Raw genomic sequence first — 115,343 nt, 5'->3', positions numbered from 1 at the left:
CAGATTAAAAATAATCAATAATCCTGTTTCCAAAGGTAAGCGAGACTCACATTCAAAATCGTGATAACCGCAAAGGACAAAGCCCAAACCAGATGACCGGAAGCATAGGCAAAGAATACCGCTAAAGCCATCATCGCCAGTTTGAAGATGGTTCGGGCCGGGTTTTTCAATCGTCGTTTGGATTTCGGTGCAGCCCAGACGCCCCAAAGTAAAATGATAACTGCCGGGATAGCGACGACGAAAACATATCTCATAAAACTATTTTCTCCTTGTTGAAATCCCCAGAGACCAGCCAGAATGATGAGTCCCAGTTCGAGCAGAAATGAAACCAGCAGGTTGATTTGTTTGATGAAGTTCATGAAAAACGGAATCCAATTAAGTGTAACGAAAGGAACAATTGTATTATAGATAGGTTCGTTTATCGGTTTCGATATTGAAATATTCATGTCCCGGCATGAATCCAGAAGAGGATAATACTGATGGGCTAAAAGCGTGTTGAAGATGAGAAATATAACTGAACCTGACTGATGTAAAAAGCTATTACAACAGCATAAAAAAGGATTCCCAGCTAAATCATGAATAAAAACATTTCAATGAAAGAAATTTTGACTCTACTAATTGCCGCATTGGCAGTTTTTCAATCCTGTTCACCAAAGCAGCATCCCGCCACCTCTGGAGTTGCAACCCAAAGTTTAAAAATTGATTCCAACCTGGTCGTTCCTCCCGCATGGGCGTTCGGCGTATTGTACGGAGGGTATACCAACCAACAGCAAACTATTCAGCGCATCAAAGACATCAAAGCGCACGATTACCCGATCGATGCCTATTGGATTGATTCGTGGTTCTGGAGCTTTGATAATCATGGTAAAGGTCCCAAAAAATATATAGACTTCGTGGCTGATACCACGGCTTTTCCCAATCGGAAAACGATGTGGGATTTTATGCAAAAAAACGATATCAAAGGCGGATTCTGGGTTTGGGACTGCATACAGAAAACAGGCAACGAAGCGGCCTTCAACGATTTTGAAAAGCGGGGGTATTTTTCAAAGGTATTCACGAATACGGATACATGGCACAATGCCGGAACGACGACAGCCATGTTTAATACCACGAAAAGTAAAGTAGCAACACCTACCGGGAATATCGATTTCGACAATCCGAAAGCGGTGGCTTACTTTCAAAAGCGAATGAAACACTTTTTCGACGAAGGTGCCGACTTTATCAAGCTCGACCGGACGTCGAAAATCAGCGTTTGCAAAGCGATGTTTGAGATGACGCAGAAATTCGGCAAAGAAACCGAAGGACGGGGTTTCATCCTTTCGCATACCGGAGGTACAGACAGTCCGACCTACGAACGTTATCCCGCCAAGTGGACGGATGATACCCGTTCGGACTGGACCGTGGAGAAGCCGACTAAGGAATTCAATTCATGGGTTCCCCGCGTGGCATTTAAGGAAAACATTGCCATGTACACCGATACATCGAAGGCGACCAGCAAAATTCCGTTTCTCACTAACGATACCGGCGGTTTCGACATGGGAAAAACCGACAAATTGGACAATGAACTTTACATCCGGTGGATGGAATTTTCCATGTTCTGTCCCACTACCGAGGTTTTCTCGCAGCCGGAAAATCCTACGTCCAATCTGGCCTATCTTTATTCGGAGCAGGCCGATACGCTTTTCAGGAATTATGCACACCAGCGGATGCAACTTTTCCCGTACATCTACACCTACGCGTTGCGGAGCCGGCTGCAGAGTCAACATATGATTGGTAAAATTCCGGGCCATTTGTATGAATTCTTGTTTGGCAACGAAATGTTGGTTGCCCCGGTGTACGTGCAGGGAGCCCTTTCCCGGAAGGTATTCTTCCCGGAAGGAACCTGGATTGACAAGGTAACGGGTGAAAAATATAAAGGGAATCAGGAGGTCGAGGTTGCGGCACCGTTGGAGAAGATACCGGTGTTTGTAAAAGAAGGGGCGATTATTCCTACCCGGAATTATGCGCCAACCATCGAAAGCGGGAACAACGATACCCTGACGGTCGATATTTATCCGTCTACCGAAGAATCGGGGTTTACGATGTACGAAGATGATGGCAAAAGTAATGGTTACCTGAATGGTGAAATTGCTTCTACAACCTTCTCCGCCAGCAAAAGTGATGACCGGATTAATTTTACTATCTCATCTGTAGTAGGCAATTACAAAGGCATGAAGCCGGATCGCTACTGGCGCTTGGTTTTCCATGATGTATCGCAGCCGCGGAATGTGACTGTCAACGGAAAGGAAGCTACCGGCTGGATGTACGATTACGAAAACAAAACGATTACCGTTCGCCTGAGAAGTGCTAAGCAGAACGGTAATCAAGTAAAAATTAAACTTTAATCGACCGGAATGATGAGTATACGCCGAATTATTTTTTACGGATTACTGCTAACCTTTACACTGATCGATGGAACAGCCTTCGGGCAAACGAAGAAAGAACCCAAATGGGATAATACGCTGAATAAATCGTGGCCTTCCGGATTTCAGGTTGTCAGGATTCAGTCGTCGGCTGACGGAACGATGCAACCTGCCGTTTTTCATTCGGCTACCGGAAACGAAAAAAAGCCGTTGATTGTGTCGCTGCACACCTGGAGTGGCGATTACACACAAAACGATCCGCTGGCTGCGCATGTTCTGAACCGGAACTGGAATTACATTCATCCCAATTTTCGCGGCCCGAACAATCATCCGCAGGCTTGCGGAAGTCCGTTGGTGATTTCGGATTTGGAAGATGCTATTGACTACGCCATTCAACATGGGCAGGTCGACACCAGCGAAATCCACATCATTGGTGTTTCGGGGGGCGGATATGCCACATTGCTGGCCTTCATGGAAATTCACCGGAAGGTGAAAAGCTTTTCGGCATGGGTGCCAATTTCGAATGTTGCCAGTTGGTACCGTGAATCAGTGGCCCGGAAGAACAAGTATGCCGGTGATATCCTGGCATCAACATCAAAAGGGAAGAGTCTCGATGTGGCAGAAGCCAGGAAACGTTCCCCGATTTTCATGAAATATCCGGACAAAGAGCGCGAAGGATCCCATCTGTTCATTTATACCGGAGCCAATGATGGTTATCTCGGCTCGGTGCCAATTACGCAATCCATTTTATTCTACAATAAGCTGGTGAAAGAGCGTTCCCGGCATCCCGAAAAGTATCTGGTTCCCTGCAAAGACATCGTTACGTTGCTGGCCGAGCGCAGTTTCCCAAAACCGGCCATTCCACCGACCATTGGCGATCGCAAAATATATTACCATAAATCATACAAAAACATCCATTTAACCGTGTTCGACGGGCGGCACGAAATGTTGGACAAGGTGGCACTGGATTATGTCCCGGTAGGAAAATAAGAACAATGCATTTGAAAGATTGACTGAGTTATGAAAGTAAAAAAGACAAATCCTGTATTTCGTATTGTTATTCTGATGGTTGTTATGATGCTGCCGGCTTCGTTGTTTGCACAGAAGCCCGGTTGGTTAACCATTGGTGATTCGAATGGCCATGGCCCGGATGCCTGGCCGGCTCAACTTCAACGGTTGCTGCCATCGGTGGAGATTGTCAACCATTCTATTCCTGGGAATACAATCGGTTTCGATAATTTGGGACAAAAGCGGTTGAATACCTTGCGTAATATTCACCAATACCTTCAGGAAACCGAGGAAACATTGAATGGAAAGGCTCCGCAGCATATTCTCGTCTGGCTGGGAACCAATGATGCCAAAAAGGTGTTTGCCCAAAGGCAGGATGAAGTGAAAACGAATATGGAGTCGTTGATTGACAGCATCCGTACTTATTACCTTACGCGGAACCAGAAAGCTCACATTACTTTAATCTCGCCTCCGCCGATGAGTCCCGACTCCTGTATTCTCGAAAAATATCATGGCGGAGACAAGCGGTTGGCGGATATTGTAAAAACTTATGCAGGCATTGCTAAAGAGAAGCAGTGTCATTTTATCAATATCTACCAGCCATTTCACCCCGTTTTTCAAGCCATGAATAAGGATGGGGTTCATCTTATCCCGGAAGGAGAATACATTGTTGCCCGGTATATTCTTCTGCACATGGATATCCCGGAGTCGATGAAACCGGGACATTCAAAATAAAATTCCATGCCTTCCATATTACACCGCAAAGAGGAGATCGTGTATTTCGTTTTTGCGGTTTTCTTTTTCCGCAAGATATTTTGCTTTATCAGGTACTGCCAGTTAAGTTATTAGCTTTTTATAGTAACCGAAAAGCTTCTCTTTTCCATAAAATCTGCAATATTCAGAGTGATCATTCGTTGTTTTACTGAACATATTAATATGGGTGGTTTGTCAAAGGACGAAGCCGGAACCAATTGATTAGATGAATCTCAAATGATAACAATGAAACGATTGCTGGTAAGTATTTTATTGATGTTGCCTTTTACTGGCTGGGCACAGACTTTTCTTCCTTTAAGTACAGGCGAAACGGTAAAACACACCTACTATACCTTGTCGTATAATGAATCGAAAGAACAGGCCAACTGGGTGTATTACCATTTGACTGCGGCAGATGTGCGTGGTAAAGAATCACGGACCGATGATTTCAGGCCCGATCCGGAAGTGAGAACGCGTTCAGCCTCTTTGGCCGATTACAGCGGTTCCGGCTACGACCGGGGACACCTTTGTCCGGCAGCAGCCATGCGCCTCAATCATAAATCGATGTCAGAAACGTTTTACCTGTCGAACATGTCGCCGCAGAAGCCGGATTTCAACAGGGGAATCTGGAAGAAACTGGAAGCGCAGGTACGAAGCTGGGCGCTGATGGATGGTGATATCTATGTAGTTTCCGGCCCGATTTTCAAGAACGATCTCGGCGTTATTGGTCCCGACCGGATAACTATTCCCGGTTTTTACTACAAAGTGGTATATGACCCGCATGGGGCACAGAAAATGATTGCTTTCATTCTTCCGAATGAAAAAGGAACGAAAACGCTGCCGGAATATGTGGTTTCGGTAGACATGGTGGAAGCAATGACCGGCATTAATTTCTTTTCTGAATTGCCCGACAGTATCGAAAATAAACTGGAGGCAGCCGTAAACCCGGGCGCCTGGTCGTTTTCTTCAGCTACAACATCAACCTATACCGCCAGTTTACATCACCAATCAAAAGCAAGTACAACAAAGGCAACAACCTCCAGACAGTGTCAGGCCATTACCAAATCGGGTAAACGATGTTCTCGGAAAGCTGAACCCGGTTCGAAATATTGCTGGCAACATCAGAAAAAGTAATTAGAGGGTAGGAGACATCAGTCGGAAAGTATTCCGTCACCTGAAAATTCCCATTGATTTAATATCTTTATCAGGTTTCTGATAAACTGATAACAAGCCGATGATCCGAAGGGTAGCCAAAATAAGCCTGGTTTTGTTAGTCATAGTTGCGTTGCCCCTGAGCTTTTATCTGGTTCGGGAGTTCTCAACCTTGACTAAGAATGAGCAAATGGTTCAACGTGTATTTAGTACGCAGTTGGAATCAATCCTCTATTCGGTCAATCAGTATTCCGAAAATGTGGTTCATCAGTGGCGCCAAAGTTTGGATCAACCCGTGGCACCCGACGGAGATGTGGAGAAAGGATTGGTCAACAATCTTTTTCAAAATAACCGTTCCGTTTTGGCTATTCGCTTTTTGGATTTAGCATCACACCAGGTTGAGGCTGAGTACTTCAATAATAACAAGGCTATTCATATTGACGAATGGCCGTCCACTGCAGAAATTCAAAAGCTCCAGGACTATCTGAAATCGAATTATCAGCGTGTTGACACGAAGATGATGACAGACAGTACACTGATGCTTTATTTCCTGTCAAAAAATAGGGAAGGAGAGCATGTCTGTCAGTTGGTGATCAATCCACGGACATTTGTCTTGCAAACCATGAGTCCGCAGATACAACAGATAGCACAGAACCTTTTCTTTATCAGTATTTCTGATTCCACATCGGGAAGCGTGGTTTACAGCACCGAAGACAATACCGAATTAACCGGGAAGGTCGAGAAGGAAAAAATGTGGTACATTCCCGGTTACGAGTTGGGAATCAGGTTGAAGGCGAAAACGTTGGAAGAATTAGCATCCGAACGCACACAGCGAGATAACTACATGTTAATTGGATTGACCATTGTAGTGCTGCTGGGACTCTATTTTGTCATCTGGAACATCCGCAAAGAGATGAAGTTGGCCGAATTGAAATCGGAATTTGTTTCCAATGTTTCACACGAAATACGAACGCCATTGGCTCTCATAAGCATGTATGCCGAAACCTTGCTGTTGAAGCGGGTGAAAACTGAAGCTAAACAGGAAGAATATCTGCATACCATTCACCAGGAGAGTGGCCGGTTAACGGATATTGTCAACCGGATTCTCAACTTCTCGCGACTGGAGAAAAACCGGCTGAAATACCAGTTCTCGGTGATCAACCTTGGGGAATTGGTTCCCGAAATTATGACGTCGATGAAGTCACACTTGGAGGCTGCACAGGTAGAGTGCCGTTTTTCGTCGCAAGTTGATCAAGCCTTGGTGTATGCCGACAGTGACGTGGTGAAAACGATGTTGGTGAATTTAGTTGACAATGCTATTAAATATAGTGCTGAAAAAGACAAGAAAATTGGTATTCGCTTGGTGAAGAAAACCAAATCCGTTTGGGTTGAAGTGGAGGACAACGGTATTGGTATTTCACCTAAAAATCAGAAGCATGTCTTCGAACAGTTTTTCCGGGTAACCGAAGGCAATTTGGCCCACAAAGCCAAAGGTTCGGGATTAGGACTGAACCTGGTGAAACGAATGATGAAGGCACACGGCGGCAGTGTAGCTCTGCGAAGTAAGCTGGGCGAGGGGAGTACATTCATTTTAAAATTTCCGGTAAAAAAACAGAACCATGCCTAAAATCTTGATCGTTGAAGATGAAGAAGCCATGCTGATTGGCTTGCGCGATAACCTGGAGTTTGAAGGTTACGAAGTGGATACGGCCAACCGGGGTGACGAAGGTTATAAAAAACTGCAAGCAGGTTCCTACGACCTGGTTTTGCTGGATGTAATGCTTCCCGGTATGTCGGGATTTGATGTGTGTAAGAAAACCCGTGCGGAAGGCAACGACACACCTATCATCTTGTTAACAGCCCGTGGCGAAGAGCTGGATAAAGTGCTCGGCCTGGAGCTGGGGGCCGACGATTACGTCACCAAGCCGTTCAGTTTGCGCGAACTTCTGGCCCGCATCAAAGTCATTCTTCGCCGGACGGCAAACGTTAAACAGGATGATTCATTGCAGAAAGTAACCATCGGACAACTTCAGGTGTCATTCGATGATTTTGAGGCTTGGCTAAACGAAGAGCCGGTGAAAATGTCGTACAAGGAATTTGAGATACTGCATTACCTGTACCGGCATGCCGGAAGGATTGTTTCGCGGGATGATATCCTCGATCAGGTTTGGGGGATGGATTACCAACCGATAGCCCGTACGGTAGATAATTTCATTGTCCGGTTACGGAATAAAATCGATAGCGATGAAAGCCAGCATATCGTTACCGTTCATGGCATTGGCTATAAATTGGTGCTGTAACTTTCCCCTGTGACATTTCTGTGACAACTTGTGGCATCTTATGACTTGCGTTTGACAGCGGGGTTACATCGGGGCTTTTACTTTGTGGTAGTTAATTACAAAACAGTAAAAGTCCTAATCGATGAAAACAAAAACAGCACTCTTAACAATCGTTACATTTTTAATGATGACGGGTCTTACTTTCGCCGGGGAGACGGGATTAAGCATGGCCAAAAAAAATCTGACGAATGACATCAGGGAAAGCTTCCAACAGGAGATGAGTAACTGGAAAAACTACTTTTACGAGAACGATATAAAATCTCTAAAAGAGAATATAACTATTACCTTTTATGTGAACGACGATCGTACGCTGAGACTTCTGCAGGTAATTACCAATGACAGCGATGCTAAAGACTATGTGAAATACATTTTTAGCAAGCAAGAAGTGAAAGCAGACCGGGGATTAGCAGGAGAGGCTTATACGTTCAATCTGTATCTGCGCTATACCGCGCATTGATTCAGTTGATCGTTCGAAGTTTCGAATGAAAGGAGTTTTTGAATATCTTGTACAGCAAATAATCACCATGATGACTGGTAAATTCTTAGTTGCATATTTATTTCTTTTTGCAGTCGCAGGAGTTTTTAAGGCTGAGGCTTCGGATTGGAGGTCTCTGGTCGATTTACGAGGCAGTTGGTTGTTCACAGTGGGCGATGATCCGGTTTGGGCAACTCCTGCGGCTGATGTGCATGATTGGGATAAGATTTATGCTCCGCGTGCCTGGGAAAACTACTATGAAGGGTATAACGGATATGGCTGGTACCGCAAGAATTTCAGTATCCAAAGCCTGCCGGCTACAGGCTCTGTAATGCTCTTCTTAGGATACATTGATGACGTGGATGAGGTATTTATTAACGGGAAAAAGGTAGGACAGACGGGAAAATTTCCACCGAACTATCGGACAGCCTACAACGTAGAAAGGCAATATATTGTGCCAGTTTCGTTGCTTAAAAGAGAAAACAATGTGATTGCCGTTCGTGTGTTCGACGAAGCTTTGGACGGAGGAATCATCAGGGCCGATCGGTTCGGCTTGTTTTACGACCGCGATCAGGCGATGATGAAAGTGGATTTAAGCGGAACATGGAAATTCAGTATCGATAATTTTGGTAACATGAACAGCCCGGAAACAGACGACAGCAACTGGGCTGACATATACGTCCCGATGAGATGGGATAACCAGGGATATGGCGATTTTGACGGAATAGCCTGGTATCATAAACGTTTTTCGCTACCCGAATCGTTGAAAGGGCGGGAACTATATCTCGTGCTCGGAAAGATCGACGATTTTGACAAGGTATATTTGAATGGAGAAAAAATAGGAGAGGTTGAAGATTTACCAGGCTATTCCCGATTTCACCAGGATAGAGCATGGCAGTTGTATCGCATTTATAAAATACCGTCGGATTTGCTGAGAAACAAAAACCTCATTTCGGTTGAGGTGAGGGATATTGGTTGGAATGGAGGAATATACGAAGGCCCTGTGGGGATTATAACCGGGGATGAAGTGAAAGCCCTGAAAGAGAATATTCAGCGGTACAGCAATGGTGATGATGATAGTTGGCAATCAATTTTGCGAAACCTACTCCATTTGTTCGATTAGCATGAAGAAGATTATCACCATACAATGGATAGTGCTTCTGATTTTTGTAGGAAGCTTAAAAGCCTCTGCCGCGGCATTCGGCCCAATGGAGCAAAGCCTGAACGGAATGTGGAAATTCCGGATAGGAGACAACATGGATTGGGCATCGCCGAATTACGATGATTCCGGATGGAATTTGATTAAAGCGCCTGCCCGTTGGGAGAATCAAGGTTATAATGGGTATGACGGATACGCCTGGTACCGGATTTCACCCATTATATCGGCTTCCATGAAAAACCAATCGGTTATCCTGGAGATGGGGTATATTGATGATGCTGATGAAGTTTATTTCAATGGTACCCTAATTGGCAAAACGGGGGCGTTTCCACCGCATTTTGCAACTGCCTATACCGCATTACGGAAATATCAGGTACCCGCTGAACTGATTCGTTTTGGCGAAAAGAACGTAATTGCCGTTCGGGTATACGATGCGCAGTTGGACGGAGGGATCATTGCCGGCAATTTGAAAATATATTCTACCGGATTTTTGCCACGGTTCGATATCAACCTGGCAGGAAAATGGCAGTTCAACAAGGGGCGGTCATACAGTGAGAGTCGTGCGCGGCCGATTCATGTACCGGGCGCATGGGAAAACCAGGGATACTTTGGTTACGACGGTTACGCTGTTTACGCAAAGAAAATTGAGGTAAGTAATGAGCTGGCTTCCCAGCGATTGGTCTTGCTGGCAGGTCGCATCGACGATGCCGATAAGCTTTACATCAACGGAAAATACATTGGACAAACAGGGCAATTTGGTGAATACAATGGTAATATATACCGGGAGTTTCGGAACTATTTTCTTCCTCCCAATACCTTGGAGCCAGGAGAGAACCTGATTGAAATAAAGGTGTACGACTCGGGTGGAGACGGGGGAATTTACGAAGGTCCGGTTGGAATTATGACCCAGAAAAAATTCAGAGAATACTGGAAAGCAAAGCGAAGAAACTAGTTTTTGCGAATAGAGCGAGGATTAGATTATCATGGTTCGAATAGCAGGTTGGAAACGACCTGCTATTTTTTTTCTGAAAGTCAAAAACAAAATTCCGAAATATGTAAATGATTTAATCGTCTGGTTATCTCAAATGAGGTCAGTCCGTCAAGAATGAAAAGCAGAATTGTCAGAGCGAAAATTCCGTTCAAAAGTGTCGATATGTATTTCTTTGTCGTCATTTTTCAAATGCCACACAACGTACAAGCATATGCAAATGTGGGCGATTTCGGGCTTTAAACTTGTCAAGCCCCTATAATTTTGAAGCGGGCTACAGCCCTTGAATTTACTACAATACCGCCCATTTTGTTTATACAGTGTTATGTGCTTTTATTTTGAATTGCATTTTATTATAAATTTCGGTATCTGAAGAACGTTGAATCCAATACAATATACATCTTCTTCAACTGCAAGTGCATTTTCAATATTATTTTCCAACAAAATTATTGGCTTTTTGATATGTAGCTTTTCCAGTTCTTGTTTTTTCTTTGCTACTGATGTCCAGTTACCTAACGAAAGTTTAGTTGAATCGGCCCATGTCAATAGGTTTGGGACTAATTCAGTAACATCCAGCACGACTGAATTATTTGGATAAAATATAGCCCAAACATTTTCGGTTAATTTCGTACTATCAGGTTTTGTTTTATAAAAACGAAGAGAGTTAATTTTCATATCGCTTTTCAAAATTTTCTGAACAAAAGGCTTAAAATTTTCAATTGTAATAATTCCATGATTTTGAATGGAATCAATAGATTCGCCAAACAGTTTCTTTTGTTTTGTGTATGAAAATGCTCCGATATCATCAAAAATCATATTTGAAAATCCATCAGCCGATGCATGTTTTGATTTGGGATAGTAACTAAATGCCCCTTCTGATTTTACGTAGTATTTATCAAAGCTTATTGTTACAAAATCTGCCAATAAATGCTCCATAGTTTGCTTATCTTTTTTTGATATATCTTTCCACAGATACCGTAAAATCATTTTAAATCCTTTTACTTTCTTTAGGTTCCATTCATGGATTTCATCTAATTCATCTTCATTGGCAGGATATGGTTCTGAAAGAATTTTCAAAGAATTTGAAAATAGTTTGTCAGTATATCGCAACGGAAAGTCGTCATATAAATCGTTCCCGTCATAATCTCGATATGCTTTTAATACTGAGGCTGTATTATTAAGGTCGTTTTTGAGCAATCTACCTGTACTTTTGCTTTTGGGGCCCCACATACCCGTTATGCTATCCTGAAAATCATACATCCACGTTAGCATAGCATATTTCCATTCGGGCGAAAAACGGTACAAATTATTTCTTTCCAGAATATTATCCTGGTTTGTACAATCTAATATGTTGCGGGCAAAATGAAAGGTGGTTTGGGGAAATTTAGAAGCTATCCAGCCAACATAAGAAATATCGTTCAGGAAAGCTTTGAGTTTCTCAGGTGTGTTAATATCATCCAGAAATGTTAATGGATATTTAAGATTCAAAGGGCCTGATGTTGAATCCAATAATGATTCCAGGTGATTTATTATGTTTTGTGAAATTTCCCAATAAATGCAATAGGGGACAGACTCATCAATAAATGCTCCTGTTTTGGGATTTTGCAGACTAAGAAAAAAAACTATTTCTTCCTGTTTATTGTTGAAAGCCGGAATTTTCAGTAATCCATCCCTGTTCTTTAATTTATTATGATATTCCGATAAAGTGTTTATTGATTTTGAATATTCCCCTTTATCCAACAGGTATGCGGCTCCTAGCATTCGGAACTCAAAATCGGCCATGTAATAGCCTTCTTTTTGCAATTGTTTATTCAGCTTAAAGAGTTCTTTTACTTGTGTTTTCTGCTGGAAAACAATAAAAACCCCAAAAGCAACAAAAACTGCCAACAGACTTGAGACTGCTATAATATTTTTTTTCTTATGCTTCATTTTTTAATGTCTATACCGTGTTGCACCTAATTGCGGCATAACGGTTGGTACATGTTGTCGGGGCGGATTTCGGAGAGCGTTCCTGTCCGAAGGACACGGAACTGCGAAACGAGCCCCGAAGCCTCGGGGCGCAGTTGGCGTACCACCAAACCCCGCCCTGCAATATGTACGTTGTTGTGTGCCCGTGTTTTATTTTTATTCTCATTAAATTCATTCCTGATTTATTTTTTCAGCAGATTCAATTAATTGTTTTCTTTCCTCAATTTCATGTCGAGTTTTGTTGATGTAATATAAAATTAAAATAGGTATTAAGTTGATGTAAACTGAATTGTGATTTAAATCGTTTTCCGTATACCTTAGAATCCATCCGGAAAGTCCAAAATTAAAATCTGGAATAAATTTCTCTGTCCACTCAAAACCTATGTTAAAGAATACACCGGAATAATATTCGAATCCAAATGCCGATATCGAAATCTGAATTAATTGAAGAACCTGATTCCAGGTTGAAAGGTAAAGTCCTTTTATATTTTTTTTCCTCAATAAGTTGCCGGAGTATATTGAAAAGACAAATAGCAATATTGCTACAACATAAAAGAGTAATGAAAGTCCACTTAAGGTGCTTTCATAAATAAATGTTCTTAATGTTAGAATCAGTCCTAATAGTCCACCGACTATTTGATAATAACCGATATGTAGCATTCTATCTTCAATTTTGCCTGAAAGTATTCTCATATTTTAATGATTTTTACAAATTGTCAATGAAACAAGAGTCATTTAACATGGCACACAACGGTTTGTATAAGAATAGTAGCCGTTTGCGGGCTTCAACCCTGTCAAGTTACACAAAAGTTGAAGCGGGCTACAACTCTTGAATTTACTACTGAACCGGCTATTATTTTTATACATTGTTGGGCATAGTAGTTTATTTAAACCTTAGTATATCTGCTCTTATTTTTGATATTTCGTTTCTTGCATCATCAATTTCAGATTTTGATATCTCATCCAAGTAGTAAAAAATTTCTCTCTCTCTTTCTTTAATTACTAGGGTATTTCTAATATCAAGATTAATCTGTTTGTTGAACAATTCTTGAGCATCCATAAGGTTTACTATGAGTGATTCTTTGCAATCAATTAAATCCTTTTCTTTTACTTTTTTTTCAGATTCTAACAGATGTATGACTTCATATAAGTCATTTAGGTTTTTTGCAGTAATTAGTTTATGGATGAAACTTCCAATAAAAATCCCTGAATTTGCAAATTCTTCAGAAATCATCGTGTTACTATTTGCTGACGATTTATAGGTTTTTGTTAGAAGCTTATATACTTTCTGCTTAAAATCCTTTTGTTCTTTCTCTCTATTATTAATCAATGATTCAAAAGCTTTTTTAACCCGCTTAATCTCATATTTGTAACCAGTGAAAGTTAATAATCCTATTATAGAAATTATTGCTCCAATAATTAATGAAAATTTGTTAGTCTGTTCAGATAAAGTATTCTGAAAGTAGTCTTTACGTTCATTCAAAATTTGGACTTGAGATTCAAGATTAACGATTTTTGATTCAAGTTCAATAATTCTTGTAGTTAAATTAATTGAGTCTCGTTTAATCACTTGTCCAACTCCAGATGAAATATTCAAAAAGAGGATAAAGATTAGTAAAGCTTTTTTCATAAACGTAAATTTTGTTTTTAGTTCACAGATATCTTATTGAATTCGGCGCAGCAAGTCACTATTATGCCCAACGGTTTGGCTATGTGGAGTGCGGGACTTTGAAACGTTTCACAATCAGGTTGCCACTGAGCCAATTCGTATATTCATATTTTTGTTTTTATAGCCAAATCATCAAAGACGAATTGGCGTTGTTGTTACGAAGAACTGCAGTTAAAATACTCGCTGAATCCCGCATTACATATAGCTTTTGTTAGCACAAGTTATTTTTCTTACAACGTACTTGCAATACTCTTTATATCAACAAAAATGCCTACAGCAATTAATTCCTTACAAATTTTCATCTTCCATGCACCTGCTGAGTCATAATTTTCATATAATATCCCTTGTAAGTCAGAGGGTATTTCAGTGTCACCCTTTTTTAATAATCGAACCCTTTCTTTCCCCAATTGACCAATGAAATATCCAATTTCTAAAATCACATTTTGTCTTGTTCTGGTAGAACCATCTTCCAATTTGTCGTCTGGTGACAACAAAGCAATAGCGTAATTGGACTCCGATGACTCTTCAACCAATTTATCGATAATTGTACGCCCCTTGTCGGCCTGCTCATGTAAGACAATGTTGTTTACTCCAGCCCTCGTAAGTAATAATTGTAGTTCAGTCTTTAACTCATTGTCATGACCATGTACAATAAAAACAGTATCACCAGTTACTTTTTTTATTGTATCTTTTTCAATCTCTGGATTTGCGTTTACAATTTCTTGTAAAACTTCTTGGAAGTATTCAATAAATTGGCTATTAAAATTGCTTATTGAGTCATTGATATCACCATGAGAAATATAAGTTAAATTCATCGGTAAATTATATCCATTTTCCCCCTGCTCTCCGACGGTTCTATATAAGTCATAAACCAATGATTTAGCATCTTCAAATTTTGTTGGTAGACTCCAATGACTTGTGTTCTCACCTGGCCAATTTTTCCATTTTTCTCTTTCTTGTTGATAGAAATTATAAATGGGATTATCTTTTATTTCATTGTCTAAATGTTCAAACAAATGCGCAACTTCACTTCCGAAAGTTTGCATATTTGCTCCTTGAATATTCCTTAGAAAAAAGCTTATCAAATCAGGTTTTAGTGCCATTGGTTTTTATATTTTATAATTTGCCCTAACTAGTTTATATGTGTACTAAAAGTAACAGATATTTCCCATACGGGAGTGTTATGTGTACCTTTGGTATCTTATATTTTGAGATCATCAAATGGGTTTTTAATGTTTTGCAATGCACGGTTACTTACGTGTGTATAAATCTTTGTTGTTGTACAAGATTTAAATCTCGATATACTTGGGTCAGTTTTCATTTGTTGGCTGTTATGGCTCATCAAGTTAATAAAAAACTTTCTGAATTTGGTTCTCAGTTCCTTTACGGATTCCCATTTTAGGTTATCATAATTTTCGTTCGCATATCAGATCCGACCGTTCATGGAAGAAATCGGGCCGTTCGTCAAAATTTTTGGCACAAAACATATTTTTTACTTAAGTTAAAAACTCATTCGTTATCAGGACAGAAAACGGAAACTTTAGCGGAAGGTTGGAACAGTGGAGCACGGAGGCCGGAGGCTTTCTTTTGTTTGCCCGGAACGAACACGAAGCGTTCTTTAAACAGGCTCCTGGTATCCAAAATAGAAAACGGATCCCGGTAGCAAATCAAGATCTGCGGATAGCAAACCAGGGGTGCCTGGTAGCAGAACACCGTCGCCCGGTAGCAAAGCACCGTCGCCCGGTAGCAAAGCACCATCGCCCGGTAGCAGAACACCGTCGCCCGGTAGCAAACCAGGGGCGTTCTGTAGCAAAATAGGGTAGTTCTGTAGCAACGCATCCCAAAAGTGTAGCAAGCCCCGAACCGTTCGATGGTAGTGCACAACGCTTTGCGTCTCTAATACGTCATACGTATCGAAAAGTACTAGATAACGGCCGGACACCCGGCCAACATGTTTAACTTCAAACAACTTAGTCTATGTCCAGACCTAAATTATCAGAAGCGGAACTGCTGGAACGCAACCGCGTAGCGTTAGAAAACGCCGAACAACAACCCGAAATTGCATCAGCCATGTCCGAACTGGGCTACGATGCCACCAAAATCGCCGAAGGTAAAACGCTGTTGGCAGAAAACCAACAAGCCTACAATTTCAACAAAACCGAGGACGATGAAACATCCGAAGCCTACAACAGCTTTACAGCCAACTACGATGCCATCGACGAGATTTATCGGAAGCACCGCAAAAAAGCAAAAGTGATTTATCGTAAAGACCCGTTGATGCTCGCTAAACTGAACATCGATGGCTCAATACCCCGAAGCTACGCCAAATGGCTCGAAGCAGTGCAAAAATTCTACACGGAAGCTATTGCCGATACGGCTATCCAGGAAAAATTGGCAAGCTTGAAAATTAGTCTGGAGGAGCTAAATGCCACCCAGGCACAAATCGGAGAACTAAAAACCACAAGGGCTAGCTACCGCCGCGAAGTTGGAGAGTCGCAGGAAGCTACCAAAAAGAAAGATGCCGCATTTGCTAAAATAGACGATTGGATGTCGGAGTTCTATGCCGTCGCCCGCATCGCCCTCGAAGACCAGCCCCAGCTGCTCGAAGCACTTGGTAAAGTAGTCAAAAGCTAGTAGCACAAAAAAGGATGCCGTCCATTTCGGGCGACATCCTTTCTGTTCATCGTTATCTCGTTCTATTTACTGTTTTATCTTCGCTTTCGCTGAGCCTTTGCCTACGGCCTCCCAATTTTCCCATTCTCTCCGGTTCTCCCCCTCTCACTTTCTCCTTCACCAATTCGCGTCATTCGGCTCATTCAACATTCAGCATTCAACATTCAAAATTGTCTGCCACATCACCACTTCTCGTTGGCAATATCGGGCCAGATGTGTTGCTCGTAAATCTGCCGGATGCCGTCCATCTGCTCTGCCGATAGCTCGGGCAATTCCGATGCCTGTACGTTGGAAAGCACCTGCTCCGGCCTCGAGGCACCGGGAATGACACAGCTCACTTCCTTAAACATCAAAATCCATCGAAGGGCCATGGCTGCGAGGTTCGTCTGCTCGGGGAAGAGTTGCTTGATTTCTTCCACGGCTTCCAGACCTTTCATATAATCCACTCCCGAAAAGGTTTCGCCCTTATCAAACGCTTCGCCGTTCCGGTTAAAGGTACGGTGGTCGTCTTTCCCAAAGGTGGTATCAGGTGTGAACTTCCCGGTCAGGAGTCCGCTGGCCAGCGGCACACGTGCCAGTATCCCGATGTTCTTTTTTGCCGCTTCCGCGAAGAAATCTTCAGCAGGACGCTGCCGCAGCATGTTGAAAATAATCTGTATCGTGGTCACATTCTCGTATTCCAGGGCTTTCATTGCTTCATCAATCCGTTCCACGCTCACGCCCAGGTTCCTGATTTTCCCCTCTTTCTTCAGGGTATCGAATAGCTCGAAAATCTCGGGACGGTAGTACGTCTCGGTAGGCGGGCAGTGCAGCTGAATCAGGTCGATCGTTTCCAGCTCCATCCGCCTCAGGCTGTCTTCCACAAACCGGCGAAGTCCCTCGGTCGTGTACGAGGCATCCACGTGGGGCGAAAACTGACGGCCGCACTTGGTCGCCACATAAATCCGCTCGCTGCGGGAGCGCACCAGGCGGCCCACCGCTTTTTCACTATCACCGTCGTTATACACATCCGCGGTATCGATAAAGTTCACGCCGTTATCGACCGCCGAATTCAGTATGGCATCGGCATTCGGGTGACTGAACAGGCTGCCCCATTTGCCGCCCACCTGCCAGGTTCCTAATCCCACTTCCGAAATTTCAAATTCTGTTTTTCCCAGTATTCGTTTCTTCATTTCTCTTGGTATTTAGTCGATTTTGTTCCGCTTTTGCCGGGCAAACTGCCCCCAATCCAATTCAACAGGCGTACCCGACAGTTGTTCGACGGCCAGGTTGTGAACGCCGGTTGCCAAATGGGAGAGGGATACAGCTATGGGAACGCATTACTGCTTTTCCGGTCCGGCTTTCTTCCTCGCCAGGCGGATGTAGTAAACACCTCCGGCTGTACTGTGCGGAAACGACTGAAACTTCACCCGGACGTGTGTTTTCCCTTCAAGCATCGAATTGGGAATCGGGTATTCTACTTCCTGGAATTTCTTTTGATTCCACTTCCCGGTGTTATCCTCCGATACCAGTTTCTGGTTGTCGATGTAAATGTCGAACTTCCGGTTTCCCTGTTCTTCGCCCCAGTAACGGACAATCAAACTAAGGTTGGTAGCCGAATCGGTGGCCATTTGGTAACTGAAATAGCCTCCGTCACGGGCACTTCGCCAAAATTCGTCCATGTTGTTTCCTGTATAGGAATTGGAATTTTGCATGGCGTGATCCACCTCGGGCTGCTGTTCGCCTGGCGCCACAAAATCCACGGTACGCTTGTCGAGTGCCATTCGCTTTTTTTCCAGCGTCGACAGCGAGTCGAGATACGAATGATATTGCTTATGGGTCAGGGTCATCCAATACATCATATACCTGGCATCGTGTATCAGGAAGAAAGGTTCCAGTACCACTTTTATCGGGTTAATCAATTCCCATTTGGGTGCTGTAAAGAACAACGGCTTGTTTTTCACGGGTACCAGATCTTTCGGAATTTCTGACTTGTTGTCCGAGATAATGATAGGCGCGGTGTTCAACGGGAATTTTTTCCCGCTGGGAATATGTCCCCACCGGCTGTCGTCGGCAATCAGTCCTTTCAAGTCCTGCGTACCTGTTTTGGCACCCAATACGATGGGCCCGTGCAGTAAGGCAATGTAATTTGGCACATTGGGCAGCTGCTCATAGGTATTGTGCATGGGCAACTGAATCGTAACGGTGTCGCCGGCTTTCCACAACCGGTCAACCGCAATATACGATGCCGGATGGGCCTTGTAGGGAAAGTTCTTCCCGTTGACGGTTATTTTCAAAGCACCGTCTTTCACCCACGACGGGTAGCGGACCATTAAGCTGAAATGAGAAGAGCCCTTCTCGACAATCAATTTCGTTTGCGGTTCGTACGGGAATTTTGTCTCCTGCCTGATCTTCACTCCCGTCTTTTCCCAATTCAGTTCCGACGCGACGAAGAGATTCAGATACAATGAATCGCCCTGGTGGGTATAGATAAACTCGTTGTATTTACTGTGGTTTTCCATGCCGCTGCCTACACAACACCACATGGCTTCGTTTGGGGCGGAGTAGACCCGGTAACTGCGCGGCCGCACGGGAGTGAAATACACGTATCCTCCGGTCTCCGGGTTTTGAGTGGACAGAATATGGTTGAATACCGTCCGTTCGTAGTAGTCGACATATTTCTCCTTCGGGTGTACCCGGAACAGGTCTTCCGTCAACTTCAGCATGTTGTAGGAATTGCAGGTTTCCGGTCCTTCCACGTCATTCACATAATCGGTGCACGACGAAGCGCTTGGAAAGAATTCTCTCCGGCTGTTTCCTCCGAATGCCAGTGTCCGGTTTTGTGTTATGGTTTGCCAAAAGAACCGGCCGGCTTCCACGTATTTCTTGTCATGCGACAATTCACCGATTCGTTGAAAACCGATGGCTTTGGGAATTTGTGTATTGGCATGTTTGTTATCGAGGTTGTCACTGTCTTTCGACATCGGGTCCAGCAGCATATGGTGCGAAAACCGTTTGGCAGCTATCAGGTATTTCTTGTCGCCGGTCATTTGGTAAGCATCGGCAAACATTTCATTCATCCCTCCGTGTTCGGTGTCCAGCATCGATTGCATCTGGGCATCTGTCAGGCCAGAGGTGATATTGATTCCCCAATCGCAAAATTTGAGGAACATGCTTTTGGCCTCTTTGTTGCCGGCATACAACCAGGCATCTCTCAGACCTGCGTACATTTTGTGCACGTTGTACCACGGAACCCACGCTTTATGATAGGCCTTAAAATCTCCGTTCTTCAGGGTACTCCAAGTTTCTTTGCTGTTGGGAACGCCGCCTACATATCCTTTGCCCCATCCCGGATGGTTGACGGTGTTGGCATCCTGGCATTTCTTCAGTTCGGAAATCATGTATTCCAGTCGTTGCTTGCAGGCCGCGTTACCGGTTGCTGCAGTGTTGATAGCCATGGCCGATAAGTAATGGCCGCCGATGTGTCCGTCGAGGCCCGCCCAGTTGGTATAGCTGGGAGCTTTGGGTTTCAGTCCGGCTTCTTTGCGGTAAGGCGCCAGCAGGCGATCGACGTTGTACTTCAGCAACGTTTGTATATTCAGGTCGCGGGCATGTTTAAACGGCCCGTCCAGCAGTTTGACGTCTTTTAGCGGAAATTCGTTGTGATACAGCTTGTCCTGAGCCTGCGTGTGACCAGCCATAAAAAAGAGGCCGATAAGCAAACACCAAAACGGATACTTTATTCTCATGATACTTTACTTGGTTTGGATTCTTTCGATAATAATTCTCAATGTGCTCAATATAATTATATCCTCGGATAGGATTCAATTTCAGAGCCGTTTTCACGTGAAATTTATCTTATTCTTTTCATATCGTTTTCGATTAAATCTTTCAGATTATGCACGGGCCGTTCGATATTGTACGGAATGGGCATGCGACTGAACTGCTGGAAGTACAGCAGGCAGGCATCTTTCCACACCTGGGCATTGACGCACTGTTTCCGGAGTTTTTTCTGCACCATGCTAAACCGTTCTTTATCGACGTATGGCTTTGCTTTGTCCCACGTTTTCTGAAAACTGCGCACCTGGTCCAAACCTCCCTGGTAATGATAGCACAGGTCGTCCCACAGGGTCAATCCGCCTTTGGTTTGGTAATCCCACGGGAGGTGATGGAACCACAGCAGATAGATTTCCGGACAAGTATTCACATTATTAAATAGCGAACGAAGCGGTTCGTGGTACTGGCTAACGGCATTGCTACCCTTTTCCGTCCGGTCGAACCCGATTCCCAATGTGTCGGCCTTGTGAAAGTACGGAGGAGTCCAGTCTTTGCGAACTCCTTTGGGTGCCCACCACGGGCCGGGACCATAATGTTCGTTGGCCGAAAACAGGTGGTGCAAGCCTAATGGCATCATGTAATTCACAGCTGCTTCGCGACTTTCCAGCATCATTCGTTTCACTGGTTTCAGAAAATTGATGTTCCAGACAATGGGAAGAACAGTCGATTTTGTCTTGTCTTCTGCAGGTGTCGGCTTAAATGTGAGCTTCAACCATTCATCAGCAATCTGGTCACTGGATAATTGGTTGTTCCAGGCCAGACGGCCAAAGGCGTACCAGTTGGCCTGGGCAAACGGGTGTCCGCACCAGTTGGTGTCCAGCCCGATATTGGCTACACCGGCAATCGCTGTGTGCTTTTGTTGGGAGATGCTGCCATCGGTACAACGGGCAACGGTGCTTCCTTTGCCTTCCTGGTACGTGTCGCTCTTCAGGAACTCTTCCCACATAGGGGCTAAAAACACCAGATGGATAGCTTGCCCCAGGTATTCCTGTGTTACTTGCAGTTCCGGCATAACCGGAGTCTTTTTCATGGCTCCGAAAAGCGGGCTGAACGGTTCGCGCGGCTGAAAGTCGATGGGACCGTTCTTCACCTGGATGATTACATTGTCATGGAATTTCCCGTCCAGTGGCATGAATTCGTTGTAGGCCTGTTTGGCCCGGTCTTCGTCGTTGGCGCTGTATACAAAGGCCCGCCACATCACAATACCTCCATAGGGTTTCACGGCATCGGCAATGGTATTGGCACCGTCGGCATGCGTGCGGCCGAAATTTTGCGGACCGGGTTGTCCTTCACTGTTGGCCTTTACCAGGAAGCCTCCAAAATCGGGAATCAGCTTGTAAATCTCTTTGGCTTTGTTTTTCCACCATTCTTTCACCTGCGGGTCGAGCGGGTCCGACGTTTTTAGTCCGCCTATCACCGAAGGGGAAGCGAAATTCACCGAAAGGTAAGTCTTAATACCATAAGGACGCAGGACTTCGGCAATCGCCTGCACTCTCTTCAGGTATTCGGTTGTCAAAACCAGCGGCGAAGCATTGACATTATCGAGAACAGCGCCGTTAATGCCAATCGAAGCATCGGCACGGGCGTATTCCTGCCACAACTTTTTGTCCTTTTCTGTTACTGCAAGCGAATCTTTGCCGTGCCAGAATATGGAGCGACCGGCATAACCACGTTCGATGGTGCCATCCAGATTGTCCCAGTGATCGAGAATACGCCGTTCGTACGACGGATTCTCTACCTGTTCGGTGATGGCTTCTCCCGTTTGCTGACGGCGCAGCAGGTCATAGACGCCATATAATATACCTAAGTCGGTGTTCGCCTCGATGCGGCCGGAGCTGAGCCGGTAACCATCGCCTTTGATTAATTTGTTGTGCTTCTTTTTCAGTACAAATGTTGCATTGGCTTTGCCCTGCCAGCCCTGGCGCAATTCCTGTTTGGCAATGGTAAGGGTAGGGGATTTCCCGGAGCAAACAATGTTGACCGTAGCCGTATGTTTGGCGCGCAGCCATAGGTCGTGCCCGTTCTCGGCATTGAGCGTAAGGGCGGCAAACAGGAAAATAAGAAGTGTGAATGTGACTTTCATATCTTGGATTCTGATTTTCGTTAATGTATAAGAGTGTCTATTGATTCGCTGTTTGGGGCGTAATGATTCGGTATTCACCGCTCAAATGCATTAGGCTGAACATATACATCAGTCCGTCGTAATACGGATCGAAGTAGCCGTCGCTGTACGGTTCGAGTTTGGCATTCCAGAGGGCACGCACAAAATCGAGGCTGTTCCTGTCTTCGTTTACCGTGATTAGGGAAGCTGTAGCCGCGGTAGCAACCAATCCCAGCGAATGTCTCAGCTTTTGGAAACCTCCTGCCGGAAGAATGTATTCTGGTTTCGAACCATCCGGGTTGAACTGATCCTTGAATGAGTTGATTCCGCGTGAGCGCAGGAAGTTTTGAAACTTTTCGGCGTAAGCTTCCTGCCATTTTTTGTCCTTCCCAAACCACACGTAATCCATCGCAATGTTCATCGGAACCCGCCATGAATCGTAGCGGAACGCTGCGGGCATCCAGGGAGTGGAATGCGGTGTGCCGTCAAAATTGGTATAATCGGTATTTAAACCTGTCTTCGGATTACATGCGCGGTGAAGAAATACGCGGGCAGAGTCGGCACAATCGCGGTAGAACTGTGCGTGCCCGTCTTGGGCATATTGTGCCCAGACTTCGAAAAAGGCTGGCACGTTGTATGACGGATCGGTCCAGCGATAGCCGACACCTTCAGGCACAAACGAAATCAGCTTGTGCTTCACATTGATGAGATGGTAAATATTTCCGGTGCCATCTTTCTGCCACATGGCATCCAGTATCTTTCTGGCTTCGGCATAATAGTTAATGCCGGTATCGTTTCCCCACCGGTTCGATGCAAACAACAACGTGGTGACATAGTACAGTTCACCGTCCGATGCCGAACCTTCGGAATTCCGTTTCATGGTTTTGGGATTGAAACTCCAGGCGAAATACTCTTTCCGTGGTCCGGATTGATGCTGAAGATAGTGCTTCGAGAAACGCCAAATCCGGTCGAAAACGTCTTTTTTGTTCAACTGAACGGCAATCATCATTCCGTATGACATGCCTTCGGTGCGAACATCTTGATTCTTCAGGTCGGAAATATAAGCCATCGAATCGCCCACCTCAAAATAGATACGGTTGGGGCCGTGGAAGAGTTGGTTATAGGTTTGAGCTATCTTTTTATCGATCGCCGATTGTTGATAGCCGGCTTCTTTCAGCAAATTCCTTGATTTTACAGGTAAAATTGCAGCATCGGGATGACCATCACCGGTATTTCCGGCAAATGAATGATTGATGCCTAAAAATAAAATGGCCACCAGCAATGAGGCTATTCGATACGGAATATTCGGTTTGATTGCGTAGTTTGTTCCTTTCATCGGTTTATTTTTTATGCTTAGCTATTGGGTCTGTAGATTTTTTACGGTGTCATGTAACGATAAAAAAGTGCCGTTCTATTTAAACAGCGAAAGGTCGATGGCACCGGCCATGATGCGATACCCCAGCTCATTAGGGTGCAGGTAGTCGCCTGACTGTGCTTCCGGCCGAAGAGTTAACGTATCTTTCGGGTTTCGCATGGCTTTGTCAAAATCAATCACAGCATCGAAATGGCCGCTGGTACGAATCCATTTATTCACGGTTTGTCGGGCCGTTTCGCGGTAATCTTTGTAATAGAACGACTTCTTGATGGGAGTAATGGTTCCTCCGTACACTTTGATTCCCTTTGCATGTGCCTCATCAATCATTTTATCATAAGCGGCGATGAGGCCTTGCGCTACTTTGTCAGCAGCTTCTTTGTCGGGCGTTCCTCCTATATCGTTAACCCCTTCGAAGATGATTAGCCAGCGCACCCCGTGCTGTTTGAGAATGTCGCGGTTAAACCGGCTGAGAGCCGTGGGGCCGAGACCGCCGTGAAGTACGCAGTTGCCTCCAATTCCCATGTTCAGTACGCCAATGTCCCGGGTCCGCTTGTTCTTCAACAGGCGCAGAGCCAGTTCGTCGGGCCAGCGGTCCTGTTTATTCGTGCCTGAACCGCGTCCGTCGGTGATGGAGTTCCCGAGAATCGCGATGGCTGCTGCCCGTTTTTGGGCCATCAGATCAATGCCATTAATTACATACCAGTGGTCAGTTTTGACGGCTTGCGAGAAATCAGCATCAGGGGAGGACTGGTCGCCTGCGAGCAAATACGAAGTCGTGCGTGACCCCGGATGTCCGGTTACGTCGGGTGATGTTTCTCCAAATGAAATTGTAATGGCAACCAGCATTCTTGGCTTCAGATTAAATGAAATCGGGTCAGAAATAACCGCTTTTCCCGGCTCCATTGTGACATCCGGTTGTCCGTTGAAGGTTAATTCTTTAGAGGTAGACGGCTCAATTTCACTTCCGCCTTTCGAAACAGCGATGTGGACTGTTTTCATGGTAACAGGACTTTTGCTGAATCTATTGGAAAACCGGAACTGCAGTTGCTTTCCACCAATGGAAACACAAACCACCTGACGCAAGGTACTGTTTGTTAATCCGGGGGCCGGGGGCATGTTGCGTGGTTCCACAAGTTGAGGCGCCGTGGCCCAGGTTCCCACCCACGATTTTGATGCAGTAGTTTTATTTTGTGATATAGCCGTCGTGCCTGTTGTTAGCAGGACAGCCATGATAAGAATAAGTCGTTTCATTGGTCTCGATTTATTATTCATTTGGTTGATAAAGAGAAGCTCATCAATGTCAGTGCAGAGCTTCTTTGTTGCTCGTTAAGGAGTGTGTTCTTTATCCTTGTTGGGATAAAGCATAGTCAATCGCCGTCATGATGCCGTCGAGTTCTGCCAGACCTTTCAGCCTTCCGATTAGTGGATAACCCGGATTGTACGGGTGATTGAAATCATCGAGAAGTTTGAGTCCGTGATCAGGTCTTACCGGCATTTTGAAATCGGCGCGGCCAGCTTCGATTCTTCTTTTTTGCTCCTGCAATAACGCCGTCACCAGCGGAACCATATCTTGCGTACCGGTTAGATGACCGGATTCATAAAAGCTTCCGTCTTCCAGCATTTGCGTGTTCCGCAAGTGGACAAAGTGGATTCGCTCACGGGTCTTTTCAATGATTTCAGCCAGATTGTTTTCTCTTCTTGCCGAAAGGGAACCGGCACAAAAAGTGATGCCGTTATTCGGTGATTGATTTGCTTCAAATAACCACTCGTAGTCTTCCAATTGCCCGATAATCCGCGGAAGTCCCAAAACGGGGAAAGGAGGATCATCCGGGTGAATAGCCAGGCGAACACCCGCTTCCTCAGCAACGGGAATTACATCGTCGAGAAAGGCCTTCAGGTTTTCCCGCAGTTTCGCTTTGTCAATGTCTTTGTAACGGTCGATAAACTCCAGGAACAACGCTTTCGGGTCGGGAACCGAACCATCAATCACTCCGTCGATAAATCCCTGCGTTACCACAATAATATTATAAGCCAGCTCCTCTGCTTCTTCTTCAGTCATATTATTGAATACCGTTCGGGCTTTTTCAACCAGTTCCCTGGGATAGTCAGCTTCAGCGCCCGGGCGTTTCAATATGAGGACATCGAATGCCACGAAGGTGGGGAAGTCGAAATGCATCGACTCAGCACCGTTGGGAAGTTGGTAATGGAGGTCGGTCCGGGCCCAATCGAGCACCGGCATAAAATTATAGCAGATGGTATCGATTCCGCATTCGCCCAGATTACGGACCGACTGCTGATAGTTTGCAATTAATCTCGGTCGGTCTTCAGACTGGATCTTGATTCCTTCGCTTACGGGAAGACTTTCCACAACACTCCAGTGCATGCCGTGCGCTTCGATGGCATTCTTCACCTTTAGAATTTCCTCTTTGGGCCAAACTTCGCCGTTAGGAATATGGTGAAGAGCTGTTATGACGCCTTCCACTCCAATTTGGGCCAGCTGCTCCAACCTGATGGGATCTTTCTCACCAAACCATCGCCATGTTTTTTCCAGAGCCATGTTGTGCCTTTTTTGTTTTGTAAGTTAAACTCCGCTGAATGAACTGAATCCACCATCGACCGGCAGAATAACTCCCGTAATGAAAGAAGCGGCATCGGAGCATAAAAACTGCACGGCGCCATTTAGTTCCTTGATATCACCAAAGCGCCCCATCGGGGTTCGCCCGATTACTTTTTTACTACGCTCGGTGTAAGAACCATCGGGATTGATAAGCACATTACGGTTCTGGTCGCCGATGAAGAATCCGGGAGCAATGGCATTTACACGGATTTTTTCGCTGAATTTCGTTGCCATCTCCATGGCCATCCACTGTGTGAAAATGTTGATACCCGTTTTAGCTACCGAATATCCGGGCACGCGTGTAATGGCAGAATAGGTGGCCATCGATGAAACAGTGACAATGCTGCCTGAGCCTTGCTGCGCCATTGCTTCACCAAAAATCAGGCAAGGGTAGATGGTTCCGTTTAAATTGAGGTCGGTCACCTTCTGAAAGTCCTCAATTTTCATGTCAAAAACCGTTTGGTCTTCCGTTAAAGTAGCGCCCGGCATATTACCACCGGCTGCATTGATCAGGATATCTACTTTGCCCCATTTCTTTATGAGAGTTTCGCGCGCTAGCCGCAGTTCCTCCATGTCGAGTACACTACCGACAATTCCCATTGCTTCGCCGCCCAGTTGCTCCAGTTCCTTAACCCGGTTGTTAATTTGTTCTTCCCGGATATCGAGGATGGCTACTTTCGCACCTGCTTCAATCAAACTGCGGGCAATACTGCCTCCCAAAACACCGCCACCTCCGGTAACGACTGCAACTTTTCCATTAATATCAAACATTGTACTATTATATTTTGTGTCGATTTATGTAATGCAGATGTAATTGATTTTTACTTCCTTTTCAACCGGTATAGGTATGCCGGCCGTTGTTTTCCCCCTTTGGTTTTTTCATTCAGCCGCTCCACCAGTTCCTGTGAAATCACTTTCTTCCTGAAGTTTCGGTTGTCGATCGTTTCATGAAGAAATGTCTGAAACAGATCGTGCATTTGGTTGAGTGGAAACTTCTCCGGGAGGAGATTGATAAGGACTGGCTTTCTCCATATTTCGTCTCTTAGCCAGCTCAGCGCTGTATCGATCATCTCATTATGGTCAAACGGTAGTTTTTTAATTCCTTTTACTTTAAACCATTTGACCTTTTTGGCGTGTGCACCAGCAAGTAATTCAAACTGTTCCGGTTTCACCAAGGCACAATACAAAACAGAAATGACCCGACGATCGGGATATCGGTCTGTATCTCCAAATACGTCTACCCGCGATAAAAACAGGTTGGACATACCGGTTAATTCCTGCAGCAACCTTCTGGAAGCATCATCCATGTTTTCATTGCAGTAAACATAACCACCAGGAAGCGACCATCGGTCAAATTCGGGTTGCTTGTCCCTCTTGATTAACAGTATCTTAAGTTCTCCGTTAGCAAAGCCAAAAATGGCATTATCGATGGAAATGTTAGGCAAGATTTCGTTCATCAGAAAAAAATATATACTTTGCGTACAAAGTACGTAAATAATAATTGCTTTTACTAACTTGTCAAAGTTAAATTTAAGTGATAAGTTTAGTTGAGATAATAAAAGTGGTTATAATAGAATAGGAAATTTTTTTTATAGAGCGGAAATTACTAAACCTAACTACTCATCTAAATTGATGAAAATTGAAGATAAAATACTGCTTAATGAAATAAGAAAACGTAACAGCAAAGTATTTGAGGCGCTGTTCCGTGACTACTATCCCGGCTTGGTTCGATTTGCTGGTAAATTTGTGTTTGACAAAACTATTAGCGAAGATATCGTGCAGAATTTCTTTGCGTATTTATGGGAGAGCGGGCGTCATCTGAATGTTCAAACTTCTATCCGTTCCTATTTCTATCAATCGATACGAAACAGATGCTTGAACCATTTACGCGATTTAAAAGTAAAAGATAAGCACAATCTACTTTTTTTGGAGGCCAGCCTTAGTTGTGACGATCAGTTGTTTTTGCAAGATGATGAGATAGTTGATTGTATTCAGCAAGCCATCGAATCATTACCCAAAGAGATGCTTGACATTTTTAAATTGAAATATCTTAAAGGTTTGGATATAAAAGAAATTGCCAATATTAAAAGAATCTCTCCCAATACGATTAAAACACAACTTTTGCGTGCCCGCAAAAAGCTGAAGAGAAAGCTAAGTGAAAGTACTTCAATCAATTTTTTTCTGTAATTGTTGTCACCCATTTTTCTGATAACCGTGTCTAAAAGAGTAAAGATTTCTGAAAAATGGATAAGAACGGCGACTTCATTGATATTAAGATTATTTGGAAAGCTCTTCACAATCAGGCAACCCCAAAAGAAAAAGAGGAGCTTGAAAAGTGGTTGCTGGAAGCTGAAGGGCATCAGCGTTACTATGAAAATCTAAATCGTTATTATAAACAAGATTTTACGCAAAATACCTTGCCAGAAGAAACAGATACTGCATGGAGAAGCGTGGAACAACGGATCGCACCCCGAAAATCAGGGACGTTCGGTCGATTGATCGCGATAGCATCTGTTGCTGCTTCATTGGTTATAGCTTTCGTTTTATTCCACGATAAGCAACCCAGTCAAATGGAAGCTCCGATTGTAGGAAATGAGAATGCTATCCGTCCAGGTAGTAAAAAAGCAGTGCTGATTCTGGATAACGGGAAGACTCTTAACCTGGCAGAAAATGATACTTTTCAGATAAAAGAAAACGGAGCTTCTCTTAAAAACACAGGAAATAAACTGGAGTATACTGCTGCCACAAAATCCAATGAAAAATTATGCTTCAATACGTTAAAAGTTCCAAGAGGAGGAGAATACTATCTGGTGTTAGCCGATGGTACCAAAGTCTGGCTGAATTCAGAAAGTACATTACGCTATCCAGTAAAATTTTTGGGGGACGAAAGACGGATTGAATTAACCGGAGAGGCATATTTCGAAGTGACAAAAAATAAGCACAAACCTTTCAGGGTTGTTTCCGGCACACAAATAGTAACAGTTTTGGGAACCAAGTTCAATATCTCATCTTACCCGGAAGATTCGCTTACTTACACTACGTTGGTTGAAGGGCATGTGAATGTTGCATTGAAAGATAATCCGTCAGTGGAGCGTTCGCTTGTGCCTAACGAGCAAAGTAGTATAAGTCGGCTAGATAGGCAAATTTCTATACGGGCAGTCGATCCGTCTCGTTATGTTGCATGGAAAAACGGACGATTTATTTTTAAAGATGAGCGACTGGGTGATATAATGCACACCTTATCAAGGTGGTACGATGTTCAGGTCATTTTTTCAAATCAACGGGCAAAAGACATTCAATTTACAGGAAATCTGGAGCGGTACTCCGATTTTGCAGGTATGTTGAATATGATTGAAAAAACGGACGAAGTAAAATTTATCATTAAAGGCAACCTGGTAACAATAGAATAAAAAAAGCGGGAAATGGTGCAAACACTTCCCGCAGGTCACCAGTGGTGAGTAATTAAAAATTAATTATCTAAACAAATTCAAATCTATGAAAAAAAACCGAAGTATACCTGCGATTCGTTGCAGGTTAAGAAGAGTCTTGCTCAATGTGGGAATTACGTTTGTATTTCTCATCCTTACACTAGGCAGTGTAACTGCAAGTGTTTATTCACAAGAGACAAGTATTCAGGTTAAACTGGAGAATGCTACTGTTGAAGATATTCTTAAGAATATTGAAGAGCAGACAGAGTTTCGATTTCTATATCGGTCTGATTTATTGAAGGATATTCCGACGCAAAACGTTAATGTTAACGGTGAGCGAGTAGAGGATATTCTCAACAAAATATTGGTTCCGTATGGTTTTACCTACGAAATAGATGACAGGACCGTGATTATCAAGAAAGCAGAAAAGCCTGCCGATGTAAAGAAGCCTAAGCCTGTCACACAAAAGAATCAGGAGATTAAAGGAAAGGTCACAGATAAAGATGGTAAACCAATTCCCGGAGTCTCCATCGTGGTAAAAGGCACGACAATGGGCACGATAACCGATCCTGACGGAAATTATACGCTATCGATACCTGAAAGTGCACAAACTCTTGTATTTTCATTTGTGGGAATGGAACCTCAGGAGGTTGCTATCAATGGTCGTTCTCAAGTTGATATTACCATGACGGAATCCAATGTGGGACTGAACGAAGTCGTCGTCGTTGGATATGGTACTATGAAGAAGCTGGATGTCAGCGGTTCGATAGTCTCGGCCAACGCAGAAGTAATAAAGGAAGTTCCTTCAGTTAGTGCAACGAAAGCGCTTCAGGGACGTTTACCAGGTATACAAATATCGCAGACATCAACACGGCCCGGATCCGACATGCAAATCCGTATTCGGGGCGTTCGTTCCATCAATGCTACAAATGATCCGTTGATTGTTGTCGATGGAATTCCATTTGCCGGGTCTTTAAATGATATCTCTCCAAGTGATATAAAAAGCATCGATATTCTGAAAGATGCTTCTTCAACTGCCATTTATGGTTCCCGCGGTGCTAACGGCGTGATCCTGATAACAACTTACAGAGGGCGAGTGGCTGAAAAACCGACTGTATCATACAATGGCTATTATGGTGTAAAAACTGTAGCTAAAAAATATCCTGTATATAACGGTGAAGAGTTTCAGGCTTTTCGACACGCGACGTTAAATCCCGATTACAAAGATAACTACACTGCACTGGAACAAGCTTCCATTGCATCAAAGTCATATACCGACTGGCAGGATTTGATGTATCAGAATGCAGTGGTGACAAGTCAGGATGTTAGTGTGTCTGCCGGAACAAACAAAGGAGCCTATTCTCTTGGTGCCGGCTATTATGACGAAACTGCCGTATTACCCGGACAAAAGTATACTCGTTATTCTCTGCGAACAGCAATTGATCAGCAGATTGGTCAGTTTGTTAAAATCGGTTTAAGTTCGCAGAATTCATTTGGGATAACAGATGGAGAAGGTTTTACCGACGAAGGGAAGGGGTTGATGAACAATATCATTACGTTGTCTCCTCTGTTGCCGGCTTACAATGATGATGGGAGTATTCGGCAGATTCCAACAGAAGGTTGGATTGACACGTATTACAATCCTTTGTTGATTAAAAATTCGGACTTATGGCAGGAAAGGAGAAAGAGATTTGCTTCATTTAATTCGCTTTACGGAGAAATTAAATTTACAAATTCGTTGAGATACAGGATTAATTTAGGACTGAGTTATTCTCACGACGATTATGGTAATTATTTTGGTTCGGATACTCCATTCAAAAACGGTTCAGTATCATCAGCGACGGTTCAGAACGTTCGAAATACTGTTTGGACCATAGAGAACTTGTTGTATTATGACAAAGTTTTTGCTGAAAAGCATCGTTTAAATGTGACGGCGATGTATTCGGCCGAGGAATCGGAATATGTAGAGTCGCGGATGAGCGCTGATGACTTGCCAGCCGATTATCTTTTTTATTATAACCTGGGGCTTGCCAACGGGGCAAAAAACATTGTTGCAGACGACCAGAATTACCACAAGCGAGGATTATTGTCATATATGGCCAGAGCACAATATGCTTACGATGATCGTTATATGGTGACATTGACTTTTCGCACAGACGGCGCTTCAGTCCTGGCACCGGGGCATCAGTGGCATAATTATCCGGCTCTTTCAGCAGGTTGGAATATAAACAAAGAATCATTTTTAAAAGATGTAAAATCGATCAACCAGTTAAAGCTGCGATTTGGTTATGGACAGACTTCGAACCAGGCCATCTCACCTTATGCAACGAAAGGAGAATTGGCACAGGTGCCATACAACTTTGGAAGTAATAACATGTACGGCTATTATGTGTCAACCCTTCCAAACAGTAATCTTGGTTGGGAATATACGCAAAGTTATAATGGCGGTTTAGATTTCAGTTTGTTCAACAATCGTTTGTCCGGCTATTTTGATTATTACTATCAGAAGACCAAAGATGTGTTGGTTAAAGTGAACCTTCCGCAAAGTGCCGGTGTGTCCAATCCGATGTGGCAAAATGTTGGAGAAACCCGGAATAAAGGATTTGAATTATCTCTTTCAGCCCAGATTATTAAGCCTGCAGAAAAAGGTAGCTTTGGATGGGATGTCGATTTCAATATTTATGCGAACCGAAATAAACTGTTATCACTTAACAGTGGTGTGAGTGAGGATATTGGAAACGGCTTGTTTGTTGGCCATCCGATTAATGTTATCTACGATTATAAGAAGTTAGGTATTATTCAGGAAAATGAAGCACCCTATTTGGGGCGTCCGGCCGGGCAAATAAAAGTGGCTGACCTAAATGATGATGGTAAAATCAGTGCTGATGAAGATAGGACAATTCTAGGTTCTTTTGAGCCTGATTTTGCCGGAGGTTTCTCTACCCGTTTTTACTACAAGAATTTTGACCTATCTATTGTCAGTTTCTTTAAGTCAGGGGGGATGTTGATTAGTTCGATTTACATGCCTCAGAGCTATTTAAGTACCAACAACGGGAGACGCAATTCAATAAGAGTAGATTATTGGACACCGGAACACACATCCGGAACTTATCCGGAACCCGGAAACCAGAATACAGCCGATGTAAATGACTTTGGTTCGACGCTTGGATATTTCGATGCTTCATACTGGAAATTCCGAACGATTTCATTGGGGTATACTTTCGACAAAAGTCTTCTTTCGAAAATCGGATGTAAAGATGCCCGAGTCTATTTCACTTGTGAAAATCCTTTTGTTCTGTTTTCTCCCTACATGGATGCCGGAGGATTAGATCCGGAACCGACAGGTAGTGGTGGACAGGGAGCAAATGAAACTCTTACTAAGAATAGTGGTATTCAGGCACGTCAGTTGACGATAGGAGCCAATACACCTCCAACACGTAATTTTATAATTGGGCTGAGTATGAAATTCTAATCGTTAAAATGATAAGAAATTATGAAACGAAATATATTAAATATCCTTACAGTCATGTCGCTGCTTCTGTTGGCTTCATGTACAAAAATATTGGATGAACAACCTCGCTCTGTCCTAACGCCGGATTTGTTTAAAACGGAGTCAGGACTGAAAGACGGTCTTACTGCGGCCTACGATGGTTTGCGCTATATCTCAGGAACAGAGGCGACCATGGGTAGTACCGAAATGGGGACAGACGAATTTACCTCAGCGGCAAGTGGTGGCTCGAAAGAACTGGATATGACGCCGGACAATGGAGGAACGGGAATAACTCCGGCAACCGGAGGTATCAATGTTTTTTGGAATTATCCTTTCTCTTTCATTAATACCTGCAATGGTGTTATTGAATTTGGTACGGAAGCCGGTTTAAGTGATGCAATGATTGCTGAAGCACATTTCCTTCGTGGCTATTATTATTTTAAAATGGTTCAGATGTTTGGTGGAGTACCGCTTGATTTGGGTTCCGGGGAGTTGAAGTTTAATACGAATCCCAGCACGCTTTCAAAACGGAATACACAGGAAGAGGTATATGCTGCTATTATTGCAGATCTGAAATATGCCGAAGATAATTTGCCTGAAAGTGCAAGACTTCCCGGATGTGCATTTAAGGCGACAGCTATTCATTACCTGGCAAAGGTTTACTTAACTCATGGAGATAACCAATTGGCATTGAATGAGGCTGAGAAGTTGCTGAACCCATCCGATCCATACTCCGTTAATTCGTACGGGGTGGCTCTGCTCGATAACTATTCAGATGTGATTGCTCCGGGAAATGAAAGAAATAGTGAAATCCTGTTTACCTGTGAGCATACCGAAGAATATGCGTTTAATGAGACAGCTGCCGGATGGGGATCAGGTCCGGCTAATAAAGACGACCGTTCTTTGTCATATTATGTCCCGAATTATCAGCAGTTCAACCTGGGCCGGGATGGTGACGTCGGATTTCTGATAAGAACGACAGCGTATTCACGTCCGTGGGTACGTTTTCGGGCTACTTATGGTTTGCTGGCAAATGTTTTTTCCAATAAGGCCGCCGATTCTCGTTTTGATGCCAGTTTTCAAACTGTATGGCTCAATAATAATCCGGACGTAACACCTAATGGTTTACTTAACCAGCCAATTAATTATGGTGATACGGCATTTGTTATGCTTACTCATGAAGTTTCGGATGCCTACCGGGCCAGTAAAAATTACCGTATTTGGACACCAAGCCAAATGGACAGGACTATTTTCCCTGCTTTGAAGAAGTTCTTCGATCCAAACAGGCAGGATCCAAACGATGCGTCTGGTCGACCGTTTCTGTTGGCAAAATTGTCAGAAACTTATTTGGTCGCAGCAGAAGCAGCGTTTAATTTAGGAGAAAACAGTAAGGCTTACGACTATATCCTGATATTGCGTAAGCGGGCGGCGACCGCAGGACATGTGCAGGATATGATAGACGCAACACCAGGTACCATAACGATGGATTATATTCTGGATGAACGTTCCCGGGAACTTTGCGGAGAGCAAATGCGCTGGTTTGATTTGAAGCGAACAGGAAAATGGGTTGACCGCGCAGGTACTTATTCTCTTAATGGCGTGGATATGATAACCCGCGATATCAAGGATTATTATAATTTGCGCCCTATTCCACAAGGGCAGATCGATTTGATGGGGAATGCGGAGGCAGAGAAAACAGCCTACCAAAATCCAGGCTACTAAAAGAGTAATAGATTTATATTTTTGGATTAGTTATTTTAAGAGGGAGTTGGAAATCAACTCCCTCTTAACTAAGAAGAAACTCTATAAGCTGGCTCTCCGTATGTGCCCCTAAGGAAAAACATTTTGAATACCGGTTTTAAGGTATTTCTGGATATGGGTAATTCGCTTATCCATTTTTGTTTTTAGTAAAGTGAATTAAAATTGCATCCATGAAACGAAGTAAATTCATCCTTTTATTCATATTCCTTTCTATTGCCCTTTCGGGAAAAGCAGAAGTAAAATTACCAAAGCTCATTAGCGACGGGATGGTTTTGCAGCGACAGTCCGATGTAAAAATCTGGGGCTGGGCTGGTGCCAATGAAAAGATAGCAGTTCAGTTTATCGGGAAAACTTATCAAACCGAAGCAGATGCTTCCGGTAAATGGAATATCGTTTTGCCCCCGCTCAAAGCTGGAGGACCGTACGATATGACGATTACAGGTGAGAACACGATTACCATCAAAAATATTCTGGTTGGCGATGTTTGGCTTTGTTCCGGACAATCCAATATGGAAATTACAATGGAGAGAGTGAGCCCGTTATATCCGGAAGAAATTAAAAATGCAGGGAACAAGTCCATCCGTTATTTTGCTGTTCCGAAAACGTACAATTTTCAGGCTCCGCAAAGCAAGTTAAAATCGGGTAGGTGGATATCGCCAAGTCCATCTAATATCCTTGATTTTTCAGCGGTGTCCTACTTTTTTGCCAAAGCGCTTTACGATTCTTTACAAGTTCCGGTAGGTATCATCAATTCAGCGCTTGGTGGTTCGCCGGTGGAAGCCTGGATTGATTTAAAAACGTTAAAGAAGTTTCCGAAATATTACCATGAAGCGCTTCGTTTCCAGAGTCAAAGTCTTAGAGATAGTATTCAAAAAGCCGACCAGGCACGCTCTCATAATTGGTACAGCGAATTACAGGCAAAAGATTTGGGATACCAAAATCCTTCGAAAACGTGGCGTAATCCAGACCTGAATACATCCAGCTGGGCTACGATGGACTTACCGGGTTTTTGGGCGGACACGCCGCTCGGTAAAGTAAACGGCGTAGTTTGGTTCCGAAAAGTAATTGATGTTCCCGCTGCAATGGCTGGTAAGCCGGCTAAACTTTTAATGGGGCGTATAGTGGACGCCGATTCGGTGTTCGTAAACGGGACGTTTGTTGGAACGACCAGCTATCAATATCCACCGCGCCGATATGAAATACCGGCTCATGTTTTAAAGGCCGGCAAAAATTCCATTGTTGTGCGCGTTATCAGCAATGCCGGTCGTGGAGGTTTTGTACCGGATAAGCCTTACCAGATATCTGATGGTAAAACGACAATCGATCTGAAAGGCCCTTGGAAATACCGGCTGGGAACCACGATGAAGCCGTTGGCTGGTCCGACGTTTATTCGATGGAAACCCACGGGGTTATACAACGCCATGATTGCTCCCCTGGAAAATTATCGCATTAAGGGGGCTGTATGGTACCAGGGGGAATCCAATGCTGATCGTCCGGTAGAGTATCGGTATCTGCTAAAAGATATGATTGCGAGTTGGCGTCATTACTGGAACGAAGGAAATTTCCCGTTTTTGGTTGTACAGCTACCCAACTTCATGAAATCACAAGCGAAACCATCGGAAAGCAACTGGGCATTGTTGCGGGAATCGCAGATGAAAGCGCTTAGTTTACCTAATACAGGGTTGGCTGTTACCATCGACCTGGGAGAATGGAATGATATTCATCCGTTGGATAAGAAAGATGTGGGGAATCGACTGGTGTGGCTAGCTCAGAAAGTGGCTTATGGAAAAAAGAACGCTAAGTATTTGAGCCCTTTGTATCAATCGATGAAGGTAGAGGGAAATCGTATCGTCATTACTTTCGATCAGGTTGGAGATGGACTGACCGTGAAAGGAGGCGGAGAGTTGAAACAGTTCTCGATTGCTGGAAAGGACAAACATTTTGTTTGGGCGAAAGCCAAAATCATCGGCAAGAACAAAGTGGCTGTTTACAGTAACAAAATTGAACATCCGGTTGCTGTGCGTTACGCCTGGGCTGATAACCCGGAAGGAGTGAACCTGTATACCAAAGAAGGCCTGCCTGTAGCTCCGTTCCGGACAGATTCATGGATGAGTAAAGAGACTAAATAGTACAAATATTGAGGTCGGATGTAAACAGTTCTATTATCACAAGGATGGTGTTGGAGAACTAGTGGATTGGCTACTGAATATATTATCATGGAGGAAATCAGAAGAACAAAAAAAATATTGAGCAGGAGCCTTTGGGTGTTTTTGTTTACTCTTGGGTTTGTGATGCAATCGTGTCAGTCGCAGGTTGCCCCGGAAGGGGATAATCAACCCACTCACAATTACATTAGCACGACTGAAGTTGATAACGGATTTGCGCTTGCGGAGGATAGCAAAACAGCTCCTATCGTTATTGGCAGCGGTGATTATAAAGGCGTGAAGCTCATTGCGGGCTTTGTTCAGAACGACTTGCAAAAAGTAACGCAGAAAAAGCCCTTGCTGGTAGTCGGAGATATTCCGAAGGCACAGGAGATTATTCTGGCGGGTACGGTTGGAAAGAGTTCGTTGATTCAGCAACTCATCGATCAGCACAAAATCGATGTTTCCGATATCAAAGGCAAATGGGAAGCAACTGTCACCCAGGTTGTCGACAATCCTTTCCCGGGTGTGAAGAAGGCGTTGGTCATCGCCGGAAGCGACAAGCGGGGAACCATTTACGGTTTGTTCGATTTGTCGCGGAACATGGGTGTATCGCCGTGGAATTGGTGGGCTGATCTACCGGTTCCGTTGCGCACATCGCTCTACGTAAAGCCGGGCCGTTATTTGGTCGATTCGCCGACAGTAAAATACCGGGGAATCTTTCTCAATGACGAAGAGCCGGCATTGGGACGTTGGGCTGTGGCCAATTACGGCGGTTTCAATCATAAGTTCTATGAAAAGGTATTTGAATTACTGCTGCGCCTGCGAGGCAACTACATGTGGCCGGCGATGTGGTGGGCCAGCTTCAACAGTGATGACCCGGAAAATCCGAAACTCGCCGACGAGATGGGAATCGTGATGGGAACTTCGCACCACGAACCCATGATGCGGGCTCATGCCGAGTGGGCTCCCTACCGGAAGAAAGGCATCCCCTGGGATTATACCAAGAGTAAGGCAGTGCTGGATACCTTCTGGACCAAAGGCATTGAGCGGATGGACCATCACGAAAGTATTGTCACGGTCGGTATGCGTGGCGACGGTGACGAAGCGATGGGGGACAAGACCAACATTGCCCTGCTGGAGCGAATTGTAGCTGACCAACGGAAAATCATAGAACAAGTAACCGGTAAACCGGCTAAAGAAACGCCTCAGTTGTGGGCGCTTTATAAGGAAGTGCAGGCTTATTACGATCAGGGGATGCGCGTACCCGATGACGTGACTTTGTTGTTGTGCGATGATAACTGGGGTAATATCCGCAAATTACCCAAACCGGATGCCAAACCGCGTTCCGGTGGTTATGGTATTTACTACCATTTCGATTATGTGGGCGGACCGCGTAACTACAAATGGTTAAACACCAATCCGCTGCCACGGGTGTGGGAACAGATGCACCTGGCATACAAACACGGTGTCGATCGCATTTGGCTGGTGAACGTGGGGGACCTCAAACCGATGGAACTGCCCATTTCCTTCTTCCTGGATTATGCATGGAACCCTGATGCCATGCCGAAAGAGAAGTTACCGGAATATACAACCGAATGGGCTGCTCAGCAATTTGGCACCGAACATGCCAACGAAATTGGCCGGATGCTCCAGTTGTACGCGAAATACAACGGACGTCGGAAACCGGAATTACTGTCGCCTAAAACCTATAGCCTGAATCATTACCAGGAGTATGAGCGGGTGGTGAATGAGTATAATCAACTGGCCCGGGAGGCTGAAGAATTGGGTCATAAAATGCCGGCGAAATACAAAGATGCTTATTACGAGTTGGTACTGCACCCGATTACAGCATGTGCCAATTTGAATGCCTTGTATTACGCTGCCGCGAAAAACCACCAGGCTTTTCAACGGGGAAGCGCTATGACCAACGACTGGGGCGACTCCGTCAAGGCGCGTTTTGAGAAGGATTCGCTGATAACGGTTTACTATCATACCAAGTTGGCCGACGGCAAATGGAATCATATGATGGCTCAGACGCACATTGGCTACACTTACTGGCAGGAGCCGAAGTACAATCGCATGCCGAAACTGGATAAACTTACGATTCCCGAAAAGGCACAAATGGGAGTAGCGATACAAGGGACAGACACATTCCTGACGGAAGGAACTTTTGCCGCTGAACTTCAGGAGATGGATAATTTCAACCGGAAACCGGTTTACATCGATGTGTTTAACCGTGGAAAAGAGTCTGTCAAATACAAGATTACATCAGCAGAACCCTGGCTGAAAGCAGAGCCGGAAAGCGGTACCGTTCAACAGAACCAGCGGATTTGGCTGTCGGCCGACTGGAACAAAGTCCCGGAAGGTAAACACACGGTAGCGGTCGAAATACAACAGGAAGGGGGCAAAACAATTACCGTGAATGCAGTCGTCGAGCATCTGACTCAACCCAACCCAAAGACTTTTAACGGGTTTGTAGAAAGTAACGGTTATGTTTCTATGGAGGCCGCACATTATACCCGGAATATTCCGGCCAACGGAATTCAATGGGAAGAAATACCCGGTTTGGGACGAACACTTTCTGCCATGTCTCCTTTCCCGGTAACGGCAAATAAGCAAACACCCGGCTCGGATTGTCCGCATATGGAATACGACATGTACCTGTACCAAGCCGGCACAGCGAAAGTGAACCTGTATCTTTCGCCTACGCTGAATTTCTACAATGATAATGGATTGCAGGTGGCCGTCTCATTTGACAATCAGAAGCCCGTTGTCATTAACATGAACAAAGACGAAAATTACCGGAAATGGGCCAGCTGGGTTAGCAACGAGATCAACATACAACAAGTCAGTTTACCGGTTGAGCGTCCGGGTAAGCATACGCTGAAAGTCTGGATGATTAATCCGGCAGTCGTACTTCAGAAAATCGTTGTGGATGCCGGTGGAGAAAAAGCATCTTATCTTGGCCCACCGGAAAGTGCCAGATTAAAATAAGAAAACAGATATAGCCCAAAACCAATAAACAATGCACCAGAATAAATAATTAACTAGATGAAAAAATACGTATTACAGGGAATGGCGTTTGCGGTTGTCGCAACATCACTTGTTTTGATGGCGTTCAGCAACGGGCATAAGTCAGAGCAATCTGATAAGAAAGTAAGTGAGGGGGGAACCCGGTATTTGGTAAAAGATATCTACATCGCCGATCCATCGGCCCATGTTTTTAACGGAAAACTCTATGTTTATCCTTCGCATGATATCGATGCCGGCATTCCGCAAGATGACAACGGCGATCATTTCGCCATGCGCGATTACCACGTGTTCTCAATGGATAACATCGACGGAAAGGTTACCGATCACGGAGTCGTTCTTGATGAGGATAGTGTTCCGTGGGTGGGACGTCAAATGTGGGCTCCTGATGCGGCAGAAAAAGACGGAAAATACTATCTCTATTTTCCTGCTAAAGACAAGACCGACATTTTTCGGATAGGTGTTGCAGTCAGTGACAAACCAGAAGGTCCGTTTAAAGCAGAGCCTGATCCCATCCGGGGCAGCTTTAGCATCGACCCGGCCGTATTCAAAGATGACGATGGAAAATATTACATGTATTTTGGTGGAATCTGGGGCGGACAGCTGCAGCGTTACCGTAATGGAAAAGCCATTGAGTGCGGTAAAGAGCCGGCCGATAACAAACCGGCGTTAGGCCCCCAGGTAGCACGGATGAGTGACGATATGCTTCAATTTGCTGAAGCACCGAAGACGATACAGATTCTGGATAAAAACGGAAAGCCACTGTTGGCCGGAGATCACGACCGTCGTTTCTTTGAAGCTTCCTGGATGTACAAATACAACGGGAAATACTATTTCACCTACTCAACAGGCGATACACACAAACTTTGCTACGCCACCGGAGATAATCCTTACGGACCGTTTACCTATCAGGGTGTAATTTTGACTCCGGTGGTCGGTTGGACCACCCATCAATCAATTGTCGAGTTTAAAGGAAAGTGGTATTTGTTTTATCACGATGCCCGATTATCCGGCGGGAAAACCTGGTTGCGAAGTGTTAAGGTAACCGAGCTGAAATACAACAAAGATGGTTCTATTCAAACCATTGATGGTAAAAAATAAAAAAGCCTGCTGATAGAGGCGCTTCCTCCGCTGGTATTTATTCTGTTGTTCTGTTCTGGCAGCAAGAATAAATACCAACTTGTTGCCGAGATTCAGAATCCGGTTTTGCCTGGATTTTATCCCGAACTCAGGCTAGTTGACTTGAAAATCATTCAAAATAACGTTTGCTACTCTCGCAAATTTGTCGTCATAATGGTGTTTGCCCGGAAGTATGACAATTCGTAGTCCCGACGACGGTAAGAAATGCTTTCTGATATTTTTGTCTTCCCCTTTCCCAAAAGCACAAACCGGCGTAACCCGGGTAATCTTCTTTAATTCCGGTAGTACCTTGTATTTCCCTCCATATTTTCGGTACAGGAAGTCGGAAAGCCTGATTTTAAAATTACCTTTTTCTTCCGGCGAAAAACAATAGACACCTTTAAGAGAGCTCTTCAGCTGCTCATTCAATCGTGTTGCAATAAACGGCACCACACTTGCCCCAAACGAATAGCCTACCAAAATAAACGAATGGCGGTTCCAGTGTTGCATGTAATGGCTAATGATTTTTGAAAATTCAGCTGCCGAACCGTCCGGTGTTTTTCCTTTCCAGAAATATTTCAGCGCGTTTAGGCCGACCACCGGCATTCCATGTTCATTCAGCAGTTTGCTGACTGCCTTGTCCGTTTTAATCCAGCCTCCGTCGCCCGAAATAAAAAAGACCATTGGCAATCCGTTATCCTCGGTAACGGGCAAAATAGTCAAGGGCAGTTCTTTCATTTTCGATTTTTCTACCGGATTTGGCAATGCGTTTTCAGCGCAATGAGTATTAGCCGATAATGCCCGTACAGGAAAATAAGTAAGAAAGAACAAAGCAAAAACCAGGCTTCGCGAAACCGTGGTTATTTGAGAAGTATATTTTGCGTTATTCGTCATGTTGTAGAATTGACTGGTCTGATGATCATGAACCGAATTACGACAAGACGTGTCCTTTGTAGAAACACATTGCCATTTCAGACCTTAAAACAGGCCGGCCATAAAAATGTTTGGCGTTGTCGAAAGTAGGGTATGCCGGAGTAACTTCTCTCACTTTTTTTTGATGAATGGTCGGTTTTTGATGATGAACGTACCGACCCGGTATGCGAACTAAAATTATGATAATTGAAAATGGGAATCCGTAAAGGAACTGAGAACCAAATTCAGGAAGTTTTTTATTAACTTGATGAGCCATAACAACCAACAAATGAAAACTGACCGAAGTATATCGAGATTTAAATCTTGTACAACAACAGAGATTTACACCCACGTGAGCACTAAATCTCTTGCAAAAATAAAAAGTCCGTTAGACTTAATTTTGAAATATAAAACATAGGTTTACAAGACATTGCAAGCCGAAATATATATGCGATATATACATACGTTAGCACTCATATTATGAAAAAGAAACACATACTCATATTTATTTTTTTTCTGACATTTGGTCTTGCCAATGGACAGACAAATTTTTATCAAAGACTTGCTGACTCAGCACTAGTTCTGACACATCATAAAGTCACTTATGACCCGACATATAGAGTAATAGCATACCCAAATGGAGATGTTCCTGCAGACAAAGGAGTTTGTACAGATGTTGTAATTAGAGCTTACAGAAAACTCGGTATTGACTTACAAAAAGAAGTTCATGAGGACATGAAATTAGATTTTGACAAGTATCCTAAAAATTGGGGGCTATCACATCCTGACAAAAATATTGACCATAGACGAGTTCCAAATTTAATGACATTTTTCACAAGACATGGTACAGTAATGACAATTACAGACAATCCGCAAGACTATCAACCAGGAGATATTGTTTGTTGGAACCTAGGAGGAGGAATAACTCATATTGGAATCGTAACTAGACTGAAATCAACTGATGGACAACGATATTTAATGGTTCATAACATTGGTGGTGGACAGGTTCTTGAGGACTGTTTATTTAGCTACAAAATAATTGGACATTACCAATATGAAATATAGAAAAATACGAGTGCTAACACGTGGTATAAGGCATGGCTGGGCAGTGCGGATTCGACAAGTCGAATCTCGTCCCAACCCCAGTTTCGGTCGGACACTCAGACTCTCGTCTGACCGCCACGACCTCATACCACCACCGTTAGCGGCAAGCATACACACACAGTGAAACAGGCAATTCTAAACGGACTATTTTATGAAACATAAATGGATTGAAGATTATCTAATGACCAAAAATAGTGTAACACGGGACTTTAAAACTGAATGGCAATGGCATAGATTCCTTATAATGGATAAAATGTTTGCAGCCATATGTGTTGACAAAGACGGACGGAATATAATCACGTTAAAAAGTGAGCCATCTTTAGGTCTCTCATTGAGAAACCAATATTCATGTATTAGACCAGGCTATTATATGAATAAAAGCCATTGGAACTCCGTTGATTTGAATGGAGATGTGCCTGATGAAGTGTTAAAAGAAATGATAAATCAGTCCTATCAGTTAGTGTTGTCCTCATTAAGTAAATCGGTTCAAAAAGAGATGCTTGACAGACAAAAAATGTAAACCTTAAAATAAAACTTATGAAAATCATCGGTTTATTGAGCATATTAATTTTAATAACAACAAATAGTTTTGGACAAAACAAAAATGATATTAAGATGGAACAAAGAATAACTTTTATGACATTGGGGGTAAATGACTTAAAAACTTCCATAGATTTTTATGAAAATAAATTCGGTTGGAAACGTTCGGAAATGAGTAATGACAACTTGATTTTGTACCAATTAAACGGAATTCATATTGCTTTGTATTCAAGAGAAGAATTAGCTAAAGATGCGACTATCGATTCAACTGGTAATGGATTCAAAGGATTTACTATTTCATATAATGTTTGGAGCGAGAAGGACGTTGACGATTTAATAAAATCACTAAGTGACAAAGGAGTTAAGATAGTAAAGGAACCCCAGAAAGTATTTTGGGGTGGATATAGCAGTTATGTTGCAGACCCTGATGGAAATCTTTGGGAAATAGCTTTTAATCCATACTTAAAGAAAGAATAAAAATGCCAGCCGCTAATAAAGTACATATTGCAGGGCGGGGTTCGGTGGTACGCCAATTGCGCCCGAAGCTTCGGGGCTCGTTTCGCAGTTCCGTGTCCTTCGGACAGGAACGCTCTCCGATTCCGAAGTATCGGAACGCCCCGACAACATGTACCAGCCGTTGTGCGTCATACTAACAAAGACCCTGGAAAAAAATGAAAGAAACTATAAAATTTGATAAAGTCGCTGACATATATGATTTTTATGTCAATGTAGATTTTGATATTCCATTTTTCCTCAAAGAAACAGAAGGATTTGGCAAAGAAATTTTGGAATTAATGTGTGGAACTGGACGTGTTTCAATCCCACTGTTAAAATCTGGCAGAAAAATGACCTGCGTCGATTATTCAAAAGGAATGCTTAATTCATTCAATAAAAAAATTAACAATGAAGGTTATTCTGTTGACTTAGTGGAAATGGATGTGACTAATCTTAAGCTTAATAAAAAATTTGAATTGATAATATTACCTTTTCATTCTCTAAGCGAAATATTAACAACAGAAAAACAACAAGAAGCGTTAAAATGTATTTCAGACCACCTTGAAACGGGAGGGACTTTTATTTTGACTTTGCAAAACCCAAAAAACAGACTGAAACAGGCAGATGGAAAGATGAGGGTTATAGGAAAATTTTCTGTTGACAAAGACAAAGAAATGGTTCTGTCATACACAAATCATTACAATGAGAAAGAGAATATTGTTTCTGGTTATCAGTTTTATGAGATTTATAATTCTGAGAACATAATGACAGAGAAAAGGTATTTAGAAATAAATTTTAAACCAATCCGATTAGGCTCATTGAGAGAAATGATTTCGAAAACAGATATGGAAATCACAACAATTTATGGAGACTATTCATATGGTAAATTTGATATTCAGGAAAGCGATTTTATGATATGCAAATTGACTAAGAAATAAAAAGTACGAACGCAAAACAATGTATAAAAATAATGGCCGATACAGTCGTGTTTTAAGGGCTTCAGACCGCTTCGGCTTTCTTGTAGTTTGGCAGGTAAGTGCCACGCAGTCGGCTAGTATTCATATACTAAACGTTGCATGCGAGTGTAAGAAACCTTTTAGGTGCTCAATAATCCGGTCCCACGAAAAATTCATTCTTATTGGTGATTAATACCATTTTTTGTTTATGCCTTGAAAATTCGGTTCTATATAGTTTTTTTCCGGTTTCAAGGATTCTCTCTTTATCGTCATTTCACATTATTCTTTTTTTGGTTTAAATATTTAAAGAATAATGAAAATGATGCGATACGTTTTTTATTTTTTCACCTTAGTTTTATCAACAAATTGCTATAGTCAGGAAATTACTCAAACAATTAAAGGAAAAATACTGGATAGTGAATCATTACAACCACTACCCGGAGCAACTATTGTCATTTTGGGAACAGAGCCGCTGAAAGGATGTACCAGCAATAGTGAGGGAATGTTTTATTTAGAAAATGTACCTGTTGGTCGGCAGACAATCCGGGTAAACTTTATAGGATACGAACCCGTGACCATCCCCGACATAATGGTTGGCTCTGCAAAAGAAGTATATCTCGAAATAAAATTAACCGAATCGATTACCAGTTTGAATGAAGTAAAGGTTGTTGCTTCTAAAAAGAATAAGGCGTTGAATGAAATGGCAACACTGAGTTCAAAATCTTTTTCGGTAGAAGAAACCAAAAGATATGCTGCCAGTATAAGCGATCCAGGCAGAATGGCACAATCATATGCAGGGGTTACCAGTAGCGATGATGCTACCAACCAAATTATTATCAGGGGAAATTCACCCAACGGCTTGCTTTGGCGGCTGGAAGGCGTAGAGATTCCTGCCCCAAGCCATTTCGCCGAGGAAGGATATGCCGCAGGGTTTGTAAGCATTTTAAATGCCAATATGTTAAGTACTTCCGATTTTTATACCGGGGCATTCCCTGCCGAATTCAATAATGCTTATTCCGGGGTATTTGATATTAGGCTAAGAAATGGCAATTCGGACAGAAACGAAAATGCTTTTCAATTTGGTGCATTAGGTACTGATTTAACAACTGAAGGGCCATTTAATAAAAACAGTAAATCATCTTATCTTATTAATTACAGGTATTCAACTCTTAGTATTTTAAAAAAAATTGGTGTTGATGTAATGGGAGATGAAACACCTCATTACCAGGATTTATCTTTCAAGCTTAATTTTCCAACTAAAAAAGCAGGCACTTTTTCAATCTGGGGCATAGGCGGAAACAGCAATACAGAAAGTGCAGATGCCATTGCCGATTCTACGCTATGGAATAGCTGGGACAGCAATAAAAAAGACTATTTTAAAACCGGTATGGGTGCCGGCGGAGTTACACACTTTTCTCATATTGGAAAAGAATCATATATAAAGTCGGTCCTTTCAGTTTCAGGGAATTACAGCCAGGACAATGTTTTCGAGCTTAACAATGATTATATCCTTCATAAAATTTATGAAGACAGGTTTAATAATTATGCGCTTAGGTTTTCTTCTTTTGTAAATAGAAAGTTTAATTCAAAACTAACCTCAAGATTTGGTTTCAATTATAGTTATATTGGCTTCAATATGATGGCAAATGAAAGAAAATCGGGGAAGTTAGAATCCAACATCAATAAAAAAGGAAATTCGTGGTACTATTATGTATTTAATCAAAACAAATACCGCTTAAGTAAATCCATTACAGCAAACTTTGGATTGGCTTATTCTTATATGAATCTGGGTAACTCACATTCTCTCGAGCCCAAATTTGCTATCGAATGGTCATTCACACCCAAGCAGAGTATCGGGTTTGCCAGCGGAATATATAGCCGTCATGAGGAATTAATTGCTTATTTCATGAGTATTCCTGTAAACGAAACGGAATATAGTTATCCGAATAAGAACTTAAAACTGAAAAAAACAGCTCATTTTGTTTTAAGTTACAACAATGCTATAGCCAACAACCTTATGTTTAAATCTGAAGTGTACTACCAACATTTGTACAATGTACCTATAGCAGTTAATCCTAACAGCACGTTTTCAACCATTAGTCAAAAATGGGATGGCTGGAACTCAGATTCGCTTAAGAGTAGTGGCATTGGACGAAATTATGGTATTGAGCTAACGCTTGAAAAAAGTTTTAGCAACTCATATTATTTTATGATTACCGCTTCATTGTTCAATTCAAAATTCAGGGCAGCCGACATGAAATGGTATAATACACAGTACAATTCAAATTATGCCTTTAATATTCTCGGTGGAAAGGAATTCTACATGGGAAGCAAGAATAATAAAATTCTTGGACTAAATGCAAAAGCGGTGTATGCCGGAGGCCAGCGTTACACCCCGATAGATAAAGTAGCTACAAAAGAACAGGAACGCACTATTGTTGTTCAGAAAGAGCGGTTTACAAAGCAGTTGCCGCATTATTTCAGAATTGATGTAAGCGCAAGCTTTAGGATAAACAGAAAAAATACAGCGCATATTTTCTCGTTAGATATTCAGAATGCCACAAATCGTAAAAATATTCAACGTAATTATTACGACTTTTACAATGATGAAATCAGACATATTTATAATTTGGGAATGGTTCCGGTCTTTAACTATAAGATAGAATTTTAATGGAAACAATTCGTAAACAAAATATTATTTTGCTTAAAGTCCTGTTTTATTTGGTAGCAGGTAGTTTGTTGTACATTACAATCAATTTCATATTCCAGATTTATTACGACTATCCAAAAGAATACAGCCTGTCACAACATATAGGAACGATTGTATCAACCGCAATTTTAACTGAAGGCTTGTTTTTCATTAATTCATATATTAAAAATCGGGAAAATTTTTCAAAAAGTAATTTGCATCGTATTCTTGTTCAGGTCAGTGTCGATATAATATTTGTACTAATCCTCGTAAGTGCATCCGGTATTTTTCTGATGCTGGCATTTGCGTCCGACGATAAAGTGATAATTACATTTTTTGATTTGCTAACTACTAATCTTGTTGCAATTTGCTATTCATTTATTGTTGTGCTGGCAGTTTCTCTGTACGAAACAAACAAAAACCTGAGAAACTCGCTTATTAAAATGGAACGATTTAAAAAAGAAAATGCAGAAGCTAAATTTCACTCCCTTAAAAAGCAACTCAGCCCGCATTTTTTATTCAATACGTTAAACACCCTTTATAATATAATTGACAAGGACAAGGAATTGGCGAAAGACTATCTCTTGAAAATAGCTGACATTTATCGTTATGTACTGGAGAATGAGAACAACGAATTAATTGAACTAAAAAAGGAACTGGATTTTGCACGCGATTATGCATTTCTGATAGGTAAGAGATTTGGCGATGCATTTGAATTTAATGTGAACGTTCCTGAAAAACTTATGGATAAGCATATTCCACCACTAACGATGCAAATATTGGCCGAAAACGCCTTAAAACATAATAAGTTGGATTTGCACAACAAGCTCATGTTCTCAGTTTCTGTAGCAAACAACAACGAACTGGTCATTAAAAATAACATAACAGCTAAAAACGTTCAAAAAAACGCAACAGGGGTGGGGTTGCAGAATCTGAATAATCGCTATAGATACCTGATTAACAAAGAAATTTCAATAATGAATAACGATACTGAGTTTGTCGTAAAAGTTCCATTAATTGATGTAGAGAACTATGAAAGTATTAATCATAGAAGATGAAAAAGCAGCCTTTGAAAACCTGGAATCGATGCTTAAAGTGTACGATCCGGAGATTGAAATTTCGGGATGGGTTACCAGTATAAAAGATGCAATCAACTGGTTTGAAAAAAACAATATGCCCGATTTGCTATTTCTCGATATTTATTTATCCGATGGATTGTCATTCGAGCTGTTTAAGCAAATTGACCTTAAAGTTCCAATTATTTTTACAACTGCTTATCATCAATACGCCATTCAGGCATTTGAAGCCAATAGTGTAGATTACTTGCTAAAACCTTTTAAGCAGGGACGCCTGAATCAAAGTCTGGATAAATTTAAAGCGTTTCATGCAACAATTGACGATCATATATTACATAAACTTAAACAGTTAATAGGGAACAACACCGTTGAGACAACAAATTACAAAGAGCGTTTTCTTGTTAAATCCCGTAATAAGTTATTTGCAATCGATACTAATGATGTAGCATACTTCCACCGCGATGAACTGGTATTTTTAACAACCTTTGATAAGAACAAATTTATTGTTGAATATTCACTGGATGAACTGGAAAGAATCTTGCAGCCACGACAGTTTTTCAGGGCCAACAGGAAGCTAATTGTAAATATAAAGGCCATCAGGTCAACAGATGTGTATTCGAAAAGCAAGTTGCTGGTTAAACTGAATCCTGAATTTTACGGAGATATAATTGTAAGTCAGGAGAAATCATCCCAGTTTAAAAGATGGTTAGACTTTGATTAAAAGGTTGTTCTATATGGTCTTGAATTCTTCATGTTAGGGTGGGAGTGAAATACAAGCGTGCTCCATTAACGTGGGGCTTTTTTCATGATATATTGGTTTCGTATGAACCTTAAAGGTATTGGAGCCTGGGCACTTTTGCTACCTTTAGGGTTCGTTCAACAAAATGTAATGTGGGTGTCAGCGGGCAATCCAATTGTAGTTGTTTGTTGCAACACCGCCAATTCGTCTTTGATGATTGACGAAAAATTTGAAATATTGAATAAACGAATTGGCTCCGTGTCCCGGGCATTTGGGAAAAGTGAAGTGCTTCGAAAGCCCACACTCCACATGGCCAAACCGTTAATGCCAATTACCTCACGCTGAAGAATGATGAAAAGAAAAATTGAATTGCTGTCACCTGGAGGGGATATTGATTCCATAAAAACGGCAATTCTTGCCGGGGCCGATGCTGTTTACTGTGGTTTGAGTAAATTTAATGCGAGAAACCGGGCAGCAAATATCAGCTTCGAAGATTTGCAGGGAATTGTACGATTAGCGCATAAAAACAGTTGCAAGGTTTTCCTAACGCTCAATATCATTGTGTTGGATAGTGAAATTCCGGCGCTTGTCAAGTTGCTGAATCGATTAGTTAATACAGCTATCGATGGGGTGATTGTTCAGGACTTAGGTGTCTTTCATCTGTTGTCGAAATATTTCAAAGGGCTCAATATACACGCATCGACGCAACTGACCACCCATAATCGAGGTCAAATCCAGTTTTTACGTCAACTGAATGCCGAGCGGGTTAATCTCTCACGAGAGTTAGCTATTCATGAAATTGAAGCGTTGACGGCTGTCGCACATGCCAACGGTGTCCTAACCGAAGTATTTGTTCATGGTTCCTATTGCATCTCTTTTTCGGGCCTCTGTTATATGAGTTCGGTTCATGGAGGGAACTCGGGGAATCGGGGCCGATGCAGTCAGCCCTGTCGGGAAAAATATGTAAAAACCGCTGCCGGTAAAGAGTACCCGCTTAACATGAAGGATAATTCGGCTTATTTCGATTTACGGGAATTGTATGATGCAGGGGTTGACTCACTCAAGATTGAAGGGCGGATTAAGGAGTTTGAATACGTGTATCGGGTGGTGAATGCCTGGAGAAAACAGCTTCATCACTTTTATGAGAAAAACAGTCTGATTGATGACAACAGCGAGCTTTACAAGGTGTTTAACCGCGATTTCACAAACGGTTTCTTAAAAGGCGAAATTCATCGGGACATGTTTATTGATAATCCGATGAGTCATTCAACCCAACACTTTTTGAATGTGAATCATTATTCTTCAGAAGATGAAAGGAAGAAGGGCTTAGCGGAGTATAACGACGAAAAGGAAAATCTCAGGGCGTACATTAAAAATGAAATAGAACAATTTGATACAGCGAAGCTTCCCCTAACAATACGTATTTCCGGGAAGTGCGGCGCTCCGTTAAAAGTATCGGTTGAAACTGCGGACACATCATTTGATGTACTTTCATCGGTTAACCTGGTCGATGTTGGTACCGAAGCTATCGATCGCAAGATGATACTGAAGAGACTGAAAGCGATAAATGATACGGAATATTTCATCAGGCATATGGAGCTTGATTTCGATACGGCGCTCTATCTGCCTTTTAAGGAACTCACGTCGATTAAAAAAAGAGTACTGTTCATATTGAATGGTTCGAGAGAAATGATTGCCCCTGTAAATGTTCCGGTTTTAAAGAAACAGAAGAACCCAGGTAAGCCTGCTCTTTCCGTGTTGATATCATCGCCCGCCGATGTGGACATTTGTGATGATGCCTCAATAGATGTTTACTTTCAGCTTCCGAATCGTTTCAAAAAGGGAAATACCGGGTTTATCGACCTGTTTAAAAAGCATACAAAACTAATACCATGGTTCCCGTCCGTATTAATCGGTGACGATTATGAGGCAGCCTTAGAATTTCTTGATGAGTTGCAACCAAAACGTATTGTAACCAACAATACAGGCATCGCTTTTGAAGCCTGGAAAAGAGGGATTTCCTGGATAGCCGGGCCCTACCTGAATAGTGCGAATTCCTATAGCCTGCGATGTTTAAAGGAAAGTTTCAACTGTTCCGGCGCATTTCTTTCCAATGAGATAAGTAAAGAACAGCGGATGTCGATAAAAGTACCTGAAGATTTCAAATTGTACTGCAGCATCTTTCACCCAATCGAATTAATGACGAACAGACAGTGTTTGTTTCATCAGGTAACCGGATGTCATAAAACTAAAATGGATGGTAGCTGTGTTCAGCAATGTGAGAAGTATGCTACGATTACCAATTTGAGAAACGACACTTTCGTTATCCGGAAAACAAAAGGGAATTATCATCAGATTTACAACGCCGTTAATTTTCTGAATACGGAGATTGTTACCGATCAGCCTACGCTGTATTCCGGTTTCTTCATCGATTTACGGAATATAAAAACCGAAACGAAAACGGAGCTGGATAAAGCAGGCATTATTGCACTTTTCAAAAGCCTGTTAAGTGCTAATGCTGATGCCGCACAGCAACTCCAAAACATGATTCATCCAACCATCAACACGCCATATAAGCAAGGTATCTAATTCTGATTTCACCATCGAATGGTCATCATATACAGGTGACCGTCGTTACGGGAAAATATCGTTGCGAAGTGCTGAAGTGACCGGGCTGAAATACAATAAAGCTGGTTCCATTCAAACCATTGACGGTGGAGGAGCATCGGAATAGTCGATTTTCATAGGTTAATAAAAAAGAGATACTCAAAAGGTCTGCGTATCTCTTTTTTTTAAGGTATTTCGTTTCAATCAGAGCTTGACCAACTTCACCAAATACACGTCATTTTCCCTTAGCGGGAATTCCTTGCTGAATTTGCCTGACGTGTCGACCTGAATCAAGTCTTCAGCAACCGGGGCGCCACTATTCTTTTTCTTGATGAAGGCGACCTCTTGCCGGCTGAGTTGATTCGGCTTTCCCAGTTGATAATAGGTCGTATACGGATCGTTAATGTCATAGCCAATCCTGTACACTTCGAGTTGATATTTTCCGGCAGGCACACCACTAAGTTCCACGTTCACTTTACCTTTCGGTTTGGATGGCAAATTCCTGATGTAATACGCCTGGTTATTGACAGAATCGGGTAGGGTATAGGTGAAATCCCAAAACAGCAACTGCATATCTCCGTCGGCATCTTTGCAGGCCCATGAAGCGCTGTCGGCATCCTGAAGTTCCGTCTTTCCCATCTTATTCAGGTAAGAATAAGCGAAGAAAGCCGGCTTCTTGATCCCCTGGTAATTCATCAAGCCAAAGCCGCCATGAAACGGGGTAAATCGTGGTCCGGCTTCCTCGAAGATATCGGTAAAGGTCCAGTACGACATCGAATTGGCTGCATTACCTACCTGTTTCAGTTTTTCGAGAATGTAAGCCGCTTCATGGTAACTGTCGTGAATCGGGTCATGGGGAGTATAGGAGGCACTCCATTCGGTGTAGTGCAACTCCAGGTTGGGCATCGATGATTCGGATATTTGTTTGCGCGAATGGATGACATTGCCACTTACGGCCCATTTATCCTTGTTCAGCACGGTACCGGTGGTTCCGTATTCGTCCAGGAAGCCCTGTTTTACGCCATAGGTATGGGTGCTGATAAAGTCGATGGGAACATGGTTCTTTTCGCAAAAATTGATCATCTCAGGAACCCAGGCCGCACCCGCTGTAGCAGGACCTCCTACACGGTACTCCTTGTCGATGCCTTTAATGGCTTCGACAGTGTATTTGTAAAGTTTGAAGTACTCCTGCTGCGTTCCGGCCCAGAAGCCTGAGAGATTCGGTTCGTTCCATACTTCGAAGTACCATGTTTTCACTTCATCGGCGCCGTAACGTTGAGTGAAATGCTGTACGAGGTGGCGGATTAAATCGGCCCATTGATCATAGTCCCTCGGCGGCGTTACATTGCCTCTCCACCAGAAAATAGTTTTATCACCACTGGCAAGAGCATTAGGCATGAATCCCAGTTCGACAAACGGTTTCATTCCGATACTCAGAATATAATCATACAGCGCATCGATATACTGAAAGTTGTATTCCGGTTTTCCGTTTCGGTCCATTTTATATACTCCCATGTCATCGGTTAAGAGGCCATGCATGCGGATGTATTGAAAGCCGCAATCTTTGTGAGCGACAGCCAGCTGCTGCTGCCAGTCGGCGCGCAAACCTTCGTTGGCCCGACCGGCACCGACACATTCCCGGAACATGTGATTGAAATCGCCCTTTACCTGGTTGTAATCGACACTAATGGTTCTGACTTTCTCAGCCGCTTTCTGCGAATGATTGCGGGCCGTCGCCGGACTACCAAGCAGTACGCTTCCCAGCAAGGCAAACAGAAACAAAGTTTTCTTCATGATATGAATAATAATAGGTTTGAATTTCCGTGTTCATTTCATCATAGACAACCATACCAGCTATTGAGCAGCATTGGCACCCTGAACCAAAGCGTCCAGTGACTGCTGATCGAATACGGTATCGTTGTTTCGGTTAAAAATAGCACAATTGTTATTGTCCATCGAACCATTATCCCAATAAAACGGGAGAATTCCGTCTTCTTTTGCTTTTTGCGTCACATACTTCAGGAAATAAGCTCTCGAAGCCAAATGCAATGTCAACGCATCGCCGGTCAAATCCGAACGGCGTACGGCGCTAAATTCTCCCATAACCACCGGGATTCCATTATCGACAAACTGTTGTTTCATCAACCCAAAAAAATCATCTACTGTTGATTCTTCACCCCAGGTTGCGTTACGTTCGGTGTCGGTGGTGGAGTGATAGCCGTTCCCCCAGTAATAGAACATTTTACCCCAGTCGGCGTCTTCAGTCATTCCGCAGAAGTTCCAGGGAGTATAGTAATGAATCTCAACCATCAGGCGGTTGGCAACCTCGTCGGTTGGCAAAGTCGTCATCAGTTTATTGGTTTTCTCAATGTCAGTCGAGGGACCTTGTATAACAAGTACCCGGTAGCTGTTTTTCCCCCCGGTTGAACGCACGGCATTAATGAAGCTCTGGTGATACGATTCCAGCACCGCCATTTGTGTCGCATTGTCTACGGCGGGTTCGTTGGCGCTGGCAAAGAGCAGGTGCTCGTCGAAATCACGCATCGTCGTGGCTATCTGTTCCCAGAAGGCCTTCTGTTTGGCATTCACTTCTTCCTGTTTATCCTGTGTACAGTTTTTCTCCAACCAGCCGCCGTCCCAGTGGATGTTCAGGATAACATACATATCATCGTCGATGCAGTACTGAACGACCTCTTTCACCCGTTGCAGCCAGTCAGCCTGTATTTCGGCCGTAGCAGCATTGGCATATTGATTCCAGGAACAAGGAATCCGAATGGCGTTGAATCCGCTTTGTTTCACCAAATCAATCAATGCCTTGGTCGTTTTCGGATTTCCCCAGGCCGTTTCTCCGCCGGTAGCTTCCAGTGAATTTCCCAGGTTCCAGCCCAGATTGATTTTTGCAGCCAATTCAGCAGCAGTACTGGTCATTCCGGTTTCATCGGGTGTTTGTGGCGAGGTATTGTAGTTGGGGTAAATCTCACCTTTTTGTGTAAAGGTAATTTCAACCGTAGGAGCATGTTCGGCGGTCAGGGTAAGAGTCGCGGTTCGCGCATCGGTTCCGATATTTTCGGGTGCTGTCAAATCAACGCTGGTCGAGCCTTGTCCGCCGGCTGTTTTACTCAGCTGCAACCAATCGGCATCCGCGCTCATGGCCCATTCCGGCGCATCGGTTGTAACGGTGAGTATGGCTGAATCACCCGAGCGTTTCAAACTGAAGCTGTTTTCGTTGGTCGAAAGATTATAGAGATAGTCTGACGATGCCTGCGATACCACCACGTGAACCGGGTTGGCATTACCGGCCATAATGGTGAGCGTATCGGTGCGGACAGTCAACGTTTGGCTTTCCACTTTCAACGAGATCTGAGCATTCTTGTCGGTCCCGCTGGTGTTCGATATAACAAGCCAGTCGGAGGCCGGATTGCTGATATTCCATGAATCTGCATCGGTCTGGAGCGACATAAGTGTATTGCTGCCGGTTTTCGAAAAACTAATCTGTGACGGAGAAACGGAAAGCGTATTGGGGTTATCTTTCTTCTGACAGGCAAATAGTGAAAGCAAACTCAACATCAGAATGCCGGTCAGCTTGGTTTTCATCATGAAATTCATTTATGTTGGTTTAATGTTTATTGGCTTATTCAAAAAAGTCAGACTCGGCAGGCAGCAAATACAATGCACTTATCTCATGCCGCAATTGACTCTCTGCAGCGCAATATTAAGCGGAAGCTTCTTCTTCCTTTTGACAAAAAATGGAAATCTTTTTGCAAAAAGTGCAACTCGCTAGCGCACACTTTCACGGTATTGTGAAGGGCTTTGTTGGGTCTGGTTTTTGAAAACGCGGTTGAAATGACTTTGATTACCGAATCCTACCTTGAAGGCAATTTCGCCGATAGGTAAATCGGTTTCGCGGAGTAACCGTTTGGATTCGTTAATGCGGATGCGATTGATGTAGGTTTTGAAGTTGCAATCGTAGGTTTCCTGTATGAACTGGGCGATCCGGCGCGGCGTGACGCCAGTATGCTCAGACACCTGTTCGAGTGAAAGCTCATGCTCCTGAAAGTTCCGGTTGATATAACCGATAAAGTCTTCAGCCGGTTGTTTCTCTTCCTCTACTTCCACGGAGCGGTAGGAGATGGTGATGGAAACCTGCTTTTGTTGTAACCAGGCGCGGAGGTGATAAATGATAACTAAAAGGATGAAGAATGTTAACCATGAAATGATTAGCATGATGGCTAGCCGGCTATTATCCCGAACAATTGAAATGGAGTATATGTGCAATGAGCAGGTCGTATTCAGCAATGGGACGTAGGCATTTCCCATGTTGAAATTATACACATGCTTTAGGTCGGGTTTGATTTTTTCCTGCGGGGAGATATGATTGAGGCTGCGCCACCAATCGGGCACATTCATCTGGTTGACATCGATGGCATATTGTTTCTCCTCCGGCGAAATCTCCACCAGGGTATAGAAATTCAAATCGTTGCTGTTACCCTTTTTCCGGAAATACGGGTTACGGGTATACAACGAGAAGTTGATGTTTTTGATTCCCTTTGCAGACGCAGTCAACCTGATTTGGTTGTAGTGGGTCAGATTGATAATGCTGTCCCGGGTGGGGCCGATGCTTATCCCGACGTACGGGCTCAGAAATCCTTTCTTTAACTGGAAATCGAGAGCGATAATCGAATCGGAGACGCTATGTTGTACAATCTCCGAATGGCCCCCGTTGGCACGGTCGTCGTAAAAGCCAACGGCAAAATTGTGCTGCGAAGGAAACACCTGGATGTCGCGAAAGCTTAGGAAATACCCATAAATACCAACGAGTACGAGGATGGAGGTAACAATCGTCCAAACATTGAATTTGCTGCGAAAAAAGCCGCTCAAAAGCTTGAAAAGACTACTGCGATGGTCATTGGTATGTTGGTTCTTTTCCTTCATTCCAAGGCTGAAATGTTTTGCGTGGGTAAAGATGCATTAAGTTCACTAACTGTGGAAAAATATGATAGGAATAATTTAAAAGGATTTCTGGAAGAAATCCTGCCAGACCCTTAATAAGTGCCATATGACGATATGTTATGGTTGGTTTTTATTTGTTTCTTTTAATCCAATATTCCTAAATCGCTTTATTTGCTGAATCGGATTCCAATTCAGATTTTCGGTAACTTATTAAGCTGTCATTTTTGAATTTGTATTTACGCATCGGGTGTAATAGCCACACTCTGTCAAAACTTTCAAGTGTATCTTGATGGAAATACAATTTGGTGTATAAGTCTTCGTTCAGGTCATTCAGAAGGCGTCCCCAATTCCCTTCCAAGGCAATTTTACTAACTTTTCCCGTATGACATTGAGCCAGGACGAATAAAACGATGATTTAAATTTCACGGGTTTGGTTTGTCAAATTAGCTATACATTGATTGCATAATAAGCAATGTATTGCAAAGTACAAATCAGCCATGTTAGTGTCGATCCGAAGCTATATCCCCGGATCGACGCTAACGAAATGCCTTTCTCTCGCAACTAGCTATTCACCTTTCCGCTAATCAATGTTATGGGTTATTTCATAGGATTTAACGATCTTTTTTCGATTTGCTAAATCAAGTATATACTCCTCATCTACATCATCCCAGTAAAAAACCTCATCAACAGAGCTGGAAATAGAACCCTCAATATAAACTTTAACAAATACATGATCAAGTTCGTTGTTATATTTATAAGTGACCCAATTCCCAGCAGAACTATATCCATTTTCATTAGGCGTATCGGTAAATGAAAAATCTCCTTTAAGGGTTCCGTCACAATACTCCTTTATGAAGTCATAAACTACTGTTACACTGCTGACAGGATCTCCATTCTGATCTGTCACATGACAACTAATTTCGAAGGTGCGTTCTTCTTCATTTTCTATTTTTGTCTTATCGCATGGGTCGGGCTCAGTATATCCTCCTTCAGCATCTCTAAGAAGATCACAGCTGAAACAAGTAAGCAGGAATGCCAAACTAATTAGGGGAAATAACGTTTTTTTGTAACTCATTTTTTTGGTTTTTAATGTTTGATAATTGTTCATAATATTAAAATCAAATACTTTCTCTAAAAAGTATTTGGAGCCCCCCTCAAACATTAAACACAACGAAAAGCTATGCTATTTAACAAAAGCAAGGTACAATTTTTACAGAATATTCGAAAGCTAAACGGTTAATTTTACATTTTATTTTTTTTGTTACACGACATGAAGTCAGATGTTTGACAACGGTGGACTCTTTCCTTTAAGTGAAACAGAGCAAGAAACCATACGAATTATACCTGTTCCCGGTCCCGGTCATTTTCATTCTTTACTTCACTCAATCATTTGGGAGGATCATCATGTTGTATAACGGTTGATGGTATGGTGTCGTGCGGGAGTACAAAGCGATTTCCTATCAGTTTACACCGACCTTTTTTACGAGTCACGAATGCTCAAAAACCGCTGAACCCGCATGTACTATACCATGTGTTGACAACCGTTATTTTATTTTAATCCTTATATCTACCAATTTTTTGATAGCACTAATTTCTGTTCTTTCATCAACCGTTAAATAAACCCATTTGCCTTCATGAATTGGCTCAGTATTTTTAATCGTTTGAACAATTTTTGAATCAAATCCAGATGACAATGCAAAATCTGTCTGACTTTTATTTAAAATAATCTGAACAGTTAAGCAATCCTTGTGCGGATAAATTGAGACTACAGATTTTCCTGATTTGTTAAATCTTAATGCCCAACCATAATTGATTCCGTAAAATTTCAATTCCCCTTTTAGGCGTAGTTCATCAGTCAAATACCGGAATAAAAGTTCCAAATTGTCTTTAGTTTTACCGACAATATCTATAATCTCGACATCAGTTGGTTTCGAGTTTTTATTTGTAAAAAATCCCTTACTCATTTTCTTCGATTAACTTTATTTTAAAAGTTACAGGTCTTACGGCATCTGTGCAATACGCGAGCATCTCATTTAATTTCATTTTTCTTATGAGCAACAATCCTTATCCGTCTATAATCAGCAAGCCAGGATTTCCCGTCAAAGATTTGTGGTTTTAAACTATCAATAGTCCTTTTAATAATAGCCGACTTATCTGAATCAGAAACATGTTTAAATAACCAGTTTAAAAACATTTCGATGAAGTCATGAAGCCCGTTTATTCCTCCTTTTAGTTCAGTTGGTCTGTCAAATAGCAACGCCAAATTAACTTCAAATCCATTATTTTCAAGTACTGTTGAGTATTGACTAATTGAAGGATAATATAACATGCTTTCTATGCTCGGATAATTTAATCCTTCTTTGTCCAACTGCTCTTTCAGCGTATTAATTATCGAATAATTGCATCCTTTTCCGCCAAATTCAACAACATATCTACCACCGATTTTTAAATGTCGGTTTGCATTTTGAATCATAGTATCTGGTTGCGTAATCCAATGTAAAACAGCATTTGAAAATATCGCATCAAATGTATCATCAAGTTGATAATTTATTGCATCATCGTGAATAAACGAAATCTCCGGATACTTTTTCTGCGCCGCTTGAATCATCTCGTTGGAGTTATCTATCCCAATGACTTTTCCACATTGTTCCGATATCTTTTTAGTTAAGTCTCCGGTACCGCAACCGATATCTAGAATTTTTTCTCCCTTTTGAGGGTTCAGAAGCTTCACAATCTCCTCACCGAATTTGAAAACAAAATCATGTTTGTCATCATACAAATCTGGGTTCCAATTAAATTTCATGTTCTTACTCTTTAAATTTTTTACGTCTGTTTCATGGTCCGCCTGCATGACGCCCAATTTACAACGGACACCCAATGCAATTTACAAGGTGTTAGCGGTAGTGTTTATTTTTTCTGCATTTTATTTCGTTTGTAATACATTCATGCTATTCTAATAAATCCTTTTTAAGATAAATCATATCAATAAGTTGAATGTCGTCCTCGAAAATAGGGTGGTCGTAATTCTCTATGAAAAAATTCTTTACTCGATGTGATTTTTCAAACCCACAACTTTCATAAAATGACAAGATTGTCGGTGTTTCGCCAGTCCCGACAAGCATTGTTTTGTAGTCGTTTTTGTAGAAATCAGAAATGAAATCTATCAGTGCTCTAGCGTACCCTTTGCCTTGATGTTTCTCGTATGTTGCTATGTTTTTCAACTCGCAGGTCTCGCTATCTATCGGCACAACAACGCAAACACTTTTCAAATCATCGTCATATAAAGCAAACAAATCTCCACCAGGTAAATACTTGTCAATCATATTTTCCTGTTCGTCTGCCAACAACAATAGATCAAGGAACTGCTTCTTATTTTCGACAATTTTTTTTATTGTCACCATATCTCGTTTTTCTCTATTGTGGCAAGTTTTATTTTTTATCGCAAGAGGCTGATTACATTGCCGCTAACGGTTGGTACATGTTGTCGTTGCGGAATCGGAGAGCGTTCCTGTCCGACAGGACAGAACTGCGAAACGAGAATCAAGCGAACGACACCGCACGAACCCCGCAATGCAATTTACAATTTGTTGTGTGCCGTTTTTATTTTATAAGTTAGCCAACTGTAGCTATCTTTTAACAGTTCACAGCGAGTACATTGTAACTCAACTTTAGATTCTATATTTTCAAATAAATTTGCAGAAGATTTTCCAACTATTTCCGGGGAAACAATTAAACTAATTTCATCTACAAGGTTATCATTTAGTAAAACATTTCCTAACTTACTACCTGTATCTACCAAGATGGTCTGTATCGAATATTTTTCTGCAAGTTGTTTTATGGCATTTTGATAATCAACAAAAGTTTCACCTGCGATAACATATTCATATTCCCTTTCTTTCATATAGTTTAAATAATCAACAGGTGTTGCTCTCGACACCAAAACTATTACATCTTTGCAAAACTCAAATCTTCGATAGTAATGCAAAAAACCTTTCATAATTCCTTTTGTATCAGGTATAATCCAATATGACAGGGCTTCATCTTTTTTGGGTTTTATAAAATCTGCTTTTTCTTCATTTGTTGTTTCTCCAAACATTGAAATTCCTGTTTTAGCAGTATTGGAACCAACCATGTATGCATCAGATTTATAGGCGCTCACAATCTGATAATGTAATTCCATATTTGGGGTCAAACCAACGTAAGAACAATCTAAACTTACCGAATTATGAAGGATTACTTTTGTTTCCATTTTGTTTAAGTTTTTACAGTTTATTCATTGTTTTACTTATAAAATTATCAGATTCATTATTTTCTGTTATAGAATTTAAATTGCAAAATTTCCCTACCCAAAATGGCACACAACGGTCACTTGTAAGTTGTCGTTGCGGATTTCGAAGAGCATTCCTGTCCGAAGGACACGGAACTGCGAAACGAGAATCCAGCGAACGACACCGCACGAACCCCGCAATGCAATTTACAATTTGTTGGCAGCTGGCTTTTATTCAATTAATGTCAAAATTTTTGATTTAAACTTTTCTCTCAAATCTTTATTCTCTTGAATTTTCAAATTCTCAATGAGCTTATTAAATTCATTATGTACAGTCAAATGAAATAAGTCTCTATTTATTTCAAATCCTTTACTTTTATCACTACTGTCTATCCAGCCAATAATTGGCGTTGATTTTCTCTTGTTTATTACAGAAGCTTTCTTTGTTTTTGACTGGTGTAATAATCCGCTCCTTACAAGACCTGCAAATTTTCCAGCATCTTTGTCACTTTGAATTACGCCTTTAAAAGCTTCGGAACGTTTGAAGAATGAGTAAAAAGGGTCGTGATTTTTTCCCGTGCTTTCGTCTTGTCCACTGTAATACTGCTCTAAAGTTTCAATTAAAATACAATCAATAGTTGCGATTAGAAAACCACAATTATTCCTAATTTCAAAATCGTCATGGTCTTGAAGAATTTTGATAGGGAAGAAATATCTTTTATTATATCTATTCCAGAAAAAAGTAATCAGCGGTTCCCATGATTTTTCGTCATACTTATCAATTGAGATTTCGTTAATTTCTTCTTTTTTCATGGTTTCTTTAATAAAGCTTTGGCTTCTTTTAAGCTTGCTGCCAACTAGTTTATATGTGTACTAAAAGTAACATATATTTCCCATACGGGAGTGTTATGTGTACCTTTGGTATCTTATATCTTAAGCTTGTCAAGTGGATTTTTAATTTGCTTCGGTCAGTTTTCATTTGTTGGTCGTTCAAGGCATTTCAAGATAATAAAAAACTTTCTGAATTTGGTTTTCAGTTCCTTTATAGACCCCCATTTCCGATTATCATAATTTTCGTTTGCATATCAGATCCGGCCGTTCATGGAAGAAATCGAGCCATTCATCAAAATTTTTGGCATAAAACATATTTTTTACTTAAGTTAAAAACTCATTCGTTACCAGGACAGAAAACGGAAACTTTAGCGGAAGGTTGGAACAGTGGAGCACGGAGGCCGGAGGCTTTCTTTTTTCAATTCCGGAACGAACGTAAGCGTTCTTTGAGGAACTTTTACGGTATTAGCTATGATAAACGGTTTTTACCCGGGTATTCTATCCGTCAGGAGTGCTTGCCATTGCATTTTCGTACCATCGGATAGGTTAAGGACTGCCCGGTTTATCGTCAGGAGACAGGCCAATGGCTTCAGGGCCGGCAAACAGGTCCTCAGGGCTAAACGAAATTGGTTCAGGACAGGTAAAAATCCTTTCAGGACATATGAAAATCTTGTCAGGACAACCTGAAAACACGTAAGGACTACTTTTCGCTCTTCGTTACAGTTGTCCTGAAGAACTGCAGAGTGAATCTTAGGAGCTGGCGACCTGTCCTGACGACCTTTTGAGGTATCCTGACGGCCTGGCGACCTGTCCTTAAGAGCTTTCGAGTTGTCCTTAAGAATTTTCATGCTGTCCTGAATGACCGGCAAGCTGTCCTGACAAGCATTTGGTGGAATCTTACGACCAGTTGAGTTGTCCTGACGAGCATTCATGCTGTCCTTAAGGAATCGGGACTCGTCCTGACTGCTCTTCAGGCGCTGTACAGTCGAAAATACGGGATATTGTTCCCGCAAACCATACTTCTTCCCCGAAAAGATAATGGAAAAGGATTCTTATCTATTTTCGGGATGTACTATACCGAAGAACAGTTGTTTCTTCGCGAATACGAACGACAATGCAATCCTTCACCAACGGATTGCTGACTAACAACTAACATTAAAAATCTGACTACATGGCATCAGAAAACACAAATTTTTCTTTTGGTTATGCCGAATTAACCCAGCGTGGCGACCACATGGTGTACCTATACACCCGGGATAAGGAGGTTTTTCTCTCCCTGGGGTTTTCTCCTGCATACGAAACCGAGTTGGCAAGCAAGGTTCAGGAGAATAAGGACATTGAGCCTGACGATTACTGGCAGGGAGTACTCAAAATGAAACGGACAGCTGAAAAGAACAGTCGCGGGGCATTGCGGCGTTCGCTTGATATGTTCGAACTGCGTATCGGGCTGTTATTTGGAGACGGTTCGCCGGAATTGCAGAGCTTTCGTTTTACTGCCACATCGGCCCTGAAGAATGATGAACTGGTACGTTACGCGCGTGGACTGGTAAAAACCACCGAGCGATACAGTGAAATAGTTTACACCGCCGATGGTATGCAGGCATTTATCGATGGTCTGAATGCAGACTGTGATGATTTGGATAACGCGATTGACGAGGTGAAGAAAGTCGTTGATCAACGCGATGATGCTAGTCTGAAGCGGCTTCAGAAAGGCAAAGAGTTATATGCCATGATTTCCAAAATATGCGATGCTGGCAAACGGTACTGGAACGGAGTCAACGAAGCGTATTACAACGATTATGTCATTTATGGCTCTTCGACGCCACTGCCGCAACCTGAGGAAGAAGAAGAAACACCGGCTGAAGGTGATGCCACCGACACCACGTCGGGCGACGAACCGGTTGCATAGCCCATTTGTAACCACCGGATGAAATGAATCACCCCGCTGAAGAAGATTCGGCGGGGTGATTTTTTTTTGTGCGCCCCCTGTCGGTGGTCCGTGAACCCGACAGGGGGTTGGGATGGTGAAACGAGCCTGAAGAGCTGCGGAATTTTAGACCTTCGGCCTGTTCCTGGCTCACCTGACAGCGTCGGCAGACCTGTCAGTGTGATGCCTGGTTGTTGCCGGATTATATATTTACTCACCCCATCCGGACTGCGTCCGCCTAACCACTCTCAATTTCAGACCTTCGGCCTGTTCCTTCGCCTGTGCCTTCTCCTTCGCCTTTTTTTCTCCAAAAATTACCTCAGCTTAACTTGAAAAAATCTATATGAAATTACCTTTAAGCGATTCTTTGTTTTCACAACGATGAACATACTCTGCTGATAGAGGACGAACAGAATGTGGTTGCATTCATCAAAAAAGGATTGAAAGAGCAAGGCTACTCGGTCTTTGCTGCATACGATGGTCCCACCGGATTGGAATTGCTGACCCAGAATGAAGTCGACCTGATAATTCTGGACATTGTCCTTCCCGGTATGAATGGCCTGGAAGTTTGTACGAAGATACGGAAGCTGGGCTTTATCGACGTCCCCATCTTAATGCTGACAGCCCTCGGAACCACTGATAACATTGCCAAAGGATTGGATTCGGGCGCTGACGATTACCTCGTGAAACCGTTCAAATTTAAGGAGCTGACGGCCCGAATCAGGGCGCTTTCGCGAAGAAAGAACCTTTCCCTTGAGACTGGAAACCAGCTGGAGATATCCGATCTGATGCTCAACCGGAACACGAAAATTGCGGTCAGGCAGGCCGGGAAATTAAGCTGACCCCCCAACAGAATACCGCTTGCTCGAGTACTTCATGAAGAATCAGCGAAAAGTGCTGTCCCACTTGAATTACACCAATTGGATGGCGCACAGATAGACATATTTTCTTCGCTGATTTTCATTGAGTAATTAAAGCATACCCTCACCAATTGTTTTCATTCCAAAACTGTCAAACGACAATATTAGTTGACTCAGTTGCCATTTTCAAAACAAGGTGTATTTCAGATTGATGAAGCGCATCATATTTTCAACTTCAAGGGAAACCTGTTCGATGATTCTCTCGGTCTCACCACCAAATAGTTTGCCCATGACGGCACCATTCATTGTTGACACAAAAACATGACCGTCTGATTTTTCATAAACCGCAAACGATTTGGGCATCATGTTTCCCAGCTTTTTACGGTCGTCAGCTTTCAGCATTTCGGCAGAATAAGCTCCGTTGCAATATTTGATAATTTTGAATTTACCAATCGGAAATCCGCCGTTGTTGGATACTTCCTTGTTTTGATCGATTACTTCCGTAACATGCCAGCCTTTTTCTCCATTAATCCGGTTGACCATTACGTCAACGGTTTTATCAAAATCGTAGGGACTTTTAAATTCTTTTACCATCATTTCGCCGGAAGAAATACTGATGGCAATACCGGTGAAAATAATTCCTCCAAGGAACCCAAAGAGGAGAGAAACAATTATTACTATTTTCGTTTTCATGTATGTTATGTTTATCTGATATTATTCATTATTAATCTTCATTGACACAGATTTCGCCCTCGCGTATTTTTCCAATTGTATGCCCGGTAACAAAAACTACTGTGAAAATATCGACCACCAAAAGAATAAATGAAACGCCTCTGTAAAATGGTTGGTGCGAAATCTGAAACGCTACAATTGATGCCAGTGTTACCGCCATCAGAGGAAAGGTAAATGCCCACCAGGAAAGGAAAAATGTAAGTTTCGCGAAACTTCGGTAGAGGAAAATCAGCAACGCCACAAAAAAGTATGCCATGAACAACATGAATACAGCAAAGGTATCCCAACTTTGTGCTATACGTATGTAAGCGATGAAGCCTACAGCGGGCGGAGCTATCAATATGAATAAAGTGGGGATGAATTTTTGCGGCAACTGATGGTGAAAAATCGCCCGGTTCAGAAAAATGGCAAAGAGTATAATCCAGAAAAAGAAGCCAACCGAGAAGTAAAAGAACGAGAATGCCTTGGGTAAGTAATCGACGCCGGCCACGGGAATAATGATGTTACCCACTACGGGGATGAACCAGGCCGGATTCATAAAGTGAATTTCGAAGTTATGCCGTATCCAGAAACTAATGGTGTACAACATCAGGATGGTGTGCAGAATGAGTCCGACCCACCAAAACGCCATCGATAGGAAAGGCCAGTAAGTCATAAAAGCCACCGATAACAGCAAAAAGGAAATGGATATGGCTGAAAAGAAGTTAATCCGAATGCGATGGTTGAAATCTTTTACTACCTCTTCAAAGTGGTTCATCGCTTTCAAACCGTACATGACTGAAATGAATAGAAACAGTCCCAACGTCAGAAAAAGAAACAAATCATAGAAAATTCGTGGTAGCCACTGCATATGGTAGAACTTACCAAACACAATGGTTAGTCCCGATAGCCCCATCACAATGGCATACGTTGTGATCGGGAAATACTGTAATTTTTCTTTCATAAATTTACCTTTTCAAATATTCTTTTATTTCAAGTTTTTGAATGCAATTGATGTTTTTGTTATTCAGTGGTCTGGGATAAGTTTTGGAGAGGAAGAAATGTTTATGTTAAGCTATGAAATATTTATGCGTCCGTTATTGGAGGCGAAATTATAGAAATATTTAGATGTTTGACCTTTGTTATAAACTGACGAGTTGTTTTTTGAATTGGATGTAATGTATCAATGTGAAGTAAATGAGTTTTTTGTGGATTTCTTCGAGGGCTAATTTTTACTAGTTATAAGAGTTAACTGTAATAATCTTACTTTAAAAAATGTAGATTGCCCGGGGGTATCGTTTGGTAAATTTTCTTTTCGTTATATTGGAAATAAAAAAACAGATGATGAATCGGCGATATTGGATGACCCTGGGAATGCTACTCATGGTGGTAGCTTTTGTTGTGGCTTTCTCTCTCATATCAGTGAGTATGTGGGAAGGGAAAAAGGTTGAGGCAGAAACATTAATCGAGTTGCAATATAATCAGGAGATGTCGCTTAAGGAATTTGCAGATGCCAATAAGTTGCCTGATAAGGTTGTCATGCGTGTGTTTCATCTGAAGAATCCCAAACAATTGGAGCAGTCATTGAAAAACTTCCCTGTTACGAAAGAAGAGCTGTTGAAAGAAGTAAATGAGACCTACGCCATTTATGCTGAATCGCTCTCGAAAAACTGGATGAAGATTGGTCTAAAGTTCATACTATGGTTTCTGTTCCTTTCATTCATGTATTATTTAATCAGGAAGGACAAAGTTTCGGCAAAAAATCGTAAGTGGGTATACCTTATTTCATTAGTCGTTTTCGGCGTTATCCTGGGCTCGGATCCCAGTCCAATGGGTACGGTCAAGGATGCTGTAACGATGTATGCGATTCACTACGTATTGTTTATCCCTCGTTTTGTAGCGCTGCTTGTATTTCTATTGATGGTTGTTGTTTTCAATAAATTTATCTGTGCCTGGGGATGTCAGTTGGGGGCATTGCAGGATTTCATTTTCCGGTTGAATCGAAACAAAAAGGATACAAAGGGTCTGATACGTCAGTATAAAATACCGTTTGCGGTAAGTAATGGAATTCGGATTGGGTTCTTTATACTGTTTACTGTCATTGCTTTCGCCTGGACTTTTGATATCGTTGAATATATCGATCCTTTCAAGATATTTTATCCGCAGGTGGTTAGTATAGTTGGATGGATATTTATTGGCTTAATATTGGTGGCATCAGTGTTTGTATATCGCCCGTGGTGTCATTTCTTTTGTCCGTTTGGTTTGGTCGGTTGGTTATTCGAAAGGTTCAGTTTCGTGAAGATAAAGGTGAATTATAGCAAATGTATTGACTGTGATGCATGTTCAAAGGCCTGTCCTTCGACTGTAATGAATACCATACTAAAACAGGATAAGGTGATACCTGATTGCTTTTCGTGTGCAACCTGCATCAATGTATGTCCGACTGATGCCATCACTTTTGCAGGAGGAAAAAGGGAAAAAGTTCCTGTAGGAAAATTTCAGAAAGAAAATAATTAGTTGAGTTCTGATGCATTGGTGTGAAGCTCCGGCCTGCTTGAGAAGAGCCGGAATCGGGCCAATGTTGTGTGGAAAACTGAGGTATTCTCCATTCAGATTTCGATTTGATGAATAAATTAAGAACAAATGTTCATAAAGTTTTGTATTTTTGTATTGAAAATCCAACTTTATGCCGAATCGAAAAAGAAGTCGACGAGTAACGATGCCGCCAGTAATGGAAGGATTCAAACCTTTTGGAGTGCCGCTAAAGAATTTGGAACCGAGCATTTTGCTTGTCGAAGAATATGAAGCCATCAGGCTCGTCGATTATGAAAATTTAATACAGGAAGAAGCAGCTGAACGAATGCAGATTTCCCGTCCGACCTTCACCCGCATATACGATCGGGCACGAAAGACAATTGCGGCTGCCTTTGTCGAAGGAAAAGCCATTCTGATTCAAGGAGGTAGCTATTCCACTGATGATTATTGGTTTCGCTGTAACAATTGCAAGGAGGTGATGATTACACTGAAGCCCATAAACAATTGTCGGAGATGCCATTCTGATAATATTATTTCGTTAAACCCTGATTAACCAATGAATAACCAAACTGAAGAATATAACGGCTACTGCATTTGTGTCAAATGTGATTTGCGCCTGGAGCATAAAAAGGGAATACCCTGCCGTGAAATAAAATGTCCGCAATGCGGGCGAATTATGTTGAAAGAAGGTTCTTACCATCATCAACTTTACCTCAAGAAGTTCGTCGACAATCAGGATTCGGAAGACAAATAAGTAGGAATGCAACCCTGACATGATTCGTTTTACTGATTGCCCATATTAAGTGATATGGGCAGTGAATGTTCGGTTTATCTGCTTACTCCACCCACCAGTTTTCCTTTTACATTTCAAAATACCATTGAAGCATATCTGAGCTATTTCAGTTGAAATATGTCTGCAAACAAGATATATTAATCGAATTCGCGAAACTAAATGAACATTTGTTCATTTAGTTTCATACCTTTGTTTCATGAACAAAAGGTTTTCATTCAGGACGTAGTTAATAAACATGTTTTGATGAAAAGCCTTTCCTAATAGAATAAGTTATGTTCCCGGAATGCGTCACATGTATTGTAAAGCAGACAGAACAGTTCCTTCAGAGACATTGCCCGGATAGTGAGCGTGCAGATGAAGTTACACTGGATATCATACGCTTTATGGCGAGTGCTGAAAATGAGCTAAAAACGGCACCGGCATTACCTTCCTTTCTGAATGACTTGCTTGAAAGGCGATGTCGGTTGAAAAAGGCAATCAGAGACGACTCGAAGCATTGCAATGATCAATTTCTACTGCTGGAAGAGACGATTCGGAATGATATTTCGAAATCGATTAACCCGATACAAAGAGCGCTGCTGTACACATTAGCTGGTAATTATGTCATGAATCATCAGGGAGCACTGGAGAACCTGGAATTGTCTTTGGTGTCTGCTGCTCGTTTGCGACCTGTTATTGATGATTCAGGGAAGTTATTTGACCGGGTCAGAAAAGCCAATGCCGTATTGTTTATAGGCGATAAAGCGGGCGAAATAGTAACCGATAAATTATTGCTGGAGCAATTGCAGCATCCGAAGGTTTACTACGGTGTCAGGGAAAAAGGAGTTCTCGATGAGGCCACAGTTGATGATGCCCGGGACGCGGGAATTGAACGTGTGGCTCAAATAAAAGGTATTCCGCAAGAACTTACATCATTCAGTGATTTATCCGGGAACAGCACGTTCGGACGAATTTATCGGGAAGCGGATGTCATTATTTCCAAGGGCCCTTCCAACTTCTGGAAACTGCATAACGAAACAGATAAAGAGACTTTCTTCCTGTTCTCAACGAGATGTCAGGTGATTGCTAATCTGCTGAAAGTTGGCATTGACGACCCGGTTGTGATGTATGGCAAGCGTTATCAGCAAAAAATTATCGGGGTTGAGAAATACGAGACTCTATGCCATGAACTATAAACTATAAATCGAAAAAAGCATTGTATGAAGACAATTATAACTTCTAAAGGTAGCGAACTCACCGCTCTGTTTGAAAAACGATTTGGGCGGGCAGCCTATTACTGCATCTATGACGAGAATTCAGAAAGCATATCCTTTATCCCGAATGAGCAAGCGAATGCCCATGGTGGAGCCGGAACGAATGCTGCCGGAAAGATGCTCGAATTGGGAATAGAAAGAATTGTTAGCGGAGACATCGGTCCTAAAGCTAAGGATGTACTTGAAAAATTTGACGTCGAGATGATTTCTCTGACCGATACCGGCCAGACGATTGAACAAATAATTCGACAACTAAAAACTAAATGACATGCCACGATTAAACGGGACAGGCCCGGAAGGGAAAGGTCCAAAGACCGGACGGAAACTGGGCCGTTGCAAAGAACCGGAAGATTTTACCGGTAAAAATAAACTCGGTACCGGCCTTGGCAAACGCCGAAAGAGTGGCGGAGGCAAAGGTCGTGGACAACGATTAAAAAGTGGATTTATACCAAAAATAGGGAGGTAAATATGCCTGGATTTGACAGAACCGGACCGTTGGGAAAAGGTTCCCGCACCGGTAGAGGATTTGGAAAATGTGATCCTGAAAAAGGGGAAAGCCCCGATGAAAGCGACAATACCCGATTCGGACGTGGATTGGGTAGAGGGCGCGGAGGCAGAGGAAGAGGTCTGGGCCGTGGCATAGGCCGCGGCAGAGGTCGATTCTAATGTTCATAGTTGTAAATGACGATAATCGCGTTACTGGAAAGTGCGCGATTATCTGTTAACAATGTCGTTTTAACAAATCAGAGTTTGTGAAAAAGATAGCGGTAGCCAGTGGAAAGGGAGGTACCGGAAAAACAACGGTATCACTGAACCTGTACAGACGTTTTTCCATGGATGGAGAAGATGTTGTGTTATACGACTGTGACGTAGAGGAACCCAATGATGCACTTTTCTTTCCGGAGAAAATAATGATAGAAAAAAAACCGGTCAATCAGTTGATTCCGGTTATCGACAGCGAGAAATGTCAGTTTTGCCGGAAATGTGTGACGTATTGTGAATTCAATGCCATAGTCATCATTCCATCCGTTAAACTCGCGCAGGTTAATTCCGATTTGTGTCATAGTTGCGGTGCTTGTTCTGTTGCCTGTCCGTCGGATGCCATAACTGAGAAACCGGAATCAATCGGGCAAATAACAAAATACAACATTGGTTACGGACAAGGTTTGTTGGAAGGACGTTTAAAAATTGGTTCGTCCATGCAGACTATGCTGATAAAAGAGCTGAAGAATGAATTTCCCGAACAGGGTTCACTTCTTATTTATGATGCTCCGCCCGGAACCAGTTGCCCGGTAGTGGAAACAGTGGCTGATGCCGATTATGTGATTCTGGTGACGGAGCCCACACCCTTTGGCTTGCATGACCTGAAGCTTACAGTGGAATTGCTTGACGAATTGGAGAAACCCTATGGCGTCGTAATCAACAAGAGTGGCTTGGGGAATCATGAAACACACAAATTTCTTTCCGAAAAAGAAATTGAAATTCTGGGAGAAATACCTTTTAGCAGGGAATATGCAGCAGAGTATGCCGCAGGGAATCTTTTTGAAAATGTTCCGGAAGAGTTTGAAACTGTATATCAACAAATCACCGGGAAGGTAGGACATCATTTGGCTGAATTATGAAGGAGATTACGATTTTAAGCGGAAAAGGAGGAACCGGAAAAACCAGCATTACGGCTGCACTCTCATCTATTGCTGCCGAAGCTGTTTTTTGCGATAATGATGTGGATGCGGCTGATTTACACCTGATATTGCAGCCCGAAATTAAGGAGCGGCATATTTTCGAGGGTGCCTGGGTTGCATCGATTGATGCAGATAAGTGCGATGGTTGCGGAATTTGCCAGTCGAACTGCCGGTTCAATGCCATTCATTTTCTTCATGGTCATTACGAGATCAATCCATACCAATGTGAAGGATGCCGGTTGTGCGAACGGACTTGTCCGACTGGAGCGATTACATCCACCCGTAGCAGGAATAACGAGTGGTACATTTCCGATACGCGTTTTGGCCCGATGGTTCACGCGCGAATGGGGCCGGGAGAAGAGAATTCAGGGAAACTGGTTACGTTGGTCCGGAACAAGGCCCTTGAATTAGCAGACGATAAAAAGGCTTGTCATATCCTGAATGATGGTCCGCCCGGAATTGGCTGCTCTGCCATTGCGGCTGTCTCCGGAACCGATCAGGTCTTGCTGGTGATTGAACCGACCCAATCCGGATTGCACGATTTGCAGAGACTAGTGGAATTAGTTAATTCTTTTCGGGTGCCCATGGCAGCGCTGATAAACAAACATGACCTGAATCTGGAGGTAACCAAACAGGTTGAAATATTCCTGGAAAACAAACAAATACCGTTGCTGGCCCGAATACCGTTCGATGATACGGTTGTCAAGGCAATGATTGAAGGCAAGTCGGTTATCGAGTTTGCTCCCGATTCAACCATAACGAAGCAATTGCGGGAAGTATGGCGACAGATTACTAAGGAAGAATCTCTTACATCTGGCAAAAGTTTCATTCATCACAACTGACAGAATTATTAGGTAATCAACTCAGATATAGAAATGAACTCATGGAAATAAAGGAAATACAAACGAAGATTTTACCGGAAGTGGAAAATATTATTCTGGTAGCTTCAGGAAAAGGCGGTGTAGGGAAATCAACTGTAGCGGTTAATCTGGCTGTGGCTTTCATGCGCGAAGGCTATGCTACAGGAATTTTGGATGCCGATCTGTACGGACCTTCTGTTCCGATGGCCTTAGGCCTTGAAGATGCCCGTCCCCGGGTATGGAAAGATAACGGGAAAGAGCTGATGGAGCCCATTGAGAGGTTCGGTATCAAAGTGATGTCGCTTGGTTTTCTCATGCAAAAGGAAGATGCGGTCATCTGGCGCGGCCCTTTAGCAACCAGTGCCCTTACCCAGCTGATTGAAAATACCCGTTGGGGAAAGCTGGACTATTTGGTGATTGATATGCCGCCCGGAACCGGTGATATTTCCATTACGCTTTCACAGAAATTTCCACGGGCAAAATCAATTATTGTTGTTACGCCGCAACAAATGGCCATTGCTGACGGACGAAAAGCTGCGCATATGTTTGTTGCCAACGGCGTTGATATTCCAGTAATTGGCATTGTGGAGAATATGGCCTGGTTTGTACCGGAAAAACATCCCGATGAAAAGTATTACCTGTTTGGGAAAGGAGGAGGCGAACAACTTGCCCGGGAATATGGCGTTCCATTGCTTTCGCAGATACCGTTGATGGCTGATGTTTGTGAGTTGAGTGATCAAGGTAAGAACTTCTTTAACTCCGGAAATGCAATTCTGATAAAAGCATTTGAAGAGTTGGCGCAAAAAATCGATCAGGAAAAGGAAGTACCGGCATAAGAATTATGTCGTGGATATAGATATCAATTATTTCATGCCATTATCTTAAATCATATGCTTATGAAAGAATCTTTGCGCTTCGCTTTTGCGGTTAATCAGGGGCATGCTTTTGAAAAGAAGCATTTTGGCGAAGCTGAACGTTTCCTGATTTATGAACACCGGGATGATGAGTTGAGTATGATCGATGAACGTCAGAATCCATTCATTCAGTCCGGCGAAGAGTTTCTGCACGGTTCTCCCCGGAAAGGAAGAGCAATCATCAGCTTTTTGAACGAGCTGGATGTCGATGTGTTGGTTGCGAGGGAATTTGGCCGCAATCTTCACATGGTTCGTGAGCATTTTATTCCGGTGATTATATCTGCCACATGTATAGGCGAAGTGACTGAGGTTCTTTTAAAGCACATTTACTGGTTAAAGGAAGAAAAGCGAAAAACTGTCAATCATTTCGGGTTGTATCAAATCAACCTGGGGATTTTGAAGATGCCCGGGAAATATGATAAAAACCGACTTCAGGAAGAACAATAAATTAATTGTCAAATGATAAGTTTTGGTCCCATACCATCGCGGAGGTTGGGCAAAAGCCTGGGAGTAAATAATATTGTCTCTCCAAAGGCATGCTCATACAACTGCGTATACTGCCAGGTAGGCAAAACCAAACGGCATACGAAGGAACGAGAGGCCTTTTATCGTCCGGAAGTTATCTATCAGGAGGTACAACAACATCTTAGACGATTGAAACCAGATGACTATCCTGATTATTTAACCTTTGTTGCTAATGGTGAGCCAACCCTTGACATTCATCTGGGCAAAGCCATTGAGCAATTGAAAAAACTGGGTATTCCAATAGCCATCATTAGCAATGGATCTTTATTGACAAAGAAAGATGTCAGGGATTCGTTGTCACTGGCCGACTGGGTTTCGGTAAAAGTTGATGCTGCGGACGAAGAGAACTGGAAAAAGCTAAATCGCCCGGTAGCGGGTTTGACATTTGAAGCCTATTTATCCGGACTTCATTCATTTGCCGATGAGTTTACCGGAATATTATGCACGGAATCAATGTTAGTTCGGGACTATAATGACGCAGCAGGTCATTTAGAACGGTTAGCCCGGTTGGTTAAAGAATTTCATCCCGATAAATCTTACTTATCAATTCCTACCCGACCTCCGGCAGACAACAGAGCTGACGCTCCCATCGCGAAACAACTGATTATGGCCTGGCAGTTCTTCAACAACGAAGGATTGAACACTGAGCTATTAACCGGTTTTGAAGGTAAACATACCGGTTATACCGGAAACGCATTTGATGACATTCTCAATATCACGGCTGTTCATCCATTGCGCGAGGATACCATGGAGGAGCTTCTTTGGAACGATAAGTCCGATACTTCGGTGATAAGTTCCCTACTGCATATGCGTCTAATCGACAAGGTTAAATACAAGGGAAAGATATTTTACTATCGACAATACAGGCCTATATAATGAAAGGATATGTTCAGGTTTACACAGGTAACGGAAAAGGAAAGACCACGGCTGCAATTGGCCTGGCTGTTCGAGCTGCCGGTGCGGGAAAGAAAGTTTTCTTTGCTCAGTTTGTGAAAGGTTGTACTTATTCAGAGCATGAGGCAATTGCTCGTTCTCTTCCTGAAATTTCAGTCAGGCAGTATGGTCTGAAATGCTTTATTGTCGAAGAAGCTTCGGAGGAAGATATCAATGCAGCCCGGCAAGGATTGGAAGAAGTGACCACGGTCTTGTCTTCCGGAGATTATGATTTGGTTATTCTGGATGAGGCTTGCATTGCTGTTCATTTTAACCTGTTTTCTTCGGAAGAACTAATTAGGGCTATTCAATCTCGTGAGAAACATACCGAAGTGGTTGTGACCGGAAGATACGCCACGCCTGATCTGATAACTATAGCCGATTTGGTGACTGAAATGAAAGAAGTGAAACACTACTATAGACAGGGGCTAATAGGTCGGAGAGGGATTGAATTTTAATGTGTCTGTTGCGCGTTTTTCAACATTCGGAAAATAACCAGACTAATTGTAGCGAAATAAACTAATACACTAAATATGAACTCACCTGTTCCATTTATGCGAATGATTTGGCTTGCTTCTGTTTTGCTTTTTACTGTGATCGGGATTGGATTAGCCCAGAATGAAATTAGCGGGAAAGTCACTGATGCAGCCAGTCAGCAACCCATGCCTTATGTAAATGTATACCTGCCAGAGTACCACAAAGGCATGCAAACAGATGGTGCAGGAAAATTCGAGATTAAAAACATTTCAGGAGGGAAAGTACTGGTTCAGTTTTCGCATGTCGGGTATAAAACCATCTCAAAATTGGTTTCTGACGAGCATGAAAAAAACAACCTTTTGGTGGAAATGCAGCCGGCATTTATTACAACTGAGGAGGTAGTGGTTTCGGGCGGGACTTATTCAACGCAGCATCAAAACGCCATGAAAATTGATCTGCTGAAAAGCCGTGATATTGAGCAAGCCGGGACTCCTTCGTTTATGGATGCTCTGGCCCGGATGCCCGGGGTCGATTTGATTTCGAAAGGGCCGGGAGTTGCTAAGCCGGTCATTCGTGGATTATCGATGACCAATGTCCTGATGTTGAACAACGGCGTAAAAATGGAGAACTTCCAGTTTTCGGAAAATCATCCCTTCCTGGTCGATGAATTCGGAACCGATCGGGTTGAAATCATCAAAGGACCAGCCTCGTTACTATATGGTTCCGATGCGGTAGGCGGAGTTATCAACGTGGTGAAGGAAAAACCGGCTCCGGTTGGCAAAATTGTGGGAGATTATCATATACAGTATCACTCTAATACCCGGGGCGTTGTCAGTAATTTGGGATTGAAGGGAAGCACAGACCACTTCTATTGGGGACTTCGGGGAGGTTTGAAAAGTCATGCCGACTACCGGGATGGAAACAATCAATATGTCCCCAATTCACGTTTTAACGAATACAGTGTGAAAGCGACTGCCGGATGGAACAATTCCCTGGGACTTTTTCGTTTATATTATGACCTCAATCGTCCAAAAATCGGGATGACTGTTGGTGATGTGATTCCGCTTATTCATGAAAACGGAAGGGAAAACAAATACTGGTACCAGGATTTAACCAATCACCTTTTTTCATCCCGGAATACGTTGTTTATCAAAAAATATAAGGTTGATGTAAATGCAGCTTATCAAATGAACAACCGGAAACTGCAAACGGATAACGGCAAGCCTGTTTTTGAAATGGTCGATATGGACCTGAGCACCTTTTCCTACGAAGTGAAGACCTATTTCCCAACAATGTCGACATCGGAATATATTCTGGGAATTCAGGGAGCCAACAAAACGAACCGAAATCATGAGGCCCCCAATCATGTGTTGCCGGATGCTGATGTGAATGACTTCTCCTTTTTTGGACTGGCTCAGTCAACATTTTTTGACAAACTGAAATTGCAAACGGGGCTGCGATACGATTATCGGCATATTTCAACGGAAGCTGAGCAAAACAAAGATGCGGTAAAAAACAATTATGGAAATGTGAGTGCATCATTTGGAGCGACGTATGATTTCTCAGGAAAAGTACTGTTAAGAGCTAATGTAGCATCGGCGTACCGTACACCGAATATTGCTGAGCTGACGGAAAATGGGTTACATGGTGTACGGTATGAGCAGGGAAATACTGATTTGAAGTCCCAGCGCAGCTACGAAATGGATATGAGCTTCCATTGGCATACACCAGGTTTTATGTTCGATGTTTCAGGATTCAGCAATCATATCAACCGGTATATTTTCATTGCACCTACCGATGCTACCACTACCGAGGGATTTAAAATTTACCGGTACACCCAGTCCGATACCCATTTATACGGAGGAGAGGTGGCGGTAGATGTTTTGCCTGTTCACTGGTTGGCTATCAATACCAACTATTCAATGGTCATCGGGAAACAGAATAGTGGCGGGTATCTCCCCTTTATTCCGCAAAATAAACTGAGGACCGAATTACGATTTCAGAAACACCAACTTGGCGTTTTGCATCAGGCTTTTTTCTGTGTCGGAAGTTTGTTGGCTGCAGAACAGAAGCATCCGGCCTTGTTCGAAACGCCAACGGATGGCTATTTCCTCTTACACGCAGGAGTGGGAACTGAAATCAAATGGGCCAACCAGATGATTGCTTTGTCAGTTCGGGGAAACAATCTGTTGAACCGGGCCTATGTGGATCATTTATCAACGCTAAAAGATTTGGGATACGACAATATGGGACGGAATATCAGTTTCAGTATACGCATTCCCTTTGGAATCAACTGATTTCCGTTGCTTGTTTCTACCAATATGAAACACTGCAGCGGGCCGCTCAAAAGATAATTTTTCCGGTTAAACCGGAAGTGTGTAAACCTTGAATAGAATTAGATATTATGAAAACAACTGATGTATTAGTAATTGGAGGAAGTGCGGCCGGTATGGTTGCGGCTATAACCGGAAAATCATCTTATCCGGATAAGAAATTTACACTGGTCAAAAAGCAAAAAGATGTAATGGTTCCCTGCGGAATACCATACATTTTTGGCACGTTGGGCGATAGTGCCAAAAACATCATGCCGGTCGATGCCCTGATGGCCAAAAATGAAATCGAGTCCATTGTGGACGAAGTAACGGCCATCGATGCAAAAGCCAAAACCGCTCATCTGGCCGGAGGCGATACCATTCAGTTCGGTAAGCTCATTGTTGCCACCGGCTCTGTTCCGGTCAAACCCAAATGGCTGACCGGGGCCGAAAAGGAAAATGTTTTCGTGATTCCAAAGGATAAGATTTATCTCGACGAGATGAAACAAAAGCTCGCTTCTTGCAAGCGTGTGGCGGTCATTGGTGCCGGCTTCATTGGTGTGGAGTTCTCCGACGAATTGGTGCGGGATGGGAAAGAGGTCATCCTGGTGGAAAAAGAACCCTCCATTTTGAGCCTGGCATTTGATGTAGAGTTGTCCGATCGAATCCAAACCATGCTCCAAGATCGAGGAGTGAATATCATCACTGGCAACGGTGTGAAAGAGATTGTAGGTGGCGATACAGTGACGGGCGTACGTCTCGAAAATGGTCTCACCGAGGAGGTCGACGCGGTAATTCTCTCTATGGGCTACCAGCCGAATACAGCACTGGCCTCCAAATCAGGCATCAATGTGGATGAAAGTGGATTTATTGCTGTTGACGAATACATGCGCACCCATACCCCCGACGTATTTGCCGTGGGGGATTGCGCACAGAAACGTGATTTCGTCACACGCCGGCGCGTATTTACCATGTTGGCCTCTACAGCCTGTGCTGAGGCCCGTATTGCCGGCATGAACTTATTTAATTTGCATGTGATTAAAACTTTCAGTGGTACCATTGCCATCTATTCTACTGCTATTGGTGATACAGGTTATGGGACGGCCGGTATAACAGAAGCCCGGGCATTGGAAGAAGGTATTGAAGTAGTAACGGGTTTCTTCGAAGGCGTTGATCGTCATCCGGGTAATTTGCCCGATGCTCACAAGCAGTTGGTAAAACTGGTGGTTGCCCGTCGTTCGGGAATCATCATTGGCGGTGAAGTAATTGGTGGATTGAGTGCCGGAGAGTTGACCAATGTCATTGGCCTGGCCATCGAAAACCGGATGTCCGTTAATGCGTTATTGTCGTCACAAATCGGAACACATCCGTGTCTTACAGCATCCCCCGCCGGTTATCCTTTGATTAAAGCAGCAGAGATTGTGGCCGGAAAAATTGCCAGTGGAAAACCATAAATAAGAGAAGTTGGATAAATTGGAACCGGTCAGGTTATGTATCTGCTGATGATAGTTTTTTCTTATCATAAAGTATTTCATGATGAGTGAAGCTTTATGTTGTAATGAACAAGAAAAACTATATGTACAGGTTACCTGCCTGACCGGCTGTAAGGTATATGGTGACACACTGAATGTGTTAATGATACTGGAGGAGAAATGTCCTTCTTCAGAGGTGGATATTTTGCGTCAACAACTGGAGAATATCCTTCGTTACGAGCATCTGGAGATATTTGCTAATACAAATCTTTTTATGGAGCCTTGGCTGGAATGAGTTGGATTCATTTTGATAATGATGGCTGCTGTAATCAGGGGGATGGCAGGCTTGAATTGGATATAAACTATTTAACCGACTAAGACATGAAAAAGATCGTCCTCCTGTTCCGAATTGAAAGATACAAGTCAGCATTGCTCAATGCAGAACATCGACTTTACTCCTAAAAACCATGTAAGCCCATATTTGTAAAATGCCCCCTCCCTGCGTGACAAAATCAGTGAAAAAGAAATAAGGTATTGTTGGCTACATCAGGAAAGTTTAATAGAGATAAAAAATACAGAATATTTATAAAGACTTTGAAACTGGTAAAATAACATTAGACGAGGCAGGGAAACGGCAGGAAGCATAAAAAAAGAGTTATGAATTGAATTCATAACTCTTTGATTTTCAAACCGTCGGGGTGACAAGATTTGTATCATATGCTGTATGTCGTATGAAATCAGTGGATTAGCAGAACAGTTTCCGTGGAGGTCACTGTGTGGTTCTCAATTCTTTTGAAATGGAATGAACGCGATTGATGTGCCTCAACTATCCACTAAGTTAGAATTCCTGCTTTTTGTTTCCAACTAATTGGTATTAAATTGATTTAAACTTTATGGGAAAGTGATGAAGTGGTGCTGTGGTTGTCGGTTAGGGCTAATCGACAAGGTACTGGCGGATGGTGGAAACCGGCAAACCGGTGTAGTTAGCGAACTCCTCAACGGTGATGAACTGATGGGAAGCTTTTCCCAGCTCCTGACGGATTTTGGTCAGCAGCCTTCTCCCCGACCGTTCGCTTTTACCGGTTATCCGCTGCACATCTTTGGGGTAAATACAAGTTCGGTGCAACAGCATAATTTGTACTTTATCTATACTTTATCCTTACCTAAATTCCGGAGAATCTTCCGGAATATTCAGAAGAAATTTAATAATAATCTTCCATCCTGACAGACATTTAGGGACAAATGGCCCGTTTTGACCTATCGCGGAAGGTGGTTTTTGCCGTGGTGCAGTGGTTACGGTAACTTGTTGGAAGTAACCAAAATCTATGCGTTATGGCAAGACAAAAGGGGTTGATTAAACTGGAGGGAGCGATTGGTGATCTTTCCTTCTACAAGAGCGGTGGAGAGTATTATGCCCGCACGAAGGGTGGCGTCGATGCTGACCGCATCAAGAATGACCCGGCGTTTGTGAGGACGCGTGAAAACGGGTCGGAGTTTGGCCGGGCCGGGAAAGCGAGCAAGCTGCTCCGGAACGCGCTGCGGCAGCTGATGGTGCATGCCGCCGATAACCGGGTTTCGAACCGGTTGACCACGCAGATGCTGAAGGTTATCCAGGCCGATGAGACCAACGCCCGCGGTGAGCGTACCGTGAGCGACGGCAACCCGGCTTTGCTGAAAGGGTTTGAGTTCAACGCAGGCGCCCAGCTGGCAGGAACCATTTATGTTCCTTTTGCCACGGCCGTCGACCGGGTAACCGGCGCGTTGGAGGTGTCGCTGCCGGCACTGGTACCCACGACCGATTTGGCAATGGTGCAGGATGCTACCCATCTCCGCTTTGGCGCTTTGGGGGCAACGGTTGATTTTGAGGGGGAATCTTTTTCTACCAAAATGGCTGTGAGCGATTTTGTGGAGATTGACAGCGTGGAACACGAAGCTCAGTCGCTGGAGGTGCAGATTGACGCTGCGAGTCCGTCGCCGATTTTCCTGGCCTTCTCCATTGAGTTCTTCCAGATGGTCAATGGAGAGGCTTACCCGCTGAAGAGTGGTGCCTTGAATGCCATGGCCATTGTCGCGGTTGATCTGCCGTAGTGGACCTGGAACTCTACCGGAGTTATTTCCCCAGTGGAACGAATGGTGTGGTTTATTGCCGGGGGAAGGTAATCTGCCACACCATTGAATTGCCCTGGCGGGCCAATCAACGGAGAATTTCCTGTATCCCGGAAGGGAGTTATCACCTGAAGGCACGTTACACGGATAAACGGGGTTGGCATCTGCAGGTTGTAAAAGTTCCCGGGCGCACCTGGATTCTGTTTCACCCGGCCAATGATGCCCTGCGCGAGTTGTTGGGATGCATTGCACCGGTGACCAAACTATTGGGGCCCGGCTACGGGACTCAATCAAGGCCGGCGAATCAACGATTACTGAATCATGTATTGCCGGCTATTCGAAGAGATGAAGAAGTCCTTCTTCACATTACACGTAATTCCAAAATGGTTGGATATGAATATTCTGAAAAGAGCTAAAGCACGCACCCCGAAATTTTTCCGGGTATTAAGAACTATCGGGCTCGCCCTGGCGGCAGCCGGGGGAACATTACTGGCGGCACCGGTTGCTTTACCGGCAGCCATTACGACACTGGCCGGGTACCTGACAGTAGCCGGTACCGTTGCCGGCGCTGTCAGCCAGGTGGCTGTGGAGGACGAAGAGTCCGGAAGCGATGAAGTGCCGTGAGCATGCCGGCGGTTGATGGTGGGACCCGCGCCGGTACGTTAGGCGGAACGCTGCTGAGTACCCTGGTGAACCTGACGGGGCAGGATTTACTGGAAACGGTGCTTTTAGCTGCTGTCGGCGCGGTAGTGAGTTTTGTTGTTTCCCTGACGCTGAGCAGGCTGGTCAGGGGCAAGTGGAGAAAGAAGTCGCCTGGTGGTGACGGTGTGTGAGGTTTGTGTGGAAAGGCCTTCCGAAAGGGAGGTCTTTTTTGATCCAACGTTTTAAGTGTTAAGAATTAAGTTATAAGACAATAGATTACAGACTTTAGACCGTAATTATTTTTCCAAAGAAAACAGAAACCGAAAAAGAAAAAAGAAAGCCAGCCAACAGGCGGGCCGGCTGAAGGCAAGGTTTTTGGCAAAAATACAATTCGACGAAGGAGGATGGAGATTTTTTCCAAAACCCGAAGGGCCTGACCTTGCCTGGTGAATAAGTGTGCTTATGTTGCCGCCCGCCTAAATTGGGTGGCTTTTTTCTGTAAAGAATTAATTACACGAATTATGATCCACGGATATTCACTGATTGATTTCACTGATTTTCACGGATGGTGGCTCATGTATAGGCTTTCGTTGAACGGAGTGTGTGTGAGTTGGGAAAGAAAGTGGGTGCGGGATGTGAGGGAATGACAATGATGAGGTGACATGAACGAACAGGCCGGGCCGGCTTTGTGCGGTGTCGAAGGTTGTTGACTTCCGGGCCTTTTTTTGCCAGGTTGGGCAACGGCCTGCAGGCACTGGGTGAAATGGAGAACGGGAGAAGATGAGAGGGGGAGAAAGTGAGAAATGGAGATTGGGAGAAAGGGAGAAAGGCGAAGGCAAAAAAAGAGAATGGGAGAATATGAGAGTGGGAGAAAGGGAGAAACGGTGATTGAAACGGATTTACGCGGACGGATGACGATGCTATGGAATGGTGGTGTGGTTGGGGCTTACTGATTTACATAATTAGGTTATAGGACAATCTGGCCCACGGTTGGGATGTGGGGTTGTTCCTATTAACTGCATGTTATGTAAATTCAGTTGGTGTAGGGAGGGTGTTATTTGGGGCGCAACGCTGCCAGGGGCGCTATGGGGGCAGCGGTCTTTTTGTTGGGACACCCGGGATGGCTACAGCTTTTTGACTACGCTCCTAAGACTACGTAATAGATGGACGAAATGGCATTCAGCTAAACGTACTGAAACCTCTAATTACCGAAAGGCAAAGTGCTGTAATAGGGTTGGCGGTGGCCACACGAAAAGTGTGACTCAAATAACAGCCGGCGTGCGAGTGTGAGATGGCTATTTCTGTATAAATGCGAATTTCACGAATTAAGGCAGCGTACAAGGACTACCCACATGAATTACGCGAATTATGTCCACTGATGCACACGGATTCGTTTCACGGATTAACACGGATGGCAGCTTCATGTATAGCCGGGGGTTGAACGAAGCGGGAATGCGACGGAAAAGAAAGCGGGTGCGGACTGTGAGGGAATGACAATGATGAGGTGACATGAACGAACAGGCCGGGCCGGCTTTGTGCGGTGCCGAAGGTTGTTGACTTCCCGGCTTTTTTTACCTGGTTAGGCAACGGCCTGCAGGCACGTGGGAAATGGAGAAGATGAGAGGGGGAGAAAGTGAGAAATGGAGATTGGGAGAAAGGGAGAAAAGGTGATGGGGAGAAGGTGAGAATGGGAGAAATGGTGAGAGTTAAAAATCAATTTTTTTTTGAAAAACCTTCTTGAGCAAGATGGAAAACGTGCTGTAACTTTACTGAAAATGATTGATGAAAACATGCGGGCTCTGAGATTATTTGAGTTTCAGAGCCCGCTGGCTATTCCAATTTTAGTTAGCAATCCATTCGAATCTTTTTGCCCAGTCCATAAGGAAATCCTTACGCCACTTGGCTATTGTTTCCGTTCCCTGGTATTGTTCGACGTACAGGTCTTTATCTGTTCGATCGCTCCACCAGTTGTTTAGTTTGGCGTTATCTGGATTCTCTGCTCCCGGCCACGGATTTGCACTGACGAATTCACCGGTTTGCCCCTGTAAACTTTTTACAGAGCAATTCACGGTGTATTTCCAGTTGCCAATTCGTTTGGGTACGAAACGCACCTTGAAAACACCATTGCCAGCGTAAAATCCATTAATGCGCTGTCCATCAATTTCCATCCAGATTTCCGGATTTTCATTGGCAGCGATATTTTCTTTCGAATCAAATGTCCAGGTCACAACGCTGTAAGTCGGAACCGTATCAGTAGTTGTTGTATTCTGGTTGAAATTTCGAAACGCACTATACGGAAGCTTTGTAAAACTGCCTCCCCAACTTTGCCCTGCCGGGTTATCCGGATTTCCGTTAAGCAGGTAGGCAACCGAGGGCGAGTCACCCATTTTTATTGAACCACCGTAATAATTGCCAAAATCACTTCCGAGCGCTCCTTTCCCTTTTATGTATTTTTCGTAAAACGCTTTGGGTTTAAGGTCAGGATTGGCACTATTGTCAATAATCCACCCCCGATAGGTCGAGTTATTTTCGATCATCCACAAATTGGGAAAATTTCGGGCGATGTATTGGTAAGGACTTACACTCCATTTTTTATTAGGTCCACCAATCCAGTAAACCCGTATTTTTGAGGCTATCGACGGGGCATCATGCAGAGCCTGTGCCACATCGTCCAGTCCGCCCCAACAAAGTATCCACAAAGGTTGAGGATTATCTGATTTCGCTTGTTTTATGATCCATTTTGAACCTTCGGAAGGTTCTCCCCATCCTTTGGCCGGATTTCCATCCGTAGCTCCCTGTTTCGCGACCAAACGCAATTGGTTAGGGGAAGGAAAATCGCCATGTTTTTTCAATTTAGGGTAGTCTTTTGCATACAAATCGATGATATGTAAAATATCTGTTTTTCGACCTTTGCCGTAAGGTGAAGCGATAATTCCATCCACCTGAAATTTATCCGCATACATCAGAAAATGAATCATGGATTGAAAATCATCCGGATCAGTACCACCAATATCTGAACTCACAATGACCCTTGGTTTTACTGCATGACCAGATGAATTGTTGTTCTTTTTGGAAGAACAGCTCAAAAGGCTCAAAGAGATTATTCCCAGGAAGAATAATCCATATTTACTCCAGTTTTCGATTCTGAATTTCATCTTAAAGAGCTTTTATGGTTAAAATTTGTAATTCGAATTTTGTAAATCGCATCTGAACGACTCAAAATTATTTGACCATCGTCCGTAAAACAGGATTGCTCTCAATCAATAGACTTTCCATAATAAAAGGACCAATGGCTTTGCCGTCATTTGATCGGACCGGTTCACTGATGTAGTATTTAAAAGTTCCATCGCGTCGGGTATTTCCTGCAGGTCCCAATCCGGCACCGGAACAACCTGAGGTAATTTCAAGATTCCCATTTTTATCTGTTTTTACGAAAGTGGCTAAAATCCCATTATAGGCTTTCATGGCCGGCTTAATATAACTACTATCTAAAATTCCGGTTTCAATTCCTTTAATCATTCCATAGGTAAACATGGTAGAGCAGGACGATTCCAGGTAGTTGCCTTTGCGGCCAGGCATGTTCATCACCTGGTACCAAACACCGGAATCTTTCTGCTGATAGTGAATAATGGCGTCCGTCAGGTTTTTGAACAGATTAACAAGTTTGTTGTGGTCTTTGTGATTTTTGGGTAAAAAATCGAGCACATCGATGGTGGCCATATATAACCAGCCTATACCTCTTCCCCAAAAACTCTTGGAAAGTCCGGTCTTCGGATCGGCCCAGAAAACACTTTTGCTTTCATCCCATCCATGATAATAGAGCCCGGTTTTTGGATCCTTTAGGTGTTTTTCAACTAATAAAAATTGATTGGTGACATCGTCAAAATTTGAAGGATTGCCGAAAGTAGCAATATATTGAGCATAAAACGGAGCCTCCATGTAGAGACCATCCAACCACATTTGATTGGTGTAAATCTTTTTGTGCCAAAATCCTCCCTGTGGTATTCTGGGTTGCTCCCGAAGCTGGTCCCGAAGAGTTTCAATCGCTTTTTTATAGCGCATATCCCTGGTCTTTTTGTAGAGCGCAAAAAGGATTTTTCCTGAATTAATATCATCGAGCTTAAAATCCTTCTTTTTATACCCCAAAATGTTTCCTGTCGAATCGATTAGTACATCCGCATACGTGTTTTTCACATAATTGAAATATTTTGGATTACCGGTCTCCTCCCATTCCCGAAGGAGTGCCTTGCAAACCAAGCCCTGAACATATCCCCAGTTGGGTTTCGACTGATAGTCCACCGTCCACGCCTTAGGATTGTTGTTCATCACTGATTCAGCCATCAATAATGAATAAGGTTTTTGATTGGTGTTCTCCTTATTTTTTGTTTTTTTTGATGTATCGCAGTGTGTAAATAAAAATGCGATAATACTCAAGTAAAAGATTACTTTCATGATAGCGTAGATTTTCCGGGTTCAATCAGAGTCCAAAGATATGTACTATTTTTTGAAAGATTTAGTTTGAGAAAGATTTAAATTTCGTTTGGCTTCGTTTATGCTTTTTATTATTTGTGTTTGGTCGTGTGGGGTGTAATTAGCAGGGCGAAGAAAAGAATTCAGATAAATTGTTAGAAGAACGTTCAACTTATACACAAAATAATGCTACCACATCAACGACGGGAGAAAATCCTTGACCTAATCAGAGAAGACGGGCATGCCAAGGTCGTGCAGCTTAGTAAGATATTTAAAGTCACAGAGGTAACCATTCGACAGGATCTCGAGAAACTGGAGAAAGACGGTTTTGTAGAACGGGAGCATGGTGGGGCGTACCTCAAAAATATTGGATTAAATGTAAAGAACATTGCTTTACTAAATCAGGATAATCTGTTGGAAAAAGCTATCATTGGTCGCAAGGCGTTGGAGTATATCAATGATGGCGACACCATTATTCTGGATTCTGGATCAACAACCACTGAAATTGCCAAATTAATCAACAACTTTAAGAACCTGACGGTTATTACCAATTCCCTGAATATTGCCCTGATACTTGGGGGGGTTCCTGAGATTAATCTGGTGGTAACCGGAGGAGAGTTCAAGGCACCTACGCTTTCATTAACCGGTCAGAAAGCTGCCGATTTTTTTGATGGGCTTCATGTGGATAAACTTTTCCTGGCCACTGCCGGAATCACATTGAAATCCGGCCTTACTTATCCCAGTATCAGTGATATTGTTGTTAAGCGCGCCATGATCGAGTCAGCCAATGAAGTTTACCTGGTTGCCGACTCCAGTAAGATTGGGAAAAGCGCTTTTGCCAGTCTTGGTGCTCTTTCTTTAATTGATTTCCTGATAACCGATTCAAAAATCAGGGAAGCAGACAGTAAAATGCTCCAAGACAATGACATTAAGATTATTATTGCGTAATCGTTTTGATGTTGGTGTTCAAAAGGCTTTTTTGATATTCTGTTGAGAATAGCAAAAAATCTTTCGTCGAACATTTTTACTATTGTTTACATTTTCAGCAAGTTCCTCTGTAATTTGTTCAATTAAGAATACGACTTCCATAAACTGGGGTGACAATGAAATTGATCCCGTAATTGTCAGTTTAGTTTAGTTTTCTTTTTACTTTTTTAAACTCTGTATTCTAAATGGATGAAATGTCAGGGAGTTGCCATCAATTGGGACTCGCTGAATATGAAAATCGTGTTGGAGAATGTTGACCTGATTGTTCCACCAATCAGGGTCGGTTGAATGCCTCCAGGGGGAGGTGAAAGGAGTCAATTGACTGATTGTGTCAGGTTACTTCAAGCACAAAGCAAGCTCCGGATTTGTCGACCAAATGTCTGGAAGAATAGCTAAAGGAAGGCTCCGAATCAGCTGTAAAGGCAGCACAAGTCCGGGGCGTGACTTTGTGGGTTCCTAAAATTCGTTGGTAAAATCAGACTTGTTGCAAAAAAGGTTGGCAAACAAGAACCCTGATTACGGTATTAAGGTTGTTGATTAAATTAATTTTTTCCGTATGGGAGGAAAGTCCATCTTTTTGCAATTGGTTTTCGAAAGTAATTTAATGTGACGGGTTATGCCAGGTTTAGAGAACATTACTCGTGTCGGTTTTTGCTTTTATAAATTCTTTAGTTGTTTTGTCTTTTTGTGCAATAATCAATTCTATCTCGTGTTCTTCAAATACTTGTCGGTGTTTGTTTTTAATGCTTTCGTCAGTAATAATGTAGTCAACAATGGTCAATGCCCCCAGGCTTGCTAGTGCTTTTTTGCCTATTTTAGTTGAGTCTGCAACAAGATATGTCGTATCGGCGGCTTCAATCATTGCTTTTTTAACAACAATGTCACTGATACTGGGATAGGTGAGGCCTGCTTTTAAAGAAATTCCTGCAGTTGCCAAAAATAATTTGTGGACATTTAACCCGTTAAAAGAATCTGCCGCTTTTTGCCCTGTCAATGATAAAGTTGGGGCTTTAAACTCACCGCCGGTAAGAATTGTATCAATTCCAGGTTCTGTCCCGAGGATAAGTGCAATATTCAATGCGTTTGTAATAACGGTTATATTCTTCAATCCTTTTAACCTTTTTGCTATTTCAGTGGTTGTGGAGCCACAATCGAGGATAATCGTATCTCCACTTTCGATAAATTCCAGACATTTTTCGGCAATCAATGCTTTCTTGTCCATATTCTCCTGGTGGACAAGCGAGAAGTTTCGTACCTGGTCCTCAACATTCTTCAGAAAGGCACCACCGTGTTCCCGTTCAACGAAGCCGTCTTTCTCCAGTTTCTCGAGATCCTGTCGGATGGTTACCTCAGTAACTTTAAATAATGCGGACAAAGAGGCAACTTTAGCCGAACCGTCTTCTCTCAAAAGTTCCAATATTTTCTCGCGCCGTTGATTTGGCAGTAAATTTTTAAGTTTCATTCTCTTACCATTTTTTTTATGTTGCTCAGAGTCAATAACTAATTGTTTTTTCAAATACAATCTCAATATTTGATTCCCTTGCTCAATACATTTTCGAAATTAAAATATTTCGTTCGGAACAATAATGATTCATTAGATCAGGCAATTACGCTCTGACTGAGCTAGTGAGTTAATAGAACGTAAATGTTAATGTTCGAAAAAATATTCAGGTAAACGAAAAAATAATTATTTATTTATTTTTTGCTTTTTCTTACGGGGCTATTGATTTTGGTTCTCATCTTTGGGTATCTAAGTGTATGTATAATAAGTAGATATAGAGCCGAAGATTGTGTCGTGATGAGCTAAGTGCCATACGTAAGTCATTTTTATGTTTGTTAAATTCTATGTAAAACTATTTGAAATTATTAACAAAAACGAAAGTAATCTACATTAATGTAAATAAAAAATAAATAAATTTTGTTAATTTTTACTAAAAACTTACATTTGGGTTGTGAAAACATATTGAAGATTTACGAAAAATAATGATTAGTATTTCGTATTTGCTATTGGGGAACAACCAAGATGTGCTGAAAGCTTCGTTTTTATTCAATGATTTTGATGTGCTTAGTGTTTGAAAGTATTCTATTCTTGGGTGTTTAGTGTTCAGTATTAAACCTAACAAAATAATCAATGGGAAATGGAGTCTTTTTTTAATCATTGAAATTGAATATAAAGAATCCTGTAAACTCATGGTTGTATGTGCTTCGCTTAATTCAAATCCAAATTTTAGCACCTATGAAAATGACAAAAGAGAAGAATCAATCGAGAGAAAGATTGATCGCGATGAGAACTCGACTCATGAGATTCTCCTCCTTATTATTCCTGGCGATTGTTGTGCAATGTCTGACGCCGGTTTATGCGCAGCAGACCATCACGGTGTCGGGAGAGGTTACTGAAGCTTCGGGAGCTCCGCTGCCGGGCGTAACTGTCGTAGTAAAAGGAACCCAACAGGGAATAGTTACTGCTGCCGATGGTAAATATTCGCTTACCAATGTACCCACGGACGGTATCCTTGTGTTTTCGTTTATCGGAATGAAAACTCAGGAAGTACCCGTTTCGGGAAAAACCACTATTAATGTAACGATGTCGGAAACATCTATCGGACTTGATGAAGTTGTGGCGGTAGGTTACGGTTCGGTGAAGAAGTCGGACCTGACAGGAGCAGTAGGCTCCGTAAGTGCGGACGATATTGTCAGTAAGGGAACGACCACCGTTTTGGAAGGTATCCAGGGGAAGGTTCCGGGTGTTGATATCACCCAGACCTCGGTCAAGCCAGGTGGTGGCCTGAGTATTCAGATCAGGGGCCAGAACTCGCTGCAATCGGGTAACCCGCTATACGTTGTTGACGGGATTGTGACTGGGGATATTGATTTTTTGAACCCCCAGGATATTGTCAAGGTTGATATCTTAAAGGATGCTTCATCTACCGCCATTTACGGTTCCAGGGGTTCCAATGGTGTTGTTATCATCACCACCAAGAACGCTGAAAATACGAAAGGTGGCAAATTGCATATTTCTTATGACGGCTATTATGGTGTCCGCCAGATTGCCCGTTTACCTGATTTCATGAGTGCCCGGGAGTTTGCCGATTACCGGGTGATGGATTACTATACTTTTAACCAGAATACAGGTCACTGGGAACTTCCGGAAGGTAGTAAGCCAGGGCCACTTGCAGCCAGGAACGATGGTTCCGGTGCTTATACGGTTGCCAACAAGCTCTACACGCAGGACTACACGGATTGGTTTGGCCTGTTGACCCGTACAGGGCACCAGCAGAACCATTACCTCAATATGTCTGGGTCGGCTAACAATCTGACTTACAACGTGGGAATGGGCTATCAGAATGAGGAAGGTAATTTCCAGCAGGAATACCTGGACCGCTATAACCTCAATGTCAGTGTGAACCACAAGCCATCGAAACATTTCCAGATGGGGGCGACGATCAACCTGTCTCAAACTACTTATGACGAAGGTTATCCAAATGCATATAATGAACTGAACAAGATGGCACCGTACTGGAACGCGTATGCGCCAGATGGAAGTATCATTGCACAGCCGGGCGCCGATCCTGCTCTTAATTCGGATCGTGGACAGACCGGAACGCTCAGCCCGTTGGCGGAAGTTGCGGCTGGTAAGAACGAAACGAGGCGTTATGATGTGCTGGCTTCGGCTTACATGGAAGTAAGCCCTTTTGATGGTTTGACTTTCAGGTCCACACTTGCTCCACGGTTTTACCGAAGAAGAAAAGGTGTTTTTAACGGTATCATCCAGGACACCTATTATGGATCAATTCCCAGGCCGACGCGGGAAGCAAGTTCTGACAACACGGAATCCTTTGATTACTCATGGGACAATGTGCTCACCTATAAAAAAGATATCAATGATGTCCACCACATAACCGCAACAGGTCTTTTCAGTACCTATTCTACCCGTACCGAAAGATTAAAGGTAGATTCCAAGGGTATGCCTTATGACTCAGATTGGTATAACCTTTTTAGTGGTGATTTTAACCCGGCGAACAGTTCATCTTCCTATTCGGAGACTTCTCTGGTCTCTTACATGGCCCGATTGAACTATGACTACAAGGGTAAATACCTACTGACTGCATCAATGCGTTATGATGGTAGCTCCAAGTTGGCGGACAGATGGGCCTCGTTCCCATCCGCTGCAGTGGCCTGGCGTGCATCGGAAGAATCCTTTCTGCAGGCCGACTGGTTATCCAACCTGAAACTGCGTTTCAGTTATGGTCACTCGGGGAACAACAACGGAGTAGGAGCTTATGCCACCCAGGCAGGTCCTGATGTAGGCAGTACAGTACTCTATAACTTTGGAGGTGACGTTTGGACTGGTTTTGCTCCTGGTAGTCCTGTAAACCAAAGTCTTACCTGGGAGAAGACCCGGGAGACAGACCTAGGGCTTGATTTTGGGTTTTTTAATCAACGGATAAACGGTTCAGTGGACGTTTATGACAAGCTGTCCGACGGATTGTTAATGAGCCGGAAACTGGCCGTTGAAAGTGGCGTGGCAAGCATGAGTGATAATATTGGTTCGGTACGCAACAAGGGGATTGAGGTCGCGCTGAACACTGTCAATGTGCAAACCAAGAACTTTTCATGGACCACCAGTTTTACCTTCGCCAAAAACAAGAATGCGATTGTGTCTTTGTATGGAAGGAAAGTAGATGTGGTTGGAGAAAAGCGCTTTATCGGGGAGCCGATCAATGTAATTTATGATTACCGCGTCCAGGGTGTCTGGAGTCAGGCCGACTATGATGCCGGTAAAACCGTTTATGATAATCATACGGCACTTCCCGGGGAGGCACACACCATTGACACGAACGGAGACGGTAAGTTAACCGCTGACGATAAAGTTATCCTGGGAACTCCAGATCCCAGTTGGACCGGAGGAATGAGCTCCAATATGAAGTTTAAGAACTGGGACTTCTCGTTTAACATCATTACCAAGCAAGGCATGTTGATCGACGACGACTTTTCCCATATCTACCTGGACCAGGGCAGTCGGAGTACTGTAAAACTCGCCAGCTATGATTATTATATGCCAGCGGGTGTACCGGTTATTGACTGGAATAATTTTGTACTGGATGCCAACGGTTATGCAACTAATGTGGGTTGGACAACCAATACCACAGAAAATGTAAACGCGAAGTACCCGATCTTCAAGAATGCGAACAACAGCAACTTTAACGGCAATACTGCCTACTACCAGGATGCATCGTTTGTTAAAGTGAAAAACATTGTGTTGGGGTATACCTTCCATCAAAACGCTGTTTTCGACAGGGCAGGGATCAAACGTTTGCGTGTTTACGCCAATGTTCTAAATCCTTTTGTATTCACCAACTACCCAGGTTATGATCCCGAGTATGCTGTATCCAGGGTCAGGGACGGTAATGGCCCGGCCAATGTGACTTATCAGTTTGGTGTCAATCTTCAGTTCTAATAAAAAAACATACCGTAATGAAAAAGTCAATATTTATATACTTAAGCATCCTTCTGCTGTTTGCCACCTCTTGCAGTAAGTTTCTGAATGAGGACAACAAAGGAGGGATAACCAATGATAAATTTTACAGTAAAGCAGACGGATACAAAACACTGGTGACCGCTGCTTATTCCGACCTGAGGAGTATTTACGGAACTACACCGATTCTTGATCTGGCAGGGACAGACCTTTACCAGGAAGCAAAGGCGGAAGATGCAGTAGCCTTGGCGGCACTGACCCGTTATCAGTCCCTGGACCCGTCTGAAAGTCATGTAGAAGACTTTTATACCAATTGCTACAAGGCTATCCAGGCTGCCAATGCAGGGCTGTATTACAACAATCTGCCGACAGATCTGAGCGATGCTCAAAGAACACAGTATGATGGTGAACTTCGTTTTTTAAGGGCTTTTTATCATTTTATCCTTATGGAGCAGTTTGGAGGGATCGTTATCAGTGACGAATATACCAACAGCCCGAAAATAAACATTCCAAGGTCCAGCTTGGCCGACAGTTACGCGTTTGTGATCAGCGAGATGGAACAGGCCTTGACCGAGGTATCTGCCAGCGCCTCGCCAGGCAGGGTAAACAAGGACGTTGTCAATCATTACCTGGCCAAGGTCTACCTGAGCCGGGGATGGGATCTGGGCTCGTCCGACGATTTTCAAAAAGCCAAGGACTATGCCGATGCGGTGATCTCCAGTAAAGGGGACATCAGCATCCCGTATAACAAACTTTGGGACGAGGCCGGTGAAAATAATAAAGATTTCATCTTTACGGTTCAGTACAGCCTGAACTCGATCGCTGATGTCCAAAAAGATGGTAATACACAATCGTCTCTCTTTGCATCTTATGGCGGAAGCGCGGGTCTCGGAATGAAGCGCTCCACTGAAACCTTAATCCCGGCCTACCAGATTCATCATAGTTTCCAGCAGAACGACGAACGCTATGCTTATGACTTTATGTGGTATACGTACAAGCCTTACTTTAACTATTATAACCCCGATGGTACAGAGCAGGTGATGTATTATAACCCTGTAATTTGGGATCCCAACAAAACGGAGTTGACAGCAGCAGACAGTGCTCAGTATATACAGGAAGTGAAGACTATGACGGGTCGTGACCTGGCGAGTGGGTTCCTTCTTTTCCCTATCTGGAAGAACGACCGGCAAAAATATGCCGAACAGGCCTGGGGTGGTACCAGTGGGCGTGTACCAGGCTTTAAGAAGTTCGATTGCCCGGAGAACGCGTTGAACAGTACTCTCGAGTACAGTGCAAGTGTCAGGGATATTGTGCTGGCCCGTCTTGCGGGGACCTATTTTCTGAAAGCTGAAGCCTGTATTGCCCTGAATCAGATTCCCGAAGCCCGTGATCTGGTGCAGAAAGTGATTGATCGTCCGGGTAACAAGATTGATCCAAACGGAACCGATCTGACCAATGCGCTGGATAACGCTACCGACCAGCAATCGGCTTTGGAAGCCCTCTTCCTGGAGAAAGGGAAAGAGATGCTGGGCGAATATGATGGAAGATGGCCCATGCTGAGAAGGACAAAAATGTTGAAGTACATGCTCGAAAAATACAATGTTGATTTTGAGAAAAACGGCATTACATTCCAGGACAAATGGTACCTGCGCCCGATACCTGAAAATGCAATTACGCTTAATGAAGGGTTGACTAACGATGACCAGAATCCTGGATATTAATTGTCTTGTAGCCATTCAGCCAGTTTTTCAAGCCAGGTATTTGAAGCATTTCAGACTGTAAGCTTGAAAAACGGCTGCTGGAAAATGCATCTTGTACAAAACAAAAATGAAACAAAAATGAAAAAGATATCAATATTAGCAATAATGTACATCGCCTTAATTGGTATTACCATGGTTAGTTGTACGAAGACTAATCCCTGGAACCCTAAGCAGGCCTGGTACGAGGACAAGGACGGGGACGGAAGAGGTAATCCACTGGTTTTTGTCTACTCCGCTATTCAGCCAGTTGGTTATGTTGCCGACAATACTGACAACAATGATAATCTTCCATGTGAAGAGGCGAGCCCATTCTATGCGGACAAAGATGGTGATGGCCTTGGCGATCCCAATGATATCATCATGGCATGTGAGGCTCCTCCGGGCTATGTCGATAATGCTGATGATAAATCAGATTTTGCACCAATAGATTATACTCCTGTACCTGTTCCAGAGCCTTTATTCGCCTACAATTTTGATGAAGGTCAGGACACAGTCGTTCACAATTCCGGTTCATTAGCTACCCAGTATGATGCCCTTGACATGAGTGCAAATATACCATCATGGTCGGACAATGTACCGAGAAGTGGCGGAACCCACTCAGTCGATTTTGGTACAAAATACGATACTTATAACTACGTTCATAGTTCAACAATGATACCTGAGTTGGCCGGTATGACTCAGATTACGGTGACCGGTTGGGTTAATAACAAATTAGACGAAACTGGTTCGGGAGGGAACCGTGTTGTTTCATGGATTAATAGTGGCCATGATGGTTTCGATATCGTTTATATGAAAGGTGGTAGTCTCAATACTGGTATTAACCAGTGGCCAGACAAGTCAGCGGCGATAAGTAGTGCCAAGATAACAACCAACCCGCTTGGCAGTGCTTCAAACTGGGTGTTTTTTGCCGTCACCTATGATGCGAATGATAATGGTGGAACTTTGAAATATTATTTTGGCGACAACGTTAGTAAAGCCTACATGGATAATGAGTTTCCTTATCCGGCCGGACCTATCGGACAGGGTATTGGTCATCTGGCTATCGGGCAATTCAATCAAGAGTGCATCCATTATGGTTACCAGCGGATGTTCAGGGGCCTGATTGACCAGGTAAAAATCTATGACAAAGTTTTAACGTTAGATCAGGTTGTTACTGTTCAATTGCAAACACAACCCTAATTTAATTGTCTTTTGGACAGGTATAGCATAGTGGAAAGCTTATGCTATACCTGTTCTTTTGCGTAATCGTCGAAAAATATATGAAGTCTTTCTTGGTAAAGTTTCTATTTGAATGTTAATCAGTGTGAAGACATTGGTGGAGTTGAAAGGGTTTAAGAAAATATTTCTGACGAAAGGGGAATCAAAAATAGTGGATTTAAAAAATACCTTGGACAAACTGAAATTCTTCGACCGGAACATGCATGAGGTTTTGGAACCGGGCATGTTTACCGTGTCTGTGGGGAAAGTTCTGCAGAGTTACAGTCGGTTGAATTAATCGGGAACGACTAAGGTATATTTCATACACAACTAAACATAAATAATATGCGCTCTAATTTTTCGTTTCTATTCTTATTATCGCTGATCACGATAATAGCGGGGTGTTCCAGTTCGCAACATAAATTTGTAAGTCCAATAAAGCCACGGGTTATCGTATTGACCGATGCTGAGATTGACGACCAATGTTCCATGGTGCGTTTTCTGCTTTACGCAAACGATTTCGATATCGAAGGAATTATTACGACAAGTTCTCAGTATCATTCTCATGGACATCGGTGGGCCGGTGATGATTGGTTGAAACCCTTCCTTGATGCCTATGGAAAAGTTTATCCCAACCTGATTAAAAACAGTAAGGGTTACCCGACGCCGGAGTACCTGAGAGCGCATTCGTTCCTTGGAAATGTGGCGTCTGAAGGCGAGATGGATTCCATCACACCGGGGTCACAGCAAATTGTAAAAGTATTGTTGAATAAATCAGACAATCGACCCGTCTGGATAGAGGCCTGGGGTGGTACAAATACCCTGGCCCGGGCGCTGAAAACCATTGAAGAGAAACATCCTGAACGAATGGCTGAAGTCGCAAAAAAAATGCGCTTTTTCTTTATATGGGAACAAGATTCAACCTATCAGTCTTACATCCGCCCTCACTGGGGGAAATATAATATTCCAACCATCATTTCCGACCAGTTTGAGGCCATAGCCTATCGGTGGAAAAATATTCAGCCGGAAAAAATGCAAAAGTATTTCGATGCTGCATGGATGAATGAACATATCCTGCAAAATCATGGGCCCTTGTGTTCGCTTTACAAGGCGCACACGGGTGATGAGGAAGGTTTTGACAAAGGAGATTTCCGCTCAGAGGGAGATTCACCCGCTTTTATATATGAGATTCCAACCGGATTGCGCAGCACCGAATCGCCGGATTGGGGCGGCTGGGGCGGCCGCTATGTAAGGGTACGCGAGAATACCTGGCTTGATCCGGTACCGGTTAAAGGCTATGAATATCCAAAAGGTCGCTGGTATGGAGGCTCGGGTTGGGGAAGGCTTGGCGAAAAGGAAGGTTTAACATCGGCCACAAGCGAAGCATTCAAAGAATATTTTAAACCCATCTGGAGATGGTCGGATGCATTTCAAAACGATTTTGCAGCACGCGCTGAATGGTGTGTAAAGCCCTTCAAAGATGCCAATCATCCTCCGGTTGTTCAACTGGCCAATGCTCTTGACATAAAGGCAAAACCCGGTAGCAAAATTCAACTGAGCGCTAAAGGGACAACCGATCCGGATGGCGATCAATTAAGCTACACATGGTGGGAATATAAAGAAGCAGATACCTATGGCGGAGTCATCGATATTCAAAATGCCGATCAGCGGGATGCTTCATTCAACGTACCCGAAGATGCTGCTCCGGGCGAAACCATTCATGTGATTTGTGAAGTGAAAGATAACGGTACTCCGCAACTGACCCGTTACCAGCGTGTGGTCGTTACGGTTGAATAGATTTAAATCAAACATACAGTAAATATGAAAACTTTAAGTAAAATGAGGATTTATCGTTCCGTAGTTAAAGATGCGCCAAATTGCAGAAAACGGATGAGCTTGTACAAATGGGTGCTGCTTATCGTTTGCATTTCACTAAATACCTCAAACCTGTTTGCACAGGAAAAAACAGAGAGCCGAGTTCCGGATTATCCTGTTCCTTACACCTATCCATCAGTTGATAGTATTAAAGGAGTATTAAACCGGGTGCGGAACTATTATGATTCGACCTGCGATTTGAAAATTATCGATTCAAAAACAGGAAAAGAGATTACTGATTTTACCACGCCGAACAAGAATGCACGCGTTTCAGAAGGATTTGCCGGCGAATGGTCTTATACCAACGGAGTGGTTCTTTCTGCTTTCGAATACATTGATGATGTGACAGGTGACTCGACATATTTTGCCGACAATACCCGTTTTTTTAATCTGGTAGTTAAAACCCTGCCCTATTTTGAGAAGAACCATGAGGTATTCGGTAAAGAAGCCCGGGGCGGTTGGGGCAGAACTCCCAATTTTAAGGCGTTGGACGACTGCGGGTCAATCGGTGCGGCGATGATCAAGACCTATCTGAAGAATAAGAACAAGGATTATTTGCCGTTGATAGACACCATTGCCGATTATATTTCCAACAGGCAATTCCGTTTGAAAGATGGTACACTTGCACGTCACCGTCCACAGTATGTATCGGTTTGGGCAGACGATCTGTATATGAGTGTACCTTTCCTGGTGAACATGGGTAAACTTACCGGAGATCATAAATATTACGATGATGCAGTAAGACAAATACTCCAAATGGCTCAGAGACTGTATGTCCCTTCAGTTGGATTGTTTGATCACGGATGGAATAAAAACTCCGGAGAGTATGATCCTCGCTTTTACTGGGGACGTGCAAACGGTTGGGCAATTTTATCTATGTCTGAAGTCTTGAGTGTCTTACCTGAGAATTACCCTGGCCGCAATAAGGTTTTGGATTTGTTCCGTTCTATGGTTCGTACTTTGGCTCATCTTCAGGATGGTACCGGTTTTTGGCATAATTTACTGGACAAAAACGATACCTATCTGGAAACTTCCTGTACCGCTATTTTCACCTATTGTATCGCGAAAGGAATCAATGAAGGATGGATTAGTCATGTGTATGGTCCTGTTGCGATAATGGGCTGGAATGCCGTTAACACACGCGTTTTAAAAAACGGGGCTGTAGACGGAACCTGTGAAGGAACTACTTTTGCAAGCGACAATACCTATTATTACTATCGGGGCAGAAGCATTTACGCCACTCATGGTTATGGTCCGGTACTTTACGCCGGTGCCGAAATGATACGCCTATTAGAAAATGACAAGTTCATCATAGTGAAGCCTAAACCCAATTCTATTAACAGTGCCTTTCATTTTCTATTAAAAAGCGAATGGCCTGAAAAGTAGTTAAGGTCTTGTGGCCAGATTCTTCTAAAGACCAGAGGAATCCATAGTGTGATACATATGCTAAAAACAAAGAAACAATCATTATGAACTGGAAATCAACATTAAAATTAGTACTGATACAAATTGTATTAGTAGGCTTGTGCCAACATGCATGGGCACAGGTTCCCAATAAGATCGAGCCGTTCGTTACACCTTTCGGGGAATTCGATTTTCATAGGCCACATTTCCCTGATAAATCTGTAAATATTACCGATTTTGGGGCAAAAGAGGGTGGCAAATTTAAAAACACGGAAGCCATTAACAAAGCCATAAAACAGCTATCAGCGTCTGGTGGCGGTACCGTGGTTGTTCCTCCGGGTAAATGGTTAACAGGCCCCATCGTATTATTGAGCAACATCAACCTTCATTTGGAGGAAGGAGCGGAACTGCTTTTCAGTCAGGATTTCAACGATTATTTGCCAGAAGTACTGACTAATTTTGAAGGGTCGGAAGTGTATGCTTATTCACCTTTCATTTATGCGTTTAAACAGAAAAACATTGCGATTACAGGTAAAGGAGTATTGAATGGACAGGGAAAACCCTGGTGGGAACAGCGTAAAAATCCGGGATTTGGCAATCGTAAATTAATAGAAATGAATGAAAATGAGGTTCCTCTAAAGGAAAGGCATTTTAATTCGTTGGATAATTACCTGCCTCCGGTATTTTTTGGTCCACTGTATTGCCAACATGTCCTGCTGGAAGGAGTGACGTTCAAATATGGTGCTTTTTGGACTATCAATCCCAGTTTTTGTGAGGATTTAATTGTTCGGGGTATTCATATCCTTACCGATGGCGAATATGGCCATACTCCAAATGGTGATGGTATCAATCCTAATTCATGCACGAATGTACTGATTGAATACAACACCATTTCCACAGGCGATGATTGCATCACCATAAAATCAGGGCGTAATAAAGATGGCCGGAGGATTGGAATGCCCTGCAAAAATATCCTGATCCGTCACAACAAAGGGTTGCGAGGTCATGGAGGTATTGTCATTGGAAGCGAAATGTCAGGAGGCGTTGAAAATGTATACGCGTATGACTGTCGATTCAACGGCACTGACAGGGTGATCCGCATAAAAACCGACAGGGGAAGGGGCGCTTACATTCGGAATTGTTGGTTTAAAGATATATCTGCAGATACCATTCAGCGCGAAGCCATTCGGATTAATATGCTTTATTCCGGCGGGGACAGGCTTCCTGTGCAGGAAGTGAACAGCGGAACACCTGTGGTGGAGAATATCCACTTTGAAAATATTCGATGTGCATATGCAAAGCGCAACATCATTCAAATCATCGGGCTGCCAGAAATGCCTGTTAACCACGTGTCATTTAAGAATATTGAACTGGGAGGAAAGCTTGGGATTGACGTGAAGGATGCCAAAAACATTACATTTGACAACCTGACCATCTCCAATAAAGTTGGTTCACCAGCAAGTATATCCTTTAGCGACAGTATAACGATCGACAAATTAAAAATTGCTGAAACAGCCCCGGAGAAACTACCTATTCTGCTAAACGATGTAAGTCATGTTCAATTGACCAACCTGGAATATCATTCTGGAAAAGAAATGGTAAAAATAGCAGGAAAGGCTGATCATTTAGAATTTGACAAAAGCGTACCAGAGAATAAGATAGTCCGGGAAGCGAAATAAATTTTCTAATGCATAATGCAGGTTAACAAATCAAAATTTTGCTGCAGTTGAATGGGAAAATTCAATTGGTTTTATTCTGAAAAAGTGAAAGATACTGGCAAACTTTCCAGGTGGAACGAGCCAGAATCTTTCATTTTTACGCTAAATCAAAAGAATCTCGTGAAAATTCGAAAATATACATTTCAGCATGATGTGCTGAGCTTGTCGGTTCATTTGCCATTGTGTGCGCAGAATTACTTTATGGCCGTTTTGTTGTCAAATTTCAAGTGGGCAATATGACTTTTGTTCACCAACGATAAACTCAGTTATATGAAAATCCTTGTCATAGAAGATGAACCCGAAATGAAGGAACTAATCAGGAAATTTCTTCAGGATGAGGGCTATATAGTCGAAGAGGCCGGGACCTTTAGTTCCGGTTTGGATAAGATTGTTTCTTATGATTACGACTGTATTCTTCTTGATATTATGCTACCCGATGGAAATGGTCTGGCACTGTTGCAGAAATTGAAAAGCATTGAAAAAGCAGATAGTGTCATTATCATTTCAGCAAAAGATTCTCTGGATGATAAAATAAAGGGGCTTGACCTTGGGGCTGATGACTACCTGACCAAGCCCTTCCACCTGGCCGAATTGAATGCGCGGATAAAATCGGTCATACGCCGCCGAAGAGCAGATAACCACCAGATGTTGGAGCTGGAAAATGTGAAGATCAATATTGAAGAAAGATTGGCTTTGGTAAATGATGGACCTGTCAATCTGAACCGTAAAGAATTTGATATTCTTGTGTTCTTAATGATGAACAAAAACAGGGTTACCAGTAAATCAGCAATTGCTGAAAATATCTGGGGTGACTACATCGATCAGGCCAATGATTTCGATTTTATTTATTCGCAAATTAAGAACTTGCGAAAAAAACTACGGAATAGTGATGCCATGATTGATATCGATGTCGTTTACGGGATGGGTTACAAATTAATTGTGAAATGAAGCTCATTAATCACACATTAACATTGCTTTCTGCGATTTTGTTTGTCCTGATCAGTTTGTGGGCGATTCTGTTCTATTATCAGGTACTCAAGCAGGTTAAAAAGACCATTGATGAAGGCCTTGCTGATTATAAAATTGTGGTCATCGACAAATTAAAGGATGATTCTCTAATCGTTGAACAGGATACCTTTGAGGAAAATAACTATCTCATAAAACGGGTAGATGAAAAGTTTGCTCTTCAGGTTAGGGATACTTACAGAGATACCGTCGTTTTTTCCAACCTCAAAAACAAGACGTACCAAACCAGGTTGTTGACTACCGCTTTTGTTGCATCTAATGGGAAATATTATGAAATGAAGCTTATCTCACACGAGATAGATAAATCCAAATTAATTCAAAAAATCGCCACCTCATTATTTTGGTTGTACCTGCTGCTATTCGCCAGTTCGATTCTGGTCAACAATTTTGTCCTGAAGAAAACCTGGGAACCTTTCTACCAACTGTTGAATTACCTCAATAAGTTCAGGCTGGACAGGGGAGCCATTCCCGAACCCACTAAGACAAAAATCGAGGAATTCCGAATGTTGAACGATTCGGTTACAAATCTGGTAAGGACTAACGTAGATATCTTTAACAACCAAAAGCAATTTATTGAGAATGTTGCGCATGAATTGCAAACCCCTTTGGCTATCGGAATTAATAAACTCGAATTATTTGCCGGAGATGAGGATTTATCGAAAGATCAAATCCAGAAACTTGGTGCCATTATCGATACCTTACGGCGACTTTCAGGGCTGAATAAATCGCTGTTATTGTTTTCAAAAATTGAGAACAGGCAATACATACAAGTGGAACAAGTTTATTTCGACGATGTTTTTAGCAAGATTATTCAGGATTTTTCAGATTACACGGAATACCAGGATATTAAGATCGAATATCAAAAAGAAGATAGTTGGGTCTTTAAAATGAACAAGGACCTTGCAGTCATTCTGGTCATGAACCTGGTAAAAAATGCAATTTTTCATAACCAACGCGGAGGAGAGGTCCTTGTCAAACTTTGTTCATCCTCATTCACCATTGAAAATACAAGTAAGGAATCAGTGAAGCTGGATGATAAATTGTTTGAACGTTTTGCCAGAAATTCAACAGATATTGGTTCAACCGGATTGGGACTGGCAATTGTGCGTGCCATAGCTGATGTATCTGGATTAAAGTTATTCTATTCGTTCAATGGGAAACATGTCTTTGAAGTAAGCGAGAAGCGTTAGCTAATATTTGGTTATCATTTGTTTTTGACAGGAAGAAATTCCAGATTGTTTCCAGATTGTTTCCCATTTTATTACAGGTTCATGTTTTTTCTTTGTATCAACAAAATTTGAAAAAGGTGAAGAAGACGATTTACATATTAGTTTTCGTCCTTTTGGGGATGAGTGCAGCAGCACAGAGTATTAGTCAGGAAAACATACCCGCTGTGGTCTTGAATTCCTTTCAATTAAAGTTTCCTAATGCGGAAGATATTCGTTGGAAACTAAAAGATGGCGACTATGAAGTGAGGTGTAAAGTAAATGATAAGTTGAACGAAGTGACGATAAATTACAAGGGGCAGATCCTAAAATATCACCAGGACTTGTACGTGAGTCAAATTCCCGGGGTTGTTCTTAAAACCATCCGTTCTAAAGAACCTTTTTTCGACGTGGGTGATGCGGACAAATTTGAAGAAGGAGGGAGAACCGAATATCAAATAGAATTCAAAATTGATGGGAAGCACCGGTATTTTTGGATCGATGACAAGGGGCATTTGATTAAATATCGAAAAGAATTGAAAGACGATGAAATTCCAGCTTCAATCATGGAATATATACGCACAAATTACGGTCCGTTAGATGATATTGACAGAGCCAAATACGTAATCGAAAACGGGAAAAAGTATTATATCATTGCCGGAGATGCTGCGGTCTTTCTGTTTGATGATAAAGTAAACTTATTGGAATATCATAAAGATCTTCCGGAATCTAAGGTTCCGTCGCCCATTATGAGTACCATCCATGAATCCTATAAAGACTATGATATACGAGATGCAGATATGACCGACAGAGGGGGAGTAGTCACCTATACGATTCGGCTGGAAAAGTCACATAAAAATGTCAATGTAACGTTCAATCCGGAAGGTCGAATTCTGTATGTCAAATAAAAAAGAGTAACAGACGGCTAATAAGCAATTGATAAAGAATTTATTAAAAATATTTTGAAATAAAATTTATCCGATCATGAATAGAATTGCACTGATTTTTAGTTTCTTAGTTTGTAGCGCTCCACTGTTTGCTCAGCAGCCGGTGTCAGAGAAGCCACGGGTGCTTATCAGCACGGATATTGGAGGTACAGATCCGGATGATAATCAATCGATGATTCACTTGCTGATGTATAGTGATATGTTTGATATTGAGGGGCTCGTTTCTTCTCCTTCCTATGGATACGGTAATGAAAACCAGATTTTGCGAGCGATCGGTCTCTATGAAAAAGATCTGCCCAATCTTCGGAAACACAGGAAAGATTTTCCATCACCCGAATACCTGAGGTCTGTGACCAAGCAGGGGCGTCGCGGGGGAGCACCGTACGTTGGGTACACCAAGGCCAGTGAGGGCTCGGACTGGATTATCAAATGTGCACAGAAGAAAAGCGACCGGCCACTCTGGGTGTTAGTTTGGGGTGGGCTGGACGATGTAGCTCAAGCGCTGCATGATGCACCGGAAATTCAGAGTAAAATCAAAGTTTACTGGATTGGCGGACCGAATAAGAAATGGAGCGTGAACAGCTACGCCTATATTGCCGAAAATTTTCCTGATCTATGGTTTATTGAGGTGAATGCTTCCTACAGGGGCTTCTTTTCCAATACCGGTGTACCGGACAGCCTGAATACCGATAACTATTACGCTCGTTATATCCGTGGTGCGGGATACTTAGGAAAAGATTTCAAAAGATACTATGACGGTCGGATCAAGATGGGGGATACACCCTCGGTATTGTATATGATGAACGGTGTTCCGAACAATCCCCAGGGGGAAAGCTGGGGCGGCAGTTTTGAAAAGATGAACCACAGTCCTCGGATTATTTTCAACCAAAATGCAACAATTGCTGATACGGTTCCGGTTTATTCTGTACTGGAATTCCACCTCAAGGGGCCGAAAATCGAAATTCCATCTGATTCCACCTGTTTTACACTGAAGGTTGCGGGGCAAAAATGGGGAGGTTTCTATCTTGGCAATGGCAACTATGGAGTAAGATATGCGCCCAAAAAGGCCGAGACATTAACTTATACGATTACTTCAGGTATTCCAGGATTTCGAGACCGTGAAGGTACGTTTGTGGTAGATGACCATTGGCCGGGCAAACCAGGACCTGCAGATTATCAGTTAGGCACCAATTGGTATACTGACCGCTCAGATCCGAAATTATTCGACGGGCAATGGCAAGGAGCTAAAACGATACTAAAGTGGCGAAACGAAGCATTGCTGGATTGGGCAAAACGATGGAAATGGCTTTCGGAAAAATAACAAAATGAAATAGTGTTATTAGCGAATATATAAGATAAGCATATTCCATTCATGTGCAATACACATCATGGTAACGAAGAAATTTAAGAACCATAGGAAATGAATAAGTGCTTTCTATTTTTTATCATGCTCATCTGTCTTAATTGTTCTAATAGAGAAGAAAAAACAGCTATCTATAATGTCTATGACTATGGTGCAAAAGGAGACGGAGTAACCAACGACCAGAAAGCCATTCAAAAAGCTATTGATGCGTGTAAAGGAACAGGGGGCACCGTTTTATTTTCAGAAGGAACCTTCTTATCAGGACAATTAGTGCTTGGGAATGATATGGTCCTAAAAGTAGATTCGGCTGCGACAATATTAGGAATTCAATCAGATGCAGAAGCCGCATATCCTCATCACAAGATTGAGACCCAATTTCCGAACCGAATGTTACATGATTGCCAACGCCGGTTGATTTACGGCAATCATGTACGAAATGTAACCATTACAGGAAAAGGTAAAATTGACGGTCAGGGAGATTATTCCCCGTGGATGAACGTAAAGGAACTGGGAACAGAGAAAGACAGGCCCTCAATTTTAGCATTTGTCGGCTCCAAAAACATTACGGTTTCAGATATTACCATGAAAGACCCCGGATGCTGGACCCAGGTGTATATTGAATCTGATAGTGTTACCATTCGCAATATAAAAGTGAATACCGGCAAACTAACACCAAATCGCGACGGCATAGACATCGTGGATTGCCATAATGTGAATATAGAAGACTGCAATATTAAATCCGAAGATGATGGCATCTGCTTTAAAAGCGGAAGCGAATATGGCTGTAAAGATGTTGTCGTTCGCAACTGCGTTATAGACAAACTGAATGTAGATGCCGGAAACTGTTTTAAGCTAGGGACAGATGGTATAGGAAGCTTCATGAATTTCGACGTTTCCGGATTAACCCTGAAAAATGCACATCAAAATTCGGCGCTGGTAATTGAGTCGATGGATGGCGCTGTGATTGATAATATCAATATCAGCGATTGTCAGATATCAAATTCAGGGCAAGCCATTTTTATGCTCCTGGCAAATAGAGAACGTACGGTTCCGGGAAGAAAACCAAGAATTGGAAGTATTTCTAATATCCATTTTAAAAATATTAGTGGCAATGGATTTACGCAACAATATCCTTCTATAATCACAGGGATTAAAGGGCACAATATCCAGAATGTAACTTTTGAGAATTTAAATCTAGCGTTAAAAGGTGGAATAAATACCACCAACCAAACGGTTATGGAGTATAATGGGAAATACCCGGAAGGAAGCAAATTTGGGATTACAAATGCCTATGGTTTTTTTATTAGACATACAGATAAGGTTGATTTTATCAATTGCCATATAACGACAGAACTACCAGATGCCCGAAAATGGCTTGTAAAAGAAGATGTTGGAAACGTATCTGTCAACTAGTTGGTTAAACAAAAGTATATAATTAGAATACTGAAAACCAAACCTAATTCCATAAACAGCGCATTTTATTTTCTATTAAAAAGCGAATGGTCTGAAAAGTAGTAGTAGCGAAGTTGGGCAGAAATCATCAGCCAAGTCTTAAACAAAAATTCATCATGCCATATAGGAACAAAAATGCCGATACTTTGCTGTGTCGTAGTTCTTTTCCACTATTTTTCGCTGAGAAGAGAACAAAAGTCATTACCGCGGGGTTGAGTTTTATTTTGTTTTTGATTCTGCTGCTTGCCGGTCTGAACCTAAAAGCAGCAAAACCAATCAAAATTATGCCTGTGGGGAATTCCATTACAGCGGGAGAACATTATCGCTATCCGTCTGTAGCGGAAAGGACCGGCTATCGGAAAGCATTGTATGAGATGTTGGTCAAAGCAGGCTATAACGTCGATTTTGTTGGTTCACAGGATCATGGTAAGCGGCCGAAAGATGACCCGAATTGGTATGATTGGAATAACGAGGCCTATCCGGGTTGGACCATCCCCGCGATTACCGAAAAGGTTCAAGAGGTATTGCCCGTATATCAGCCTGATATTCTCCTGGTTCATGTGGGTACCAATGGCAGAGACTGGGCACAGAAACCCCGGCAGGTCATGGATATGCTGGATATGATTAATGCGTATTCGGTCAAAGATAATCATCCGGTAACGGTATTTCTGTGTAAAATCATCAAAAGGTTTTATCTGGAAGATTCAGGTCCAACCAGCCAATTTAATAATGAAGTCTCAAGATTGGTAGCTCAAAGGACAAATGATAAAATCAAGATTATTATGGTGGATATGGAAAATGGAGCTGGACTGGACTACACTGACCACATCCCTGATCCCGCGGCCAAACCACCATACAAAGGTGGAGATATGTGGGGGCGCAGATATCCTGGTGTTCCCTATGACAAATACCATCCCAATGACAAAGGAAATATCAAGATGGCTAAAAAGTTTTATGAGGAACTCGTTCTGAATCTGGGCAAACCCAAATGAGGAAGATGGTCGGTAAAATTTCGTAAAATGACGGACGTTTTGTAAAGAGAGTGTAATTGCATCCAGAATTTACCTGTTTTTATCTCAGAGGAATAGTCAAGCTGTGAACGACCTCCAGTCAACTTTCCCCAAAAACAGAAACTTGAATTGTAACTTTTCATCTCCACTCTCAACAACATTGAATAACCGGAGGTGTTTTGTTCCGGTACTTTACTTGATTAAAAAGAGCTGAAAAGCTCTTTTTTCTTTTCATGAATACGTAGAAATAAGAATCATCAGGTAGAATAGTCTGAGCAGGAAAAGGTTGGTCATTTTAGACACAGCTAAGGATGAATTTGGTTTAAGCTTAGTTTTCTATTTGTTCATGGATAATGAGTTTATTGTGAAGAAGAGAAGAAAATGTTGATGTCTTATATCTGATTTGTTGTCAATAGGACAGAATTTCAGATTGTCTCCAGATTGTTTCCCATTTTATTTCAGATTCGGGTAGTTTCTTTGGTTATAAGAAATTGATAAATGAAATAATTGAGAATAGGCATAATACTAAAATTTGGATTGCTATGAAAAAAAAGATTCTTTCACTATTCGTATTTTTTTTATTATCTGTTACTGCTACATGGGCTCAGCAACTGGCATTTCCGGGTGCCGAAGGCTTCGGAGCATACGCCATGGGCGGACGGGGCGGCCAGGTTATATACGTAACAAACCTGAAGGACAATGGTACTGGTAGTTTGCGCTGGGCTGTGGAACAGGAAGGTCCACGCACCATTGTATTTGGTATTTCCGGTACAATTGAGCTTAAAAATAGATTGAGGATAAAAAACCCATACATCACAATTGCCGGACAAACGGCACCGGGGGGGGGAATTTGCCTGAAAGGGGAAACACTACAGATTTTAACACATGATGTTGTTGTTCGCTACCTCCGTGTTCGTTTGGGTGACGGGAAGTATGGGATAGGCAGTAAGCAAGGGAAAGATGCTATTAGCGTAAGCGCAGGTGAAAATATCATCGTTGATCATTGTTCGGCCAGCTGGACCTTGGATGAAGCGCTATCTGCTGCCACCAGTAAGCCCACTTTAACGAATGTGACCGTTGAATGGTGTTTCATTACTGAAGGTTTGAATCCAGACAACCACGGGTTCGGATCTTTAATTCGTGGAACTGGAGGTGCAAAATACAGTTATCTGCATAATCTCTATGCAAATAATAAAGGTCGTAATCCCCGCCCAGGAAACTATAATAGTAATCCATATTATAAAGATCCTAAAGGTTTGTTGCTCGATTTTAGAAACAATGTGATCTACAACTGGGGAGGTGATCATGCTGGTTATAATGCGGATTCTATTAGTGTTACCCGGCTCAATTATGTCGGTAACTATCTGATTCCGGGAGTAGATTCAAAAAACAATGGGATTGCTTATTCCACTGGCTCACCTTATAACAAATCTTATTTCGCAGGAAATTACTACAACGGCAAACTTCCCGAAAACCAATGGAGTTTGGTGAAGTTTCGTAAAAACTGGACGGATGGGGAAATCGGCGATTATAAACAGACCAACCCATTCGAAACCGGCCTTGTGAACAAAGAAGATGCGAAATCAGCATACCATCGGGTGCTCGAAACCGGTGGGGCATTTCTGCCAAAACGTGATGCTGTCGATCAACGCATTGTGAACGATGTTAAAAACCGTACGGGAAAAATTATCAAAAGTCAGGAGGACGTTGGTGGCTGGCCGGAACTACAGTCGGCTCCCGCGTTAAAAGACAGCGATAAAGATGGAATGCCTGATAGCTGGGAGGTGAAAAATGGCCTGAATCCCAATAACGCTGCTGATGGAAACACTGTTGCATCTGATGGCTATACCATGCTGGAGAAATACATGAATAGTATAAATTAGGTGATGACGGTTCAATATCGGCAGTCGAGCAACATCACATTTGTCAAATTTGAATACAAAAGAAATCTCAACTAAACATTTTAATCATGAAAAAATATTTTTTATCGATAGCAGTCATTTTACTGTTCGTTTCTACATCATGGTCTCAACAATTGGCATTTCCAACCGCTGAAGGCTATGGAAAATATACTGTAGGAGGCCGTGGTGGCGCTGTTTATGAAGTTACTAACCTCAATGATTCAGGCGAAGGGAGTCTTCGTGCAGGGGTTGAAGCATCTGGGCCACGAACTATTGTTTTCAGAATTTCGGGAACAATAGACCTGAAAAGTGATATGAGAATTAAACATCCCTATATCACAATAGCAGGGCAAACAGCACCTGGAGACGGTATTACCCTGAGAGGATATCCACTTTTGATTGATGCTGACGAGGTTATCGTTCGTTACATCCGGGTTCGACTTGGAGATGAATCAGGAGACGCAACAGACGCGATTACCAGTCGGTTTACCAACAATCTTATTTTAGATCATGTGTCCGCCAGTTGGAGTGAGGATGAAACAGTCTCCATATATCACGGTAAGAATCTAACGGTGCAATGGTGTGTGATTTCAGAAAGTCTTTACCAATCCAACCACCCCAAAGGCAATCATGGCTATGGCGGTATTTGGGGATCGAACTACAGCACGTTTCACCACAATTTGATTGCCAATCATTCCAATCGTAATCCACGCTTCGCATCGGGGTGCGGCAATGTTGACTACCGAAACAATGTAGTGTACAACTGGGGCTACGAGCCTACCTACGGAGGTGAAGTCAATCAGCTGGGGACTGATAAGTTTAATTTCTCCAACATCAATATGGTGGCGAACTATTACAAACCGGGCCCAGCAACGGAACCTGGCGATGTAAGCCATCAAATTGCCAATCCTTGGTCTCGTAATGGCGATGCTGACTATGGAAAATGGTATATTGCCCAAAATGTGATGGTTGGTAGTGCTGAAGTTACGTCGGACAATTGGAAAGGCGTAATGCCTTCCTTAACAGCTATTAAAGGAGTTCAAGAAGCTAAGAAAAAGAACCCTGCTGCTATTCCGGGTTTAAAACTTGACCAACCATGGACAGCCATGGCAATCAACCAGCAAACGGCTGAAGAAGCTTATAAATCTGTTCTTGCCAACGCAGGAGATATCCTACCTAAACGAGATCCTGTAGACATCCGAATTATTAACGAAGTTAAAAATGGTTATGCCACTTACGAAGGCCCAACCTACAAAAAAGACCACAAGGTTGCCGATCCATCAAAGAAATGTGGAATTATCGATTCCCAGAAAGATGTCGGTGGCTGGCCTGTGCTGAAAAGCACTCCTGCACCAGCAGATACCGACCATGATGGTATGCCCGACAAATGGGAAACGAAGCATGGCCTAAATCCGAACAATGCTGCCGACAGAAATAAAGTTGGAGCAGATGGTTATACCATGCTGGAGAAATACATTAACAACCTTAAATAAAACGATCATGAATAAGCAACTAATTTTAGGTCTTCTGTTTTTGTTTATTACCGGACAAGTAATTGCTCAAAATACAGATGTAAAACCACGTGTTATTGTCTTGACCGATGCGGAGATTGATGATCAGTGTTCGATGGTACGTTTTCTGCTCTATTCTGATGATTTTGATATCGATGGTATTATCACGACGAGTTCGCAGTACCACTCTCATGGCCACAACTGGGCGGGGGACGATTGGATGGATCCATACCTGGATGCCTATGCCAAAGTCTATCCTAATCTGAGAAAAAATGATCCTGATTACCCCACACCCGGCTATCTGAAAGCACACACATTCCTTGGTAATGTGGATAAAGAAGGTGAGATGGATTCCATCACTCCAGGGTCACAACAAATAGTAAAAGTACTGTTGGATGAATCAGATAATCGTCCGGTCTGGATTCAGGCCTGGGGTGGCACCAATACCCTGGCCAGGGCTCTGAAAACCATTCAGGAAAAATACCCGGATAAAATGGCTTATGTGGCCAAAAAGTTACGGTTCTTTTTTATCTGGGAACAGGATAACACGTATCAATCCTATATTCGGCCCAACTGGGGAAAATACAACATTCTGACCATCATCTGCGATCAGTTTTGGGCCGTTGCTTACCAATGGGATAAAGTATTACCGGCGGATAAACAAAAATACTTTAAAGCCGACTGGATGAAATCCCATATCCTGGAAGGTCACGGGCCACTCTGTTCGCTCTACCAGGCACATAAGGAAGGTGACAAGGGTGGATTTCAGGAAGGCGATTTTAGATCGGAAGGCGATTCCCCATCATTCTTTTATGCCATAAATACCGGCTTGACAAACGGGAACATGGATCATCCCGATTGGGGAAGTTGGGGTGGCCGCTACACTAGAGTCAGGGCGAATACCTGGCTTGATCCTGTACCTGAATCGGGCTACACTTATCCGAAAGGAAGATGGTATACAGAAACAGGCTGGGGGCGCCAATATATGAAACATGAATACCCCAAAAATCTGGATTTGATGAAGGAGTATTTCAAGCCAATTGCCCGTTGGACAGATGCTCTTCAGAACGATTTTGCCGCAAGGGCCGATTGGTGCGTAAAATCGTATCAAGATGCCAATCATCCTCCAGTGGTCAAACTGAAAAACGCTTTGAGCATAACGGCAAAACCCGGTAGTAAAATTCAATTGAGTGCCAAAGGGAGCTATGATCCGGATGGTAATAAACTAAATTACCAATGGTGGCAATACAAGGAAGCCGAAACCTATAAAGGAACCATTGGATTCCAGGATGCCGATCAGCAGGATGCTTCATTCACCGTACCAGAAGATGCCGCTCTGGGCCAAACCATTCATGTGATTTGTGAAGTGAAAGACAATGGTTCACCAGTATTGACCCGTTACAAGCGAGTTATAGTAACTATAAATTAAGAGGATAATTTATTCCTCTTATCGACGAGTTCGAGATGCTATAAGCGGTGTTACCAGACGCAAGGACGGTACATCTCAGTTGAGCTGTAACGAACCATAAATGATATAGAATCATGGATGATTTTCAACATCAAATAATCTCTCTCGTTTCATAATGAGGGGGATGTGAATTAATTAAAACTACTAAAAAACCAATAGATTAATACTTGTTGAATTGACTTAGATGATTTTCATAAACCTTTACCCCGAACCCTTTTAGAGGCATTATGAAAAAGCAATAGTGAACTATTTTAACACTAAAAAAGGAACACCTATGAAATTTAAATTAGTGATTGCATGTATCTGTGTTGTTTTGAGCATACAAAATAGTAATGCATTAGCCCAAACAAAAGTGGAGAGATGGAAGATTTTCGAATTAACTCTTAATGGCCCAAAAACAGGCAATCCTTTTATGGATGTTGAATTGAGTGCCGATTTCCGGCAGGCTGGTAAAGTTGTATCTGTTGCTGGTTTTTATGATGGCGAAGGCAAATACAAAGTTCGGTTTATGCCTCAGTTTGAAGGAGAATGGACGTATGAGACTAAAAGTAATATTAAAAAACTGAATGGGAAAAAAGGCAAGTTGGTTTGTACAGCACCAGCACCCGGAAACCATGGTCTGGTATCGGTCAAGGATACTTTTTATTTTGCCTATTCCGATGGTACACCCTATCATCCTTTTGGGACTACTTGCTATGCATGGGTACATCAGGGTGATAGTCTGGGAGACCTGACAGTGAAAACCTTATCAAAAAGGTATTTCAATAAAATAAGAATGTGTATTTTCCCAAAGAGTTATAGATATAACAAAAATGAGCCAAAGTATTATCCGTTTGAGGGAAAACCGCTTACCGATTGGGATTACACCCGATTTAATCCGGCTTTTTTCAGGAATATCGAAAAACGAATTGGACAATTGGATTCATTGGGGATTCAGGCCGACCTGATTATTTTTCATCCTTACGATCGTTGGGGCTTTAAGAATATGGATGCTGCCACGAACGATCGGTACATACGCTATGTCATTGCCCGGTTTGCTGCTTATAAAAATGTGTGGTGGAGTATGGCTAATGAATACAATTTAATCAAGAGCAAAAATATGGCTGACTGGCAACACTACTTGCAGTTATTTGCTGATAATGATCCATACAATCATCTACGAAGCATACACAACTCTGGAAAAGTATTCACCGAGAGTCCTTTGATTTCCCATCTTAGTATTCAGAGTCGAAATGTCGAGCAAGCCAATGATTGGCGGGAAAAATTAAAAAAGCCGGTTATATACGATGAGTGTAAATATGAAGGCAACATAGAAAGACCTTGGGGAAGTCTTACAGGACGCGCAATGACGGATCGAATCTGGGTTGGAGTTATTAACGGTGGCTATGTAGGACATGGAGAAACGTTATTAACAGATGACCTTACCTCTTCGGCAGTATTATGGTGGTCGAAAGGAGGAACCTTAAAAGGAGAAAGTCCTGCTCGCATAAAATTCCTCAGGAAAATTATAGAATCAGCACCCGCATATTTGACACCGGTTAAAAGTACACACAGAAATGCATGGGACGTTAATAGACTGTCTTATAAGGACGAATATTTTCTGGAATATATTCCTTATGAATTTCAACCTGTTCTTTATAACCTCAGTTTACCCGAGGGTAAAAAATACGAGGTTGATGTCATTGATACTTGGAATATGACCACAGAAAAGCTTCCAAAACTATATTCGGGAAGAAAAAATGTAATTCCATTGCCCGGAAAAGCTGGAATGGCCATACGGATGGTGTTGGTGAAATGATGATATGAAAGTTCATGTTTTATATCTGATTTGTTGTCAATAGGAAAGAATTTCAGATTGTTTCCAGATTGTTTCCCATTTTATTTCAGATTCGGGTAGTTTCTTTGGTTATAAGAAATTGATAAATGAAATAATTG

The 115,343-nt window shown here is 42.7% G+C and carries 95 protein-coding genes; 65 read left to right on the top strand and 30 right to left on the bottom strand.

The window, feature by feature from the left end:
* Positions 1 to 14: 14 nt before the first annotated feature.
* The gene (locus tag T426_RS0119645) at positions 15 to 359 is read right to left on the bottom strand and encodes a YrdB family protein (protein ID WP_159103341.1); all 345 of its coding nucleotides are present in this window, start codon (positions 357 to 359) and stop codon (positions 15 to 17) included.
* Between the two features lie 234 nt (positions 360 to 593).
* Here T426_RS0119645 and T426_RS0119640 point away from each other — a divergent pair, with 234 nt between their 5' ends.
* The 9 genes from T426_RS0119640 (at position 594) to T426_RS0119605 (ending at position 10,240) form a co-directional block, all read left to right on the top strand.
* Positions 594 to 2,384 (top strand): glycoside hydrolase family 31 protein, encoded by a 1,791-nt coding sequence (locus T426_RS0119640; protein WP_081782476.1) that lies wholly within the window; start codon positions 594 to 596, stop codon positions 2,382 to 2,384.
* A gap of 9 nt (positions 2,385 to 2,393) precedes the next feature.
* Entirely contained in the window at positions 2,394 to 3,392 is a 999-nt protein-coding gene (locus T426_RS25355; protein WP_051569038.1) for an alpha/beta hydrolase family protein, read from the top strand.
* 30 nt (positions 3,393 to 3,422) lie between these two features.
* Complete coding sequence (locus tag T426_RS25350) at positions 3,423 to 4,145, top strand: SGNH/GDSL hydrolase family protein (protein WP_025865002.1); 723 nt, start codon at positions 3,423 to 3,425, stop codon at positions 4,143 to 4,145.
* Between the two features lie 264 nt (positions 4,146 to 4,409).
* Positions 4,410 to 5,297 (top strand): DNA/RNA non-specific endonuclease, encoded by an 888-nt coding sequence (locus T426_RS24445; RefSeq protein WP_082229568.1) that lies wholly within the window; start codon positions 4,410 to 4,412, stop codon positions 5,295 to 5,297.
* A gap of 100 nt (positions 5,298 to 5,397) precedes the next feature.
* Positions 5,398 to 6,942: a sensor histidine kinase gene (locus T426_RS25345; protein WP_025865003.1), complete on the top strand. Its 1,545-nt coding sequence runs from the start codon at positions 5,398 to 5,400 to the stop codon at positions 6,940 to 6,942.
* Positions 6,935 to 7,615: a response regulator transcription factor gene (locus tag T426_RS0119620; protein ID WP_025865004.1), complete on the top strand. Its 681-nt coding sequence runs from the start codon at positions 6,935 to 6,937 to the stop codon at positions 7,613 to 7,615. The genes T426_RS25345 and T426_RS0119620 overlap by 8 nt, the downstream gene beginning before the upstream one ends.
* Positions 7,616 to 7,736: 121 nt before the next feature.
* Complete coding sequence (locus tag T426_RS0119615) at positions 7,737 to 8,111, top strand: hypothetical protein (RefSeq protein ID WP_027586166.1); 375 nt, start codon at positions 7,737 to 7,739, stop codon at positions 8,109 to 8,111.
* A gap of 25 nt (positions 8,112 to 8,136) precedes the next feature.
* Positions 8,137 to 9,252, top strand: a complete 1,116-nt coding sequence (locus T426_RS24435; protein ID WP_051569036.1) for a glycoside hydrolase family 2 protein — start codon at positions 8,137 to 8,139, stop codon at positions 9,250 to 9,252.
* A 1-nt stretch (position 9,253) separates the two neighbouring features.
* Entirely contained in the window at positions 9,254 to 10,240 is a 987-nt protein-coding gene (locus T426_RS0119605) for a hypothetical protein (protein WP_027586165.1), read from the top strand.
* A 369-nt stretch (positions 10,241 to 10,609) separates the two neighbouring features.
* Here T426_RS0119605 and T426_RS0119595 read toward each other — a convergent pair whose 3' ends face one another.
* From T426_RS0119595 to T426_RS0119575, 5 genes are all read right to left on the bottom strand, one after another.
* Positions 10,610 to 12,205, bottom strand: a complete 1,596-nt coding sequence (locus T426_RS0119595; protein WP_027586164.1) for a hypothetical protein — start codon at positions 12,203 to 12,205, stop codon at positions 10,610 to 10,612.
* Positions 12,206 to 12,415: 210 nt separating this feature from the next.
* On the bottom strand, positions 12,416 to 12,937 hold the full coding sequence (locus tag T426_RS0119590; RefSeq protein ID WP_025865009.1) for a hypothetical protein: 522 nt from the start codon (positions 12,935 to 12,937) through the stop codon (positions 12,416 to 12,418).
* A 190-nt stretch (positions 12,938 to 13,127) separates the two neighbouring features.
* Positions 13,128 to 13,874, bottom strand: coding sequence for a hypothetical protein (locus T426_RS0119585; protein ID WP_025865010.1), 747 nt, complete (start codon positions 13,872 to 13,874; stop codon positions 13,128 to 13,130).
* A 269-nt stretch (positions 13,875 to 14,143) separates the two neighbouring features.
* Complete coding sequence (locus tag T426_RS25340) at positions 14,144 to 15,016, bottom strand: TIR domain-containing protein (RefSeq protein ID WP_025865011.1); 873 nt, start codon at positions 15,014 to 15,016, stop codon at positions 14,144 to 14,146.
* Positions 15,017 to 15,531: 515 nt separating this feature from the next.
* Positions 15,532 to 15,795: a hypothetical protein gene (locus T426_RS0119575; RefSeq protein ID WP_153637553.1), complete on the bottom strand. Its 264-nt coding sequence runs from the start codon at positions 15,793 to 15,795 to the stop codon at positions 15,532 to 15,534.
* A gap of 95 nt (positions 15,796 to 15,890) precedes the next feature.
* Here T426_RS0119575 and T426_RS0119570 point away from each other — a divergent pair, with 95 nt between their 5' ends.
* Positions 15,891 to 16,547, top strand: a complete 657-nt coding sequence (locus tag T426_RS0119570; RefSeq protein WP_025865013.1) for a PQLLE family protein — start codon at positions 15,891 to 15,893, stop codon at positions 16,545 to 16,547.
* 221 nt (positions 16,548 to 16,768) lie between these two features.
* On the opposite strand, the gene T426_RS0119565 is transcribed toward T426_RS0119570, so the two are convergent.
* The 8 genes from T426_RS0119565 to T426_RS24420 all read right to left on the bottom strand — a co-directional run bounded on the left by T426_RS0119565 (position 16,769) and on the right by T426_RS24420 (position 27,952).
* Positions 16,769 to 17,758 (bottom strand): aldo/keto reductase, encoded by a 990-nt coding sequence (locus T426_RS0119565; RefSeq protein ID WP_025865014.1) that lies wholly within the window; start codon positions 17,756 to 17,758, stop codon positions 16,769 to 16,771.
* A 147-nt stretch (positions 17,759 to 17,905) separates the two neighbouring features.
* Positions 17,906 to 20,314 carry a glycoside hydrolase family 127 protein gene (locus tag T426_RS0119560; RefSeq protein WP_082229567.1) on the bottom strand — a complete coding sequence of 803 codons (2,409 nt, stop codon included), beginning with the start codon at positions 20,312 to 20,314 and terminating at the stop codon, positions 17,906 to 17,908.
* A 104-nt stretch (positions 20,315 to 20,418) separates the two neighbouring features.
* Positions 20,419 to 22,485 carry an alpha-glucuronidase gene (locus tag T426_RS0119555; protein WP_025865015.1) on the bottom strand — a complete coding sequence of 689 codons (2,067 nt, stop codon included), beginning with the start codon at positions 22,483 to 22,485 and terminating at the stop codon, positions 20,419 to 20,421.
* A gap of 37 nt (positions 22,486 to 22,522) precedes the next feature.
* Positions 22,523 to 23,839, bottom strand: a complete 1,317-nt coding sequence (locus tag T426_RS24425; protein ID WP_025865016.1) for a family 8 glycosyl hydrolase — start codon at positions 23,837 to 23,839, stop codon at positions 22,523 to 22,525.
* Positions 23,840 to 23,914: 75 nt separating this feature from the next.
* Positions 23,915 to 25,129 carry an SGNH/GDSL hydrolase family protein gene (locus T426_RS0119545; protein ID WP_234406762.1) on the bottom strand — a complete coding sequence of 405 codons (1,215 nt, stop codon included), beginning with the start codon at positions 25,127 to 25,129 and terminating at the stop codon, positions 23,915 to 23,917.
* A gap of 91 nt (positions 25,130 to 25,220) precedes the next feature.
* Positions 25,221 to 26,435, bottom strand: coding sequence for a mannonate dehydratase (gene uxuA, locus T426_RS0119540; protein WP_027586160.1), 1,215 nt, complete (start codon positions 26,433 to 26,435; stop codon positions 25,221 to 25,223).
* A 24-nt stretch (positions 26,436 to 26,459) separates the two neighbouring features.
* Positions 26,460 to 27,266 (bottom strand): SDR family oxidoreductase, encoded by an 807-nt coding sequence (locus tag T426_RS0119535; RefSeq protein ID WP_036984670.1) that lies wholly within the window; start codon positions 27,264 to 27,266, stop codon positions 26,460 to 26,462.
* Positions 27,267 to 27,316: 50 nt separating this feature from the next.
* The gene (locus tag T426_RS24420) at positions 27,317 to 27,952 is read right to left on the bottom strand and encodes an NUDIX hydrolase (protein WP_025865020.1); all 636 of its coding nucleotides are present in this window, start codon (positions 27,950 to 27,952) and stop codon (positions 27,317 to 27,319) included.
* Positions 27,953 to 28,127: 175 nt separating this feature from the next.
* On the opposite strand from T426_RS24420, the gene T426_RS0119525 reads away from it, so the two are divergent.
* From T426_RS0119525 to T426_RS0119495, 7 genes are all read left to right on the top strand, one after another.
* Positions 28,128 to 28,682: an RNA polymerase sigma factor gene (locus T426_RS0119525; RefSeq protein ID WP_025865021.1), complete on the top strand. Its 555-nt coding sequence runs from the start codon at positions 28,128 to 28,130 to the stop codon at positions 28,680 to 28,682.
* Positions 28,683 to 28,738: 56 nt separating this feature from the next.
* Complete coding sequence (locus T426_RS24415) at positions 28,739 to 29,905, top strand: FecR family protein (protein WP_025865022.1); 1,167 nt, start codon at positions 28,739 to 28,741, stop codon at positions 29,903 to 29,905.
* Between the two features lie 85 nt (positions 29,906 to 29,990).
* The gene (locus T426_RS24410) at positions 29,991 to 33,395 is read left to right on the top strand and encodes a TonB-dependent receptor (protein ID WP_051539013.1); all 3,405 of its coding nucleotides are present in this window, start codon (positions 29,991 to 29,993) and stop codon (positions 33,393 to 33,395) included.
* Between the two features lie 21 nt (positions 33,396 to 33,416).
* Positions 33,417 to 35,135, top strand: a complete 1,719-nt coding sequence (locus T426_RS0119510; protein ID WP_081782469.1) for a RagB/SusD family nutrient uptake outer membrane protein — start codon at positions 33,417 to 33,419, stop codon at positions 35,133 to 35,135.
* 209 nt (positions 35,136 to 35,344) lie between these two features.
* The gene (locus T426_RS0119505; RefSeq protein ID WP_025865025.1) at positions 35,345 to 37,303 is read left to right on the top strand and encodes a sialate O-acetylesterase; all 1,959 of its coding nucleotides are present in this window, start codon (positions 35,345 to 35,347) and stop codon (positions 37,301 to 37,303) included.
* Positions 37,304 to 37,390: 87 nt separating this feature from the next.
* Positions 37,391 to 40,315 carry a glycosyl hydrolase 115 family protein gene (locus tag T426_RS24405; RefSeq protein ID WP_082229566.1) on the top strand — a complete coding sequence of 975 codons (2,925 nt, stop codon included), beginning with the start codon at positions 37,391 to 37,393 and terminating at the stop codon, positions 40,313 to 40,315.
* A gap of 57 nt (positions 40,316 to 40,372) precedes the next feature.
* Complete coding sequence (locus tag T426_RS0119495) at positions 40,373 to 41,452, top strand: glycoside hydrolase family 43 protein (protein WP_025865027.1); 1,080 nt, start codon at positions 40,373 to 40,375, stop codon at positions 41,450 to 41,452.
* Between the two features lie 132 nt (positions 41,453 to 41,584).
* On the opposite strand, the gene T426_RS24400 is transcribed toward T426_RS0119495, so the two are convergent.
* Positions 41,585 to 42,364 (bottom strand): AcvB/VirJ family lysyl-phosphatidylglycerol hydrolase, encoded by a 780-nt coding sequence (locus T426_RS24400; RefSeq protein WP_025865028.1) that lies wholly within the window; start codon positions 42,362 to 42,364, stop codon positions 41,585 to 41,587.
* A 498-nt stretch (positions 42,365 to 42,862) separates the two neighbouring features.
* On the opposite strand from T426_RS24400, the gene T426_RS0119485 reads away from it, so the two are divergent.
* The 8 genes from T426_RS0119485 to T426_RS0119445 all read left to right on the top strand — a co-directional run bounded on the left by T426_RS0119485 (position 42,863) and on the right by T426_RS0119445 (position 52,570).
* Complete coding sequence (locus T426_RS0119485; protein ID WP_025865030.1) at positions 42,863 to 43,447, top strand: DUF1287 domain-containing protein; 585 nt, start codon at positions 42,863 to 42,865, stop codon at positions 43,445 to 43,447.
* Between the two features lie 190 nt (positions 43,448 to 43,637).
* Positions 43,638 to 44,006 carry an MmcQ/YjbR family DNA-binding protein gene (locus T426_RS0119480; protein WP_025865031.1) on the top strand — a complete coding sequence of 123 codons (369 nt, stop codon included), beginning with the start codon at positions 43,638 to 43,640 and terminating at the stop codon, positions 44,004 to 44,006.
* Between the two features lie 17 nt (positions 44,007 to 44,023).
* The gene (locus T426_RS0119475) at positions 44,024 to 44,503 is read left to right on the top strand and encodes a VOC family protein (protein ID WP_199898634.1); all 480 of its coding nucleotides are present in this window, start codon (positions 44,024 to 44,026) and stop codon (positions 44,501 to 44,503) included.
* A gap of 194 nt (positions 44,504 to 44,697) precedes the next feature.
* A complete protein-coding gene (locus T426_RS0119470; RefSeq protein ID WP_025865033.1) occupies positions 44,698 to 45,459 on the top strand; it encodes a class I SAM-dependent DNA methyltransferase in 762 nt (253 codons plus the stop codon).
* A 337-nt stretch (positions 45,460 to 45,796) separates the two neighbouring features.
* Positions 45,797 to 48,148: a TonB-dependent receptor gene (locus T426_RS0119465; protein ID WP_025865034.1), complete on the top strand. Its 2,352-nt coding sequence runs from the start codon at positions 45,797 to 45,799 to the stop codon at positions 48,146 to 48,148.
* Complete coding sequence (locus T426_RS25335) at positions 48,148 to 49,224, top strand: sensor histidine kinase (protein WP_025865035.1); 1,077 nt, start codon at positions 48,148 to 48,150, stop codon at positions 49,222 to 49,224. The genes T426_RS0119465 and T426_RS25335 overlap by 1 nt, the downstream gene beginning before the upstream one ends.
* Complete coding sequence (locus T426_RS0119455; RefSeq protein ID WP_025865036.1) at positions 49,199 to 49,963, top strand: LytR/AlgR family response regulator transcription factor; 765 nt, start codon at positions 49,199 to 49,201, stop codon at positions 49,961 to 49,963. Before T426_RS25335 ends, T426_RS0119455 begins: the two co-directional genes overlap by 26 nt.
* A 366-nt stretch (positions 49,964 to 50,329) precedes the next feature.
* The gene (locus T426_RS0119445) at positions 50,330 to 52,570 is read left to right on the top strand and encodes a peptidase U32 family protein (protein ID WP_199898635.1); all 2,241 of its coding nucleotides are present in this window, start codon (positions 50,330 to 50,332) and stop codon (positions 52,568 to 52,570) included.
* A gap of 222 nt (positions 52,571 to 52,792) precedes the next feature.
* Here the strand turns inward: T426_RS0119445 and T426_RS0119440 are convergent, their stop codons facing one another.
* The 9 genes from T426_RS0119440 to T426_RS0119400 all read right to left on the bottom strand — a co-directional run bounded on the left by T426_RS0119440 (position 52,793) and on the right by T426_RS0119400 (position 62,618).
* Complete coding sequence (locus T426_RS0119440; protein ID WP_027586157.1) at positions 52,793 to 54,382, bottom strand: GH39 family glycosyl hydrolase; 1,590 nt, start codon at positions 54,380 to 54,382, stop codon at positions 52,793 to 52,795.
* Positions 54,383 to 54,442: 60 nt separating this feature from the next.
* Positions 54,443 to 56,185, bottom strand: a complete 1,743-nt coding sequence (locus T426_RS0119435) for a cellulase family glycosylhydrolase (RefSeq protein WP_159103344.1) — start codon at positions 56,183 to 56,185, stop codon at positions 54,443 to 54,445.
* 180 nt (positions 56,186 to 56,365) lie between these two features.
* Positions 56,366 to 57,520, bottom strand: coding sequence for a helix-turn-helix transcriptional regulator (locus T426_RS0119430; protein ID WP_025865041.1), 1,155 nt, complete (start codon positions 57,518 to 57,520; stop codon positions 56,366 to 56,368).
* 598 nt (positions 57,521 to 58,118) lie between these two features.
* Positions 58,119 to 58,613 (bottom strand): hypothetical protein, encoded by a 495-nt coding sequence (locus T426_RS0119425; RefSeq protein WP_148303777.1) that lies wholly within the window; start codon positions 58,611 to 58,613, stop codon positions 58,119 to 58,121.
* 469 nt (positions 58,614 to 59,082) lie between these two features.
* Positions 59,083 to 59,502 (bottom strand): DUF3788 family protein, encoded by a 420-nt coding sequence (locus T426_RS0119420; protein ID WP_025865044.1) that lies wholly within the window; start codon positions 59,500 to 59,502, stop codon positions 59,083 to 59,085.
* 65 nt (positions 59,503 to 59,567) lie between these two features.
* Positions 59,568 to 60,341 (bottom strand): class I SAM-dependent methyltransferase, encoded by a 774-nt coding sequence (locus T426_RS0119415; protein WP_027586156.1) that lies wholly within the window; start codon positions 60,339 to 60,341, stop codon positions 59,568 to 59,570.
* A gap of 145 nt (positions 60,342 to 60,486) precedes the next feature.
* Positions 60,487 to 60,939 carry a GNAT family N-acetyltransferase gene (locus T426_RS0119410; protein WP_148303778.1) on the bottom strand — a complete coding sequence of 151 codons (453 nt, stop codon included), beginning with the start codon at positions 60,937 to 60,939 and terminating at the stop codon, positions 60,487 to 60,489.
* Positions 60,940 to 61,115: 176 nt separating this feature from the next.
* Positions 61,116 to 61,787, bottom strand: a complete 672-nt coding sequence (locus tag T426_RS0119405; protein WP_025865047.1) for a dihydrofolate reductase family protein — start codon at positions 61,785 to 61,787, stop codon at positions 61,116 to 61,118.
* A 249-nt stretch (positions 61,788 to 62,036) separates the two neighbouring features.
* Entirely contained in the window at positions 62,037 to 62,618 is a 582-nt protein-coding gene (locus tag T426_RS0119400; RefSeq protein ID WP_025865048.1) for a hypothetical protein, read from the bottom strand.
* Positions 62,619 to 63,807: 1,189 nt separating this feature from the next.
* On the opposite strand from T426_RS0119400, the gene T426_RS0119390 reads away from it, so the two are divergent.
* Positions 63,808 to 64,545, top strand: a complete 738-nt coding sequence (locus tag T426_RS0119390; protein ID WP_025865050.1) for a hypothetical protein — start codon at positions 63,808 to 63,810, stop codon at positions 64,543 to 64,545.
* A 380-nt stretch (positions 64,546 to 64,925) separates the two neighbouring features.
* Positions 64,926 to 65,405 (top strand): response regulator transcription factor, encoded by a 480-nt coding sequence (locus T426_RS24390; RefSeq protein WP_081782470.1) that lies wholly within the window; start codon positions 64,926 to 64,928, stop codon positions 65,403 to 65,405.
* A gap of 204 nt (positions 65,406 to 65,609) precedes the next feature.
* Here the strand turns inward: T426_RS24390 and T426_RS0119380 are convergent, their stop codons facing one another.
* A complete protein-coding gene (locus T426_RS0119380; protein WP_025865051.1) occupies positions 65,610 to 66,116 on the bottom strand; it encodes a DUF302 domain-containing protein in 507 nt (168 codons plus the stop codon).
* A gap of 31 nt (positions 66,117 to 66,147) precedes the next feature.
* Positions 66,148 to 67,098 carry an SLAC1 anion channel family protein gene (locus tag T426_RS0119375; protein WP_025865052.1) on the bottom strand — a complete coding sequence of 317 codons (951 nt, stop codon included), beginning with the start codon at positions 67,096 to 67,098 and terminating at the stop codon, positions 66,148 to 66,150.
* 377 nt (positions 67,099 to 67,475) lie between these two features.
* On the opposite strand from T426_RS0119375, the gene T426_RS0119370 reads away from it, so the two are divergent.
* The 16 genes from T426_RS0119370 (at position 67,476) to T426_RS25330 (ending at position 80,185) form a co-directional block, all read left to right on the top strand.
* Positions 67,476 to 68,651 carry a 4Fe-4S binding protein gene (locus T426_RS0119370; protein ID WP_025865053.1) on the top strand — a complete coding sequence of 392 codons (1,176 nt, stop codon included), beginning with the start codon at positions 67,476 to 67,478 and terminating at the stop codon, positions 68,649 to 68,651.
* Positions 68,652 to 68,820: 169 nt separating this feature from the next.
* The gene (locus tag T426_RS0119365; RefSeq protein WP_025865054.1) at positions 68,821 to 69,222 is read left to right on the top strand and encodes a DUF134 domain-containing protein; all 402 of its coding nucleotides are present in this window, start codon (positions 68,821 to 68,823) and stop codon (positions 69,220 to 69,222) included.
* A 3-nt stretch (positions 69,223 to 69,225) separates the two neighbouring features.
* Positions 69,226 to 69,423 carry a hypothetical protein gene (locus tag T426_RS0119360; protein ID WP_027586153.1) on the top strand — a complete coding sequence of 66 codons (198 nt, stop codon included), beginning with the start codon at positions 69,226 to 69,228 and terminating at the stop codon, positions 69,421 to 69,423.
* A 311-nt stretch (positions 69,424 to 69,734) separates the two neighbouring features.
* A complete protein-coding gene (locus tag T426_RS0119355) occupies positions 69,735 to 70,637 on the top strand; it encodes an ARMT1-like domain-containing protein (RefSeq protein WP_025865055.1) in 903 nt (300 codons plus the stop codon).
* A gap of 24 nt (positions 70,638 to 70,661) precedes the next feature.
* The gene (locus T426_RS0119350; RefSeq protein ID WP_025865056.1) at positions 70,662 to 70,982 is read left to right on the top strand and encodes a NifB/NifX family molybdenum-iron cluster-binding protein; all 321 of its coding nucleotides are present in this window, start codon (positions 70,662 to 70,664) and stop codon (positions 70,980 to 70,982) included.
* Between the two features lies 1 nt (position 70,983).
* The gene (locus tag T426_RS0119345) at positions 70,984 to 71,181 is read left to right on the top strand and encodes a DUF5320 domain-containing protein (RefSeq protein ID WP_027586151.1); all 198 of its coding nucleotides are present in this window, start codon (positions 70,984 to 70,986) and stop codon (positions 71,179 to 71,181) included.
* A gap of 2 nt (positions 71,182 to 71,183) precedes the next feature.
* A complete protein-coding gene (locus T426_RS25640; RefSeq protein ID WP_081782471.1) occupies positions 71,184 to 71,381 on the top strand; it encodes a DUF5320 domain-containing protein in 198 nt (65 codons plus the stop codon).
* Between the two features lie 86 nt (positions 71,382 to 71,467).
* Positions 71,468 to 72,337, top strand: a complete 870-nt coding sequence (locus T426_RS24380) for an ATP-binding protein (RefSeq protein WP_025865057.1) — start codon at positions 71,468 to 71,470, stop codon at positions 72,335 to 72,337.
* Positions 72,334 to 73,239: a 4Fe-4S binding protein gene (locus T426_RS0119330; RefSeq protein WP_025865058.1), complete on the top strand. Its 906-nt coding sequence runs from the start codon at positions 72,334 to 72,336 to the stop codon at positions 73,237 to 73,239. The genes T426_RS24380 and T426_RS0119330 overlap by 4 nt, the downstream gene beginning before the upstream one ends.
* 41 nt (positions 73,240 to 73,280) lie before the next feature.
* On the top strand, positions 73,281 to 74,093 hold the full coding sequence (locus T426_RS24375) for an Mrp/NBP35 family ATP-binding protein (RefSeq protein WP_025865059.1): 813 nt from the start codon (positions 73,281 to 73,283) through the stop codon (positions 74,091 to 74,093).
* A 60-nt stretch (positions 74,094 to 74,153) separates the two neighbouring features.
* Positions 74,154 to 74,618 carry a NifB/NifX family molybdenum-iron cluster-binding protein gene (locus T426_RS0119320; protein WP_025865060.1) on the top strand — a complete coding sequence of 155 codons (465 nt, stop codon included), beginning with the start codon at positions 74,154 to 74,156 and terminating at the stop codon, positions 74,616 to 74,618.
* Positions 74,619 to 74,630: 12 nt separating this feature from the next.
* A complete protein-coding gene (locus T426_RS0119315; RefSeq protein ID WP_025865061.1) occupies positions 74,631 to 75,572 on the top strand; it encodes a radical SAM protein in 942 nt (313 codons plus the stop codon).
* The gene (gene cobO, locus T426_RS0119310; RefSeq protein ID WP_027586150.1) at positions 75,572 to 76,087 is read left to right on the top strand and encodes a cob(I)yrinic acid a,c-diamide adenosyltransferase; all 516 of its coding nucleotides are present in this window, start codon (positions 75,572 to 75,574) and stop codon (positions 76,085 to 76,087) included. The genes T426_RS0119315 and cobO overlap by 1 nt, the downstream gene beginning before the upstream one ends.
* Before the next feature lie 75 nt (positions 76,088 to 76,162).
* A complete protein-coding gene (locus tag T426_RS0119305; protein ID WP_036984672.1) occupies positions 76,163 to 78,403 on the top strand; it encodes a TonB-dependent receptor in 2,241 nt (746 codons plus the stop codon).
* Between the two features lie 107 nt (positions 78,404 to 78,510).
* Positions 78,511 to 79,872 (top strand): FAD-dependent oxidoreductase, encoded by a 1,362-nt coding sequence (locus T426_RS0119300; protein WP_199898637.1) that lies wholly within the window; start codon positions 78,511 to 78,513, stop codon positions 79,870 to 79,872.
* Between the two features lie 82 nt (positions 79,873 to 79,954).
* On the top strand, positions 79,955 to 80,185 hold the full coding sequence (locus T426_RS25330; RefSeq protein ID WP_051539021.1) for a hypothetical protein: 231 nt from the start codon (positions 79,955 to 79,957) through the stop codon (positions 80,183 to 80,185).
* Positions 80,186 to 80,824: 639 nt separating this feature from the next.
* Here the strand turns inward: T426_RS25330 and T426_RS0119285 are convergent.
* Positions 80,825 to 81,022 (bottom strand): hypothetical protein, encoded by a 198-nt coding sequence (locus T426_RS0119285; RefSeq protein WP_025865065.1) that lies wholly within the window; start codon positions 81,020 to 81,022, stop codon positions 80,825 to 80,827.
* A gap of 200 nt (positions 81,023 to 81,222) precedes the next feature.
* On the opposite strand from T426_RS0119285, the gene T426_RS0119280 reads away from it, so the two are divergent.
* The 4 genes from T426_RS0119280 to T426_RS0119265 are packed head-to-tail and all read left to right on the top strand — an operon-like array spanning position 81,223 to position 82,829.
* Positions 81,223 to 81,978: a hypothetical protein gene (locus tag T426_RS0119280; protein WP_025865066.1), complete on the top strand. Its 756-nt coding sequence runs from the start codon at positions 81,223 to 81,225 to the stop codon at positions 81,976 to 81,978.
* Positions 81,978 to 82,412 carry a DUF5675 family protein gene (locus T426_RS0119275; protein WP_025865067.1) on the top strand — a complete coding sequence of 145 codons (435 nt, stop codon included), beginning with the start codon at positions 81,978 to 81,980 and terminating at the stop codon, positions 82,410 to 82,412. Before T426_RS0119280 ends, T426_RS0119275 begins: the two co-directional genes overlap by 1 nt.
* Positions 82,390 to 82,620, top strand: coding sequence for a hypothetical protein (locus T426_RS0119270; protein ID WP_025865068.1), 231 nt, complete (start codon positions 82,390 to 82,392; stop codon positions 82,618 to 82,620). Before T426_RS0119275 ends, T426_RS0119270 begins: the two co-directional genes overlap by 23 nt.
* Positions 82,617 to 82,829 (top strand): hypothetical protein, encoded by a 213-nt coding sequence (locus T426_RS0119265; RefSeq protein ID WP_025865069.1) that lies wholly within the window; start codon positions 82,617 to 82,619, stop codon positions 82,827 to 82,829. Before T426_RS0119270 ends, T426_RS0119265 begins: the two co-directional genes overlap by 4 nt.
* A 1,650-nt stretch (positions 82,830 to 84,479) precedes the next feature.
* Here the strand turns inward: T426_RS0119265 and T426_RS0119255 are convergent.
* The gene (locus T426_RS0119255; protein ID WP_025865070.1) at positions 84,480 to 85,793 is read right to left on the bottom strand and encodes a nucleoside hydrolase-like domain-containing protein; all 1,314 of its coding nucleotides are present in this window, start codon (positions 85,791 to 85,793) and stop codon (positions 84,480 to 84,482) included.
* Between the two features lie 67 nt (positions 85,794 to 85,860).
* On the bottom strand, positions 85,861 to 87,090 hold the full coding sequence (locus tag T426_RS0119250) for a glycoside hydrolase family 88/105 protein (RefSeq protein WP_027586148.1): 1,230 nt from the start codon (positions 87,088 to 87,090) through the stop codon (positions 85,861 to 85,863).
* A 204-nt stretch (positions 87,091 to 87,294) separates the two neighbouring features.
* Here T426_RS0119250 and T426_RS0119245 point away from each other — a divergent pair, with 204 nt between their 5' ends.
* Positions 87,295 to 88,056 (top strand): DeoR/GlpR family DNA-binding transcription regulator, encoded by a 762-nt coding sequence (locus T426_RS0119245; RefSeq protein ID WP_025865071.1) that lies wholly within the window; start codon positions 87,295 to 87,297, stop codon positions 88,054 to 88,056.
* Between the two features lie 664 nt (positions 88,057 to 88,720).
* Here the strand turns inward: T426_RS0119245 and T426_RS24365 are convergent.
* Positions 88,721 to 89,611 (bottom strand): DeoR/GlpR family DNA-binding transcription regulator, encoded by an 891-nt coding sequence (locus T426_RS24365; RefSeq protein WP_199898638.1) that lies wholly within the window; start codon positions 89,609 to 89,611, stop codon positions 88,721 to 88,723.
* Between the two features lie 720 nt (positions 89,612 to 90,331).
* Here T426_RS24365 and T426_RS0119225 point away from each other — a divergent pair.
* The 17 genes from T426_RS0119225 (at position 90,332) to T426_RS0119140 (ending at position 115,206) form a co-directional block, all read left to right on the top strand.
* Positions 90,332 to 93,553 (top strand): SusC/RagA family TonB-linked outer membrane protein, encoded by a 3,222-nt coding sequence (locus T426_RS0119225; protein ID WP_081782473.1) that lies wholly within the window; start codon positions 90,332 to 90,334, stop codon positions 93,551 to 93,553.
* A gap of 17 nt (positions 93,554 to 93,570) precedes the next feature.
* A complete protein-coding gene (locus tag T426_RS0119220; RefSeq protein ID WP_027586146.1) occupies positions 93,571 to 95,292 on the top strand; it encodes a RagB/SusD family nutrient uptake outer membrane protein in 1,722 nt (573 codons plus the stop codon).
* Positions 95,293 to 95,463: 171 nt separating this feature from the next.
* A complete protein-coding gene (locus tag T426_RS0119215; RefSeq protein ID WP_148303780.1) occupies positions 95,464 to 96,510 on the top strand; it encodes a LamG domain-containing protein in 1,047 nt (348 codons plus the stop codon).
* Positions 96,511 to 96,622: 112 nt separating this feature from the next.
* Positions 96,623 to 96,826 carry a fibronectin type III-like domain-contianing protein gene (locus T426_RS0119210; protein ID WP_025865077.1) on the top strand — a complete coding sequence of 68 codons (204 nt, stop codon included), beginning with the start codon at positions 96,623 to 96,625 and terminating at the stop codon, positions 96,824 to 96,826.
* 47 nt (positions 96,827 to 96,873) lie between these two features.
* On the top strand, positions 96,874 to 98,325 hold the full coding sequence (locus T426_RS0119205) for a DUF1593 domain-containing protein (RefSeq protein WP_027586145.1): 1,452 nt from the start codon (positions 96,874 to 96,876) through the stop codon (positions 98,323 to 98,325).
* 93 nt (positions 98,326 to 98,418) lie between these two features.
* A complete protein-coding gene (locus T426_RS0119200; protein WP_027586144.1) occupies positions 98,419 to 99,789 on the top strand; it encodes a glycoside hydrolase family 88/105 protein in 1,371 nt (456 codons plus the stop codon).
* 83 nt (positions 99,790 to 99,872) lie between these two features.
* Positions 99,873 to 101,486 carry a glycoside hydrolase family 28 protein gene (locus T426_RS24360; RefSeq protein ID WP_051569031.1) on the top strand — a complete coding sequence of 538 codons (1,614 nt, stop codon included), beginning with the start codon at positions 99,873 to 99,875 and terminating at the stop codon, positions 101,484 to 101,486.
* A gap of 309 nt (positions 101,487 to 101,795) precedes the next feature.
* Positions 101,796 to 102,473, top strand: a complete 678-nt coding sequence (locus T426_RS0119185; RefSeq protein ID WP_025865080.1) for a response regulator transcription factor — start codon at positions 101,796 to 101,798, stop codon at positions 102,471 to 102,473.
* Entirely contained in the window at positions 102,470 to 103,741 is a 1,272-nt protein-coding gene (locus T426_RS0119180) for a sensor histidine kinase (protein WP_027586143.1), read from the top strand. The genes T426_RS0119185 and T426_RS0119180 overlap by 4 nt, the downstream gene beginning before the upstream one ends.
* A gap of 116 nt (positions 103,742 to 103,857) precedes the next feature.
* A complete protein-coding gene (locus T426_RS0119175) occupies positions 103,858 to 104,664 on the top strand; it encodes a PepSY-like domain-containing protein (protein ID WP_148303781.1) in 807 nt (268 codons plus the stop codon).
* A 76-nt stretch (positions 104,665 to 104,740) separates the two neighbouring features.
* Positions 104,741 to 106,024, top strand: a complete 1,284-nt coding sequence (locus T426_RS0119170) for a nucleoside hydrolase-like domain-containing protein (RefSeq protein WP_025865082.1) — start codon at positions 104,741 to 104,743, stop codon at positions 106,022 to 106,024.
* Positions 106,025 to 106,123: 99 nt separating this feature from the next.
* Entirely contained in the window at positions 106,124 to 107,479 is a 1,356-nt protein-coding gene (locus tag T426_RS0119165) for a glycoside hydrolase family 28 protein (RefSeq protein WP_081782475.1), read from the top strand.
* A 323-nt stretch (positions 107,480 to 107,802) separates the two neighbouring features.
* The gene (locus T426_RS0119160) at positions 107,803 to 108,510 is read left to right on the top strand and encodes an SGNH/GDSL hydrolase family protein (RefSeq protein ID WP_159103347.1); all 708 of its coding nucleotides are present in this window, start codon (positions 107,803 to 107,805) and stop codon (positions 108,508 to 108,510) included.
* Between the two features lie 560 nt (positions 108,511 to 109,070).
* Positions 109,071 to 110,411, top strand: coding sequence for a hypothetical protein (locus tag T426_RS0119155; protein WP_025866307.1), 1,341 nt, complete (start codon positions 109,071 to 109,073; stop codon positions 110,409 to 110,411).
* Positions 110,412 to 110,497: 86 nt separating this feature from the next.
* Positions 110,498 to 111,922, top strand: a complete 1,425-nt coding sequence (locus T426_RS0119150; RefSeq protein ID WP_027586141.1) for a hypothetical protein — start codon at positions 110,498 to 110,500, stop codon at positions 111,920 to 111,922.
* 7 nt (positions 111,923 to 111,929) lie between these two features.
* Entirely contained in the window at positions 111,930 to 113,369 is a 1,440-nt protein-coding gene (locus tag T426_RS0119145) for a DUF1593 domain-containing protein (protein ID WP_025866308.1), read from the top strand.
* 313 nt (positions 113,370 to 113,682) lie between these two features.
* On the top strand, positions 113,683 to 115,206 hold the full coding sequence (locus T426_RS0119140) for a DUF5060 domain-containing protein (protein ID WP_025866309.1): 1,524 nt from the start codon (positions 113,683 to 113,685) through the stop codon (positions 115,204 to 115,206).
* Positions 115,207 to 115,343 lie beyond the last annotated feature (137 nt).

The organism is Prolixibacter bellariivorans ATCC BAA-1284 (genome assembly GCF_000621705.1).
Taxonomy (GTDB): domain Bacteria; phylum Bacteroidota; class Bacteroidia; order Bacteroidales; family Prolixibacteraceae; genus Prolixibacter; species Prolixibacter bellariivorans.
The sequence above is the reverse complement of the archived record's forward strand: the minus strand, read 5'-3'. Positions and strand labels throughout refer to the sequence as shown.

Coding starts and splice junctions, on each gene's coding strand:
- T426_RS0119255 (WP_025865070.1), bottom strand. CDS start 85,793: ATGAAATTCAGAATCGAAAACTGGAGTAAATATGGATTATTCTTCCTG.
- T426_RS0119415 (WP_027586156.1), bottom strand. CDS start 60,341: ATGAAATTTAATTGGAACCCAGATTTGTATGATGACAAACATGATTTT.
- T426_RS0119440 (WP_027586157.1), bottom strand. CDS start 54,382: ATGAAGAAAACTTTGTTTCTGTTTGCCTTGCTGGGAAGCGTACTGCTT.
- T426_RS0119280 (WP_025865066.1), top strand. CDS start 81,223: ATGGCAAGACAAAAGGGGTTGATTAAACTGGAGGGAGCGATTGGTGAT.
- T426_RS0119425 (WP_148303777.1), bottom strand. CDS start 58,613: ATGAGTTACAAAAAAACGTTATTTCCCCTAATTAGTTTGGCATTCCTG.
- T426_RS0119360 (WP_027586153.1), top strand. CDS start 69,226: ATGAATAACCAAACTGAAGAATATAACGGCTACTGCATTTGTGTCAAA.
- T426_RS0119170 (WP_025865082.1), top strand. CDS start 104,741: ATGAATAGAATTGCACTGATTTTTAGTTTCTTAGTTTGTAGCGCTCCA.
- T426_RS0119605 (WP_027586165.1), top strand. CDS start 9,254: ATGAAGAAGATTATCACCATACAATGGATAGTGCTTCTGATTTTTGTA.
- T426_RS0119645 (WP_159103341.1), bottom strand. CDS start 359: ATGAACTTCATCAAACAAATCAACCTGCTGGTTTCATTTCTGCTCGAA.
- T426_RS0119205 (WP_027586145.1), top strand. CDS start 96,874: ATGCGCTCTAATTTTTCGTTTCTATTCTTATTATCGCTGATCACGATA.
- T426_RS0119525 (WP_025865021.1), top strand. CDS start 28,128: ATGAAAATTGAAGATAAAATACTGCTTAATGAAATAAGAAAACGTAAC.
- T426_RS0119480 (WP_025865031.1), top strand. CDS start 43,638: ATGAAACATAAATGGATTGAAGATTATCTAATGACCAAAAATAGTGTA.
- T426_RS25335 (WP_025865035.1), top strand. CDS start 48,148: ATGGAAACAATTCGTAAACAAAATATTATTTTGCTTAAAGTCCTGTTT.
- cobO (WP_027586150.1), top strand. CDS start 75,572: ATGAAAGGATATGTTCAGGTTTACACAGGTAACGGAAAAGGAAAGACC.
- T426_RS0119225 (WP_081782473.1), top strand. CDS start 90,332: ATGAAAATGACAAAAGAGAAGAATCAATCGAGAGAAAGATTGATCGCG.
- T426_RS0119185 (WP_025865080.1), top strand. CDS start 101,796: ATGAAAATCCTTGTCATAGAAGATGAACCCGAAATGAAGGAACTAATC.
- T426_RS0119270 (WP_025865068.1), top strand. CDS start 82,390: ATGAATATTCTGAAAAGAGCTAAAGCACGCACCCCGAAATTTTTCCGG.
- T426_RS0119495 (WP_025865027.1), top strand. CDS start 40,373: ATGAAAAAATACGTATTACAGGGAATGGCGTTTGCGGTTGTCGCAACA.
- T426_RS25330 (WP_051539021.1), top strand. CDS start 79,955: ATGAGTGAAGCTTTATGTTGTAATGAACAAGAAAAACTATATGTACAG.
- T426_RS0119560 (WP_082229567.1), bottom strand. CDS start 20,314: ATGAGAATAAAGTATCCGTTTTGGTGTTTGCTTATCGGCCTCTTTTTT.
- T426_RS0119300 (WP_199898637.1), top strand. CDS start 78,511: ATGAAAACAACTGATGTATTAGTAATTGGAGGAAGTGCGGCCGGTATG.
- T426_RS0119320 (WP_025865060.1), top strand. CDS start 74,154: ATGAAAGAATCTTTGCGCTTCGCTTTTGCGGTTAATCAGGGGCATGCT.
- T426_RS0119350 (WP_025865056.1), top strand. CDS start 70,662: ATGAAGACAATTATAACTTCTAAAGGTAGCGAACTCACCGCTCTGTTT.
- T426_RS0119570 (WP_025865013.1), top strand. CDS start 15,891: ATGTCCAGACCTAAATTATCAGAAGCGGAACTGCTGGAACGCAACCGC.
- T426_RS24410 (WP_051539013.1), top strand. CDS start 29,991: ATGAAAAAAAACCGAAGTATACCTGCGATTCGTTGCAGGTTAAGAAGA.
- T426_RS0119245 (WP_025865071.1), top strand. CDS start 87,295: ATGCTACCACATCAACGACGGGAGAAAATCCTTGACCTAATCAGAGAA.
- T426_RS0119380 (WP_025865051.1), bottom strand. CDS start 66,116: ATGAAAACGAAAATAGTAATAATTGTTTCTCTCCTCTTTGGGTTCCTT.
- T426_RS0119315 (WP_025865061.1), top strand. CDS start 74,631: ATGATAAGTTTTGGTCCCATACCATCGCGGAGGTTGGGCAAAAGCCTG.
- T426_RS0119220 (WP_027586146.1), top strand. CDS start 93,571: ATGAAAAAGTCAATATTTATATACTTAAGCATCCTTCTGCTGTTTGCC.
- T426_RS0119400 (WP_025865048.1), bottom strand. CDS start 62,618: ATGAAAAAAGAAGAAATTAACGAAATCTCAATTGATAAGTATGACGAA.
- T426_RS24415 (WP_025865022.1), top strand. CDS start 28,739: ATGGATAAGAACGGCGACTTCATTGATATTAAGATTATTTGGAAAGCT.
- T426_RS24435 (WP_051569036.1), top strand. CDS start 8,137: ATGAAAGGAGTTTTTGAATATCTTGTACAGCAAATAATCACCATGATG.
- T426_RS0119145 (WP_025866308.1), top strand. CDS start 111,930: ATGAATAAGCAACTAATTTTAGGTCTTCTGTTTTTGTTTATTACCGGA.
- T426_RS24445 (WP_082229568.1), top strand. CDS start 4,410: ATGAAACGATTGCTGGTAAGTATTTTATTGATGTTGCCTTTTACTGGC.
- T426_RS0119200 (WP_027586144.1), top strand. CDS start 98,419: ATGAGCTTGTACAAATGGGTGCTGCTTATCGTTTGCATTTCACTAAAT.
- T426_RS25345 (WP_025865003.1), top strand. CDS start 5,398: ATGATCCGAAGGGTAGCCAAAATAAGCCTGGTTTTGTTAGTCATAGTT.
- T426_RS0119620 (WP_025865004.1), top strand. CDS start 6,935: ATGCCTAAAATCTTGATCGTTGAAGATGAAGAAGCCATGCTGATTGGC.
- T426_RS25640 (WP_081782471.1), top strand. CDS start 71,184: ATGCCTGGATTTGACAGAACCGGACCGTTGGGAAAAGGTTCCCGCACC.
- T426_RS0119455 (WP_025865036.1), top strand. CDS start 49,199: ATGAAAGTATTAATCATAGAAGATGAAAAAGCAGCCTTTGAAAACCTG.
- T426_RS0119370 (WP_025865053.1), top strand. CDS start 67,476: ATGATGAATCGGCGATATTGGATGACCCTGGGAATGCTACTCATGGTG.
- T426_RS0119210 (WP_025865077.1), top strand. CDS start 96,623: ATGTTAATCAGTGTGAAGACATTGGTGGAGTTGAAAGGGTTTAAGAAA.
- T426_RS0119180 (WP_027586143.1), top strand. CDS start 102,470: ATGAAGCTCATTAATCACACATTAACATTGCTTTCTGCGATTTTGTTT.
- T426_RS0119510 (WP_081782469.1), top strand. CDS start 33,417: ATGAAACGAAATATATTAAATATCCTTACAGTCATGTCGCTGCTTCTG.
- T426_RS0119140 (WP_025866309.1), top strand. CDS start 113,683: ATGAAATTTAAATTAGTGATTGCATGTATCTGTGTTGTTTTGAGCATA.
- T426_RS0119330 (WP_025865058.1), top strand. CDS start 72,334: ATGAAGGAGATTACGATTTTAAGCGGAAAAGGAGGAACCGGAAAAACC.
- T426_RS0119285 (WP_025865065.1), bottom strand. CDS start 81,022: ATGCTGTTGCACCGAACTTGTATTTACCCCAAAGATGTGCAGCGGATA.
- T426_RS0119505 (WP_025865025.1), top strand. CDS start 35,345: ATGAAACGAAGTAAATTCATCCTTTTATTCATATTCCTTTCTATTGCC.
- T426_RS0119485 (WP_025865030.1), top strand. CDS start 42,863: ATGAAAAAGAAACACATACTCATATTTATTTTTTTTCTGACATTTGGT.
- T426_RS0119640 (WP_081782476.1), top strand. CDS start 594: ATGAAAGAAATTTTGACTCTACTAATTGCCGCATTGGCAGTTTTTCAA.
- T426_RS0119405 (WP_025865047.1), bottom strand. CDS start 61,787: ATGGAAACAAAAGTAATCCTTCATAATTCGGTAAGTTTAGATTGTTCT.
- T426_RS0119590 (WP_025865009.1), bottom strand. CDS start 12,937: ATGAGAATACTTTCAGGCAAAATTGAAGATAGAATGCTACATATCGGT.
- T426_RS0119410 (WP_148303778.1), bottom strand. CDS start 60,939: ATGGTGACAATAAAAAAAATTGTCGAAAATAAGAAGCAGTTCCTTGAT.
- T426_RS0119390 (WP_025865050.1), top strand. CDS start 63,808: ATGGCATCAGAAAACACAAATTTTTCTTTTGGTTATGCCGAATTAACC.
- T426_RS0119165 (WP_081782475.1), top strand. CDS start 106,124: ATGAATAAGTGCTTTCTATTTTTTATCATGCTCATCTGTCTTAATTGT.
- uxuA (WP_027586160.1), bottom strand. CDS start 26,435: ATGGCTCTGGAAAAAACATGGCGATGGTTTGGTGAGAAAGATCCCATC.
- T426_RS0119470 (WP_025865033.1), top strand. CDS start 44,698: ATGAAAGAAACTATAAAATTTGATAAAGTCGCTGACATATATGATTTT.
- T426_RS0119375 (WP_025865052.1), bottom strand. CDS start 67,098: ATGAAAGAAAAATTACAGTATTTCCCGATCACAACGTATGCCATTGTG.
- T426_RS0119615 (WP_027586166.1), top strand. CDS start 7,737: ATGAAAACAAAAACAGCACTCTTAACAATCGTTACATTTTTAATGATG.
- T426_RS24420 (WP_025865020.1), bottom strand. CDS start 27,952: ATGAACGAAATCTTGCCTAACATTTCCATCGATAATGCCATTTTTGGC.
- T426_RS0119545 (WP_234406762.1), bottom strand. CDS start 25,129: ATGAAACGACTTATTCTTATCATGGCTGTCCTGCTAACAACAGGCACG.
- T426_RS24360 (WP_051569031.1), top strand. CDS start 99,873: ATGAACTGGAAATCAACATTAAAATTAGTACTGATACAAATTGTATTA.
- T426_RS0119215 (WP_148303780.1), top strand. CDS start 95,464: ATGGTTAGTTGTACGAAGACTAATCCCTGGAACCCTAAGCAGGCCTGG.
- T426_RS0119585 (WP_025865010.1), bottom strand. CDS start 13,874: ATGAAAAAAGCTTTACTAATCTTTATCCTCTTTTTGAATATTTCATCT.
- T426_RS0119420 (WP_025865044.1), bottom strand. CDS start 59,502: ATGAGTAAGGGATTTTTTACAAATAAAAACTCGAAACCAACTGATGTC.
- T426_RS24400 (WP_025865028.1), bottom strand. CDS start 42,364: ATGACGAATAACGCAAAATATACTTCTCAAATAACCACGGTTTCGCGA.
- T426_RS24375 (WP_025865059.1), top strand. CDS start 73,281: ATGGAAATAAAGGAAATACAAACGAAGATTTTACCGGAAGTGGAAAAT.
- T426_RS0119355 (WP_025865055.1), top strand. CDS start 69,735: ATGTTCCCGGAATGCGTCACATGTATTGTAAAGCAGACAGAACAGTTC.
- T426_RS24425 (WP_025865016.1), bottom strand. CDS start 23,839: ATGAAAGGAACAAACTACGCAATCAAACCGAATATTCCGTATCGAATA.
- T426_RS0119250 (WP_027586148.1), bottom strand. CDS start 87,090: ATGAAAGTAATCTTTTACTTGAGTATTATCGCATTTTTATTTACACAC.
- T426_RS0119365 (WP_025865054.1), top strand. CDS start 68,821: ATGCCGAATCGAAAAAGAAGTCGACGAGTAACGATGCCGCCAGTAATG.
- T426_RS0119435 (WP_159103344.1), bottom strand. CDS start 56,185: ATGATGAAAACCAAGCTGACCGGCATTCTGATGTTGAGTTTGCTTTCA.
- T426_RS0119155 (WP_025866307.1), top strand. CDS start 109,071: ATGAAAAAAAAGATTCTTTCACTATTCGTATTTTTTTTATTATCTGTT.
- T426_RS25355 (WP_051569038.1), top strand. CDS start 2,394: ATGATGAGTATACGCCGAATTATTTTTTACGGATTACTGCTAACCTTT.
- T426_RS0119565 (WP_025865014.1), bottom strand. CDS start 17,758: ATGAAGAAACGAATACTGGGAAAAACAGAATTTGAAATTTCGGAAGTG.
- T426_RS25340 (WP_025865011.1), bottom strand. CDS start 15,016: ATGGCACTAAAACCTGATTTGATAAGCTTTTTTCTAAGGAATATTCAA.
- T426_RS0119475 (WP_199898634.1), top strand. CDS start 44,024: ATGAAAATCATCGGTTTATTGAGCATATTAATTTTAATAACAACAAAT.
- T426_RS0119160 (WP_159103347.1), top strand. CDS start 107,803: ATGCCTGTGGGGAATTCCATTACAGCGGGAGAACATTATCGCTATCCG.
- T426_RS0119555 (WP_025865015.1), bottom strand. CDS start 22,485: ATGAAAGTCACATTCACACTTCTTATTTTCCTGTTTGCCGCCCTTACG.
- T426_RS0119430 (WP_025865041.1), bottom strand. CDS start 57,520: ATGAAGGAAAAGAACCAACATACCAATGACCATCGCAGTAGTCTTTTC.
- T426_RS24405 (WP_082229566.1), top strand. CDS start 37,391: ATGGAGGAAATCAGAAGAACAAAAAAAATATTGAGCAGGAGCCTTTGG.
- T426_RS25350 (WP_025865002.1), top strand. CDS start 3,423: ATGAAAGTAAAAAAGACAAATCCTGTATTTCGTATTGTTATTCTGATG.
- T426_RS0119305 (WP_036984672.1), top strand. CDS start 76,163: ATGAACTCACCTGTTCCATTTATGCGAATGATTTGGCTTGCTTCTGTT.
- T426_RS0119465 (WP_025865034.1), top strand. CDS start 45,797: ATGATGCGATACGTTTTTTATTTTTTCACCTTAGTTTTATCAACAAAT.
- T426_RS0119345 (WP_027586151.1), top strand. CDS start 70,984: ATGCCACGATTAAACGGGACAGGCCCGGAAGGGAAAGGTCCAAAGACC.
- T426_RS0119150 (WP_027586141.1), top strand. CDS start 110,498: ATGAAAAAATATTTTTTATCGATAGCAGTCATTTTACTGTTCGTTTCT.
- T426_RS0119595 (WP_027586164.1), bottom strand. CDS start 12,205: ATGAAGCATAAGAAAAAAAATATTATAGCAGTCTCAAGTCTGTTGGCA.
- T426_RS0119445 (WP_199898635.1), top strand. CDS start 50,330: ATGATGAAAAGAAAAATTGAATTGCTGTCACCTGGAGGGGATATTGAT.
- T426_RS0119535 (WP_036984670.1), bottom strand. CDS start 27,266: ATGTTTGATATTAATGGAAAAGTTGCAGTCGTTACCGGAGGTGGCGGT.